Source organism: Pseudoalteromonas carrageenovora IAM 12662 (genome assembly GCF_900239935.1).
Lineage (GTDB): Bacteria > Pseudomonadota > Gammaproteobacteria > Enterobacterales > Alteromonadaceae > Pseudoalteromonas > Pseudoalteromonas carrageenovora.
The window spans coordinates 2,426,862-2,542,204 of sequence record NZ_LT965928.1; the positions used below are offsets into that span (position 1 = coordinate 2,426,862).

Annotated in this window: 102 protein-coding genes, 6 tRNA genes, 1 other RNA gene and 2 pseudogenes (2 of these 111 cut by a window edge); 38 read left to right on the forward strand and 73 right to left on the reverse strand. The window is 39.8% G+C overall.

Going from position 1 to position 115,343, the window contains the following annotated elements:
- The 6 genes and pseudogenes from ALFOR1_RS10960 to ALFOR1_RS10980 all read right to left on the reverse strand — a co-directional run.
- A protein-coding gene (locus ALFOR1_RS10960; RefSeq protein WP_104642999.1) for an RHS repeat-associated core domain-containing protein crosses the window boundary here: on the reverse strand, nt 1-329 show its 5' end (the start). Its footprint begins 394 nt before the window's first position; only the first 329 of its 723 coding nucleotides appear in the window; the start codon lies at nt 327-329; its stop codon lies beyond the left edge, outside the window.
- Between the two features lie 150 nt (nt 330-479).
- Complete coding sequence (locus ALFOR1_RS10965; RefSeq protein WP_104643000.1) at nt 480-803, reverse strand: hypothetical protein; 324 nt, start codon at nt 801-803, stop codon at nt 480-482.
- Entirely contained in the window at nt 803-1,609 is an 807-nt protein-coding gene (locus ALFOR1_RS10970; RefSeq protein ID WP_158657443.1) for an RHS repeat-associated core domain-containing protein, read from the reverse strand. Before ALFOR1_RS10970 ends, ALFOR1_RS10965 begins: the two co-directional genes overlap by 1 nt.
- 452 nt (nt 1,610-2,061) lie before the next feature.
- Nucleotides 2,062-2,234 (reverse strand): annotated as a pseudogene (locus ALFOR1_RS20660) (TnsA endonuclease N-terminal domain-containing protein); the annotation flags it as partial.
- Nucleotides 2,235-2,367: 133 nt separating this feature from the next.
- An RNA gene (ffs, locus tag ALFOR1_RS10975) (signal recognition particle sRNA small type) lies at nt 2,368-2,464 on the reverse strand.
- A 139-nt stretch (nt 2,465-2,603) separates the two neighbouring features.
- Nucleotides 2,604-3,479, reverse strand: a complete 876-nt coding sequence (locus ALFOR1_RS10980) for a DUF3014 domain-containing protein (protein ID WP_104643002.1) — start codon at nt 3,477-3,479, stop codon at nt 2,604-2,606.
- A gap of 214 nt (nt 3,480-3,693) precedes the next feature.
- Between ALFOR1_RS10980 and ALFOR1_RS10985 the strand changes: the two genes are divergently transcribed.
- Nucleotides 3,694-4,839 carry a patatin-like phospholipase family protein gene (locus ALFOR1_RS10985; protein WP_058548357.1) on the forward strand — a complete coding sequence of 382 codons (1,146 nt, stop codon included), beginning with the start codon at nt 3,694-3,696 and terminating at the stop codon, nt 4,837-4,839.
- Nucleotides 4,840-4,854: 15 nt separating this feature from the next.
- Here the strand turns inward: ALFOR1_RS10985 and ALFOR1_RS10990 are convergent, their stop codons facing one another.
- Entirely contained in the window at nt 4,855-6,828 is a 1,974-nt protein-coding gene (locus ALFOR1_RS10990; RefSeq protein WP_104643003.1) for a monovalent cation:proton antiporter-2 (CPA2) family protein, read from the reverse strand.
- 133 nt (nt 6,829-6,961) lie between these two features.
- On the opposite strand from ALFOR1_RS10990, the gene ALFOR1_RS10995 reads away from it, so the two are divergent.
- Nucleotides 6,962-7,858 carry a GGDEF domain-containing protein gene (locus ALFOR1_RS10995; protein ID WP_104643004.1) on the forward strand — a complete coding sequence of 299 codons (897 nt, stop codon included), beginning with the start codon at nt 6,962-6,964 and terminating at the stop codon, nt 7,856-7,858.
- Between the two features lie 73 nt (nt 7,859-7,931).
- Here ALFOR1_RS10995 and ALFOR1_RS11000 read toward each other — a convergent pair whose 3' ends face one another.
- The 6 genes from ALFOR1_RS11000 to lpxB form a co-directional block, all read right to left on the reverse strand.
- Complete coding sequence (locus ALFOR1_RS11000; protein WP_104643005.1) at nt 7,932-8,273, reverse strand: hypothetical protein; 342 nt, start codon at nt 8,271-8,273, stop codon at nt 7,932-7,934.
- Nucleotides 8,274-9,578: a tRNA lysidine(34) synthetase TilS gene (gene tilS / locus ALFOR1_RS11005; RefSeq protein ID WP_104643006.1), complete on the reverse strand. Its 1,305-nt coding sequence runs from the start codon at nt 9,576-9,578 to the stop codon at nt 8,274-8,276.
- Nucleotides 9,579-9,670: 92 nt separating this feature from the next.
- The gene (accA, locus tag ALFOR1_RS11010; RefSeq protein ID WP_058548362.1) at nt 9,671-10,627 is read right to left on the reverse strand and encodes an acetyl-CoA carboxylase carboxyl transferase subunit alpha; all 957 of its coding nucleotides are present in this window, start codon (nt 10,625-10,627) and stop codon (nt 9,671-9,673) included.
- A 16-nt stretch (nt 10,628-10,643) separates the two neighbouring features.
- Nucleotides 10,644-14,135, reverse strand: a complete 3,492-nt coding sequence (gene dnaE, locus ALFOR1_RS11015; RefSeq protein WP_104643007.1) for a DNA polymerase III subunit alpha — start codon at nt 14,133-14,135, stop codon at nt 10,644-10,646.
- 3 nt (nt 14,136-14,138) lie between these two features.
- Complete coding sequence (gene rnhB, locus ALFOR1_RS11020) at nt 14,139-14,741, reverse strand: ribonuclease HII (RefSeq protein ID WP_104643008.1); 603 nt, start codon at nt 14,739-14,741, stop codon at nt 14,139-14,141.
- A complete protein-coding gene (gene lpxB, locus ALFOR1_RS11025) occupies nt 14,731-15,888 on the reverse strand; it encodes a lipid-A-disaccharide synthase (protein ID WP_104643009.1) in 1,158 nt (385 codons plus the stop codon). The genes rnhB and lpxB overlap by 11 nt, the downstream gene beginning before the upstream one ends.
- Nucleotides 15,889-16,188: 300 nt before the next feature.
- On the opposite strand from lpxB, the gene ALFOR1_RS11030 reads away from it, so the two are divergent.
- From ALFOR1_RS11030 to cydC, 5 genes are read left to right on the forward strand one after another with little or no spacing between them, the layout of a single operon-like run.
- The gene (locus tag ALFOR1_RS11030) at nt 16,189-17,772 is read left to right on the forward strand and encodes a cytochrome ubiquinol oxidase subunit I (RefSeq protein WP_058548366.1); all 1,584 of its coding nucleotides are present in this window, start codon (nt 16,189-16,191) and stop codon (nt 17,770-17,772) included.
- On the forward strand, nt 17,769-18,908 hold the full coding sequence (gene cydB, locus ALFOR1_RS11035; protein WP_058548367.1) for a cytochrome d ubiquinol oxidase subunit II: 1,140 nt from the start codon (nt 17,769-17,771) through the stop codon (nt 18,906-18,908). The genes ALFOR1_RS11030 and cydB overlap by 4 nt, the downstream gene beginning before the upstream one ends.
- Before the next feature lie 12 nt (nt 18,909-18,920).
- Nucleotides 18,921-19,085: a cytochrome bd-I oxidase subunit CydX gene (cydX, locus tag ALFOR1_RS11040; RefSeq protein ID WP_058548368.1), complete on the forward strand. Its 165-nt coding sequence runs from the start codon at nt 18,921-18,923 to the stop codon at nt 19,083-19,085.
- The gene (cydD, locus tag ALFOR1_RS11045) at nt 19,075-20,847 is read left to right on the forward strand and encodes a thiol reductant ABC exporter subunit CydD (protein ID WP_104643010.1); all 1,773 of its coding nucleotides are present in this window, start codon (nt 19,075-19,077) and stop codon (nt 20,845-20,847) included. The genes cydX and cydD overlap by 11 nt, the downstream gene beginning before the upstream one ends.
- On the forward strand, nt 20,840-22,582 hold the full coding sequence (gene cydC, locus ALFOR1_RS11050) for a thiol reductant ABC exporter subunit CydC (RefSeq protein ID WP_104643011.1): 1,743 nt from the start codon (nt 20,840-20,842) through the stop codon (nt 22,580-22,582). Before cydD ends, cydC begins: the two co-directional genes overlap by 8 nt.
- Here cydC and ALFOR1_RS11055 read toward each other — a convergent pair.
- The 14 genes from ALFOR1_RS11055 to rpsB form a co-directional block, all read right to left on the reverse strand.
- Nucleotides 22,565-22,957: a septal ring lytic transglycosylase RlpA family protein gene (locus ALFOR1_RS11055; protein WP_104643012.1), complete on the reverse strand. Its 393-nt coding sequence runs from the start codon at nt 22,955-22,957 to the stop codon at nt 22,565-22,567. The genes cydC and ALFOR1_RS11055 overlap by 18 nt on opposite strands.
- Before the next feature lie 146 nt (nt 22,958-23,103).
- Nucleotides 23,104-23,874: an acyl-ACP--UDP-N-acetylglucosamine O-acyltransferase gene (lpxA, locus tag ALFOR1_RS11060; RefSeq protein ID WP_104643013.1), complete on the reverse strand. Its 771-nt coding sequence runs from the start codon at nt 23,872-23,874 to the stop codon at nt 23,104-23,106.
- A 2-nt stretch (nt 23,875-23,876) separates the two neighbouring features.
- Nucleotides 23,877-24,329 (reverse strand): 3-hydroxyacyl-ACP dehydratase FabZ, encoded by a 453-nt coding sequence (gene fabZ / locus ALFOR1_RS11065; protein ID WP_058548373.1) that lies wholly within the window; start codon nt 24,327-24,329, stop codon nt 23,877-23,879.
- Nucleotides 24,330-24,355: 26 nt separating this feature from the next.
- The gene (gene lpxD, locus ALFOR1_RS11070) at nt 24,356-25,378 is read right to left on the reverse strand and encodes a UDP-3-O-(3-hydroxymyristoyl)glucosamine N-acyltransferase (RefSeq protein ID WP_058548374.1); all 1,023 of its coding nucleotides are present in this window, start codon (nt 25,376-25,378) and stop codon (nt 24,356-24,358) included.
- Nucleotides 25,379-25,385: 7 nt separating this feature from the next.
- Nucleotides 25,386-25,904, reverse strand: coding sequence for an OmpH family outer membrane protein (locus ALFOR1_RS11075; protein ID WP_058548375.1), 519 nt, complete (start codon nt 25,902-25,904; stop codon nt 25,386-25,388).
- Between the two features lie 11 nt (nt 25,905-25,915).
- Nucleotides 25,916-28,387 carry an outer membrane protein assembly factor BamA gene (bamA, locus tag ALFOR1_RS11080; protein WP_058548720.1) on the reverse strand — a complete coding sequence of 824 codons (2,472 nt, stop codon included), beginning with the start codon at nt 28,385-28,387 and terminating at the stop codon, nt 25,916-25,918.
- Between the two features lie 95 nt (nt 28,388-28,482).
- Nucleotides 28,483-29,835, reverse strand: coding sequence for a sigma E protease regulator RseP (gene rseP, locus ALFOR1_RS11085; protein ID WP_104643014.1), 1,353 nt, complete (start codon nt 29,833-29,835; stop codon nt 28,483-28,485).
- A gap of 1 nt (nt 29,836) precedes the next feature.
- Nucleotides 29,837-31,042, reverse strand: a complete 1,206-nt coding sequence (ispC, locus tag ALFOR1_RS11090) for a 1-deoxy-D-xylulose-5-phosphate reductoisomerase (RefSeq protein ID WP_058548377.1) — start codon at nt 31,040-31,042, stop codon at nt 29,837-29,839.
- On the reverse strand, nt 31,039-31,905 hold the full coding sequence (locus ALFOR1_RS11095; RefSeq protein ID WP_104643015.1) for a phosphatidate cytidylyltransferase: 867 nt from the start codon (nt 31,903-31,905) through the stop codon (nt 31,039-31,041). Before ALFOR1_RS11095 ends, ispC begins: the two co-directional genes overlap by 4 nt.
- A gap of 20 nt (nt 31,906-31,925) precedes the next feature.
- Complete coding sequence (locus ALFOR1_RS11100; protein WP_104643016.1) at nt 31,926-32,687, reverse strand: isoprenyl transferase; 762 nt, start codon at nt 32,685-32,687, stop codon at nt 31,926-31,928.
- Nucleotides 32,688-32,763: 76 nt separating this feature from the next.
- Nucleotides 32,764-33,285 carry a ribosome recycling factor gene (gene frr, locus ALFOR1_RS11105; RefSeq protein ID WP_247655286.1) on the reverse strand — a complete coding sequence of 174 codons (522 nt, stop codon included), beginning with the start codon at nt 33,283-33,285 and terminating at the stop codon, nt 32,764-32,766.
- Between the two features lie 49 nt (nt 33,286-33,334).
- Nucleotides 33,335-34,084 (reverse strand): UMP kinase, encoded by a 750-nt coding sequence (gene pyrH / locus ALFOR1_RS11110; RefSeq protein WP_058548381.1) that lies wholly within the window; start codon nt 34,082-34,084, stop codon nt 33,335-33,337.
- Nucleotides 34,085-34,242: 158 nt separating this feature from the next.
- The gene (gene tsf, locus ALFOR1_RS11115) at nt 34,243-35,094 is read right to left on the reverse strand and encodes a translation elongation factor Ts (protein ID WP_058548382.1); all 852 of its coding nucleotides are present in this window, start codon (nt 35,092-35,094) and stop codon (nt 34,243-34,245) included.
- Nucleotides 35,095-35,197: 103 nt separating this feature from the next.
- Nucleotides 35,198-35,926 (reverse strand): 30S ribosomal protein S2, encoded by a 729-nt coding sequence (gene rpsB, locus ALFOR1_RS11120; protein ID WP_058548383.1) that lies wholly within the window; start codon nt 35,924-35,926, stop codon nt 35,198-35,200.
- A 239-nt stretch (nt 35,927-36,165) separates the two neighbouring features.
- On the opposite strand from rpsB, the gene map reads away from it, so the two are divergent.
- From map to dapD, 3 genes are all read left to right on the forward strand, one after another.
- Nucleotides 36,166-36,984: a type I methionyl aminopeptidase gene (gene map, locus ALFOR1_RS11125; protein ID WP_227006954.1), complete on the forward strand. Its 819-nt coding sequence runs from the start codon at nt 36,166-36,168 to the stop codon at nt 36,982-36,984.
- Nucleotides 36,985-37,050: 66 nt separating this feature from the next.
- Nucleotides 37,051-39,669 carry a [protein-PII] uridylyltransferase gene (glnD, locus tag ALFOR1_RS11130; protein ID WP_104643018.1) on the forward strand — a complete coding sequence of 873 codons (2,619 nt, stop codon included), beginning with the start codon at nt 37,051-37,053 and terminating at the stop codon, nt 39,667-39,669.
- Between the two features lie 9 nt (nt 39,670-39,678).
- Nucleotides 39,679-40,506, forward strand: a complete 828-nt coding sequence (gene dapD / locus ALFOR1_RS11135) for a 2,3,4,5-tetrahydropyridine-2,6-dicarboxylate N-succinyltransferase (protein WP_058548386.1) — start codon at nt 39,679-39,681, stop codon at nt 40,504-40,506.
- A gap of 174 nt (nt 40,507-40,680) precedes the next feature.
- Here the strand turns inward: dapD and ALFOR1_RS20505 are convergent, their stop codons facing one another.
- Nucleotides 40,681-41,025, reverse strand: coding sequence for a hypothetical protein (locus ALFOR1_RS20505; protein ID WP_227006949.1), 345 nt, complete (start codon nt 41,023-41,025; stop codon nt 40,681-40,683).
- A gap of 149 nt (nt 41,026-41,174) precedes the next feature.
- Nucleotides 41,175-41,765: a hypothetical protein gene (locus ALFOR1_RS20510; protein WP_227006948.1), complete on the reverse strand. Its 591-nt coding sequence runs from the start codon at nt 41,763-41,765 to the stop codon at nt 41,175-41,177.
- Between the two features lie 212 nt (nt 41,766-41,977).
- Here ALFOR1_RS20510 and ALFOR1_RS11145 point away from each other — a divergent pair, with 212 nt between their 5' ends.
- Complete coding sequence (locus ALFOR1_RS11145) at nt 41,978-44,008, forward strand: BCCT family transporter (RefSeq protein WP_104643019.1); 2,031 nt, start codon at nt 41,978-41,980, stop codon at nt 44,006-44,008.
- An 83-nt stretch (nt 44,009-44,091) separates the two neighbouring features.
- Here the strand turns inward: ALFOR1_RS11145 and ALFOR1_RS20675 are convergent.
- A pseudogene (locus ALFOR1_RS20675) lies at nt 44,092-44,187 on the reverse strand (4a-hydroxytetrahydrobiopterin dehydratase); the annotation flags it as partial.
- Nucleotides 44,188-44,414: 227 nt separating this feature from the next.
- On the opposite strand from ALFOR1_RS20675, the gene ALFOR1_RS11150 reads away from it, so the two are divergent.
- From ALFOR1_RS11150 to ALFOR1_RS11165, 4 genes are read left to right on the forward strand one after another with little or no spacing between them, the layout of a single operon-like run.
- Nucleotides 44,415-45,653: an HlyD family secretion protein gene (locus tag ALFOR1_RS11150; protein WP_104643020.1), complete on the forward strand. Its 1,239-nt coding sequence runs from the start codon at nt 44,415-44,417 to the stop codon at nt 45,651-45,653.
- Nucleotides 45,653-46,333: an ABC transporter ATP-binding protein gene (locus ALFOR1_RS11155; RefSeq protein ID WP_104643021.1), complete on the forward strand. Its 681-nt coding sequence runs from the start codon at nt 45,653-45,655 to the stop codon at nt 46,331-46,333. Before ALFOR1_RS11150 ends, ALFOR1_RS11155 begins: the two co-directional genes overlap by 1 nt.
- Nucleotides 46,333-48,693: an ABC transporter permease gene (locus ALFOR1_RS11160; RefSeq protein WP_104643022.1), complete on the forward strand. Its 2,361-nt coding sequence runs from the start codon at nt 46,333-46,335 to the stop codon at nt 48,691-48,693. Before ALFOR1_RS11155 ends, ALFOR1_RS11160 begins: the two co-directional genes overlap by 1 nt.
- A gap of 8 nt (nt 48,694-48,701) precedes the next feature.
- Complete coding sequence (locus tag ALFOR1_RS11165) at nt 48,702-49,139, forward strand: hypothetical protein (RefSeq protein ID WP_104643023.1); 438 nt, start codon at nt 48,702-48,704, stop codon at nt 49,137-49,139.
- A gap of 60 nt (nt 49,140-49,199) precedes the next feature.
- Here ALFOR1_RS11165 and ALFOR1_RS11170 read toward each other — a convergent pair whose 3' ends face one another.
- The 8 genes from ALFOR1_RS11170 to pspA all read right to left on the reverse strand — a co-directional run bounded on the left by ALFOR1_RS11170 (nt 49,200) and on the right by pspA (nt 55,804).
- A complete protein-coding gene (locus ALFOR1_RS11170; protein WP_006793641.1) occupies nt 49,200-49,544 on the reverse strand; it encodes a 4a-hydroxytetrahydrobiopterin dehydratase in 345 nt (114 codons plus the stop codon).
- A gap of 37 nt (nt 49,545-49,581) precedes the next feature.
- Nucleotides 49,582-50,379, reverse strand: coding sequence for a phenylalanine 4-monooxygenase (gene phhA / locus ALFOR1_RS11175; protein WP_104643024.1), 798 nt, complete (start codon nt 50,377-50,379; stop codon nt 49,582-49,584).
- A 237-nt stretch (nt 50,380-50,616) separates the two neighbouring features.
- Nucleotides 50,617-51,798, reverse strand: coding sequence for a methionine gamma-lyase (megL, locus tag ALFOR1_RS11180; RefSeq protein ID WP_104643025.1), 1,182 nt, complete (start codon nt 51,796-51,798; stop codon nt 50,617-50,619).
- 142 nt (nt 51,799-51,940) lie between these two features.
- Nucleotides 51,941-52,969 carry a YcjF family protein gene (locus ALFOR1_RS11185; RefSeq protein WP_104643026.1) on the reverse strand — a complete coding sequence of 343 codons (1,029 nt, stop codon included), beginning with the start codon at nt 52,967-52,969 and terminating at the stop codon, nt 51,941-51,943.
- On the reverse strand, nt 52,966-54,390 hold the full coding sequence (locus tag ALFOR1_RS11190; RefSeq protein ID WP_104643027.1) for a YcjX family GTP-binding protein: 1,425 nt from the start codon (nt 54,388-54,390) through the stop codon (nt 52,966-52,968). Before ALFOR1_RS11190 ends, ALFOR1_RS11185 begins: the two co-directional genes overlap by 4 nt.
- A gap of 55 nt (nt 54,391-54,445) precedes the next feature.
- Nucleotides 54,446-54,847, reverse strand: coding sequence for an envelope stress response membrane protein PspC (gene pspC / locus ALFOR1_RS11195; RefSeq protein ID WP_058548397.1), 402 nt, complete (start codon nt 54,845-54,847; stop codon nt 54,446-54,448).
- On the reverse strand, nt 54,844-55,077 hold the full coding sequence (gene pspB, locus ALFOR1_RS11200) for an envelope stress response membrane protein PspB (RefSeq protein ID WP_011328706.1): 234 nt from the start codon (nt 55,075-55,077) through the stop codon (nt 54,844-54,846). The genes pspC and pspB overlap by 4 nt, the downstream gene beginning before the upstream one ends.
- Nucleotides 55,078-55,144: 67 nt before the next feature.
- The gene (pspA, locus tag ALFOR1_RS11205; RefSeq protein ID WP_104643028.1) at nt 55,145-55,804 is read right to left on the reverse strand and encodes a phage shock protein PspA; all 660 of its coding nucleotides are present in this window, start codon (nt 55,802-55,804) and stop codon (nt 55,145-55,147) included.
- Between the two features lie 186 nt (nt 55,805-55,990).
- Between pspA and pspF the strand changes: the two genes are divergently transcribed.
- From pspF to ALFOR1_RS11240, 7 genes are all read left to right on the forward strand, one after another.
- A complete protein-coding gene (gene pspF / locus ALFOR1_RS11210) occupies nt 55,991-57,055 on the forward strand; it encodes a phage shock protein operon transcriptional activator (RefSeq protein WP_104643029.1) in 1,065 nt (354 codons plus the stop codon).
- 15 nt (nt 57,056-57,070) lie between these two features.
- Entirely contained in the window at nt 57,071-58,678 is a 1,608-nt protein-coding gene (locus ALFOR1_RS11215; RefSeq protein WP_058548400.1) for an ABC transporter substrate-binding protein, read from the forward strand.
- A complete protein-coding gene (locus tag ALFOR1_RS11220; protein WP_058548401.1) occupies nt 58,678-59,712 on the forward strand; it encodes an ABC transporter permease in 1,035 nt (344 codons plus the stop codon). Before ALFOR1_RS11215 ends, ALFOR1_RS11220 begins: the two co-directional genes overlap by 1 nt.
- Nucleotides 59,699-60,592 carry an ABC transporter permease subunit gene (locus ALFOR1_RS11225; RefSeq protein ID WP_058548402.1) on the forward strand — a complete coding sequence of 298 codons (894 nt, stop codon included), beginning with the start codon at nt 59,699-59,701 and terminating at the stop codon, nt 60,590-60,592. Before ALFOR1_RS11220 ends, ALFOR1_RS11225 begins: the two co-directional genes overlap by 14 nt.
- Nucleotides 60,593-61,585 (forward strand): peptide ABC transporter ATP-binding protein, encoded by a 993-nt coding sequence (locus ALFOR1_RS11230; RefSeq protein WP_058548403.1) that lies wholly within the window; start codon nt 60,593-60,595, stop codon nt 61,583-61,585.
- Nucleotides 61,585-62,346 (forward strand): ATP-binding cassette domain-containing protein, encoded by a 762-nt coding sequence (locus ALFOR1_RS11235; protein ID WP_058548404.1) that lies wholly within the window; start codon nt 61,585-61,587, stop codon nt 62,344-62,346. The genes ALFOR1_RS11230 and ALFOR1_RS11235 overlap by 1 nt, the downstream gene beginning before the upstream one ends.
- A 73-nt stretch (nt 62,347-62,419) precedes the next feature.
- Entirely contained in the window at nt 62,420-62,902 is a 483-nt protein-coding gene (locus ALFOR1_RS11240) for a VOC family protein (protein ID WP_058548405.1), read from the forward strand.
- Between the two features lie 90 nt (nt 62,903-62,992).
- On the opposite strand, the gene ALFOR1_RS11245 is transcribed toward ALFOR1_RS11240, so the two are convergent.
- The 11 genes from ALFOR1_RS11245 to ALFOR1_RS11295 all read right to left on the reverse strand — a co-directional run bounded on the left by ALFOR1_RS11245 (nt 62,993) and on the right by ALFOR1_RS11295 (nt 72,456).
- The gene (locus ALFOR1_RS11245) at nt 62,993-64,894 is read right to left on the reverse strand and encodes a SurA N-terminal domain-containing protein (RefSeq protein WP_104643030.1); all 1,902 of its coding nucleotides are present in this window, start codon (nt 64,892-64,894) and stop codon (nt 62,993-62,995) included.
- A 171-nt stretch (nt 64,895-65,065) separates the two neighbouring features.
- Complete coding sequence (locus tag ALFOR1_RS11250; RefSeq protein WP_158657444.1) at nt 65,066-65,356, reverse strand: HU family DNA-binding protein; 291 nt, start codon at nt 65,354-65,356, stop codon at nt 65,066-65,068.
- Nucleotides 65,357-65,548: 192 nt separating this feature from the next.
- A complete protein-coding gene (lon, locus tag ALFOR1_RS11255; RefSeq protein ID WP_104643031.1) occupies nt 65,549-67,909 on the reverse strand; it encodes an endopeptidase La in 2,361 nt (786 codons plus the stop codon).
- Nucleotides 67,910-68,059: 150 nt separating this feature from the next.
- Nucleotides 68,060-69,343, reverse strand: a complete 1,284-nt coding sequence (gene clpX / locus ALFOR1_RS11260; protein WP_058548409.1) for an ATP-dependent protease ATP-binding subunit ClpX — start codon at nt 69,341-69,343, stop codon at nt 68,060-68,062.
- A gap of 134 nt (nt 69,344-69,477) precedes the next feature.
- Nucleotides 69,478-70,095 (reverse strand): ATP-dependent Clp endopeptidase proteolytic subunit ClpP, encoded by a 618-nt coding sequence (gene clpP / locus ALFOR1_RS11265; protein WP_058548410.1) that lies wholly within the window; start codon nt 70,093-70,095, stop codon nt 69,478-69,480.
- Between the two features lie 166 nt (nt 70,096-70,261).
- The gene (gene tig, locus ALFOR1_RS11270; protein WP_058548411.1) at nt 70,262-71,566 is read right to left on the reverse strand and encodes a trigger factor; all 1,305 of its coding nucleotides are present in this window, start codon (nt 71,564-71,566) and stop codon (nt 70,262-70,264) included.
- A 372-nt stretch (nt 71,567-71,938) separates the two neighbouring features.
- Nucleotides 71,939-72,015, reverse strand: a tRNA-Pro gene (locus tag ALFOR1_RS11275).
- 51 nt (nt 72,016-72,066) lie between these two features.
- Nucleotides 72,067-72,143, reverse strand: a tRNA-Pro gene (locus tag ALFOR1_RS11280).
- Between the two features lie 15 nt (nt 72,144-72,158).
- A tRNA-His gene (locus tag ALFOR1_RS11285) sits at nt 72,159-72,234 on the reverse strand.
- Nucleotides 72,235-72,258: 24 nt separating this feature from the next.
- A tRNA-Arg gene (locus ALFOR1_RS11290) sits at nt 72,259-72,335 on the reverse strand.
- Nucleotides 72,336-72,379: 44 nt separating this feature from the next.
- Nucleotides 72,380-72,456 (reverse strand) — tRNA-Pro (locus ALFOR1_RS11295).
- A 349-nt stretch (nt 72,457-72,805) separates the two neighbouring features.
- Here ALFOR1_RS11295 and folD point away from each other — a divergent pair.
- Nucleotides 72,806-73,660 (forward strand): bifunctional methylenetetrahydrofolate dehydrogenase/methenyltetrahydrofolate cyclohydrolase FolD, encoded by an 855-nt coding sequence (gene folD, locus ALFOR1_RS11300; protein WP_104643032.1) that lies wholly within the window; start codon nt 72,806-72,808, stop codon nt 73,658-73,660.
- Between the two features lie 99 nt (nt 73,661-73,759).
- On the opposite strand, the gene cysS is transcribed toward folD, so the two are convergent.
- On the reverse strand, nt 73,760-75,139 hold the full coding sequence (gene cysS / locus ALFOR1_RS11305; RefSeq protein ID WP_104643033.1) for a cysteine--tRNA ligase: 1,380 nt from the start codon (nt 75,137-75,139) through the stop codon (nt 73,760-73,762).
- A 132-nt stretch (nt 75,140-75,271) separates the two neighbouring features.
- On the opposite strand from cysS, the gene ALFOR1_RS11310 reads away from it, so the two are divergent.
- The 4 genes from ALFOR1_RS11310 to ALFOR1_RS20680 all read left to right on the forward strand — a co-directional run bounded on the left by ALFOR1_RS11310 (nt 75,272) and on the right by ALFOR1_RS20680 (nt 77,442).
- Nucleotides 75,272-75,763 carry a peptidylprolyl isomerase gene (locus ALFOR1_RS11310; RefSeq protein WP_058548414.1) on the forward strand — a complete coding sequence of 164 codons (492 nt, stop codon included), beginning with the start codon at nt 75,272-75,274 and terminating at the stop codon, nt 75,761-75,763.
- Between the two features lie 89 nt (nt 75,764-75,852).
- The gene (locus tag ALFOR1_RS11315; RefSeq protein ID WP_104643034.1) at nt 75,853-76,590 is read left to right on the forward strand and encodes a UDP-2,3-diacylglucosamine diphosphatase; all 738 of its coding nucleotides are present in this window, start codon (nt 75,853-75,855) and stop codon (nt 76,588-76,590) included.
- Nucleotides 76,591-76,645: 55 nt separating this feature from the next.
- A complete protein-coding gene (locus tag ALFOR1_RS20515) occupies nt 76,646-76,945 on the forward strand; it encodes a hypothetical protein (RefSeq protein WP_232007036.1) in 300 nt (99 codons plus the stop codon).
- 203 nt (nt 76,946-77,148) lie between these two features.
- Nucleotides 77,149-77,442, forward strand: a complete 294-nt coding sequence (locus ALFOR1_RS20680) for a hypothetical protein (RefSeq protein WP_408634442.1) — start codon at nt 77,149-77,151, stop codon at nt 77,440-77,442.
- A gap of 396 nt (nt 77,443-77,838) precedes the next feature.
- Here ALFOR1_RS20680 and miaE read toward each other — a convergent pair whose 3' ends face one another.
- Nucleotides 77,839-78,606 (reverse strand): tRNA isopentenyl-2-thiomethyl-A-37 hydroxylase MiaE, encoded by a 768-nt coding sequence (gene miaE, locus ALFOR1_RS11325; protein ID WP_104643035.1) that lies wholly within the window; start codon nt 78,604-78,606, stop codon nt 77,839-77,841.
- 214 nt (nt 78,607-78,820) lie between these two features.
- Between miaE and ALFOR1_RS11330 the strand changes: the two genes are divergently transcribed.
- Complete coding sequence (locus ALFOR1_RS11330; RefSeq protein WP_058548418.1) at nt 78,821-79,420, forward strand: Yip1 family protein; 600 nt, start codon at nt 78,821-78,823, stop codon at nt 79,418-79,420.
- A 103-nt stretch (nt 79,421-79,523) separates the two neighbouring features.
- On the opposite strand, the gene purF is transcribed toward ALFOR1_RS11330, so the two are convergent.
- The 10 genes from purF to ALFOR1_RS11380 form a co-directional block, all read right to left on the reverse strand.
- Nucleotides 79,524-81,050: an amidophosphoribosyltransferase gene (gene purF, locus ALFOR1_RS11335; protein ID WP_058548419.1), complete on the reverse strand. Its 1,527-nt coding sequence runs from the start codon at nt 81,048-81,050 to the stop codon at nt 79,524-79,526.
- Between the two features lie 18 nt (nt 81,051-81,068).
- On the reverse strand, nt 81,069-81,563 hold the full coding sequence (locus ALFOR1_RS11340) for a CvpA family protein (RefSeq protein WP_058548420.1): 495 nt from the start codon (nt 81,561-81,563) through the stop codon (nt 81,069-81,071).
- 196 nt (nt 81,564-81,759) lie between these two features.
- On the reverse strand, nt 81,760-82,401 hold the full coding sequence (locus ALFOR1_RS11345) for an SPOR domain-containing protein (RefSeq protein WP_104643036.1): 642 nt from the start codon (nt 82,399-82,401) through the stop codon (nt 81,760-81,762).
- An 11-nt stretch (nt 82,402-82,412) separates the two neighbouring features.
- A complete protein-coding gene (gene folC, locus ALFOR1_RS11350) occupies nt 82,413-83,678 on the reverse strand; it encodes a bifunctional tetrahydrofolate synthase/dihydrofolate synthase (protein WP_104643037.1) in 1,266 nt (421 codons plus the stop codon).
- A 25-nt stretch (nt 83,679-83,703) separates the two neighbouring features.
- Nucleotides 83,704-84,579, reverse strand: a complete 876-nt coding sequence (accD, locus tag ALFOR1_RS11355; RefSeq protein WP_104643038.1) for an acetyl-CoA carboxylase, carboxyltransferase subunit beta — start codon at nt 84,577-84,579, stop codon at nt 83,704-83,706.
- 155 nt (nt 84,580-84,734) lie between these two features.
- On the reverse strand, nt 84,735-85,529 hold the full coding sequence (truA, locus tag ALFOR1_RS11360) for a tRNA pseudouridine(38-40) synthase TruA (RefSeq protein WP_104643039.1): 795 nt from the start codon (nt 85,527-85,529) through the stop codon (nt 84,735-84,737).
- Nucleotides 85,530-85,675: 146 nt separating this feature from the next.
- A complete protein-coding gene (locus ALFOR1_RS11365) occupies nt 85,676-90,187 on the reverse strand; it encodes a FimV/HubP family polar landmark protein (protein WP_104643040.1) in 4,512 nt (1,503 codons plus the stop codon).
- Nucleotides 90,188-90,540: 353 nt separating this feature from the next.
- Nucleotides 90,541-91,557 (reverse strand): aspartate-semialdehyde dehydrogenase, encoded by a 1,017-nt coding sequence (locus tag ALFOR1_RS11370; RefSeq protein WP_104643041.1) that lies wholly within the window; start codon nt 91,555-91,557, stop codon nt 90,541-90,543.
- A gap of 45 nt (nt 91,558-91,602) precedes the next feature.
- A complete protein-coding gene (locus ALFOR1_RS11375) occupies nt 91,603-92,724 on the reverse strand; it encodes a 4-phosphoerythronate dehydrogenase (RefSeq protein ID WP_104643042.1) in 1,122 nt (373 codons plus the stop codon).
- Nucleotides 92,725-92,877: 153 nt separating this feature from the next.
- Complete coding sequence (locus ALFOR1_RS11380; RefSeq protein ID WP_104643043.1) at nt 92,878-95,100, reverse strand: TonB-dependent receptor; 2,223 nt, start codon at nt 95,098-95,100, stop codon at nt 92,878-92,880.
- Nucleotides 95,101-95,518: 418 nt separating this feature from the next.
- Between ALFOR1_RS11380 and ALFOR1_RS11385 the strand changes: the two genes are divergently transcribed.
- The 3 genes from ALFOR1_RS11385 (at nt 95,519) to ALFOR1_RS11395 (ending at nt 97,983) form a co-directional block, all read left to right on the forward strand.
- Nucleotides 95,519-96,109: a LuxR C-terminal-related transcriptional regulator gene (locus tag ALFOR1_RS11385; protein ID WP_058548429.1), complete on the forward strand. Its 591-nt coding sequence runs from the start codon at nt 95,519-95,521 to the stop codon at nt 96,107-96,109.
- A gap of 323 nt (nt 96,110-96,432) precedes the next feature.
- Complete coding sequence (locus tag ALFOR1_RS11390; protein WP_104643044.1) at nt 96,433-97,563, forward strand: porin; 1,131 nt, start codon at nt 96,433-96,435, stop codon at nt 97,561-97,563.
- A 12-nt stretch (nt 97,564-97,575) separates the two neighbouring features.
- On the forward strand, nt 97,576-97,983 hold the full coding sequence (locus ALFOR1_RS11395) for a type 2 periplasmic-binding domain-containing protein (protein ID WP_104643045.1): 408 nt from the start codon (nt 97,576-97,578) through the stop codon (nt 97,981-97,983).
- Between the two features lie 62 nt (nt 97,984-98,045).
- On the opposite strand, the gene ALFOR1_RS11400 is transcribed toward ALFOR1_RS11395, so the two are convergent.
- The 8 genes from ALFOR1_RS11400 to rlmE form a co-directional block, all read right to left on the reverse strand.
- Nucleotides 98,046-99,671: a methyl-accepting chemotaxis protein gene (locus ALFOR1_RS11400; protein WP_104643046.1), complete on the reverse strand. Its 1,626-nt coding sequence runs from the start codon at nt 99,669-99,671 to the stop codon at nt 98,046-98,048.
- A 211-nt stretch (nt 99,672-99,882) separates the two neighbouring features.
- Nucleotides 99,883-99,967 (reverse strand) — tRNA-Leu (locus ALFOR1_RS11405).
- Nucleotides 99,968-100,048: 81 nt separating this feature from the next.
- A complete protein-coding gene (secG, locus tag ALFOR1_RS11410; RefSeq protein ID WP_058548433.1) occupies nt 100,049-100,402 on the reverse strand; it encodes a preprotein translocase subunit SecG in 354 nt (117 codons plus the stop codon).
- Nucleotide 100,403: 1 nt separating this feature from the next.
- Nucleotides 100,404-101,153 carry a triose-phosphate isomerase gene (gene tpiA / locus ALFOR1_RS11415; RefSeq protein ID WP_104643047.1) on the reverse strand — a complete coding sequence of 250 codons (750 nt, stop codon included), beginning with the start codon at nt 101,151-101,153 and terminating at the stop codon, nt 100,404-100,406.
- Between the two features lie 72 nt (nt 101,154-101,225).
- Nucleotides 101,226-102,575, reverse strand: coding sequence for a phosphoglucosamine mutase (gene glmM / locus ALFOR1_RS11420; protein ID WP_104643048.1), 1,350 nt, complete (start codon nt 102,573-102,575; stop codon nt 101,226-101,228).
- A complete protein-coding gene (gene folP / locus ALFOR1_RS11425; protein ID WP_104643049.1) occupies nt 102,572-103,420 on the reverse strand; it encodes a dihydropteroate synthase in 849 nt (282 codons plus the stop codon). The genes glmM and folP overlap by 4 nt, the downstream gene beginning before the upstream one ends.
- An 80-nt stretch (nt 103,421-103,500) precedes the next feature.
- A complete protein-coding gene (ftsH, locus tag ALFOR1_RS11430) occupies nt 103,501-105,444 on the reverse strand; it encodes an ATP-dependent zinc metalloprotease FtsH (RefSeq protein ID WP_058548721.1) in 1,944 nt (647 codons plus the stop codon).
- 66 nt (nt 105,445-105,510) lie between these two features.
- Nucleotides 105,511-106,140: a 23S rRNA (uridine(2552)-2'-O)-methyltransferase RlmE gene (gene rlmE / locus ALFOR1_RS11435; protein WP_104643050.1), complete on the reverse strand. Its 630-nt coding sequence runs from the start codon at nt 106,138-106,140 to the stop codon at nt 105,511-105,513.
- A gap of 88 nt (nt 106,141-106,228) precedes the next feature.
- Between rlmE and yhbY the strand changes: the two genes are divergently transcribed.
- On the forward strand, nt 106,229-106,525 hold the full coding sequence (gene yhbY, locus ALFOR1_RS11440) for a ribosome assembly RNA-binding protein YhbY (protein ID WP_058548438.1): 297 nt from the start codon (nt 106,229-106,231) through the stop codon (nt 106,523-106,525).
- A gap of 81 nt (nt 106,526-106,606) precedes the next feature.
- On the opposite strand, the gene ALFOR1_RS11445 is transcribed toward yhbY, so the two are convergent.
- Together ALFOR1_RS11445 and ALFOR1_RS11450 are read right to left on the reverse strand one after the other, a co-directional pair.
- A complete protein-coding gene (locus ALFOR1_RS11445; protein WP_058548439.1) occupies nt 106,607-107,116 on the reverse strand; it encodes a histidine phosphatase family protein in 510 nt (169 codons plus the stop codon).
- Nucleotides 107,113-108,267, reverse strand: coding sequence for a serine hydrolase domain-containing protein (locus tag ALFOR1_RS11450; protein ID WP_104643051.1), 1,155 nt, complete (start codon nt 108,265-108,267; stop codon nt 107,113-107,115). Before ALFOR1_RS11450 ends, ALFOR1_RS11445 begins: the two co-directional genes overlap by 4 nt.
- A 113-nt stretch (nt 108,268-108,380) precedes the next feature.
- Between ALFOR1_RS11450 and ALFOR1_RS11455 the strand changes: the two genes are divergently transcribed.
- From ALFOR1_RS11455 to ALFOR1_RS11480, 6 genes are all read left to right on the forward strand, one after another.
- On the forward strand, nt 108,381-109,184 hold the full coding sequence (locus tag ALFOR1_RS11455) for a hypothetical protein (protein WP_058548441.1): 804 nt from the start codon (nt 108,381-108,383) through the stop codon (nt 109,182-109,184).
- 174 nt (nt 109,185-109,358) lie between these two features.
- A complete protein-coding gene (locus ALFOR1_RS11460) occupies nt 109,359-110,141 on the forward strand; it encodes a MipA/OmpV family protein (RefSeq protein WP_227006947.1) in 783 nt (260 codons plus the stop codon).
- Nucleotides 110,131-110,514 (forward strand): DUF3019 domain-containing protein, encoded by a 384-nt coding sequence (locus ALFOR1_RS11465; protein ID WP_058548443.1) that lies wholly within the window; start codon nt 110,131-110,133, stop codon nt 110,512-110,514. Before ALFOR1_RS11460 ends, ALFOR1_RS11465 begins: the two co-directional genes overlap by 11 nt.
- A 24-nt stretch (nt 110,515-110,538) precedes the next feature.
- Nucleotides 110,539-111,243, forward strand: coding sequence for a response regulator transcription factor (locus ALFOR1_RS11470; RefSeq protein WP_104643052.1), 705 nt, complete (start codon nt 110,539-110,541; stop codon nt 111,241-111,243).
- A gap of 15 nt (nt 111,244-111,258) precedes the next feature.
- Nucleotides 111,259-112,551: a sensor histidine kinase gene (locus tag ALFOR1_RS11475; RefSeq protein ID WP_104643053.1), complete on the forward strand. Its 1,293-nt coding sequence runs from the start codon at nt 111,259-111,261 to the stop codon at nt 112,549-112,551.
- A gap of 204 nt (nt 112,552-112,755) precedes the next feature.
- Nucleotides 112,756-114,111 (forward strand): sodium-dependent transporter, encoded by a 1,356-nt coding sequence (locus ALFOR1_RS11480; protein WP_104643054.1) that lies wholly within the window; start codon nt 112,756-112,758, stop codon nt 114,109-114,111.
- 49 nt (nt 114,112-114,160) lie between these two features.
- Here ALFOR1_RS11480 and ALFOR1_RS11485 read toward each other — a convergent pair whose 3' ends face one another.
- Entirely contained in the window at nt 114,161-114,607 is a 447-nt protein-coding gene (locus tag ALFOR1_RS11485) for a GNAT family N-acetyltransferase (RefSeq protein WP_104643055.1), read from the reverse strand.
- 60 nt (nt 114,608-114,667) lie between these two features.
- Nucleotides 114,668-115,343, reverse strand: partial view of a sporulation protein gene (locus ALFOR1_RS11490; protein ID WP_104643056.1) — the 3' portion only. The gene runs 68 nt beyond the window's last position; only the last 676 of its 744 coding nucleotides appear in the window; the start codon falls outside the window, past its right edge; its stop codon occupies nt 114,668-114,670.

Below are 115,343 nucleotides of genomic sequence, written 5' to 3' on the forward strand. Positions count from 1 at the left end.
TGTCTTAAGGCTCTGTTTTGTTCAGGGGTAATCATCAATGATTTCGGATTATAAGAGTTTTTCCCCGTCGGATCCGTAGCATTGACTGGATCATTTCCCACATACGCGTACCAGTTCATGCCGTCTTCGTAGCCGATAGGGTCGGTTTGCATAAAACGCCCTAATTCAGGGTGGTAAACCCGTGCTTTGTAGTGATAAAGCTTAGTACCTGGGATTAAGATTTGCCCTGTATATCTAAAACGCGATGAGCTGGTATTAATCGGCTCTCCAAATGGGCCATACTTATGTGTTGCTATTATTGAACCTGAGCCATTCGTTTCACTAATAATTGAGCCATGTTCATCTGCATGTAAATAGCGCTTGTTACCTGTTCAGTTTCATTAGACCATTACACTTGAAGGTTATGAGCTAGCCAAGTCTCTTGATCTAGAAATGTGATCAAGAGACAGCGACTAGCGAGGCTTTGGATTCAAGTTTTATTACCACCAACCAGAGAGTTCATCGCCAATTACCTTGCCTCTGTCTACAGGAGAGAGGGAGTAAAATTTATCCTTATCCTCCTTTGTTTTCAGCGAACTTTTGTGAATCACAAAGCAAAGAATTAAATAAGGAATAAACAAACCTATTGTGATAACTATGAAAAATACAGCTTTTTCAAAGTGTGAGCCATTTAAGCCAAAAAGTACAATTGGTAAACCTATTCCAACCAACGGCCAAAGTAAGTTTTTATAGGCAGTTAATATTGCTGAAACAAGCACCTGCTTGTTCAGCAAATTTTTTGAAAAATAACTATCGTTGCTCATTAACAACTTCCATCTTTGTTTGTACATGTATTGGAACTCTGCGTACTCTCGGACTGCTGACTCATATATTCCATACCTTTTTGAACAATAGTTCCAGCGGGCACAGGGCTAGTGATACTATCAACAACCTTTACAGCCGCGCCTTCCGTTAGACTTTCGCCTTTTCTTTCAGCTTGAATTGCTCCTACAGCAGCCACTTTAGTAGCACCATCAACTCCTGCAATAACTCTTTCTGTCTTCGTAGTTAAGTTAACTGTTTCTTTACCTACTTTAATTGCCCCAGTTACCCCACCTTTAACTAACTGAGTCCCCATCGCTCCAACAGAACCTAAAGCAGCGGAGATAGCAACACTCTCATAATCAGCGCCAGCAAGAGCATCACCGAAACTCGCACCATCACTCATAGAATTATAGACCTGTGTAGCCAAATCAATACCACCACCGATAGCAGCACCAACTAAGAAGTTTAAAAACTTACCAGTAGGGTCAGTATGATTAATAGGATCATTACCTACATACGCATACATATTCATCCCATCTTTATAGCCAATGGGATCAGTCTGCATAAAACGCCCTAATTCAGGGTGGTAAACCCGTGCTTTGTAGTGATAAAGCTTAGTACCTGGGATTAAGATTTGCCCAGTGTAACGGAAACGCGATAAGCTGGTATTAATCGGCTCTCCAAATGGGCCATACTTATGCGTAGCGACAATTGAACCTGAGCCATTCGTTTCACTAATAATTGAGCCGCGCTCATCTGCGTGTAAATAGCGCTTGTTGCCTGTGCCACTGCCTTCATACCACACCAGCGGGTCATCTTCGCCTATACCATGAACATAACGACGTAATAGACTACCGCTGCTGTTGTATTCCGCAACCAGTTCGTTTGCATCGTATAAAAAGGTTGTTTTAGTACCATTGAGTGTTGAGTAATTTAATCGCCCCGTTGCATCATAGCCAAGTGCTAAGCTGGTACCTGATTTAGACGCAGACGTTAATCGGTTATGCGCATTATAGTTATAGCTCCAACCATCATAACTTTTTAAGTTGCCGTTATTATCATAGGTTAAATTTTTACCACCAACACTCGTGTATTGGTTTAAATCATTGGTGTAGTAATCTTGCTCACCAATAGTTGGAATTTGAATCTGGTAATTATTATTACTAACTGTTTTTGACTTAAGCTGGTTCGCATAGTTATAAACGAAATTAGCGTTATTGATACCCGTATGATTAAATTGGCTTACGCGTCCTTTGTGTCGTAACCTAATGGTTGTGCTTCAAATGCGACTATTGATGTTGAAAATTCAAAATGGAAACACGCATCAAACTTTAAAGAGGATTCAACTAAACAGGTAGATTTATTTTTTTTTGACAAGCAAATTTATGGAGGTTTTTTACACGGGAGTGTTTGAGTTTTCTTCTGTACATGTGAGTCAACCATCTAACCATTAGGTTAAATACTAGACTATGCCACCTTATACTTCTAATTTATGCCATCTTTTAGTACAAATATGTCAACTTATACTTCAAACAACACCCAAATGAGGAATTTGGGTGGCAGTCTTACCAGCCACATCTCGGCACACACGTCACAAACTGTGGCTGCTCCCTTCCGGGCCTGACCAGGTTCGCCTGCTAGTGTTGCGAGAGGACCAATAAGACTACCATTGAGGGCCTTGGTTGGCGCGGGAGGGATTATCTCTACTTTTACTGTGTTATTCAAGGGATAATCAAAAAAGAAAGTGCGATTGCATACTTCATATACAATCGCGGCATATTTAGCTGTTTTAGTGCGTATTAATTGCTCTCTAACTGCGCTTTTATATTGCGAAGTGCTGCTTTTACTTTTTTCATGTTTTCTGGGCCCATGCGTAAAAGTTGTTTTTGTGCAGCAGGAAGTTGCTCCCATTCAGAAAATGCATACTGATAAGTAACCGAGTCACGTAGTAACGGCAAGTCACCTTCAGGTTCTGGCGTATCGAGTAATAGATCGATAGCATCTTCCAGCGTTTGATTAAACTCATCATCACCGTAGCCAATTTCACTGTAAGCATTATTTATAAGTGGTTTATATTCTTCGTACATACGCACAGCTTGTGCTGCACTCATACTTGTAAACACTTTTACATAAGGGGTGTAACGCTCGTAGCTATTAGGGTCGATTGTTAAAATGTCACCTTCGTTAACACTAAACTCTTCTTCTGGCTTAACTACTGGTGTGTGCTTTTTAGCAATTTTACCTTTGGCTATGTTATCTATAAATACAACGCCACGGCGAATTACGTCGTCGGTTACCATTAGGCTCATTACTGAATCACTTAGGTATTCGTCGATTTTTGCTACTACTACGTCGTCACTTTCATCAAGCGTTGGTAGTGGCTCTACTTCAGGCTCTGGCTCAACTGGGCGCTGTGCTGGCACTTCTAGGTTTTCTGGTTTTTCTGGCATAACCGATGGTGCATCAACAACAGGGTCATTTTCTGGTTTAAGCTCCATCATTGGCTGCTCTTTTGGTACTTGCTCTACCTCTGTGCGTTTTTGTGGCTCGTCACTTGGTTTTAAAAGTACAAATGCGGCAGCACACACCACAATAATTAAAATAATAACGGCGAATAAAAAGTTGTTATTAGGCGGACGTTTTTGAACATCTGACGCTTCTGGTTTATCTGACATACAAACTCCATAAAAATTAAAATGCATTATCACTCAGAGTGCTCTGAATGGAAAAAATTCATTATGAGTAAAAACTATTACTGTAACTATCTTAGCTTACAAATATAAATGTAAGCTTACTATACGTAGTAACTCAGTTATCCTTTGATTCTTCTAGCTTAAAGACTTACAGTTAATAAATAAAGTAAAGACGTTGAACAGTTTAAACACCAATATGAAAATCAAGCAAGTCGATCCAGAAAAACCAAAAATTGCTCTGTTATTAACAGGGGGTGGCGCACGAGCTGCTTATCAAGTGGGTGTTTTAAAAGCCCTTGCGCATAGTATGCCACGTACTGCTCCTTTGCCGTTTAGAGTAATAAATGGCACTTCAGCTGGAGCAATTAACTCAGCCGCTTTAGCGTGTTATGCCTCTTGTGCGCATTTAGCTGTGCGTAAACTTGAGTCGGTTTGGAAAAACTTTTCGACCTCTATGGTGTATAAAAGCGACTTTTTAAGTGTATTTGGCCATATTGCACGTAATATTTTAACCAGCTTTCAGTCTGAGCATATAAACCATCCTCCTGCGAGCTTATTAAATAATCGCCCTTTGCGAGGGCTGTTAAACGAAATTTTAGATTTACACCGAATTGAGCGTAATTTACACCGTAATTACCTAGATGCATTGTCGATTACGGCCTCTAGTTACACGACCGGCGATTCTGTAGCGTTTTTTCAGTCAAACACACAAACATCGTGGCAGCGTGCTAAGCGCGAAGGCCAAGCAACGCGTATTAATGTAGAGCATTTAATGGCCTCAAGCGCCATTCCTATGGTGTTTCCTAGTGTGAATATTTATAACCATTATTTTGGTGATGGCTCAATACATCAGCTTTCGCCTTTAAGCCCATCTATTCATTTAGGTGCAGAGAAAATATTTATTATTGGGGTCGATCAACCTAAAGAGCTTCATCCTCCGGGGTATTCTCCTCATTACCCGGGCCTTTCGGCTGTTGCTGGGCATTTACTCGATAGTGTTTTTACCGACACCATGCAATCGGATTTAGAGCGTTTAGACCGTATTAATCGCACTTTAGGGCTACTACCCGCTCGCGATAAACACCAAGAGCTTAAGCAAATTGATACGTTTGTAATTAATCCATCGCAAAACTTTAATGCCATTGCCGCGCAATATTACAACGACATGCCATGGGCTATTAAAGTACTACTGCGTACAATCGGTGTTAAAAAGCATTCACAATCGAGCTTAACTAGCTATCTATTATTTGAAAAACGCTACACCCAGCATTTAATGCAAATAGGCTTTGAAGACGGTATGAAAAAATTACCGGAGATACGCAAGTTTTTAGAACTAGATTAAGCCTAAACAGACACGTCATTCTATTCCATCGAGCAGGTAGTGCTCTACCCGCTCTACCCTCCTTGGTTTACCTTGTAGTACGAGTACATCGTTAGCGTAAAGCGTTGTTTGCTCATCGGGCGTATCTATTTCTTGCCCTTCTCTGCGCAGTGCTTTAACTATTACTCGGCGTTTAGCTAAATTTAACTCTTCTATAACTTTATTAACTGCAAAGGCTTGCGGCGGTAGTGCAACCACATGTAAATATTCTAAACGGTCAGTTGAGATTTCTTCACTGTCTTTAAAGTAGCCCGCGTAAAAGCTTTGCATTAACGGGTAACGGTTTCTACGTTCTTTACTCACTCGGCGTACAATGCGTGTCATGGGTACGCCCGACATAGATAAAACATGCGAGACAAGCATTAAGCTCGCCTCTAGTGACTCAGGTACAACTTCTGTTACACCTAACTCTTTTAAGTAATCTAGCTGGCTGTCGTCACGGGTTCTTATCAGTATTTTTACATTGGGGGCGAGCTGTTTTATGGCATCTATAACTACTTGTGCGTGCTCAAGCTCTGTAAAGGTAATAATAACTAAACGCGCACGTTCTACGCCTGCACATTTTAAAATATCTTTTTGCTTAACATAGCCAAAGATTACAGGCTCACCAGCGGCTTTACCTTCTTGAACCAAAATAGGGTTACTTTCTATTGCTACGTAATCTATGGCCTCGGGCTTTAAAAACCGCGCTATAGTTTGCCCAACCCGAGAAAAACCACAAATAACAACATGATCGTTATACAGCGTACTGCTTTGTGGCTCACTTTCCCAAGTCATACTTGGGTGCTCTAAAATGCCTAATTTGTTTAAAATAAAGGGCGTTTTATCAATTAAAAATGGCGTTATTGCCATAGATAACACGCCAAGTGCAATTAAAAACGAAGCCTGTTCAGAGCTTAATAACTGGTGCTGCCCAGCAAGGGCAATTAACACAAAGCCAAACTCTCCCATTTGCCAAAGCATAATGCCACACGCTAAGGAGTCTTGGTTTCGCTCATGCATAAGCCGAGCACTGAGCGCAACCACGGTAATTTTTAATATTAATAAGCCAAGTAAGGCACCAATAATAAGTAAACTGTGGTTAAGTACAAATAAAATGTCGAGCTGCATACCAACGGTTACAAAAAACAGCCCCATCAAAATATCGCGAAATGGTCTTATATCGGCTTCTAATTGGTGCCTGTAATGACTCTCGCCTAACATCATACCCGCTAAAAAAGCCCCTAAGGCCATAGATAGGCCAAACATATAAGTTAATAACCCAGCAAACAGTGCAACCAAAATAGTGGTCAGTACAAATAGCTCATCGGTACGTACTTGGGCTATTTCGTTAAATACTTTAGGTAGCACCCACTTGCCAATTGCCCACAATAAAACACATACAAATGCCCCTTTAGTTAAAGCAAAGGCTAATGCCCAGCCAATACTTTGCGAGCCACTTGAGGCAAACAACGGAAGAATAATAAGTAAAGGGACTACAGCTATATCTTGAAACAGCAACACACCTACGGCAAGTTGCCCGCGGCGTTGGTTTAATTCACCGGTTTCTTTTAATAGCTTTACCACTACAGCCGTTGAAGAAAGGGCCATTATTGTGCCAATGGTAAAACTGGTAAGTAAGGAGAAGTCTAAACAATATAAGATTATAATGAAGAGTAAGCTGGTAACGCCCACTTGCAAGGAGCCAAGCCCAAATACGAGGTTGCGCATTGCCATTAGCCGCGAAATAGAAAACTCTAATCCCAAGCTAAATAGTAAAAATACAATGCCTAGTTCTGCTACAAATTCAATTTCATGCGATTGGGCAAGCCAACCAATGCCATGGCTGCCCGCTAAAACGCCTGTTGCTAGGTACGCTAAAATAGGTGGCAACCCAATGCGCTTAAAAAACCACACAAAAAGCACTGCCGCTACTAACAAGCCAAAAATTTGAGCATTTATACTTTGCAAATTTGGGCTCCGGCGTCAATTAAACTAAGGAATGTACTCTAAATATAGCAACCATATGTTTATCAAGCAATTTTAAAATATGGCATAAAAATCGCTTAGTTACTGCAAAGCAACACCCTCGGGGGAGATTTTAATGGAAAACGTCCATATTTTGACACAACGTGTATCTGGTCGCGGCGACTTTTTGCCGTTTTCAGCTGAGCACACACAAGTTAATGAATCTGCGGTAACGCATGATCTAGTTACTGAGTTACAAACAAGCTTAGTTATTGAAGATGTTTTAGCTATTTATGCAAGATTTGCTAAGCAATTGCTCAATTTTTCTGGGCTGCAGTTTCAATCAACGCTAGGCACTGCACAAACATCAGATAGCAACACTAATACTACGCCTTATATATTTGACTTATCTATTGGTAAAGAGCGCTTAGGCCAGTTAATTTACTTTAGCCAATTTAAGCTAAATGCAGCGATAGAAAGTAAATTACGCACTTTACATTCGGCACTCGTTTATCCGCTTCGTAACGCAATGATGTATAGTCGTGTGTTAAAACTTGCTACAAAAGATGCATTAACGGGTTTAAATAACCGTAGTCAATTTAATGACTTTTTGCTTCAAAAGCTCGAAAACTGCCGCCGTTATCAACGCCCATTTAGCCTTATGCTGCTTGATTTAGATAACTTTAAGCAAGTTAATGATAACTTTGGCCATAAAGTAGGTGACGACATGCTCAAGGAGTTCGCAAAAGTATTATGTAGCAGCATAAGAGGCACTGATTCGGTGTTTAGATTTGGTGGAGATGAGTTTGCATTACTTATTGAAGACCCTGAATTTACGACCAATAAAGTAATTGCTGAGCGTATTATGCGCCTAGTAAGAAAATCGCCTTTAATGTCTCAATACAAAGTAACAACCAGTATTGGCTTTTCTTTGGCAAGCAGCCAAGATTGCGAAAACGAAATATTTGCTAGAGCCGATAAAGGTCTATACAAAGCAAAAGCATCTGGACGCAACTGCGCAAAAGCATATTAGTATTTACTTAACTGCATTGAATAAAAAAGCCTAGCTTCCCCCGCTAGGCTTTTTTATTGCTAAAATTCCAATCTTAAAACTTTGCACTCACCAATTTATAAATACACAACGCAGCACAAAAGCCAAAAAAGAAGCCGCTCACTAAATTAAGTAATGCGGTAATACTCGCAAGCGGAGTAAATAGCACTAAAACCAGTGGTAAGCTTACGCCTAAAATAAAAAACAGCCCACCTTTACCTAACCAATACGCAAGCAATAAAGCCGCGGATATCACACCACCGGCAACAGCATAACCTAAAGTAATTATGTTTAGCTCTAGCAATACATTAGCTATAACAGCAATTAAAGCTGTTATTAACATGCCCATTGGCGCTTTGTTAACTAACGACAACCCTACGTGCGGCTGCTCACTCATTTATTTACACTCCCAAATAATACCGTTTTCATCTTTATGTTTTTCACTTACAAAATAACCCACTGCTTGCACTAACTCATCGTTATAAAATATTAATGGCACCTGCGCTCTCAGCCAAGGCGCTACTTTTGCATCTTTAAACCAATGTTTTAGCGTGTTACTACCTGGTTTTTTTAAAGGCTTTATACGAGCACTATTACAATTAAATTGCACGCTTACTTGCTCATTATCAAATGGCTCACGTACACCTTTACCACTTTGTTTTAATAATAAACGGCCATCACTAAGTGTTAGTTCATCTGCAATTAAAAGCTCACTGCTTAATGGTTTACTCGGCATTACAAAGTACAAATATCCTTGGTGACGACGTATTTGCCCATCAGTTAAATCAATCTGCATCTGCGAATCGGTTTGAGCATTAATAGCTTGGTTTATTATTTGCGACAACTGTTTTTGCGAGGGCATAATTTGAGTAAATAACTCAAGCCAAGCACGAACAACATTTGCCATTCGCACCTCGCTATAGTGAATTATTTGGCTAATACACAATGCTTGCTGGTCATTTAAACTTTGGCTTAAATCAATTTGAGTGTATTCATCAAGAAGCGCTTGCTGCTTTTGCAATAAGCTTATACTTCGCCCTGCACAGTGCTCAAAACCATTAAAGCGCTCTGCAAGTATGGGCACTACACTTGCGCGTAAAAAATTACGTTCAAAGCGCTCATCCGTATTTGAGTCATCAGTAATATGGCTAATATTAAACTCGGCGGCAAAGGCTTCAATATTACTACGCGTTACATTTATAAGCGGCCTAAAACATACACGTCCACTATTAAGAGTGCGAGTTTGCTGCATAGCACCTAAGCCTTTTAGGCCCGAGCCACGCTTTAAGCGCAGTAAAAACGTTTCTATTTGATCGTTTAAATGCTGGCCTAATAAAATAACACTTTCAGGTGCGCTTAGTTCATCAAGTGCTTTATAACGCTCATCGCGAGCCTGCGCTTCAAGGCTTGTACGTGTTTTTTGCTCTATATGCACGGCAGCTGCGTTAAAAGGTACGTTAAGTTTGGTACACACTGTTTGGCAAAACTGTTGCCAGTCTTGTGCGTATTGGCTTAAACCATGATTTACATATATAGCACTTACATTTAATGTTGGTATTTCTTGCCTTAGCAAGTGCATTACATGCAGCAATACAACAGAATCAACCCCACCCGAAAGCGCCACAGTAAAATTATACTGTTGTTGCTTAAAAAAGTGCTCAAGTGAATGTTTAACTTGTTGATAAATGGCTGATGATTGCATGCAATACGCTATAAAATTTGTGTTGGTAGTATTTTAAAACAAAAAAGCCGCATAAGCGGCTTTTTTTAACATTTAATGTAATAGCTACTTTATTAGCAGTAACCAAACGACATTAAACGTTTGTAACGTTGATCAAGCATGTCTTCAAGAGAAAGCGCTTGTAAGTCTGCTAAATCACGTTTTAAACGCGTTTTTAAGTTACGCGCCATAGCATCGTAATTACGATGTGCGCCACCTAAAGGCTCGTCAACTAAGTTGCTGATCAAATCAAGCTCTTTAACACGCTCTGCCGTTACACCCATAGCTTCTGCTGCTAGTGGTGCTTTGTCTGCGCTTTTCCATAAAATAGATGCACAGCCTTCAGGCGAAATTACCGAGTAAGTGCTGTATTGCAACATGTTAACTCTGTCGCCAACACCAATCGCTAATGCACCACCTGAACCGCCTTCACCAATAACCGTACAAATAGTGGGCACTTTAAGCGCCGCCATTACTTTTAGGTTACGTGCAATTGCTTCAGACTGACCGCGCTCTTCAGCGCCAACACCAGGATAAGCACCAGGCGTGTCGATAAAGGTCATAATTGGCATTTTAAAACGCTCAGCCATTTCCATTAAGCGTAATGCTTTACGGTAACCTTCAGGCTTTGGCATACCAAAGTTGCGCTTAATTTTTTCAGCTGTATCGCGACCTTTTTGTTGGCCAATAACCATTACTGGTTCGCCATCTAAACGTGCAACACCGCCTAAAATAGCCGGATCGTTAGCAAAAGTACGATCGCCTGCAAACTCGTCAAATTCCGTGAAAATGCGCTCGATATAATCTCGAGTGTAAGGACGCAACGGATGACGCGCTAACTGCGATACTTGCCAAGCGCCTAAATTTGAGAATATTTCCTCTTTTTGCTTAGCACTTTTTTCTTTTAATTTGCTGACTTCCTCTTCTAACTCAAGGTCTAATTCGCCAGCGCGGCTTATACTTTGTAATTCTTCAATTTTTGCTTCTAATTCTGCAATCGGAAGCTCAAAATCAAGATAATTGAGGCTCATGCTCTAAACTACCTAATCAGTTAAATTCTAGTTCTACATCTTGTGCCGCCATGAGTGATAACTTATGAATTAAGTCGTCGCTCGGCGTAACACACCATTCGATCCCTAGGGTTAATTGCGCCAACGCATCGGGGCGTTGGTAATAAACCTTGATCGGACACGTTCCCATTTTATAAGGTTCGAGTACTTTTTGTAATTTATCGAAGAAACCTGCCTCGATTTGCACCATGTTCAGCGTCATTTTAATCGCCTTAATACGTTTTTCACGCGCTTGAGCAATGGTGTTTATTTCTCTGGCGGTCATTGTAATGCCACCGGAGAAGTTATCAAAGCTGACCTGTCCAGATATTACCAAGATATTGTTAACTTGAAGCATTTCTTGGTACATTTCGAACTGTTCTGGAAACAAGCGTACATCAATACGGGCGCTCTTGTCATCTAAAGTTATTAACCCCCAACGATTTCCTTTTTTATTAATTAAGGTTCTCGCTGAAATAACTAAACCAGCCGCTGTAGAGAGTACATCACGATTAGTTGGCTGTAAATCCACCAGCTTACCGCTGGTATAATACCTAAGTTCTTTTCGGTACTGATTTATCGGATGCCCTGTTAAATAAAGGCCTAGTGTATCCTTTTCACCTTCAAGCCATTGATTATCTGTAAGACCCGTGGCTTTAATAAAGGCTTGTTCTACTTCATCAGGCTCGGTGGCTAATAAACCAAATAAATCGCTTTGCCCAAGCTGCTCTGCCTTGTTGTGCTGATCGGCTGCACGCATGGCATCTTTTAAACTTGCCAGTAAAGTGGCACGCCCTGCTTGGGTTTTTTCTGGACCGAGCTGATCAAGTGCACCGGCATAAATTAATTTTTCGGTAACACGTTTATTTAAGCGTTTTAAATCTACACGGGCACAAAAATCAAATAAGTCTTTAAATGGGCCGCCTTTTGCGCGTGCTTCTAAAATAGCATCTACCGGCGCTTCACCTACGCCTTTAATTGCGCCTATACCGTAAACAATTTCGCCTCGCAGGTTTACCGTAAACTTAAACTCACCAGCGTTTACATCTGGCGGTAATAAGGTAAGTTTCATGTTTTCACATTCATCTACCAAAATTACTATTTTGTCGGTGTTATCCATATCGGCCGACATTACCGCAGCCATAAACTCAGCTGGGTGGTGCGTTTTCATCCACAGCGTTTGATACGATACTAATGCGTATGCCGCTGAGTGAGATTTATTAAAACCATAACCTGCGAACTTTTCTACCAAGTCGAAGATTTTAATGGCTAGCTCGCCGTCAATGCCGTTATTTCGGGCGCCATCTTCAAACGTTGAACGCTGTTTTGCCATCTCTTCGGGTTTTTTCTTACCCATTGCACGGCGTAACATATCGGCGCCACCAAGCGTATAGCCTGCTAGTACCTGCGCTATTTGCATTACTTGTTCTTGATACAAAATAATGCCGTAAGTAGGATCGAGTATTGGTTTTAAGCTTTCGTGCTGATACTGCGCATCGGGGTATGAGATTTCTTCTCGGCCGAGTTTTCGGTCGATAAAGTTATCTACCATGCCTGATTGCAGTGGACCTGGACGAAACAAGGCCACGAGTGCAATCATATCTTCAAAACAATCGGGCTTAAGGCGACGTACTAAGTCTTTCATGCCGCGCGACTCTAGCTGAAACACTGCCGTTGTTTCGGCGCGCAGTAATAGCTCTATACTTTTTTTATCATCCAGTGGGATGGTATTTATATCAACTGGGTCCTTACCTTCGCGCTGCATTCGCACGTTGGTCATATCCACAGCCCACTGCAAAATGGTCAAGGTACGTAAACCCAAGAAATCGAACTTAACAAGGCCTGCGGTTTCTACGTCGTTTTTATCAAACTGGGTAACCGGAAATTTACCTTCGTCATCGCAATAAAGTGCAGCAAAGTCGGTAATAGTGGTTGGCGATATTACTACGCCACCCGCATGTTTACCTGCGTTACGTGTACACCCTTCGAGGATGCGGCACATGTCGATTAAATCTTTTACCTCAGAGTCGCCATCGTATGCTTCTTGCAAGCGCGGCTCTACTTCAAAGGCTTTGGCAAGGGTCATACCTGGATCGCCTGGGATCATCTTCGAAATACGATCAACAAACCCATACGGATGACCAAGTACACGCCCTACATCGCGAATTACCGCTTTTGCCGCCATGGTACCAAAGGTGATAATTTGCGATACCGCATCACGGCCATACAATGCCGATACGTGATCAATTACTTCATCGCGCCTGTCCATACAAAAATCGACGTCGAAATCGGGCATTGATACACGTTCAGGGTTTAAGAATCGCTCAAAGAGTAAATCAAATTCAAGCGGGTCGAGGTCGGTAATTTTAAGTGCGTATGCTACTAACGAGCCTGCACCTGAACCACGCCCAGGGCCTACCGGTATATTGTTATCTTTACTCCACTGAATGAACTCCATTACGATTAAGAAGTAACCCGGAAAACCCATTTGGTTAATTACGCCAAGCTCTATTGCTAAACGTTCGTCGTATTCAACGCGTTTTACTTTTCTATCTTCTTCATCTGGGAATAAAAACTGTAGTCGCTCTTCAAGGCCGTCTTCTGAAACTTTAACTAAAAAGTCTTCAATTTTTAGTGAACCAGTAGGGTAATCTGGTAAAAAGTAAGTCCCTAATTGCACCGTTACATTACAGCGCTTGGCTATTTCTACGGTATTTTGTAGCGCCTCTGGAATATCGCTAAAAAGCTCAGCCATTTGCTCAGGCGTTTTTAGGTATTGTTCTTGTGAAAATCGTTTAGGGCGGCGTTTATCATCAAGGGTGTAGCCATCAAAAATGGCCACTCGGATTTCGTGCGCTTCAAAGTTCTCAGGCTTTAAAAATACCACTTCGTTAGTGGCTACAACCGGTAACTGTTCTTTAGCGACAAGCTCTACTGCCATGTGCAGGTAGTCTTCTTCGAGCGGGCGGTTAGTTCGTACAAGCTCTAAATAGTAATGATCACTAAAGTGCTGCTTGTAAAAGCTAACAACAGATTCAATAACGCCCGGGTTGCCTTTTAAAAGCGCTTTACCTAAATCGCCATCTTTAGCGCCCGAGAGAATAATTAATCCTTCTTTGTGATTTACTAGCCATTCACGGTCAATCACCGGGCGATGAAATACATGCCCCCGCTGATACGCTTCAGATATTAATAAAGTTATATTTTTATAACCGTCGTTGTCTTTCGCTAAAATAGTTATACGACATGGTTCATCTGAAAATTCAGGGCTACGTAGCCAAAAATCAGCACCCACAATCGGCTTTATACCCGCATTGTGCGTGGCGCCATAAAACCGCACTAAACCACAAAAGTTCATTTGGTCGGTAATAGCAAGCGCTGGCATCTCAAGCTCTTGCGCTTTAGCGACTATTAGCTTGGTTTTGGCCAGGCCATCAACCATCGAAAAGTCTGAGTGAACCCTTAAATGTACAAACTCTGGTGCAGCCATGGTTTACGCCTCACCCTTAGCTTGCATTAATACGCGCTGCACAGGTTTAAAGCTTTTACGGTGCTCATCTATTGCGCCATATTGCTCAAGTGCTGCAAAGTGCGCTTTCGTTGGGTAACCTTTGTGCCCTGCAAATCCATATTGTGGATAGCGTGCATCGAGTTCAATCATTTCATCATCACGCGCTACTTTAGCTAAAATAGACGCCGCTGATATTTCGGCCACTAGGCTATCGCCCTTAACAACAGCTTGCGCGGGCATAGTTAACTTAGGTAAACGATTACCATCTATAAATACAAATTCAGGCTGTGTGCTTAGCCCCTCAACCGCGCGACTCATAGCAAGCATGGTGGCCTGTAAAATATTTAACTCGTCAATTTCAGTTGGGCTACAACGGCCATATGCGTAACACAGTGCTTTTTCTTTTATTTCTAAAGCAAGTGCTTGGCGCTTTTTGTCTGTTAGCTTTTTAGAGTCAGCTAAACCTGCAATAGGTTTAGTAGGGTCGAGTATTACCGCAGCGGTAACAACATCACCTACAAGCGGGCCGCGCCCTACTTCGTCTACACCGGCAATTAAGGTTACGTTAGGTCGTTCAATTTGCATTTATTAACTCCGCCACAGCATTAGCTGCTTGTTTGCTGGCATTTAATCTAATTTTTTCGTGAATAGCTAAAAAGCGTGCTTTTAATTCTTTGTTATCGGTATTTAGCATAGGCGTAAGTGCACCTGTTAAATTGGCTACGTTACATTCGCTTTGTAAAAATTCAGGCACAAGCTCTTCATCGGCTAATAAGTTAGGCAGTGAAAAATACTTAATATTAAAGGTAAATAAGGTTTTAAAAATCCAATAACTCATCGGCTTTATTTTATAACCCACCACCATTGGCTTTTTATAGAGCATGCCTTCAAGTGTCGCGGTGCCCGATGCAAGTAATATGGCGTCTGCCGCTTGCATAGCGAGTTTTGATTGCCCATCTAGCAAACTAATATTAAGGCTAGGTGCTGTGGCATTTAAAATATCAGTAAACTGCGCTTTGCGCTTTTCGTTTACCAGTGGCACCACAATTTTAAGGTCTGGGTTTTGCGCTTGTAACTGCGCAGCTGTTTTTATATAGGTTTCGCTTAATAAGCCTACTTCAGAGCCTCGGCTACCTGGTAGTAACGCAAGTACTTTGTCATCAAGGCTTAAACCTAGTTCTGCACGTGCTTGGCTGTCGTCGTGCTCAAGGGCTATATCGTCAGCTAATGTGTGCCCTACAAATGTACAAGGTACTTGGTGCTTATCGTAGAATTCTTTTTCAAACGGTAATAATGCAAGCACTAAGTTAGTAGCAGCACTTATTGTATGAATGCGTTTTTCACGCCATGCCCACACTGATGGGCTCACGTATTGAATAGTTTTAATGCCTGCCTCTTTTAATGGTTTTTCAACGCGTAGGTTAAAATCGGGGGCGTCTATTCCAATAAATACATCGGGTGGGTTATCAACAAAATGCTGTACGAGCTGTTTGCGTATTTTAAGTAATCGAGGCAGGCGTCCTAATACTTCAACAAGCCCCATTACCGATAGCTCATCCATATCGTAAAGTGTTTTACAGCCTTGCGCCTGCATTTTTGGCCCAGCAATCCCTTCAAAAATAGCATCAGGGAAATGTACTTTAAGCGCTTTAATTAAGCCTTCACCTAAAATATCGCCCGACAGTTCACCTGCCACAATACCAATACGTAGTTGTTTTTTCTCTTTATTCATTTGATTTTATTTCACAAGTAAACCAGGCGTTCATAAGGGTTAGTTTACCGTGTTTTAGTGTTTGGTTAAACGCTTTAAATTAACCACCTTTTATAGCTTAAATTACACCTAAACATTGTTTGTTTTTAATACTGATGTAGCATGTGTAATATATATTAACTTTTCCTAATATATATATTGACAAAAATTGTACAAGCGTAAATAATATTACGAACTTTCAGTAATTACTGAAAGTTCATTAAGTCTAACTTTGCCAATTTTGTATTGCCTTGTTAACCCGTCACCCTCAAGGAGCTAAAAATGATAGATGAAACCTTTGTGGATCTATCGCGATTACAGTTTGCTGTTACCGCACTCTTCCATTTCTTATTCGTACCTTTAACCATAGGTATGACCTGGATCTTAGTCATTATGGAATCGGTTTATGTTATGACCGGCCGCGAAATATACCGCGATATGACTAAGTTTTGGGGTAAGTTGTTTGGTATTAACTTTGCAATTGGTGTGGCAACGGGCCTAACCATGGAGTTTGAGTTTGGTACTAACTGGTCTTATTACTCACATTATGTGGGTGATGTTTTTGGTGCGCCGCTCGCTATTGAAGGCTTAATGGCATTCTTTTTAGAATCGACCTTTGTGGGTATGTTCTTTTTAGGCTGGGACAGGTTAACTAAACGCCAACACTTAGGCGCAACATTTTTAATGGCGCTGGGTACAAATATGTCGGCGCTTTGGATTTTGATTGCTAATGGTTGGATGCAAAATCCGGTAGGGGCAGAATTTAACTATCAAACTATGCGTATGGAAATGACTAGCTTTGCAGAGCTTGTATTTAACCCTGTAGCACAAGTTAAGTTTATTCATACTGTATCGGCAGGTTATGTAGCAGCCTCTATGTTTGTGTTGGGTATTAGTAGCTGGTACATATTAAAAGGCCGCGATTTAGCCTTTGCTAAGCGCTCGTTCTCGGTGGCATCGGGCTTTGGTTTGGCTTCAATATTGTGTGTAATTTTATTAGGTGACGAGTCAGGCTACGAAGTCGGCGAAGTTCAAAAAGTAAAACTAGCAACAATAGAAGCTGAGTGGCATACAGAAGAGGCCCCTGCTGCATTTACAGCTATTGGTTTTCCTGATTCGGACGAACAAGTAACCCACGCGGCGGTAAAAATCCCTTACGCACTGGGTTTAATTGCGACACGCTCTTTAGATGAGCAAGTAATTGGTATTTCTGATTTAGAGAAAAAACACGAAGTGCGTATTCGTAACGGCATGATTGCATACGAGTACCTTGAAAAACTAAGAAGCGGTGACGATACCCCACAAAATATTGCTAAATTTGACACCTTAAAAGCCGATTTAGGCTATGGCTTATTACTTAAGCGCTACACACCTAATGTGGTAGATGCGACAGAAGAGCACATTCAAAAAGCCGTTAAAGACTCCTTCCCTAAAGTAGGCCCTATGTTTTGGTCGTTTAGGATAATGGTCGCCTGTGGCGTAGCTATGCTTGGTGTATTTATATTAGCGTTTTACTACAATGCACACCGTATTATTGAGCAAAAACGTTGGTTACTGTGGGCTGCGGTATTGAGTATTCCACTCCCTTGGATTGCCATTGAATTTGGTTGGATAGTTGCTGAATATGGTCGCCAGCCTTGGGCAATATCTGAAATTTTACCAACCTTTTTAGCGACCTCGTCACTAACGGTAAACGATATTTTAATTAGCTTAACTGGATTCATTATTTTTTACACTGGCTTGGCTATTGTTGAAGGTTGGTTGATGGTTCGCTTTATTAAACAAGGACCAAGCTCATTACATACTGGTAAATACCACTTTGAGTTACCAAACAAAGCAGATAAAGATGCAGGAGAGCAATTATGATTTTTGATTATGAAACATTAAAAATGCTGTGGTGGTTGCTCATTGGTGTGTTGCTTATTGGCTTTGCTATTACCGATGGTATGGATATGGGCGTGGCTATGCTGCTACGCCTAGTAGGTAAAACAGACTCAGAACGTCGCACAGTAATTAATACCATTGGCGCACACTGGGATGGTAACCAAGTGTGGTTTATTACCGCTGGCGGTGCTTTATTTGCAGCGTGGCCTATGGTGTATGCAGCCGCATTTTCGGGTTTTTATTTTGCTATGATGCTGGTGCTATTTGCATTATTTTTTAGACCTCTTGGTTTTGATTACCGCTCTAAAATAGATTCTAAACGCTGGCGCAACAACTGGGATTGGGGCTTGTTTGCAGGCAGTGCAATTCCGGCTTTAGTATTTGGTGTGGCGTTTGGTAACTTATTTTTAGGCGTGCCGTTTAATATTGATAACTTACTACGTGTAAGTTATCAAGGCTCGTTTTTTGGTTTATTAAACCCATTTGCATTGCTTGCAGGTTTAATTAGTGTGGCTATGTTAATTGCTCATGCTGGTATGTGGTTACAACTTCGTACCGCTGATGCAGTAGCTGAACGTTCAGGGCAGTATGGCCGCTATGCACTGATGGTATTTATTGTGCTTTTTGCTGGAGCTGGTGTTTGGGTGGCTAATATCAATGGCTATCAAATTATCTCTATGCCAGACACGCAAAGCCATGCTGACCCTTTAGCTAAAGTGGTAACTACAGCAAAAGGTGCTTGGCTTAATAACTACAGTGAACGACCATGGACAATGACCTTCCCTATTTTAGGGTTTGTAATGGCACTAAGCGCATTGTTTTTCTCAAAAATTAATAAACCTGCGCTTGGCCTTATTTCTACAAGTATAATGTTAATAGGCATTATTATGACGGCGGGCGTATCACTATTCCCATTCATTATGCCTTCAATTAATAATCCTGATATTAGCTTAACTATTTGGGATGCCGTATCTAGTCATAAAACGCTAAATATTATGTTTGTTGCCGTAGTTATTTTTATACCGCTTATACTGGCCTACACCACGTGGTGTTACGTAAAAATGTGGCGCAGAGTAACGGTAGATGAAATTGAAAACAACACTCACGGTAGCTACTAAGGAGAATAAATTATGTGGTATTTTGCTTGGATTTTAGGTGTACTTTTAGCCTGTACCTTAGGTGTAATAAACGTAATGTGGTACGAGTTTCACCAAAATAAAAACAGCATAGCTGATGATGAACAACCTATGCATGATTTATTAAACGAGAAAAACTCAGCTAAAAATGACGACTAACCCTCGATTAGATCGCGCGCAGCAGCAGTCTCTGCGCGCTTTTTTAAAGCTACAAAGTAAACCCGCTGCAATGTGGTTAAAGTTAAGCATTGCACTGGGTACTTTTAACGCTATTTTAATGATTGCAGGGGCTTACTTACTCGCCCAAACTATTCATAATGTAATGTTTGAAGGTGAAAGCCTTGCTCAAGTAACACATTTACTTTGGCCACTTGCAGGCATTATTTTACTACGAGCGCTTTTTTTAGCGCTAAGTGAAAGGCTAAGTGCCTTTGCTGCACTTAAAATCAAATCGGCTATGCGCCAAACCTTATTAACCAAATTAACCCAATTAGGGCCTAGCTACATTGAACAACATGGTCAAGGAGCAACGCTTAACACTTTGCACGATGGCGTTGAAGCATTGCACGACTATTACGCTAAATACTTGCCTGGTGTTGCTTACAGTGCCCTTATTCCTATAGCAATTTTGGTGGTGATTTTTCCAACCGACTATAAAGCGGGTTTAATATTTTTACTAACCGCTCCGCTTATTCCCTTTTTTATGATTTTAGTTGGATCTAAAGCTGAAGATTTAAATCAAAAACGTTGGAAACAACTTGCCGTTTTAGGTAACTACTTTTTTGACCGCATACAAGGTTTAACGCAACTAAAACTATTTAATGCCACCCGCACTGAGCTTAAACATATTGCTAAAATTTCTGATGATTTTAGACACGCCACACTCGATGTATTAAAAATTGCTTTTTTATCGTCATTTGCGCTGGAATTTTTAGCCACTATTAGCGTGGCACTCGTTGCGGTAATAATTGGCTTTAGGCTATTTTTTGGCACGCTAGATTTTGCAACCGGTTTTGTAGTGCTGCTACTTGCACCTGAATTTTATTTACCACTTCGCCAATTAGGTAGCCACTACCACGCTCGCTTGCAAGGTATTAGCGCTGCAGCCGACATGGTAACTATTTTAAATGCGCCGCTTCCTGAACAATCACAGCAAAACAACGCCCACGTTAGCGAGCCTATAAATACAATAAGCATTAACAACTTAAATTTTACATACCCAAACAGTAATGAAGGTATAAAAAATATAAACTTAGCCCTACCCAATAAAGGCCTAGTAGCTTTAGTTGGGGCGAGTGGCTCAGGTAAAAGCACTTTATTTGATTGCATATTAGGGTTTCACCCTCAGGTGGTTGGGCAAATCAGTATTAATGACAAGCCACTAGATGCAACTAATATTAATACGCTACAAAATAAAATTGCCTGGATCCCGCAAACGCCAACGCTATTTTATCAAAGCATTAGCGATAACATCAAAATAGCAAAACCAGACGCTTCACAATTAGAGCTTGAGCAAGCAGCACACCAAGCTGGCGCTTTAGATTTTATAAACACGTTGCCTAATGGCTTTATTACATTGATAGGCGAGCAAGGCGAAGGGCTTTCTGGCGGACAAAAGCAACGTATCGCCCTTGCTCGTGCATTTTTAAAACAAGCGCCTATTTTAGTACTCGATGAACCAACGGCACACCTTGATAGCCAAACAGAGCAGCTTATTCAGCGTGCAATAAACGATTATGCAAAAACACATTTGGTACTGGTTATAGCTCATAGACTCAATACAGTAAAAAATGCCAACAATATTATTGTTATGCAAAATGGTGAGGTAGCACAGCAAGGCACATACTCACACCTTGCTAAGCAAAATGGTGCGTTTAAAACACTGCTAAGCACTCAAGTGCAAGGAGCTAATAATGACTAATTTTATTAGGCTATTAAAGCTTTGCCGCCCGCACTATAAAGCTATGTTGCTGGGTACTTTTTTAGCCACTTTAACTGTACTTGCAAACGTGGGCTTACTCGCTATATCGGGTTGGTTTTTAGCTTCAATGGCAGCTGCAGGTATTGCTGGCGTGCAAATGAACTACTTTACACCCGCAGGGACTATTCGATTTTTAGCGATTGTTCGAACCGCATCACGCTATGGTGAGCGTTTAGTAACACATAACGCGACGTTTTTATTGCTTAGTGAAATTCGCGTAAATATGTTTGCAACACTAAGTAAGCTAAACAATGTAGATTTAGCAATGAGCCGCAGCGCCGATTTAGTAAACCGCTTACAGAACGATGTTGATGCCCTAGATAAATTTTACTTAAACATATTACTGCCTATGCTAGTAGCGCTATTAAGCATACCTATTATTATGGTGTTTATGGCGGCCTATAATGCAAACGTTGCACTTATTTGTTTTACTGGCATTTTATTAATTGGTGTTGTTTTACCAGCTCTATTAAGTGCTAAATTAAACAAAAATAGCCACAAAGAAACACAACTAAGCGCTCAACTTAGAGCCGAACTTTCTGACACACTAACAGGCCTTAGAGAGCTTAGTATTTATCAAGCAGGTGGCGATCAAATTTCAAAATGTGATGATTTGAATGAACAGTACAACCAGCAACTTTATAGTCGCCATAAAGCACTGGCAAATAGTGATGGCTTAAGCTTGCTGGTAGTGCAATTAGCCATGCTAGGCGCCATTGTTACTATTGTGCCATTAGTTTACAGCGGGGCCATGGTAAATGTAGAGCTTGCTATGCTAAGCCTATTTGTATTGGCAAGCTTTGAAAGTGTATTGCTCCTCCCTAATGCCTTTATAGAGTTACCTAATGTGCTAAAAGCCGCAGAGCGACTATTTACACTTCAAGATAAAGTATCTGCTCAGAGCAACAATCACAGCGCTTTAATTGATACTCAGTTTGATAAAAATAATACCGCACTAACACTTAATAACATTAGCTATAAATACGATGAGCATAATGCATTAACTGATGTGAGCTTTATGCTAAAAGCGCAACAAAAAGTAGCCATTGTAGGTAGAAGTGGGAGCGGTAAAACCACGCTTGTAAATTTGCTAACTGGGCTATGGCCACTTCAGCAAGGCAGCATTACGTTGGGTGATCAAAATAACTCGCAAGAACTACACTCACTAAGCAATGACACCCGCGCAAGCTTTATAAATATATTAGCGCAGCAGCATCATATTTTTGATGGCACCCTAAGTGAAAATTTACGCTATGCTGCACCAAGTGCTACAAAAGAAGAAATGCTTGAAGCCATTAAACTTGCGCAGCTAGAGCCTTGGTTTAATGATTTACAAAAGGGTTTAAAAACACGTTTAGGTATCGGTGGGCGAAGCGTATCCCAAGGGCAATCAAGGCGTATAGCCATTGCTCAGGCTTTATTACAAAACCCCGCTATTTTAGTACTTGATGAGCCTACCGAAGGACTAGATAACCAATCTAAGCAAACCGTAATGAACGCCATTATGCAGGTAATGGGTAACGCAAGCGTACTTACAATTACCCACGACCCAGCTCTTCTTACTCAAATGAATAATGTTATATGGTTAGAAGACGGTAAAGTGGTTGCACAAGGCTCTCATAAAGAGCTCAGTAGCGCTTATCCAGATTATGTGGCACTAACTACCCGGTTTTAATACCTTTACAGACACGTCAATAACGCCGACTTTAGGGTCGGCTATCTTTTTAAACATGCTTTTTGATAAATCGATAATACGGCCACGTACATAAGGGCCTCTGTCATTTATCCTTACTATTACTGATTTATTATTAGCGAGGTTAGTAACAACCACCTTAGTACCAAAATCGAATTCTAAATGAGCAGCTGTTGCAGCTTGCTGGCTAAAGCGCTCTCCATTAGCAGTTGTTCTTCCGTGGTATTTATCAGCATAAAAAGATGCTTTTCCTACTTGAGTTATTTCTCCTGTAGATGACTTAATGAGTGGCTGGCTACTACAAGCGGCTAAAACTGAAGTAATAAAAAGAGTGACAACTAACTTAGGTAAACGCATAGAATGGCTTTTATTATAAAAATTAAGCGCATACTAACTTGAGTACCCTGAGTATTAACTGAATTGGCTTTAAACTCTGGGCAATAAAAAACCACCTTCGATTTATCATCTAGGGTGGTTTTTAATGCTCGAAGCAAAGCTTGTAATTATCTTACAATGCCGCGCTCAGAGCCTTTAACAAAATCTATCATGGTTTGCACTGCAGGATGCTTTGCAGCGTCTTCACTTAGTGATGAAATTGCTTCATCAACACCTAAGCTCTTACGATAAAATGCTTTATAAGCACGGCGTACTGCCATTATTTCATCGCTTTCAAAGCCACGGCGTTTCATACCTTCTTTATTGATTGCTGCAGGGCCTGCAGGCATACCAATAGTAGTAACAAACGGAGGTACGTCTTTATTAACACCCGAGTACATGCCAATAAATGCGTGATCACCAATTTTACAAAATTGATGCACTCCTGAGTTACCACCTAAGATAACCCAGTCACCTACGTGCACATGCCCTGCTACACTTGCGTTGTTAGCAAAAATAACGTTATCGCCAATTACTGCATCGTGAGCCACGTGGGTATAAGCCATAAATAAGTTATTGCTACCAATTTTAGTAACACCTTGGTCCTGAATAGTACCTCGGTGAATGGTTGCACACTCACGAATAACGTTGTTATCGCCCATAATTAGCGTAGTAGGCTCGTTGTTGTATTTTTTGTCTTGGCAGGCTTCACCTACAGACGCAAATTGAAAAATATGATTTCCAGAGCCAATGGTAGACGGCCCTTTAACAACAACGTGAGACTCAATAATACAGTCATCACCGATCACAACATCATTGCCAATATAACTATACGGACCAACTGAGACATTGTTGCCTAGTTTAGCGCCAGGTTCGATTATTGCTGTAGAATGGATCACTATTAAAACTCTCTTCTCGCACACATAATTTCGGCACTACATACTACTTTGCCATCGACTCTTGCTTCAGCAGCAAATTTCCATATATTGCGGCGTTCTTTTAAAAACTCTACATGAAGATGCATAGTATCGCCAGGAATTACCGGCTGCTTAAAACGAGCATTATCAACCGCTGCAAACAAATATAATTCGTTCTCGCTGCGATTCTCTACTGTTTTAAAACCTAGTAAACCCGTTGCTTGCGCCATGGCTTCTAATATTAGCACACCAGGAAAAATTGGCTGATTTGGGAAATGACCAGTAAAAATAGGTTCGTTTATAGAAACATTTTTAATAGCATGTAAAGACTCGCCAGGTGTAAAATCAATAACACGATCAATTAGTAGCATCGGGTAACGGTGCGGTAATAAACTTAAAATCTCTTGAATATCAAGGCTATTTAATTCGTTTGCCAAAATAGCATCCTTATTAGTGTTCAACGTTATGACTTAGCCAATGCTTCAAGCGCTTTAAGACGAGATTTCATGTCCGAAAGGTTACGCAAGTGAGCAATGGATTTACGCCATTCTTTGTTAGTTGTATGGGGCATACCTGATGAGTAAATACCCGGTTCGGTGATTGATTTAGTCACCATACTCATACCGGTAATTATAACACCATCACATACAGACATGTGACCATTAATTGCAGTCATGCCGCCTATTTGGCAGTTTTTGCCAATGGTAACGCTTCCTGCAAGTACGGTGCAGCCAGCAATTGCTGTGCCCGAGTTAACTTCAACGTTGTGTGCTATTTGACACTGGTTATCAATAATAACATTGCTATGAATAATCGTGTTATCTAGTGCGCCGCGGTCAATAGTGGTACTTGCCCCTATTTCTACCTTGTCGCCTATGATCACTGAGCCAAGTTGCGGTATTTTCACCCACTGCCCGCGCTCATTGGCATAGCCAAACCCATCACTTCCTACAACACTATTTGCTTGAAACAAACAATCTGCGCCAATCTCAACATCGTGATAAATAGTCACACTAGGCCAAAGCTTAGTGCCAGAGCCTATTTTAACACGTTCTCCGATAAAACTGTTCGGACCAATTTGCGCGTTATCACCAATCACTGCATCAGCTTCAATTACTGCATTAGCGCCTATAGCGGCACTGTCGCTAACAATAGCTGATGAATGAATAGTTGCACTTGGATGAATGCCTGTAGAAGCAGAGCGAGGTGTGGTATCCATAAATTGCGCTAGTTTTGCGTAACTCACATATGGATTGCCAACAATAACTTTACTGCCTTGAAAAAATTCAGCATCAGCTTGGCTAACTATTACAGCACTGGCTTGAGTGGTTTCAAGCTGCGTACGATATTTTGAGTTCGCTAAAAATGCAATATGCCCAGAACGGGCATTTGCAAGTGTCGCTATTTTTTTTATTTCTAAAGCGCCATCACCTTGAAGCTCGGCGCCTAGAAGTTCCGCAATTTGCGAAAGCGTATAATTTTGCATAGATAGATTATTTCTTGCTAACAGCTGCTACAACTTTAGATGAAAGATCAGTTACTTCTTTAGGGTTAAAGTAAATAGTTGTGTCTTTAACTTTAACTTCATCGAAGTCGCCATCTTTAGCAATTTCTTCAATTGTTTTGATGATCACACCTTGAACTTTAGCAAGTTCTTGGTTTTGGCGTGCTTTAATCTCTTGCTCTAAAGGACGGCCCTGTTCAGCAAGATTTTTTTGCATGCCCTGAATTTTGTCACGTAGTGCATCTTTTTGAGCTTGGCTCATGGTTGTGCTTTCACGCTTAAATTTTTCTGCTTCAAAACGAATATCGCCTTGTAACTTCTCAAGCTCTTGGCGACGCTCTGCAAACTCAGTTTGTAAAGACTGTTCAATTTTAGCCATTTGAGGAATTTGCTTGTAGATTTCTTGCATATCAACGATACCTACTTTGTGTGCAAATGCACTCGCTGAAGTACCCATCATTAATGTTGCTAAAACTGCTACTGCTGTTGATTTAAATAATGTTTTCACAAAAAACTCCTTTAGAAAGTGTTACTAATGTTAAAGCTGATCGTTTTCGTATCGTCATCTTCTTCTTTTTGCAATGGATACGCAAAACTAATCAACATTGGACCCATCGGAGAGATCCATTGTAATGAAAGACCGGTTGAAACCCTAAAGCGCATTGGGTCTGAATAGTCATCTAATTTAGCACGCTCATCTGGCGCTAAGTTTTGATAGCGGTCTACGCTAAATTCAGTATCCCATACGTTCGCAGCATCTACAAAGAAGCTGGTACGTACAGAACTGGTATTTTCTTCATCTAAGAACGGTGTAGGAACAATTAGCTCCATACCTGCAACCGCTTTAGCGTTACCACCAATACGGCCTTGTGGGATTAACACATCAAATTCGTCTGCCCCACCAATACTACCTGTAGTTGTACCATCTGCGCCTGGTGTACCAGGAATAGACTGCGGTATACGTGATACAGCACGAGGTAATATTGTATTACGGTCAAAGCCACGTAGTTCCATTTCCGTTATACGGAAGAACTCTTGGAATGGTAATGTTTGCTCATAACCATTTGTTGACCCATAACCATTACCGTAACCAAGCGCTGCACGCGTTGAGAACACCCAACGGTGATCATTTGAGATTGGCCAGTAAAAACGCGAATCATAGTTCAGTTTAAAGTATTGAAGGTCTGAGTTAGGCGTAGTTGCTGTTAAATTTAATGTTTGGCGCGAACCCGCTGTTGGGAATAAGCCACGGTTAACCGTAACACGTGACCAACCTGCACTTAGCTCATATTTGGTAAAGTCAAAGCCAGCATCTGGGTTTTCTGGATCTAAGAAAGTCTCACGAAGTACACGAGTTTGTTCGTACTCAGCTATATCTGAAAGCTCTTCTTTTATCCAACGAACACCAAAGTTAACACGATTTACAGCATCAATTGGGAAGCCAATATTAGTGCCTAAACCATAACTTTTCGATTTGTAATCTACTAAGCTAAACTTACTTGCATCATAGTTAGTGTAAAAAATACTGCTACCTTGCGATACACCATCAGGTGTGAAGTAAGGGTCGGTGTAAGATAAGCTAATGCTTTCAGAACCTGTTGAAGTATTTAGATTTAAACCAATTTGATTACCCGTACCTAAAAAGTTAGATTCGGTCACACCAATATTAAACTGCAAACCAAGGTAAGAGCCATATGCAAGGCCTGCATTAAAGCTACCTGCTGATTGCTCTTTAACTGTAAAGTCTACATCTACTTGGTCATCAACACCTGGGACTGGTACTACGTTAAAATCAACACTTTCCATGTATGCTAAACGCTGTATTTGTAGTTTTGAACGTTCAAGGTTTTGATTAGATAACCATGCACCTTCTAGCTGTGTCATCTCACGGCGAAGTACTTCATCAGCGGTGTTTTGGTTACCACCAACAATAATACGACGAACGTATACACGTTTACCCGGATTTACCGAAAGCGTTAACTGAACTTCTTGCTTTTCGTCGTCAATTTCAGGAATTGTACGTACTTCAGCATTTGCATAACCAAAACGTGCTAAGTAGCTTTTAATAAATTCTTCAGAAGAAGTGACTACTGAACCGTTATATAACTCGCCTGCACGAAGTGGAATAACACTTTTGATTAACTCTTCACGGCCAAGTAAATCACCAATAAAGTCAAAGCCTTTAACGGTATATTTAACGCCTTCTGTTAAGTTAGCGGTAACGTAAACAGATTCACGTTCAGGGCTTACAGATACTTGAGTTGAATCGATATTAAAGCGTAAATAACCACGGTCTAAGTAGTAGCTACGGATTTTTTCTAAATCGCCTTCAATGGTCTGCTTTTGGTAGCGATCGCTACCCATAAACTGCCACCAAGGTAAATCTTGTTGCGATTCAGCAAGCTTTAAAAGCTCTTCATTAGAAAAAAGCTCATTACCTACTAAGTTAATTTGACGAATTGACGCGGCATCACCTTCATCAAACTCTAATTTAAGTTTAACGCGGTTACGAGGTAACTTAGTTACACTGATATCTACTTTAGCGTTGTATTTACCAATACTGTGGAAAAACTCAACTAGGCCCTTTTCGATATTATCGATAACGGTTTTATCAAGTGGCTCACCTTGGCGAATATCTTGCTGATCTAGAGATTCATTAAGCTGTTCGTCTTTTATATCTTTATTGCCTTCAAACTCAATAAAGCTAATGGTAGGACGTTCAGTTACTTTAAAAATAACGTTATTGCCATCGCGAAGCGCTTTTATGTTGTCAAAGTGCCCAGAACGATAAAGTGACTTTATTGTTTTTGAAATCGTGTAGTCATCTACGTTATCGCCTACGTTAATAGGAATATGCGTAAGCGCTGCACCAAGTGCTACACGCTGCAAACCTTCAACTTTTAGGTCTTCAACAATAAAGGAGTTTTGGCCTAGGGCTGCAAAGCTTGCACCCAATAAACTTGTTACTGCCAAATGTTTTTTTATAGCCATTTTATTATCTTTATCCTTTACAACTGTATTACCGCATAGCATCAATTTAATGATGCTTTACAATCGTGTTCTAATTAGTAATTGTCACGCTGTAACTACAAACGCGATACATCATTGAACAAAGCGAAACAAGTTAGAAAAATGAGCAGCAAGGCGCCCACTTTAAAACCAAACTCTTGTGTCTTTTCAGAGACCGGCTTTTTACGAAAAAGTTCAATTATGTAATACATTAAGTGTCCGCCATCAAGCACTGGTAAGGGTAATAAATTAAATACACCCAAGTTCACGCTTATTAAGGCTAAAAAGCTTAAAAAGGCCACTAAGCCATAGCTTACGCTAGTTCCAGCGCCGACTGCAATGCCAACCGGACCACTTAAATTTTTAACCGAAACCTGGCCTGTAATTAAATTACCAATCATGTCAAAACTTAGGGTAATTAAGCGCCATGTTTCTTTTGTGCCTCGCACGATACTATCGAGCGGGCCGTAATGTCTAGTCTCAACGTAGCCATCTGGCCACTGTTGTACAACAGGGGCAACACCTAAAAAGCCTTGCTCAATACCATTATTATCAACGCGCCCTTTCGGGGTCACTGTAATGGTTTTTATACTATCCTGTCTTTTTACACTAAATTGTAAAGATTTGTTAGCCGATTGCGTAATAAGATTAACTAATTGCTGCCAATTGCTTATAGTTTCACCGTTTACAGCCAATATAATGTCTTTAGCTTGTAAATTTGCCTGTTCTGCTGCTGAATTTTTAGTCACAGCTGCGATTGTGAGTGTAGCTTGAGGCCTAAATGGCACGATACCGAGAGAGCTAAGCGGTGGGACATCTTGCTGATCAAGCTTCCAGCCATCTAAATTAAGCGTTTTAACACGCGTCTGAAGATTTTCATCACGCACAGTAACATCAACACTTTGCTCACCTAAACTAGACATAAGTGAAAATGTAGCATCTTGCCATGTAGCAACATCGTCATCGCCAATTTTTATAATATGTTGTGATGGCATAATACCCGCTTGCTCGGCTCGGCTGCCCTCAGTAATACTGCCAACCACAGGCTTAACCGATTGCACACCCACCATGTACATTGCAGCGAGTGCCACAATAGCAAACAAAAAGTTTGCCACTGGTCCTGCAGCTACAATGGCAATGCGTGCTTGAACCGATTTAGCATTAAACGATAAGTGACGCTCGTTTGCAGGTACTTCATCAACACGCTCATCGAGCATTTTTACATAACCACCAAGCGGAATCGCAGCAATTACGTATTCGGTTTTGTATTTATCGTGCCACTTTAAAAGCGGCTTACCAAAACCAATTGAAAAACGCAGCACTTTAACACCCATCTTTCGGGCAACCCAAAAGTGACCATATTCATGTATAGCGACTAAAATCCCTAGTGCTAAAATAAACGAGCCAAGATTCCAAAAAAAATCAAACATATTAGTGAGTCACTTTTGTTATAAATTGCGAAGCGCTAATTCGCGCTAATTTATCGCACTCAAGTATTTCTTCTAGGCTTTTAACATTGCTAAATGTTGCGGCTTCAAGTGTTTGCGCATTAATTTTATAAATATCAGTAAAGCCAATCTGGCCTTTTAAAAATGCTGCAACAGCAATTTCATTTGCTGCATTAACCGTTGTTGTAGCGCCTTGCCCTGCACTACACGCATCTATAGCAAGCTGTAAGTTAGGGTAGCGAGCAAAATCAGGCTTAGTAAACGAAAAATCACATATATCAGAGAAATTTAACGGTTTAACGCCTGCATTTATTCGCTCAGGATATGCAAGTGCATGTGCAATAGGCGTGCGCATATCTGGGTTACCCATTTGCGCTAAAATAGACCCATCATGGTATTGCACCATTGAGTGAATAATACTTTGCGGATGGATAACAACGTCAATGTCGCTGGTATCGCAATTAAATAGCCATTTAGCTTCAATAAACTCAAGGCCTTTGTTCATCATTGTTGCAGAGTCTACCGATATTTTTTGCCCCATAGACCAATTAGGATGCGCTACGGCTTCGCTAACTGTTACATTTTTTAAGGTATTTATATCACGCGTTAAAAATGGTCCGCCAGAACCCGTAAGAAGAATTTTACTTACACCGTTATCTTGCAGGTTTTTATCGCTTTGTGCATTTTGTAATGAATGAGGTAGGCATTGAAAAATAGCGTTGTGTTCACTATCAATCGGCAATAAGGTCGCTTTGTGTTGTTTTACTTTATCAATAAACAACTGACCTGACATTACTAACGATTCTTTATTGGCAAGCAATACTTTTTTACCGGCTTCTACAGCACTAAGCGTAGGTAGTAAACCAGCAGCACCCACAATAGCCGACATCACAGTGTCTACATCAGGATGAGCACATAAATCGCTCATAGCTTGCACTGAGTGCATAACTAGAGTTTGGCAAGGCGTATTATTTAAATGAGAACTAAGTTCCTCTGCGGCTACCTGAGTGGCCATAACAGCATAAAGCGGCTCGTGTTCGATACACAGTTCAGCCATTTTTTTAGCATTTTGGCCGGCTGTTAATGCAAATACATCAAATAATTCTTTATTTCGCGCTACTACATCCAATGTACTTAAACCAATAGACCCCGTAGCGCCTAAAATAACCAGTTGTTGCTTTTGGTTCATAAACTCAAGGTCCATGCATAACACATAACAAACATTGGCGCTGCTGCAGTTAAGCTATCAATTCTGTCTAAAATACCACCATGTCCTGGTAAGCAACTACCGCTATCTTTTAAGCCGGCTTCGCGCTTAAACATACTTTCAAGTAAATCGCCAACAGCAGAAAACAAGGCAATAAATGCAGTCATCACAGCGTAAATAGGCCAAACGACTAAATCAACATCGGTAAAGTGGCAAAAAGCTAAAACAAAAACAATTGAAGCAACAACACCACCGGCTAGCCCTTCAATGGTTTTATTAGGGCTCACCTTTGGCATTAGTTTGTGTTTACCAAAGCTTTTACCTGAAAAATAAGCGCCTACGTCAGCACTCCACACTATGCCTAGCACCACTAAAATTAGTACAGAGCCAAAGTGGGCCGATTCAGCATATTGCGCACTACGTAAGGTATTAAGAGCAAGCCATAACGGTACAAGCGTTAGGAGCCCGGCAATACCACGCATAACTAACCCTTCGTTCCACGCTTTAGCCATGGCTGGATAACGCCAAATTAAGTAACTGGCTACAATCCACCATGCAAAGGACAGTGTAAATAAGTAATTTGCATCCCCGGCTAACTTGCCATTTACCCATAACGATTCGATTGGCCAATGTAAATTAAGTAAGCCAAGCAAAGCCGCTATTAATACCACAAAAGCGCCACGTTTAAGCTTTCCACATAAGCCCATAAATGCTGACCACTCCCACGCACCCAGCATAACAATTGCACCTGCAAAGTAGCTAAATAACGTAAGTGGTGTGTAAAAAACCAGCGCCAGTGCAGATGGTGCTAGCACTAGAGAGGTTAAAATGCGTTGTTTTAACAAAATTGTGACCCTTATTCTATTTAGGTTTGAGCGAGTAATTGTTTTATTTGTTCGCCCGTACAACCAAAACGTCGCTCTCTGGCAACGTAACACGCAATGGCCTCAGCAAAAGCTGCTTCATTAAAATCAGGCCAAAGTGTCTCGGTAAAGTAAAGCTCTGCATAAGCAGCTTGCCATAGTAAAAAGTTACTAATACGAACATCGCCACCTGTGCGAATGAGTAAATCAGGTTCTGCCTGATCTGCCATGCTCATATGCTGCGCTAAGCGCTCTTCTGTAATATCTTCTGCGTTGAGTGAGCCCTGCGCCACTTGCAAAGCAAGCTGTTTAGCCGCATTAGCCATATCCCAACGACCACCATAGTTTGCTGCAACATTTAAACACAGCCCGGTGTTATTTTCAGTTAACTTATGTGCAGCGTCTACTTTGCTGCGCAAGCTTTCTGAAAACCGTGATAAATCTCCAATAATGGTCAGTTTTACATTATTTTTATAAAGCTTTTTTACTTCTTTTGTTAAAACAAATAAGAAAAGCTCCATTAAAGTGTTTACTTCGTCTTCTGGGCGGCGCCAGTTCTCACTACTAAAAGCAAATAAGGTTAACGACTGTATCCCTAATTTAGTACAAAACTGAACTGATTGACGAACAGCGTCCACGCCTTTTTTATGCCCGAACACACGAGGTCTATTTCTAGCTTGAGCCCAACGTCCATTCCCATCCATGATGATGGCAACATGCTTAGGTAAACTTTGCTGTGAAATTGTGTCAGCGTCTAGAACCATAAATATTGACTATTCCATAAAAAAACGCCGCCTAGTATACCCCAGACGGCGTTTCAAAACTAATAAAATTAGCTGTTTAGATTTCCATCAATTCTGTTTCTTTGGCTGCTAATTGAGCATCCATTTCTTTGATAAACTTATCTGTAAGCTTTTGAATTGCATCTTCGGCTTGACGCGCTTCATCTTCAGAAATATCTTTTTCTTTAAGTAGAGATTTAACATCACCATTTGCATCACGACGAATGTTACGAACAGCAACACGGCCGCCTTCTACTTCACCGCGTACAATTTTAATTAAATCTTTACGACGTTCTTCCGTAAGCGGAGGAAGAGGTACACGAATAACGGTACCTGCTGACATAGGGTTTAAGCCTAAGTCAGACGCCATAATTGCTTTTTCAACAGCTTGCGCTAAAGACTTATCGAATACGCCAATGGCAAGTGTACGTGAATCTTCAATCGTCACGTTAGCTACTTGGTTAAGTGGAGTATCTGCACCGTAGTACGACACCATGATGCCGTCTAAAATTGCAGGGTGAGCACGACCAGTACGGATTTTAGATAATTGGCTACCTAGTGCTGCTACACTCTTTTGCATGCGCTCTTGCGCATCTTTTTGAATATCGTTAATCACGGTTTAATCCTAATTATTTGATTACTTCATCTGAGGCTTGTGAAGAGATAAGTGTTCCTTCTTCTTCACCCATAATTACGCGTTTTAACGCGCCTGATTTATTCATGTTAAATACGCTCAATGGCATATTATGATCGCGGGCTAATGTAAACGCCGCTAAATCCATAACTTTTAATTCTTTATCAATGATTTCATTGTAGCTTAAGTGACGGTAAAGCGTCGCTTCTGGGTTTTTAACAGGATCATCACTGTAAACGCCATCAACTTTTGTTGCTTTAATTACTGTGTCAGCTTCAATTTCGATACCGCGTAAACACGCTGCAGAATCGGTAGTAAAGAAAGGGTTACCTGTACCGGCTGCAAAAATAACAACACGGCCAGATTTTAATAAACTAATTGCTTCAGCCCAGTTGTAAGCGTCACATACACCGTTTAGTGGGATTGCCGACATTAAACGACAGTTTACAAATGCACGGTGCAGCGCATCACGCATTGCAAGGCCATTCATAACGGTTGCAAGCATGCCCATGTGATCGCCTACTACGCGGTTCATACCTGCTTCAGCAAGCGATCCGCCTCGTAAAAAGTTACCGCCGCCGATAACCAAACCCACTTCTACGTCGAGTTCTACCAGCTCTTTAATCTCTTGAGCCATACGATCTAATACTTTTGGGTCAATGCCGAAGCCTTCGTCTCCCATTAAAGCTTCACCACTTAATTTGAGAAGAACACGTCTAAAAATAGGTTTACGATTGATAGTCATAGTATTGGGGCCAACTTTTATTAAAATATGGGTAAAAAATAACCGCGCTTATGATAAACATAAAAGCGCGGTTATTTTAAAGAATTTCTATGCGTGACGCAAAACCAAATAGTACTTTAATTGCATCTAATTTCCTTATGCATCACAAATAGTTAATCTTACTGACCTTTAGCGGCTGCAATTTGAGCAGCAACTTCAGCAGCAAAATCTTCTTCTTTCTTCTCGATACCTTCACCAACTTCTACACGTACAAAGCCAGTAACTGTTGCGTTTTTCTCGTTAAGAACTTCGCCAACAGATTTTTTAGGTTCCATGATGAAAGCTTGACCAGTAAGAGAAACCTCACCAGTGAATTTTTTCATGCGTCCAACAACCATCTTCTCAGCGATTTCAGCAGGCTTGCCTTCGTTCATCGCGATGTCGATTTGAACTTGCTTTTCTTTTTCTACAACGTCTGCAGGAACATCAGCAGGCGTTAAGTACTCAGGGCTTGAAGCAGCAACGTGCATTGCAACGTGCTTAAGTGTTTCTTCGTCAGCAACACCAGCAACAACAACACCAATACGCTCACCGTGACGGTACTCAACTAGGTTTTCACCAGCGATGTACTGTAAACGACGTACGTTGATGTTTTCGCCAATCTTAGTAACTAGCTCAACACGGTCTTCTTCAAACTTAGCTTGTAAGTCTTCGATAGAGATTGTTTCTGCGATTGCAGCGTCAGCAACTTTGTTAGCAAATGCTAAGAAGCTTACGTCTTTTGCAACGAAGTCTGTTTGACAGTTAACTTCAACAAGTACAGCAACACCAGCATTTTGCTTGATGATGATAGTACCTTCAGCAGCAATGTTACCTGCTTTTTTAGCAGCTTTAGCAGCGCCACTTTTACGCATGTTTTCAATCGCTAACTCGATGTCGCCATCAGTTTCAGTTAACGCTTTTTTACAATCCATCATGCCAGCGCCAGTACGCTCGCGTAATTCTTTAACTAGGGCAGTAGTTACAGCCATTAGTAAATCCTCAAATCTGAAATCAGGTTAGATAAGCGGGTTACCCGCTCGACAAGAATAGCAAGTCTTCACCTTAAAAAGATGAAGACTTGATGACAGCTAATTACTCAGCTTCTACGAAGTCGTCTTTCTCAGCTTGAGCAACAATGTTGTTCTCACGACCTTCAGTGATAGCAGTAGCTACAGCACTTGTGTAAAGGTTGATTGCACGGATAGCATCATCGTTACCAGGTACGATGTAATCAACACCGTCTGGGTTAGAGTTAGTATCAACGATTGCAACAACTGGAATACCTAGGTTGTTTGCTTCACGGATAGCAATGTGCTCGTGGTCAGCATCGATAACGAAAAGCGCGTCTGGAAGACCGCCCATGTTTTTGATACCACCAAGGCTCTTTTCAAGCTTTTCCATTTCGCGGTTAAGCATTAACGTTTCTTTCTTAGTTAATTTCTCGAAAGTACCGTCTTGGCTTTGTACTTCAAGGTCTTTAAGACGCTTGATTGATTGACGTACAGTTTTCCAGTTAGTCAACATACCACCTAACCAACGGTGATTTACGAAGAACTGGTCGCTTTGTAAAGCGGCTTCTTTAACTGCGTCGCTTGCTGCGCGCTTAGTACCAACGAAAAGAACTTTACCTTTGTTTGCAGCAGCACTTGATAAAAACTTAAGTGCGTCGTTGAACATTGGTACTGTTTGCTCAAGGTTGATGATATGTACACGGTTACGTGCGCCGAAGATGAAAGGCTTCATCTTAGGGTTCCAGTAACGTGCTTGGTGACCAAAGTGAACACCAGCTTGAAGCATATCGCGCATTGAAACGTTTGCCATTTTATAGATCCTCTATAGTTGTTTAGGGTTAGGCCTCCACATATCCCATAGCACCAACACCGAAGTATTTAAACTTCAAATGCACCCAAGTGTATGTGACGATACGTGTGTGTGTTAAAATAAAATTGTGTTTGTCTTAAATACAAAAAATCATTTAAGAATTTATTTGTAAAAAGACGGCGCGCTTTATACCATATTAAAATTAAATACTCAACGTCGCGTGCAAAATTTGTGCGACGATAAATGTTAAAAAACGCAACTTTGGAGCCTCAATGAGCGCTGTGATCAAGACCCCTGAAGAAATTGAAAAAATGCGTATAGCCGGGCGTTTAGCGGCAGACGTGCTAGAAATGATTGGACCACATGTAGTGCCAGGTGTGACTACTGATGAGTTAAATACAATTTGTCATGATTATATTGTAAATGTGCAAGAAGCGATTCCTGCTCCGCTAAATTACCATGGTTTCCCTAAGTCGGTTTGTACCTCTGTAAATCATGTAATTTGTCACGGAATTCCAAACGACAAAGCTTTAAAAGATGGCGACAGTGTAAATATTGACGTTACCGTTATCAAAGATGGTTACCACGGCGACACCTCAAAAATGTTTCACGTAGGTACACCAAATATTCAAGGAAAGCGCCTTGCAGAAGTAACACAAGAAAGCTTATACCTTGCTATTAAAATGGTAAAACCAGGTGTACGTTTAGGTGATATTGGCGAAGCTATTCAAAAATATGCAGAAAGCTTTAACTACTCAATTGTTCGCGAATACTGCGGCCATGGTATCGGTAGCGAATTTCACGAAGAGCCACAAGTGATGCATTACGGTAAAGCGGGTACGGGTGAAACGCTAAAAGCGGGTATGTGTTTAACTATTGAGCCAATGGTTAATGCGGGTAAGCGCCAATGTAAGCTGCTTAAAGATGACTGGACTGTTGTTACACGTGACCGTAGCTTGTCTGCGCAGTGGGAACACACATTATTAGTGACTGAAAATGGAGTTGAAATTTTAACGCTTCGATCAGATGATACTATCGAGCGGATCATAGAACACTAATAAAACCAAAGCACTTGATAAGAAAAACCTTATCCGTGTGAAAGGTTCAACAAGGAGCCAGCCCACGTGGCATTACCCAACAAAGTAAAAAAGTTGCTTAGCGATGCTGAGCAACTTACTGATTATCGCGATTGTTCTAGCTATTTTTATAAATGGTTACATAACGAATTTTCTAAACAACCGGTTGGTAATTTAATTAATGCCCGGGCTGAGTTTATTGACCGCCTACTAATAAAGTTATTTCATGTTTACGATTTAGCGCGCGAACCTGATTTAGCGCTTATCGCTGTAGGCGGGTACGGCCGTGGTGAATTACACCCCTACTCCGACATCGACTTTTTATTGCTAGTAACTCAACAACCTAGCGAAGAAATATGCGAAAAAATTGGCCAATTTGTTACCATGCTTTGGGATCTCAATTTAGAGATAGGCCACAGTGTGCGCACCATTGAGCAAGCCATTGAGCAAAAACGTGAAGACGTTACATTTGCCACCAGCTTGCTTGAAAGCCGCCTAATTTTTGGTAACCACATTGAGTTTGAAAAACTCAAAACGCATATTATCGAAACCCCAGTTTGGCGCTCAGGTGAGTTTTTTGTTGCTAAAGTGCAAGAGCAAAATCTTCGCCACAAAAAATGCCACGGCACAGCGTATAACCTAGAGCCAAATATAAAAGAAAACCCAGGTGGCCTGCGCGACTTACAAACTATAATTTGGGTTGCTAAAAAGCACTTTAGAGCCGAAACACTGCAAGAGCTAATAAGCCACGGCTATTTAACTCATGAAGAGTTTCAGGAGCTTTCAGAGTGCTTAGAGAACTTATGGAATATTCGCTTTGCGCTACATTTAGCTGCGGGTCGCTCAGAAAACCGATTATTGTTTGATCACCAACCCAATGCTGCAGAAATTTTAGGTTTTGGTAGTGATGGTAAATCGTCGGTTGAGCGCATGATGAAGCGCTTATTTAGAATAATGAGCCGCGTGCGCGAGCTTAATCAAATGCTACTTTCGTACTTTGAACAAAGCATTATTCCAGAAACCATAGAAGCGCCAGTTGTAGAACTTGATAGAAATTTTGAACGCGTTGGCCATCAAATAAGAGTAAAAAATCCATCTGTATTTTTTAGGCGCGACCAGCTGTTTGTTTTATTTGAACACATAGCCGACAACCCTGAGATCACTCATATTTACCCAAGCACCATACGCACCATTCGCCAAGTTCGTAGGCGCCTATTGGGCGATTTACAAGATTACGCTGCGTGTCGCGAAGCATTCTTACGCCTGGTAAAACACCCTAATGGCATGGGCCGCGCGTTTACGCTTATGCATAAACACGGCATGTTAGCCGCATATTTACCACAGTGGCGTAATATATTTGGGCAAATGCAGTTTGATTTATTTCATGCCTACACAGTAGATGAGCATACCCATAAGCTTATTAAAAATATTTACCAATTTTTTGATAAAACCGGTATCAGTGAGTTTCCTATTTGTAGTGAAATAGTGACCCGTATGGATAAGCCCGAGCTACTTTATTTAGCCGGAATATTTCATGATATTGCTAAAGGCCGTGGTGGAGATCATTCAGAGCTTGGCTCAGTGGATGCCATTGCTTTTTCTAAATTACATGGCTTCCCATCGTCAGACGGCAAGCTGATATCTTGGCTTGTTGGTAACCACTTACTAATGTCGGTAACCGCACAGCGTAAAGATATAAACGACCCAGGTGTAATTAAAGACTTTGCATCACGCGTAAAAACAGAACGCCAGCTCGATTACCTATATTGTTTAACCGTTGCCGATATTCGCGCAACCAACGACAACTTATGGAACGACTGGAAAAACACTTTACTGCGCGAACTCTACTTACATACTCAACGTGCGCTACGCCTAGGGCTTGAAAACCCAATGGATCAACGCGACCAAATTCGCGATAAAAAGCACCAAGCTAAACAGCGCTTACTTAATTTAGGTCATTTTGAAGAACAAATAGACTTAATTTGGAGCCGTTTTAAAGCAAATTACTTTACCGCTTTTAGTGAGCAACAAATATCGTGGCACAGCGAACATCTGCTTAAATGCACCGATTTAAGCCAGCCAAGTGTCGTTGTATCAGATAAAGCCATGCACGGTGGAACACAAGTCTTCGTATACAGCCCCTATTCTGGGCCGTTGTTTGCTCGCCTAGTGAGTGTAATTGGTACTAAAAAAGCACAAATACAACATGCTCAAGTACTTACCACCAAAGACGGTTACGTACTATTTAACTTTGTAATACTTGAAGTAAATGGTGAGCCTATCGCAAGCAGCCGCGCGCAATCTATTAAACGCGGCCTTGAACAAGCACTTAGCGATCCACGTAAAAAGATTCGATTTAAAAAGAATCGCTCACAACGATTTAAAGACTTTAATATCAAACCGAAAATTGTGCTGCGCCCTCATGCACGCAAAGACCGCAGTTTAATAGAAATACAGGCCGTAGATATACCTGGCTTATTAACCAAAATTGCCGAAGTTTTCCAAGCGCATTTATTACACATTCATGCTGCCCGCATTACAACGGTAGGTGAACGTGCTGAGGATTTCTTTGTTGTATCAAATAACGAATATCAAGCGCTGACTGATGAAGAGCAAGTTAAAATTCATCAGGCATTACGTAAAAAATTCAACGCCGAAACAGAATAAGGACACACCATGTCAGATTTAAAAACCATGATAGAAAACGCGTGGGACAACCGCGACAGCATTAGCCCAAGCACCGTATCTAGCGATGTTAAACAAGCTATTATCGACGCACTAGAACTACTTGATAGCGGCGCTGCCCGCGTTGCAGAAAAAATATCAGGCGAATGGGTTGTACACCAATGGCTTAAAAAAGCCGTATTACTGTCGTTTCGTATTCGCGACAATCAACCACTGAACGACGGCGTAAACCAATTTTACGACAAAGTACCGCTTAAATTTAGCGACTACACGCCGGAGCAATTTCAGCAAGGCGGCATGCGCGTAGTACCAAATGCGGTTGCCCGCAAAGGCAGCTTTGTAGGTAAAAACGTCGTACTTATGCCATCGTACGTAAACATTGGCGCATACGTTGACGAAGGCACCATGGTTGATACATGGGCCACTGTAGGCTCATGTGCACAAATTGGTAAGAACGTACATTTATCTGGCGGCGTTGGCATAGGCGGCGTTTTAGAGCCACTACAAGCTAACCCAACCATCATTGAAGACAATTGTTTTATTGGCGCACGTTCTGAAATTGTTGAAGGCGTAGTAGTAGAAGAAGGCGCTGTAATTTCAATGGGCGTTTACATCAGCCAAAGCACCCGTATTTACGACCGTGAAACCGGCGAAATTCACTACGGCCGCGTACCAGCAGGCGCCGTAGTTGTACCAGGTGCACTACCGTCAAAAGATGGCACTCACAGCCTTTATGCTGCAATCATCGTGAAAAAAGTAGATAAGCAAACACGTGAAAAAGTAGGCATAAACGCCCTACTACGCTCGATTGATGATTAAAAAGAAGCGATAAACTTTCAGCTGTAAGCCCTAAGCTGATTGGTGTTAAACGTAGGTTGGGTTTCGTTTCACTCAACCTATGTTGAAGTTAAGTGTTTTAGCTAAACTTTAATTGTATATAAAAAAGCTCTAAACCCTTTGGTTTGGAGCTTTTTTGCTTATGACAATAAACTCTCAATCAAGTAGCATTATTTTTGTCTTAATCAATAACGTATTAACTGGATCTTCTATCTTGAAGTCATACATGTAGTCTGTTTCTGTATTGAATCTTTTTAAATAATAACTAACTAATGGATCATAGCCACTCTCATGTAGCCAACTGTAAAACTTCCCTAACTCATAACTTAGCTTTTGACTTAAGTCTGATTTAGGTTCAAGAAGCCCGTCATTATCTAAATCTTTAATATTCATCAATTGAAGGTTTATTTTTATTTCATCAATTAATGGCTCTAGCGACCTTCTATAATTAGTAGCTTTAATTTCAAGGTCTGGCTCTAAAGGCTCGGCTTCGTAAACCATAATTAAATTATCAATTACATCATTATAGTAATCATTGTTTAATCTTACCTTAGACTCATCTTTTAAAATATATAACTGATCTAAAGTAGATGCTTTAGTCTGTATAGGCTGCTTAGTTAAATTCAGCTTAAAATCGTTAAATAATTTTGTTATTGCTTGAGATAGAACATCAAGATAGTTGTATCTCTTAAGAAGGAAAAAAATAGTTCGTGAGAGTTAAGAACCATCACAAGATCACTTTCATCCACTTTATTACTATATAAGTTAACAGTAAGCTCATCATTATCCATGTGGTCATCATAAGGCCAACTAGCAAACCTTTTACAGTCTGAATGATTCAAATTTACGGGATGAGCACCAAATGAAGCTCTTATTGATTTAAAGTAGCTGTTGTCGTCCTCATCAAATAAACGATTTGTAAAACACTCCTTTTCGCCGGAGAAAGGTAAAGTCCTCGGGTTTATAAACACTCGGTGTAGTTGGGTTATTGCTTCTGAAACGAGATCTATTGCAGAAATTAAAGAAAACATCTGCATTACACGCACATCAATATTTTCCTCAAACCCTGAGGTATGTTGTAAATACCTAATCGATACAGTGATCCAGTCCATACAAGAACAAATTAGATTCCATTGGTTTTTGCCATTTTTATTATGATAAGTGTTATAAATAAAACTAGAATTTGAATTAACGAGATCTCTAAAACCTGAAATTTTTTCATCCCTAATTGTTCTTTCCATTAAGATTCACTCACAGATCATAATAAGATTTAAAATATCATCGTAAACATAACTTTATAAAGTAAAAGTGGGTGTTTAATCAAAATAATAAAAAACACTTGCTTTAAAGCAACACACATATACAAACAAATGACTGAATTAGCCAACTCACTCAAGATATAATAAGGTAGTAAAGCATAATTGAAAGTTAGCAATTAATATTAAGGATTAATATGACAAAAACTGCTTTACGCTCAACTATTTTGCTACCGGTATTTTTGCCTGCAGTGTTTATTATTCTGCTCTTGGTAATTGGTACAAGTAGCAATCCTGAACTTGCAGGGCAAGCATTTAGTGTCACCCTCAAGTGGATAACAGAAACCTTTGGCTGGTTTTATATGTTATCAGTCGCGATTTTCTTAGTTTTCATCGTTTGTGTTGCAACCTCCAGCTGGGGCAATATTAAGCTGGGCCCTGATCATGCGCAGCCGCAATATAGCTTCGGTGAATGGTTTGCCATGCTATTTTCGGCCGGCTACGGAGTCGCATTACTATATTTTGGTGTAGCAGAGCCCGTACTCCATTATGCATCTCCGCCCGCGGGCGCAGCAGAAACCGTCGATGCTGCCAAGCAAGCTATGCAAATTGCATTTTTTCATTGGGGTTTTCACATATGGGCAATCTATGGGATTGTCGGCTTAGTCCTTGCTTATTTTGCATTTCGCCATGGCCTTCCACTGTCGATTCGCTCAGCGTTGTATCCACTTATTGGTGATAAAATATATGGCCCTATTGGTCACACTGTTGATGTGTTTGCCATATTAGGCACGCTATTTGGCATTGCTACAACACTAGGACTTTCCGTTACCCAAATTAATGCTGGGCTGCATTATTTATGGCCGAGTATTCCTATTAATACCACAGTACAAATTACTGCTATTGCCATTATTACCGCAGCGGCTACGCTCTCTGTAGTGGCAGGTATGGATAAAGGTGTAAAACGCTTATCTATTGTAAACATGACACTTGCAGTGTCGTTAATGGCTTTTGTATTTTTTATTGGCCCTACTATTCATATTCTTGAATCGTTTTTACAAAATACCGGCAGCTACCTTAGCGGTATTGTTGAGCGTACTTTTAATTTACAGGCGTATAGCCGTAGTGATTGGATTGGTAACTGGACACTATTTATATTTGGCTGGACTATTGCTTGGGCGCCATTTGTTGGTATGTTTATCGCTAAAATTAGCCGCGGCAGAACCATCAGGCAATTTGTTGTTGGCGTGATGCTAGTCCCAACTATTTTTACCTTTTTGTGGTTTTCTGTGTTTGGTGATACCGCGTTAAATCTAATAATGAATGAAGGGTTCAATACTTTAATTACTGATGTTCAAGCAAACCAAGCTGTTGCATTGTTTCAGTTATTTGAGGTGTTACCGTTATCATTTATTATTTCGCTACTGACGGTTATTTTAATCATTACCTTTTTTGTTACTTCGTCTGACTCAGGATCATTAGTTATTGATTCCCTCGCCTCTGGCGGGAGTATTAATACGCCTGCATGGCAACGCGTATTTTGGGCTGTGCTAGAGGGCGCTGTGGCTGCTGTTTTATTAGTAGCAGGTGGGTTAAGTGCGCTACAAACTATGACTATAGCCAGTGCCTTACCCTTTGCGATTATTATGCTTATTGCAACCGCCGGGCTTTGGCGAGCACTCACCATTGAAGGCCATCGCGATACTAGCTTACAAGCACATGCGCTTAATGGCCGTAATGTTAACTTATCTCATTGGAAGCGCCGTTTAGCCGCCATGGTTAATTACCCTAATAGAGAAAAAGTACACACCTTCATTAGTAGTGTGGTGGTACAAGCAATGCAAGCCGTTCAGGCTGAATTAAAAGCACGACAATGGCATGCAGAGGTTGATTTTGATACCGACTTAGGCCGTGCTCATTTAACTGTGCTACGCCATGAGCATGTTGATTTTGTATATGACATTCGTCTAACCGAACACCCTATGCCAAGCTTTGCCTATTCAGAGCTGAAACCTGAGATTGATAACACCGAAATGTATTACAAGGCTGATGTTTTCTTACGTCGTGGTGGGCAATCTTACGATGTGTATGGTTACAGTGAAGATGATATTGTGAAAGATATTCTTGATCAATTTGAGAATTACTTACACTTTTTAGGTAACAGCCCAGGTGAGCTACCTTGGGATATGGCCGAGCACGATGACATGTTAAATAGCGATAAATCTTAAATAAGCATCGTATTTAATACACAATTAATGCAATAAAAAAGGCACTGAAAAGTGCCTTTTTAGTTTGCTCAATTAATTTTTAATTACAGTGCGTTAAATATGTCGTCTGTTTTAGCTGCGCAAATAAAGTCGTTTTTGTATAGCAACATAATAGTTTCTCTACCCCACATCATCAGAAGTAAAATAATTAAATTTCTATTGCCCTAAGTTACATTAAAATAAAATTTACATCGTTAACTTAGTGGTGATATAACTGAGTGTGTTTTGGGGACGAGTTGATGTATATTCAGACTGTTAGCTGCTAGATATTAACCTCACATCCTTTTTATAAGGAAAGTGAAAACTCTAACTTAAATAACGTTTAGCCTATTTTTAAAATAATAAAAGCACTTAGCAGGTTGTACTAATGGAAGAGTATTTAATCGTAAAACAAAAAAAGAAAGCTCCATTCATAATTGGGACTTTATTGTTGTTAATAGCTCTTGGCTATTTAATTAAATTAGCACTATTCTCTGATGGCATACCTGCTCGTTATTTGAAACCAATACTTGTTACTAAAATATCCTCACCTAATGTATTAAAAGGGATTGGTACAATAGAGCCTACACAAAGAGAGCTTTTGTCTGCGCCGCTAAAAGGCAATATAAAAGCACTTACAATTCGTGAAGGGCAAGCTATAAAAAAAGGCCAAGTATTGGCAAAGCTAACTAACTACGAGTTGGAACAAGATATACATAATGCGAGCTATGAGCAGCTTAATTTAGAATCTCAGGTGGCTATTGATAAAAGCAATTTAACAATCAAGCTCTCGCAAATCAAAGTAGACTTATCTAAAGCCCAAATGGCATTACAGCAGCAATCGCTTGAATTAAATGCTAATAAAGTTTTATTGGAACAAGGTATTATTTCTGCAATTCGCTTTAAACAAAGCGAAATGCTTTACAAGCAAAGTGAACTTGAAGTTAATGCTAAAAATGATGAACTTGGCCTATTTAAAGATGCATTTGATCAGCAATTAATTGCGCTTGATAACAAAGTAAACATCGCCAAAAACAAACTTAGTTATTTACAAAGGCGCCAAGAGCAATTAACACTCACAGCAAACTTTGACGGTACCGTAAGCCAAAACTTAGCTAAATTAGGTCAAGCGGTCACACAAGGGCAATCGTTGTTTGAGTTAATAGAGACCGACAACTTACTCGCTAAAATACAAGTTCCTCAATATTCATCTACTCAGTTAAAGATAGGCCAAAAAGCAGACATAGTTACGCCCAGTGGCACAATTGCAGCTAAGGTTGATTATATTGATACGGTAATAAGAAATGGTGCTATTAACGTATTTTTAGTATTAAACGCCCCCCCACCATCATGGCTTAGAAGCAGCCAAGCAATAGAAGCTCATATTTATTTAGAGAAATCTCTACTCGTTCAAAATATTCCAAAACCGAATGACTTTGATAGTCATAGCCAGTGGAAGATTTATGAAGTAACACCATCAAGTAAAGCTATTCTTACTCATATAAATTACAAATCGAGCGAGCGAGATACGTTAAGCTTCAACGAACCATTAAAAAGTAACTATGTGTTGTTACTGCCTGCTGATTACGCCACTGAAAATAACTTTGACTTGATAGGTGCTTTTTGATGAGTTATCCGCTGATAGAGTTTAATAATGTTTTTTATCAATATCCTAATACCAAAGTGAATACACTTAAAGCTATAAACTTTAAAATAAACAGTGGCGATTATATTGCAATTACGGGCACCTCAGGCAGTGGTAAAAGTACCCTACTTTCTATTTTAGGTTTGTTAAATTTACCCAGCCAAGGGCAATACACTATTTTAGGCACTAACACAGCAGACTTAACACCCGATGCTATTGCAGCTATTAAAAACAGAGAGCTTGGCTTTATATTTCAAAACTTTAATTTGTTAAATCATTTAAGCGTATTTGATAACGTTGCTTTACCACTGAGTTACAACAAATCAGTGCCTAGAAAGGACTACCTAAATAAAGTTAAAGCTGCACTTAATAAAGTAAGCATGCTTGAGTTTATTGATAGAAAACCAAGCCAATTGTCTGGCGGGCAACAACAAAGAGTTGCTATTGCTAGAGCATTAATAAATGATCCCTTTGTTATTTTAGCCGACGAGCCAACCGGTAATTTGGATTCGAGAAATAGCGAGCAAATATATCAGTTACTCAATAAGCTAAACGACGAAGGTAAAACAATTTGTTTAATTACCCATGATGAAAACCATGCTAAAACAGCAAAAACGCGTTTGTATATTCAAGACGGACAGCTAAGTGCGCAAGGTTTTTAATGCTGAACTTTATTACTGATCTGACCTTTAACTGGCTAAAATATGCTAAGCAAAATACTAAATTATGGCTTAGCTGTTTGTTGCTTAGTATTCCTTTATGTTTAATTTTAAATATAAGTAACATTCATAGTCAGTTTTTATCAGCCGATTACACTGCAATAAATAACATTCATAACATTAAACAAGTTTACTTAAGTGACACTCAAAATGACTTACCCGTTGATGAATACATTTTTGATGAAATAACCGTATTGCACCCAGATTTAGTCGGCGTTTTTGAACGCTCTATCGATTTATCATTAAAGCTTTCGGTTAATCATGATAGTGAGGCCGTTAAGGTAAGCTTTATATCGGGGGGTTATAAACAATTAGGTATCATTCCTGCTTTAGGCAGCTTTGAACAATTAGATTACCCAAAACAAGGCAGCGCAATAAGTGCCGCTATTAGCTATTCGTTTTGGCATACTCATTTTAAAGGTGTCACTGATATTATTGGCAAACAGCTTGTGGTTAATAATAAAAGCATAAACATTGTTGCTGTAATGCCAAAAGAGTTTAAAAGCTTTAAACGCGCCTATGAACCTAAACTTGTTATTCCTTACTCGCAACTCAAGCGTATTTTGCCTCAAGAAAGTAACCTGACCCCAGATACATTTACGTATATTCTAGGAAACGTTAAAAATAAAACACTTTTCTTAAACTTGCTAAATAAGCACTTACAAAACGAAATGTTTATATTTGATAACACCGAACTTAAGTTTAGTGATGGTATTGGCGTCAACCCAACTCACTTTAATAAAATAATAAAGCGCCTAAACTTATTGCAGTTACTATATTATATTTTACTCTCATTTAGCTTTATTGCCTTTTGTGCATTTTACTGTGCAGAGTCAATTAAAAAGCAACAAGAAGAAACTATACGCAAATTATGCGGAGCCAATAACACTCACATTTTTGTGCAGCAAATTATTGATATCGTACTCACAAGCCTACTGCTTATTATTGTAATGTGCGTTTTTTATCCACTGAGCGACAGTATCAGCGCAATTTTATTACCAAGCCTGAACCAGCAAAGCAGCTCTTTTTCATTATTTACGCTGGCGGTATTTTACATCGTTATTATTACTTGTTTATCGGCGCTTAATTACTTTCAAAGAAAGTGGATACACAGCAGTGTTGGACGCGGTCAAAGCGCAACAACAAGCGAAAAAATACAAGTGTTCTCATTACTTTCGTTACTTACTAGCCTTGCCATCACAAGTGTTTACATTAGTAGTTTAGTTATTTACAGCCAGATTAATTTAAATAATAAAAACGTGGGATTTGTTGCTGATAATATTTTAATAGCTAGTTTTAGCTTCCCGCAATCACCTAGCGAGGCCTTTAATGCAAATAACTCTGCTCAACAATTAATTCAGCAATTAAATTCACTGCCCATTATTGAAGAAGTATCACTTAGTTCGGCCCCACCACTATCAAAACGAAGTGGTTTTAGTTCATGGTACACCGTTACCGGACAAGCTATAAGCGCAGGTAAAAATGCCAGTACTGCAAGCCATCGAGTAAGCCCTCAATATTTTAAAACTATTGGCGCTAAGCTTATCTCAGGCCAAAGTGTTCAGTGGCAGCAATATCAAAAAGTTGTGGTTAACAAAGCCTTATGGGATCAATACTTTGCAAGCACAGAACTAAGCCAAGCTTATTTATTAGCCCAATTTGATACTGGCAAAGTAAAACATAAAGTAGTTGGCGTTGTTAATGATATTTATAATGAAGGGGCCGATACACCTGTTCAGCCCACTGTGTATAGTGTAATAAGTGCTCTGACAGGTTTTGAAACAATTATAATTAAAACTCATGCGCCCATCACACAAGTTGAAAAGGAACTCCAAAAGGCAGTAAAAGCATTAAGTGTAAACTTTAACGATTTATCACTTACCCCCCTTTCGTCTTTAGTAAAAAATGAGCAAGCCCCTAGAAATGCATTACTTGTAATTACCGTTGTGTGCTCCTCAATTCTTCTACTCTCTGCGTTTTTATACAACTACAGTAGTATCAAACAGCTTACTGCTAAGTCATCCACAGAGCTTGCATTAAGACGTGCTATGGGCGCTCGCAGCTACCAAATATGTTATTTATTTTTAAAGCTCTTTTTTACTGCATTTGTGATAACTCATATAGCTATTATTGCGTTATTTTTCACCCAACATAAAAAACTACAAACTTTTTTATTTCATCAATCCGTTTTTGACCTAAGCACGATACTTACAGTGCATTTAGTCATTTTGTTAGTGGTTGTATGTATTATTGCTATAGAGATTAAAAAAACACTGAGTAACTCTTGGAACAACTTAACTTAAGGATAAACATGTACAAATCAATTATAGCCTTACTACTTTTGTATAGCGGTAACACGTACGCCGAGAATTATAGCTTCTCGCATTATCAGATAGTTAAGTCACCCATTAATAATACCGCTCCGCAAATGTTTTTATTTAACAGCAAAGGCGAGTTAATGCATTACTCAGATAAATATTTACCAAATATTTTATCTATTTTTAAAAATAAACAAATCCATCCTGATTCTGATTTACTTAAAAGTAATCTAGAGCAACTATTAATAACATTACCCGATTTTACTCAGCAAAAGTATACGTTAATTTACACTTCGATAGATGAAGATGTAGGCCCTTGTCCACCTTGTAGGCAGCAAGAAAAAACTATCGGCATTCTCAAAAATAAGTTTTCTGATAAACAGCTAAAGGTTCATTCAATTTCTATCAATGCTAGTGACGATGGCGTATAAAAAAGCCCGCTAAAGTTAATTTAGCGGGCTTTTTATTGCGAAGACTAACCTGAAGTAACCTTAAAGCGCGTTAAACACATCGTCTGTTTTAGCTGCGCAAATAAAGTCGTTTTTGTGTAGGCCTTTAATTGAATGGCTCCACCACGTTACAGTTACTTTGCCCCACTCGGTTAATAAACCAGGGTGATGGCCTTCATCTTCTGCCATGTCGCCCACTTTGTTAGTAAATGCGATAGCTTGTTTAAAGTTTTTAAATTTATAAACACGTTCAAGCTGCATAATGCCGTCGCGTACTTCGGGTACCCAGTCTGGGATTTTAGTAATTAATTGTGCAAGCTCTTCGTCAGATACTTTTGGTGCATCTACGTGGCAAGCTTCGCATTTTTGTTCACTTAATGAAGACATCTTAAATCCTTACTTTAGCGTTTCTTTTAAATTAAAGTTAACTAGCTAATTTTTCTTTTGGTGGAAATTTTGGGTCATGCAAGCCAAGCTCTTTAGCTTGCTCAACCAAAGTCATAATGTCCATTTGCGATATATCAAACAGATCATGAATCGAATTAATGGTGTAGTACTGTGGTTGCATAATATCAATACGGTACGGCGTACGCAGCACATCAATTACGCTCATAGGCGTTATTTCTGGTGTGTCTGAATACACGTATTGCGTTTCACCCGGGCTTGATAAAATACCGCCGCCGTAAATACGCAGGCCGTTTTCGGTTTGCATTAAACCAAACTCAACCGTAAACCAATACATACGTGCAAGGTACACGCGATCTTTTTTCTGTGCTGCGTAACCTAGTTGGCCGTATTTATGTGTAAATTCGGCAAAGTCAGGGTTAGTTAGCATGGCGCAGTGGCCAAATATTTCATGGAAAATGTCAGGTTCTTGAAGGTAGTCAAACTCTTCACGGCTACGAATAAACGTGGCTACCGGAAATTGTTTGTTTGCCAATAACCTAAAAAACTCATCAAAATCGATAAGCGCAGGTACAGGCGCTACTTGCCAACCAGTGGAGGCAAGAAGCACTTCATTAAGCTCGCTTAACTGCGGAATACGATCGTGTGGTAGGTTTATTTTTTTAAGCCCCTCCATGTACTCATCGCACGCCTTGCCTTCTATGCACGCAAGTTGGCGTGCTACAAGCTCAGACCAAATTTTATTTTCTTCTTCGCTCCAGTGTATAACACCATTTTCGTCTGGTGTTTTAGAGGTGTATTTACTTGCTTTAGCCATAATAACCTTCTTGGGGTTAAGCCCTAAATGTGTGTCAGTGTGATACTCAAGATTAGTGAATATCTAATGCAGCCATACTATGCAAAAGTGAAGAAAAGTTTAATAGTTAGGCGGATATCTACATTTAGCACGATCCACTAAAGTGTATAGTTAAAATTACACCACCGACATTAATATTATACAACCACTAAATCAAAGGCTCTAAGGACAAACCCAACTGTACATAAATAAATACACCTAACAAATCAATGTAAAAGCTTGGTTTAAGTCGTCAATAATATCGTTAACATCTTCAAGCCCGACAGAGAGTCTTATTAAGCCATCACTTATGCCTGCAGCTGCTCGCTCCTGTGGTGTGTAAGGAGAGTGCGTCATTGATGCGGGGTGCTGAATAAGCGTTTCGGCATCACCTAAACTTACAGCAAGTGTGCAAAGCTTCATGCTATCTATAAACTGCGCTCCTTGGGCAAGGGTGCCTTTAATTTCAAATGCAATAACGCCGCCTGCGGCTTTCATTTGATTGCCTATGTATTTATTACCTGGGTGCGATTTAAGCCCTGGGTAATAAACAATATTAACTTGCGGATGCCCCTCTAAGTATTCAGCTACTGTTTGTGCGCTTTGGCAGTGACGCTCCATGCGTATAGCTAAAGTTTTCAAGCCGCGGTTTATTAGCCAAGCGTCGTGCGGGCTTATGGTTGCACCAATATCTTTAAGTACCGTCATTTTTATTAAGGTAATGTGCTCAAGCGACCCACACACAAGCCCTGCTACAACATCACCATGGCCGTTTAAATATTTGGTGGCGCTGTGCATAATAATATCTATACCGTACTGCTTAGGTGATTGCAGTAACGGGGTTAAAAAGGTGTTGTCGACCACACTAATTAAATTGTGTTGTTTAGCGAGCGCGCCAATTAAGGCTAAATCAATGACTGCCATTGTGGGGTTGATTGGCGTTTCTACAAATATCATTTTTGAATTAGGTTTTATAGCAGCGCGAAGCTCGCCCTCGTTGGTCATATCAACAAAAGTAACTTCAATTCCCCAGCGCGGTAACATGTGAGCAAAAAACGCAAAAGTACATCCATATAATGCACTTGATGCAATTAAATGATCGCCCTGCGATAAAAAGCTTAATACCGACGCCGATACAGCGCCCATACCTGTGGCGGTGGCAGCTGCAGCTTCGCAGCCTTCTAACTGTGCTACTTTTTGCTCAAGTTCGGTGGTGGTTGGATTACCTAGGCGGGTGTAAATATAACCTGGCTCTTCGCCTGCAAAACGTGCGGCGCCTTGTGCTGCATTTTCAAAATGAAAGGTAGAGGTTTGATACAAAGGCGACGTGAGTGCGCCGTGAGGATCGTTTGCTTTTTGTGGGCCATGGATACATTGGGTATTAATATGATGCTTGCTCATTGTGTGATCTCGTTTTTATTATGTGTGTCAATTACATAAATAAAACGCACCGCACTTTAAATCACAAGCATGCCGGATGCTCAGATGGCTATTTGTGCAAAAACCGTTCAGTACGATTTTGTACACAAATATTGCCACTTTTTTATTGCGTTGGCTCGCCCTTATTACGGTTCATAATTTTACTGGCAATACTTTGCACTGTACCTTTTAACAAGCTGCGTTTGTTTTCAAGCCTTGGCAGTGGGCGGCTAAGCTCCATTGCTTTGTAACCAATACGCGCTGTAAAAATACCCGCGCTTACGCCCTGTGCAGCCCGACCCGAAAGTTTACCTAAAAGCTCAGCACTGAGTGCTGTGGCTGCTAAATCAGATACAAGCTCAGCACTACCTACAAACATCACTTGTTTTATAAGCATACGGTAGAGCTTAATGCGGCTTGCGTAACCAAAACCAATGCCATAAATTTTACCAATTTGTTCTATTAACTTAGTACCGCGCCAAAGCACGGCCATCATATCCACCAGCGCAAGTGGGCTTAAGGCAACTAGCAATGCTGACTCTGTCGCAAAACGATTTATAAGCTTTTTAGCTTTGGTGTCTTGCGTTATGAGTAAGCTATTCGCGTAAAGGGTCATTATTTCTTTATCGCTATGATGGGTAGCTACTTGGTTTTTAAACGCTTCGAAGTTGTCGAGTTGTTGGTGCTTGTTTAGCTTTTCAAGCCACGGCAATGCGCCGCCTACTTGCTCACTATTTAAAAGCCTATCCGCTTCATGACGGTGTAACTGATTGCGCTTTAAACTGCGCAGCATTCTATATTCGCGCCAGAGCATGCGCCCAATTAATAGCACACCACTTACCACGGCTGTTAAATATACGCCGCCTAAAATTACCGATTGCTGAAATGCAAATACTAGCGAATAAGCAAACTCAAGTAGCACCAGTACTAAAAAGCTGACAACAAACACACCTTTAAGCGTTTGCCATTTTGACTTTTTATATACCGGCTCTAACTCTATTTCATCTTCAAGAAGCTCATCATCAGGCTCTTCAATGTATTCACTTTGACCTTGAGCAACTATTTTTGCAGGGGCAAGTTTAGGCTCAATCTGCTCATCTGCTTGGGTATTAATACGCCTACCCGCTTGAAATGTTTGGTGTGTATCGTTCATGATAATTTGTCTCCTAACAGGTACTGCATCGCATGATCAAGGCGAATATGTTTAAGTTGCTTATCGGGGTTTGGCATAGGCGCAAACGACAAAAACTCAAACCCCTGCGCTGGCCACTCATTTTTATTAAGCATGCGGTTAGGTGGCTGTGGTGGTAAGTAAGTTAGCCAGTCTTGCTCGTTAAGTGGTTTGCCATAAATGCAATCTAACGTTTGGCCTTTATCGGCAACTTGGCGCGGCTGCGTTGCAGTAATTGACGACATAGCCATGGTTTCTATTTGTACTCCATCAAACTTTAAGTGATTGCTTTGCTCATGCACTAGCGAATCAAGCAGTAGTGCTAAGTCTTTGTGGTGCTTAGCACTTATATGATCTGACTTATTGGCAGCAAAGAGTATTTTATCTATGTTGGGTTTAAATAAGCGCTTAAAAAATCCCGACTCGCCGTAATTAAAGTGTGCGAGCAATTGATTAATTACACTACTTTGCTCTTGGAGTGTTTCGTGGCCTTCGTTTAAAGCGCTGAGTACATCTACTAGCACAATTTGACGGTCAAAGTGTTTAAAGTGCTCATTATAAAATGGCTTAACTACTTCTTTTACATAGGCGTTAAAACGCTTAATTAAATGCGCTAAGTTAGAGCCAGGCACCACTTCATCGCTTTTTATATGCTGTGCATTTACCGGAAAAAATAATAAAAGCGGCGCACCTTGTAAGTCGCCAGGCATAAGCATTCGCCCAGGTTGTAACATGGCAAGCTTGGTGTCTTTTTTAAGGCCCACCAGCATACTTTGATAAAGCGCTGCAATGTGCGCAAGCAACCCTTCATCTACGGGGGCATTTAAATCAAGCTGTTCAAGCGCGTTTAAAAATTCAGTAGAGGTGTTCACACGCGGGTGCTGTAACAATAGCGGATATTGTTGCTCGCACCACAAGCTATAGCTTTGCTCAAGCATAGGTAAATCAAGTAGCCATTCACCTGGGTAGTCAATAATATCTAAATACAGCGTAGATTGCGGCGAAAAATGCCCACGTAACCCTGAGGCACTTTGGTATTTAATAGCCAAACGCAGGGTGTTAATACGCTCGGTTGATGCAGGCCATGTAGGCTCCCCATCGCTTGGGAGTAATGCGTTAAGTGCTCGTGGGTAGTCAAACGTAGGCACCTTTAACGCCTCTTGCGGAACAACTTTAGTGGCAATGTGGCGGTGCTCTCGCATTACATCAAAAAAGGGTAAGTTTTTATCATCACTTTGTGTGGTTAAGTGTTTAACAAGCGCGGTAATAAACGCCGTTTTACCACTACCACTTAAACCCGTTACGGCTAATTTTACGTGTTGATCTAAACTACGATGAAGGGCTTTTTGGGCTGAACCTTTAATGCTTTTAAAGGTTTTTTTGGCAAATGAAGTGCTACTCATAATGGGCTAGCACTTCATTGATGCTTAATCACCGAACAAAGTGCTATTAAATCCTTTAAAGTTTGTTGATTTCACGGCTAACCGTAAACTCGCTTGAAGTAACATGGCGTTCCATATCTTGAAGGCGCGAATCTACTCGCCCTAAACGCTCTTTTAAGTCTTGCAATGCGCGGCGCGGAGGCTCGCCTTTTTGCCATACTTTAAATTTAACTTCTAGCGGATCGTCAGTTTTAGTTGCGCTGCTTGTATGTGTAGTTGTGGGGTCTTTTTTATCTAAAATAAACCACGCTGCAATATACGCTACCACAAATAATGGGCCACCTGTTAGCAGTACCGCACTAACAAATATAATGCGAACTAACCATAACTCCATATTAAAGTAGTCACTTAATCCCGCACATACACCTGCTATTTTACCGCGTTGTGGGTCTCTTAATAATTCGCGTTTGGCACTCATACTTTGCGTCTCCATTGTGGTGACTCTTGATCAAGTAATGCTTCAAGGGTTTCTACTCGGTCAGCCATTTTTTCGGCTTTTTGAGCAAGCTCAAGTAATTGGCGGTGTTCATGCTCACTTAAACCTTGGCTTACTTGTTTTTTGCTACGGTAGTGTAAAATTAACCACAGTGGCGCAACAAAAATCATAAACAAGATAAATGGTGCAACTAGTATCTCTGGATCAAACATAATCCTCTCCTGACAATCCGTATTCGATGTTTTAAGCAGTGGGGCACTTTAAGTGCCCCTTTATAAGTTATTTATCAGCTAGCTTCTTTTTAAGTTCGGCTAACTCATCATCTATCTTTTCATTTTTTTGTAAGTCTGCAATTTCGTCTGCTAATGTTTTCTTACCTAAGTCGTACGACTCTATTTGAGATTCTAGTCCATCAATTTTAGTTTCGTAGCGTTCAAAGCGATTAAGTGCATCTTCTACTTTAGAGCTATCAAGCGCTTTTTTCACTTCAAGGCGCGACTCAGCCGAGCGTTGACGTAAAATAATTGCCTTTTGACGTGACTTAGCATCAGCTAGCTTTTCTTGCAGCGTGGTGACTTCTTGCTGAAGTTTCTCAATATGAGACTCTACATGCTCAAGCTCACCTTCTACAGCAGCTGCGGCTTCAGCCGACTTTTGCTTTTCAAGCAATGCTGAGCGTGCTAAATCGTCGCGATCTTTGCTAAGAGCTAGCTCGGCTTTATCTTGCCAATCACTTACTTGCGCCTTTAATGCTTCTGCACGACGTACAATTTCTTTTTTCTCAGCGAGTGTTTTAGCTGACGTAGAGCGTACCTCTACTAATGTGTCTTCCATCTCTTGGATAATAAGACGAACCATTTTTTCTGGGTCTTCTGCTTTATCTAAAATGGCATTGATATTAGAATTAACAATGTCTGCAAAACGTGAAAAAATTCCCATAACATTTACCTCTGTAATTTAAACTTAGTTAGTCTGCTGTAACTAGTATCAATATGCTTGCCAACTTTTTAAAAACTAAAATACACTTTATTTTCATTAAGTTAAACTAAATATACAAATTCCTTTAGTTATCCTTAATTATGAAATACACTAACTGTTAGTAAAAATGACCAAGAGTTAGGATATATGAGCCAATATCGCCAACAGGATAATTTACTCGGCCAATCTGATAGCTTTTTAGCTGTACTTGATCAGGTATCGCAGTTAGCTAATTTAGATAAACCGGTATTAATTATTGGTGAACGCGGTACGGGTAAAGAGCTCATCGCTGCGCGTTTACACTTTTTATCTAAACGTTGGGATCAAAACTACGTAAAACTAAATTGTGCAGCCCTTAACGAAAACCTCCTCGAAAGCGAATTGTTTGGTCATGAAAGCGGTGCTTTTACCGGTGCAAGCAAACGCCATGAAGGCCGCTTTGAACGTGCCAATAGTGGCACTTTATTTTTAGATGAGCTGGCAAACACATCACCTATGGTACAAGAAAAGCTCCTACGTGTAATAGAGTATGGCGAATTTGAACGTGTGGGCGGTAAGCAAACCGTAAAAGTTGATACCCGTTTAGTGTGTGCAACTAACGAAGATTTACCGCACCTTGCACAGCAAGGTGAATTTAGAAGCGACTTACTTGACCGCTTAGCTTTTGATGTAATTACTCTGCCGCCACTGCGCGAACGTCAAGACGATATTATGTTACTTGCCGAGCAATTTGCGATGAACATGGCCCGCGACCTAGAGTGGGAGTTATTTAGTGGCTTTACCCGAAGCGCGACCGAAACCCTGTTAAGTTACGATTGGCCAGGTAATATACGTGAGCTTAAAAATGTAGTTGAGCGCAGCTTATATCGCCATGGCAGCGAACATATTCCCGTTCATCAGATTATTTTAGACCCATTTGAAAGCCGCTTTAGACCAAAAGCGCGTATTAAAGCCCCTATCCCAGCGCAAGTTGTTGCACAAGAGCCCGCTTTGGCTCCTGCGCCGAGTGCTTTACCTAAAGCAGAGCCCGGGGAAGAAATACAGTTTCCGTGTAGCTTAAAAGAGCGTTCTAACGAGTTTGAAATAAATATGATTAATAAAGCACTCGAACATAGCCAATTTAATCAAAAGAAAACTGCAGAAGTACTTGGTTTAACGTATCATCAATTACGTGGTTATCTTAAAAAATACAACTTGTTGGATCAACAATAGTTAGAGGTTATGCGGGTGCATAAATTATTACTTGTTTTGCTTGCCACCACTTTAGTTGGTTGCCTTGATAGCAAAGAAGAAATCATAGAAGAAAAAAACCAAGGGCTAGTTTATTGCGCTGAAGCTAACCCTGTGTCGTTTAACCCTCAAGTAACGACTACAGGTTCAACTATTGATATTATTGCCAATCAATTATACGACCGCTTAATTAGCATTGACCCCGTCACGGCCGAATTTAAAAGCGAGCTCGCTACCGATTGGAAAATTAGTAAAGATGGAAAGTCGGTAACCTTTACCCTTCGTAAAGACGTAAAGTTTCATACTACGTCGTATTTTACCCCATCGCGGGACTTTAATGCCGACGATATTATATTTACCTTCAGTCGATTATTTGACGTATATAACCCATATCACTTTGTGGGCGATGCTAATTATCCGTATTTTCAAAGTGTGGGGATTGATCAGCTAATTCGTAAAATTGTTCGCGTGTCGGATTATCAAGTGCGTTTTGAACTGTTTAACCCTGAGAGCAGCTTTTTAGCGAATATGGCTACCGATTTTGCCGTGGTGCTTTCAGAAGAATACGCCATGCAGCTTAAAAAAAATAACCAAGAAAACTTATTCGATCAATACCCTATAGGCACTGGCCCTTATATTTATAAAGAGTACCGCCGCGACCATTTAGTGCGTTTTTACCGTAATCCGCTGTATTGGAAGCACGATGTAGCCCTTGAGCAATTGGTTTACGATATAACACCTAATGGCACCACCCGCATTGCAAAAATGCTAACTAAAGAATGTGATATAACCGCTCACCCAAGTAGCGCACAACTCAGTATTTTGGCTCAGCGCGATGACATAAACGTAGAAAAAGAAACCAATTTAAATGTAGGTTATTGGGCTTTTAATACTGAACGAGCGCCATTTGACGATATTCGCGTACGCCAAGCACTGGCGCATGCTATAGACACCGATAAAATAATGCAGGCTGTTTATTACGGAAATGGCACACGTGCACAATCTATTTTACCGCCAACATCGTGGGCATTTGAGCCACAAGAAGATATGCCTAGGTTTGACCCCGAACTTGCTAAAAAACTACTCATAGAAGCAGGCCTACCTAATGGCTTTGATATGACCATTTGGGCAATGCCAGTGAGCCGAATTTATAACCCTAATGCACGTAAAATGGCTGAGCTAATGCAAAGTGATTTACGAAAAGTAGGTGTTAACGTAAGTATTGTAGAGTACGAATGGAACACCTTTATTCAGCGCATTGGTGAACATCGCCACGACAGCGTATTACTTGGTTGGGCCGCTGATACACCCGACCCAGATAACTTTTTTAGCCCACTATTAAGCTGCACCGCTACATTTAGCGGTAAAAACCCTGCAAATTGGTGTAATCCGCAATTTGATTTAATGCTTACACAAGCACTCGACACCACAGATTTAAACAAACGTAAAAAATACTACGAAGATGCACAAAGCTTAATAATTAAAGAGCTGCCATTACTGCCTTTAGCTCATGGTCTGCGTTTTCAAGCCAGTAGTGCCGATGTAGAGGGCATAACGCTTGGCCCATTTGGTGCTATTTCTCTTGCCAATGCGAGGAAAAAATAATGATCGTAGATTATATTTTACGTCGCCTTGGCTTATTGTTTTTTATGATTTTAATGCTCAGCGTTTTTACTTTTTCTCTCGCTTATTTGTTCCCTGGCGATCCATTAAGTAATTTAAGTGGTGTACCTAGCAGCAACTTCGCTCAGCATAGCGAACTTGAAGACAAATATTTATACAACAGCAATTACTTTATGCAGTACATTGCTTTTTTAGGGCGAATATTTCAAGGTGATTGGGGGCTGTCGTTTGCCTCTGGTGGCAGTGTATTTAGTCATATTTTTGATTTATTACCAGCAACGCTTGAACTTAGCTTATATGCACTTATTGTATCAATTGTGGTTGGTGTACCAGCAGGTATTTTAGGCTCTGGCTATCATAAACGCTGGCCCGATAAACTCATAAACTCAACCACTATGGTGGGTTATTCTATTCCGGTATTTTGGCTTGCACTATTATTAATAATGATTTTTTCATTAAAGCTTGGCTGGTTTCCTATGTCGGGAAGAATGGGCTTACTTTATGAAATACCAGCAAGTACTGGGTTTATTTTAATTGATATTGCTTTAGCGGGCTTCCCCTATAAAGGCATGGCTTTTGTAGATGCCCTGCGCCATTTAACACTCCCCACTATTGTACTGGCAATGTACCCTACAACGGTATTGGTGCGCTTTACACGTGAGTCTATGCTTAAAATAATGGATCAAAACTTTATTAAGACAGCCAGGGCAAAAGGCCTTAACCGGCGTCAACTTATCATGCACCATGCGCTTCGTAATGCATTATTACCGGTTATAAAACAAATAGGTTTGCAATTTAGCACGCTAATTACCCTTGCCATGATCACCGAAGTTATTTTCTCGTGGCCAGGTATAGGCCGCTGGTTAATTGACAGTATTTATCAGCGCGACTTCCCGGCTATTCAAGGTGGTTTAATGGCAGTGTCTTTATTTGTTATATTAGCCACTATTATAGCTGAGCTTACTTACACATTATTCGACCCACTCTCGCGGAACCAGGCCCATGGCAAAGTTTAATTTATTTTCTGAAGAGTCGAATAAATCGCCACTTGCGCGATTTTGGCGAAAATTTAAAAATAACCACCCCGCTCTTGTGGGTTTATGGATTTTTATGGCGTTTGCTTTATTAGCAGCCAGTGCGCCATTTTTAGCGCCTTATGGTGTAAATCAACAACATAGCGATGCCTTACTCATTCCACCTTCGTGGCGTGAAATGGGCGATGTGCGCTTTATTTTAGGCACCGATGATTTAGGCCGAGATGTTCTCTCTCGTTTAATGAATGGCGCAACCTATACGTTTGGATTGTCTGTGGTCGCCGCCTTATTAACGACGATTATTGGTGTTTTAGTGGGTACTTTTGCAGGTATTAGCCGAGGCCTTCGTTCAAGCTTTTTAAACCATTTACTTGATATAACGCTCTCAATACCTTCTTTATTATTGGCAATAATTATAATAGCCATACTTGGCCCAGGTTTAATGAATACCGTATGGGCAATTATATTAGCGCTACTGCCACAGTTTATTCACTCGGTTCGTAACTTAATTGTTGATGAGCTGAGTAAAGATTACATCACCGCGTTTAAGCTAGATGGCGCATCTAACTGGCATATTATATCGCGGGGAATTTTTCCAAATATTTACGAGCACATTGTGGTTATTTTCACTATGGCGCTTTCTACCGCAATATTGGATATTTCTGCCCTTGGCTTTTTAAAGTTGGGTGCACAGCCTCCCACAACCGAATGGGGCGCAATTTTAGCTGAAAACTTAGGCCTGATTTATTTAGCACCTTGGACGGTAGCTTTGCCCGGTGTACTGTTATTTTTAGCCGTATTATCTACCAATTTAGTAGGTGATGGCCTGCGACAAGTGCTTAAAGCACGTAAGGCAGATTAAATGCAATTACTTGATGTTCGTAACTTAACGATTGAACTACGCACCTCTGAGACGGTAATTAGAGCCGTAGACAGAGTGAGTTTTAGCCTAAAAGAAGGTGAAGTACATGCACTTGTAGGTGAGTCTGGTTCAGGTAAAAGCTTAATAGCAAAAGCTATTATTGGCGTATTAAACGAACGCTGGCATATAACAGCCGACCGTATACACTGGCGCGGTGTTGATTTAATGCGCTTAAGCCCAGAGCAGCGCCGTAAAATAGTAAGCCAAGACATCGCCATGATTTACCAAGATCCAAGTAGATGCCTTGACCCTACCGCAAAAATATTTGACCAAATAGCCGAAACACTGCCTGAAGTTGCTCGCAAAGGTTTCTTTTTAAAGCGCAACCGCGAGAGAAAAGACCGCGTAAAAGCACTTATTCATAAGGTCGGTATTAAAAATCACGAAGCTGTACTTAGTAGTTACCCGCATGAGCTCTCAGAGGGCGTGTGCCAAAAAGTAATGATTGCCATGGCCATTGCTCGTACGCCTAAGCTTTTAATTGCTGATGAGCCTACTACAGCGCTTGAAAGCACCACACGCGCGCAAGTTTTTAGATTACTAAAAAGCTTAAACCAACTTAAAAACATGTCTATTTTGATGATATCCCATGAACTTGAAGAAATTGCCCATTGGTCACACGGCATCCATGTTTTGTATTGCGGACAAATGGTAGAAGCAGGCCCTACTCATCAAATATTTAAACAACCTAGACATCCATATACACAAGCGCTATTAAAAAGCTTGCCCGACTACGAGCAAGGCTTAGCCCATAAAGAGCCGTTTTATGCGCTTAAAGGTACTATTCCTACATTACAACATTTGCCTATTGGCTGCCGATTGGGGCCGCGTTGCCCACAAGCACAAAAAGCATGTGTCGTTACACCCGCTTTAACTAAGCATCATGGTCATAGTTATGCGTGTCACTTTCCGCTAATTAAGGACATGAAGTAATGCAGCCACTGTTAAAAGTACAAGCTCTTTGTAAAACCTTTAATGTACGCGCAGGGCTTTTTACTCGCAAAAAGTTTGAGGTACTTAAAAATATTTCATTTTGCGTAGGCAAAGGTGAAAGTATCGCCATAATTGGCGAAACCGGTGCAGGTAAAAGTACATTAGCTAAGCTGCTTTCGGGCGCTGATAACGCAGATAGCGGGCAAATTTTACTCGAAAATATTATTATTGAAGATAACGGCGTACGCGATAATCAATGTCGGCATATCCGCATGATTTTTCAAGACTCAGGTGCCTCGCTTAATCCTGGTTTAACCATAGGTGAAATGCTTAACGATTGCCTGCAGTACAATACCGAATTTGATACAGCTCAGCGTGATGAAAAAATAGATGCCACGCTTTCTAAAGTAGGTTTATTAATCGATCATAAACATTATTACCCGCATATGTTTAGTGTGGGGCAATTACAGCGTGTAGCGTTTGCTAGAGCTTTAATTTTAGATCCGAAGGTAATTGTACTCGATGAAGCGGTTTCGTCTTTAGATCCTTCGATACGCGCTCAAATCGTAAATTTATTACTTAAACTACAGCGTGATACAGGCCTTACTTATGTCATGATCACCCATCATCTAAGTTTAGTTCGCCATATTAGCGATTTGGTAGTCGTGCTTGATAAAGGTGAAGTGGTGGAATACGGCCGCACTAAAGAGGTATTTCAAAACCCACAATCAAAAGTTACACAACGTTTATTAAGCTGCTAATGCAGTTTTTTGTAATGTAAGCGCATTTTAGAAGGTCTTGTTATTAACTTTTACTTTTTAACAAGACCGTTTCATGCTCAAGCACACACTACTTTGTATTACTCCCTTACTGCTTTTATCTGCCTCTGCTATTGCCGATACCCCTAACAAAGTTAAAAACTGGGTTGGCGGAATCGATCATTTAGGTTTAACTGTTTCAGATTTAGATTCATCTAAAGTGTTTTTTACTGATGTACTTGGTTTTAAAGTGCTGGGAAATGATCCGACTTATCCTGCTTACTTTTTATCTAACAAAAAAATAACCATTACATTGTGGCGAGTTAAGAATGATAAAAAACGTGTAGAGTTTAATCGAGCAAAGAATGTGGGCCTACACCATTTAGCACTCAGTGTTGAGAGTATTGAAAAGTTAAGCGAGCTGTATAAACACTTAAAAATGCAAAATAATATTACTATAGAATTTGCACCAGAGAATTTAGGTAAAGGCCCTACGCAGCACATGATGATAAGAGAGCCTAGCGGTAATCGGATTGAGTTTATTGCGAGGCCTATCTAGCCCCGTAAAATGATTAGTATTATAGGCCCCCCTAATTCAAGACAATAAAAAAGGCGCTCAAGGCGCCTTTAGTATGCTTGCTAAAACAACTTATTCAGCCGCTTGCTCAACAAGTGGTAAGTTAAGCTCAGCTTGTGCTTTTAGCGCTTCAATAAATACCATGTAGTTTTTATTAGCTTGCGCCATAGTAATTGTTTGCTTAGTTTGTGCATCAATGTTTTCTGCAACTTGTGCATCAGTCACCGATTTAAGCGCAACAATTGCTGAGTCACCATTATTTAAATCAACAATATCAACCACTGCAGAATCTGCTGGGTGAGCCATTTTAAACGCTTGCGTTACAATAGCTGGCGATACAGTGTAGCTTTGACGCGTTAATTGCCCTTCTTGGCGAACTGTTAAGCTTTGCTCTTGTGCAACTTCATTTAAACTCTTACCTGCTTGTACTTGAGCGAATAATTCACGCGCTTTACTTTTAGCAAGCTCTGATGATTTTTCGTTAACTAAGCGAGTTTTAATTTGCTCACTTACCTCTGTAAGAGGTTTAGTTGCTGCAGGTTTGTGTTCGTTAATACGAACAACAACTGCGTGCTCATCACCAAGTTCAATAACCTCAGAGTTTACTTTATCTTCGAGTAAATCAACTGATGTTAGCGCTGTAATAACCGCAGGGTTATTTAATGGCTCAGGAAGTGCGTTAAGCGCTAAAAGCTCTGTAGATTTAACTTCAACGTCTGCAGCTTCTGCGGCATCATCTAAACGGTCTGAAATTTCGAACGCTAATGCGCCCATTTCAGTTTGCTTCTCGTAAAATGCATCTACTTTTTCAGTTTGCTCAAGCTCAGCACGTAAATCTGCTTTAACATCGTCATACGCTTTTACTTGTTGTGGCTGAAGATCTGTAAGCTTAATAATGTGATAACCAAACTCAGATGCAACAACCTCTGAAAAGTCACCTTTATTTTCAAGTGCAAAAGCTGCCTCTTCAAATGCAGGGTCCATTACATCACGCTCAATCCACTCAAGGTCGCCGCCCATTTCAGCGCTTACAATATCATCAGACGATGACTCAGCAAGCTCTGCAAAGTCTGCACCTTGCTCAAGTTGAGCGTGTAGTGCGTTAGCTTTTTCTTTAGCTGCATCGTCGTCTTCACTGTTATCAATTAAGATATGCGATACACGGCGTTTTTCAGGCTCGATGTACTGCGCTTTATTTTGCTCGTAATACGCTTTTACATCATCCTCAGTTACCGACTCAACGTTAATATCTGACGCATTTAATTCAATATAATTTACTGAAATTAGCTCTGGCGATAAAAACTGTGAAGAGTTTAGGTCATAGTAATCAGAAATTTCTTGCTCTGATACTTCAATGTCTTTTGCTAGTGCTTCTTTGTTAACGACTAAGTAGTCGATGCTACGCGTTTGTTGCTGTAGTGCAATCGCACTCTTAAGCTCGCTTTCTAATGCAAAGTCAGTACCTGCTACAGCTGATACTAATTGGCTGCGCGTCATATCTTTACGAAGATATTCACGAAATGCATCTGGTTGAAAGTTCATTTGACGAATTACTTGTAAGTAACGGTCGTTATTAAACTTTTCGCCAATTTGAAAGTAAGGTAGTTCTAAAATGGTTTTACGAACGCTGTCGTCGCTCACGCGAAGGCCTAAATCTGCCGCTAATTGTGATTGCAATTCTTGTTGTACTAAGCGGTCAATTACACCTTGACGTATTTGTGCCATATAATTTGGATCGGCTGCAATTTGTGTAAAGTATTCACCAAATTGTTGCTCTAAACGGCTACGTTCGTTTTGATAAGCACGATTAAATTCGGTTTGGCTAATTTTAATTCCATTTACTTCAGCAACGGGTTGTTCTGTGGTTTGACCTAAGTAACTACCGATCCCTGCTAAGGCAAAAGATAAAATCACCGCGCCTAAAATTATTTTGGCTACAGGGCCTTGTGAGCCCTCTCTGATTTTCTCAAGCATTTGTTTATCTCTTTTTGATCAAGGTATTTTACCTTGTCACATGTAAAAAAAGCGTATCTTACCAGATACGCTTTTTCACTTGAAGTAACTGGCGGTAAAGTTACTTAATTCATCTGTTGTGGTGAATCAGTATCTTTATACTCGCCATAACTAATGTGTGTAAAACAGTGATTAGTTTACTGCGTCTTTAAGCGCTTTACCGGCTTTGAAAGCTGGGATATTAGCTGCAGCAATTTGAATAGTTTCACCAGTTTGTGGGTTACGGCCTGAACGTGCAGCACGTTCACGTACTGAGAAAGTACCAAAACCTACAAGTGCAACTGAATCGCCATCTTTAAGCGCGCCAGATACAGATCCGATGAATGAATCTAGTGCACGACCTGCAGCCGCTTTAGAAATGTCAGCGTCAGCTGCGATTTGATCGATTAATTGAGATTTATTCACAATATCATCCTCTTTCATTGTTATTATCAAGAGCGATGGTTTTTTAAACTAACATCACTTTTTTGAAAATTTTAGAGCAAACTTTTAATGCTCACATGATTATATTTTTCTTAAGCCTAGGCCCCATAAGGGCTAGGCTTGAAAACCAGTGCTTAACTTATCATACCGTTTAGATTTGAAAAGCCCTAAAAAGCACTTTTTTTGGGTTTTTTATTGGTTTTTCGGTGTTTCGGGCGAAAAACTCTCAACAGGATGCACTAAAGCAAGTTTTAACACCTCGTCAATCCACGTAACAGGGTGAACATCAAGACCTGCCAGCACGTTGTCTGGGATCTCTTTTAGGTCACGTTCGTTAATTTTTGGAATGATGACTGTTTTAATTCCACCGCGATGCGCAGCCAATAACTTTTCTTTAAGGCCACCAATTGGTAATACTTCACCACGTAGTGTTATTTCGCCTGTCATCGCCACGTCAGCTTTTACAGGGTTACCCGTTAAGCTAGACACTAAACCCGTTACCATCGCAGCACCGGCACTTGGGCCATCTTTAGGTGTTGCACCTTCAGGTACGTGAACGTGTATGTCGCGTTTTTCGTAAAAATCGCTATTAATACGGAATGTATCAGCACGATTACGTACAACAGTCATCGCAGCCTGAATTGACTCTTGCATTACATCACCCAGTGAACCTGTGTAACTTAACTTGCCTTTACCTGGAACAGCTGCACATTCAATAGTAAGTAAGTCGCCACCTACTTCTGTCCACGCTAAACCAGTTACTTGGCCAATACGGTTACCATCTTCGGCTTTACCATAATCAAAGCGCTGCACACCTAAAAAGTCTTCTAGGTTATCTTGATTGATAGTCACTGTTTTAGTGTCTTTTTCTAGCAAGATATTTTTAACGGCTTTACGGCACAGTTTAGATATTTCACGTTCAAGGTTACGCACACCCGCTTCACGCGTGTAGTAACGAATAATGCCAATAATAGCGCTATCTTCTATTACTACCTCGTTATCTTTTAAACCATTACGTTTAACTTGCTTAGTAATAAGGTGCTCTTTTGCAATGTTTAGCTTTTCATCTTCGGTGTAACCCGATAAACGAATAACTTCCATACGGTCCAATAATGGACCCGGAATATTAAAGCTGTTTGATGTGGCTACAAACATAACGTCAGATAAATCGTAATCAACTTCAAGGTAATGATCGGCAAAATGGCTGTTTTGCTCAGGATCTAATACTTCTAGAAGAGCTGATGCTGGGTCACCGCGCATATCTGATGACATTTTGTCAATTTCATCTAACAAGAATAATGGGTTTTTAACGCCCACTTTAGACATGTTTTGAATTAGCTTGCCTGGCATAGAACCAATGTAAGTACGACGATGGCCACGAATTTCAGCCTCGTCACGTACGCCACCTAAGGCCATACGCACATATTTACGGCCAGTAGAGCGCGCTATTGATTGCCCTAAAGATGTTTTACCAACACCTGGAGGACCCACTAAACATAAAATAGGCCCTTTAAGCTTATTTGTACGCTGTTGCACTGCGAGGTATTCAATAATACGTTCTTTAACTTTATCTAAGCCGTGGTGATCGCTATCAAGGATTTTTTGCGCGCCCGCTAAATCTTTTTTCACTTTAGAGCGTTTTTTCCATGGCACGTTAATTAACGTATCAATGTAAGAGCGTACAACCGTGGCTTCAGCAGACATTGGCGACATCATTTTAAGCTTATTAAGCTCAGTAGTGGCCTTTTCTTTAGCTTCATCAGGCATGCCAGAGTCTTCAATACGCTTTTTAAGCGCTTCAAATTCGTCAGGCACATCATCAAGCTCACCAAGCTCTTTTTGAATGGCTTTCATTTGCTCGTTGAGGTAATACTCGCGCTGAGATTTTTCCATCTGCTTTTTCACGCGGGTACGAATTTTCTTCTCAACTTGCAGTAAGTCTATTTCACCTTCCATCAACGCCATTAAATACTCTAAGCGTTCAGTCACACTTGAGATTTCTAGCACTTTTTGTTTTTCAGGCACTTTAAGCGGCATATGCGCTGCCATTGTGTCGGCAAGACGTGCTGGCTCATCAATACCCGACACAGAGGTTAATACTTCTGGTGGAATCTTTTTGTTTAGTTTTACATAGCCTTCAAACTGGCTAATAGCGCTGCGAATAAATATATCTTGCTCTTGCTCGTCTACCGAATCAGATTCAATAAATTGGGCGTTAGCAACAAAAAAGTCATCGTTATCTACAAATTCTTCAATTTGTGCGCGTTGTGTACCTTCAACTAAAACTTTCAGTGTACCGTCTGGTAATTTTAATAACTGAAGTACAGTGGCAATAGTACCAATACGGTAAATATCGTCTTGTTCTGGTTCATCTACAGTTGCATCTTTTTGTGCAACCAAGAAAATTTGTTTGTCTTTGTCCATTGCCGCTTCTAGGCATTTTATTGATTTTTCACGGCCAACAAAAAGCGGGATCACCATGTGTGGATATACCACAACATCGCGCAGTGCTAGGACTGGGATTTCGACTCGGTCGGTTCTCTCAAGCGTCATTATATTTTCTCTTCGCACTTTATTTATTTAAAAGATTACTCAAGTATATGGGGATAAACTAATTAAAGTTCAACAATTTTCCCCTACTCGACTAAATTAATTATAAAAAAAGGAGCCTAAGGCTCCTTTTTTATGCAAATAGCTTAAAAACTACTCAGATGCAGCTTTGTCTTGTTTATTGTTTTCATAAATCAAGATTGGGTCTGACTCACCTTTAATAACGGTTTCATCAATAACCACTTTGCTTACATCGTCCATAGACGGTAGTTCGTACATGGTATCAAGTAATACACCTTCAACAATCGAACGAAGACCACGAGCACCTGTTTTGCGCTCCATTGCTTTGTGAGCAATTGCTGCTAAGGCGTCATCACGAAATTCAAGTTCAACATCTTCCATACCAAACAATACAGAGAATTGCTTAGTAATCGCGTTTTTAGGTTCACTTAAAATTTGCACAAGCGCTGCTTCGTCAAGTTCAGTTAACGTAGCAACAACCGGTAGACGACCAATAAACTCAGGGATTAAGCCGTATTTAACTAAATCTTCTGGCTCTACGTCTTTAAATGTATCACTTAAAGAACGGCTCGCCGCAGACTCTTTTACGTTAACGCCAAAACCAATACCAGTGTTTTTATGGCTACGCTGCTCAATTACTTTATCTAGGCCTGCAAATGCACCACCACAAATAAACAAAATCTTAGATGTGTCTACTTGTAAAAACTCTTGCTGTGGGTGCTTACGACCACCTTGTGGTGGAACCGAAGCAACAGTACCCTCAATCAGTTTAAGTAGTGCTTGTTGCACACCTTCACCTGATACATCACGTGTAATTGATGGGTTATCTGATTTGCGAGAAATTTTGTCAATTTCATCGATGTAAACAATACCGCGCTGGGCTTTTTCTACATCGTAATCGCATTTTTGCAATAGTTTTTGAATGATGTTTTCTACATCTTCACCTACATAACCGGCTTCGGTTAATGTTGTGGCATCAGCCATAGTAAACGGCACATCTAAAAGGCGTGCTAGCGTTTCTGCAAGTAATGTTTTACCACTACCTGTTGGGCCAATAAGTAGAATATTACTTTTACCTAGTTCAACTTCCTGCTTTGTAGATTGGTTACGCAAGCGTTTGTAGTGGTTGTATACCGCTACTGATAATACTTTTTTAGCATGGTCTTGACCAATTACGTAGTCGTCTAGGTGATTACGAATTTCTTTTGGCACAGGTAGTTTATCAGACGCATTATGCTTAGGAGCAATGTCTTTGATTTCTTCCCTGATGATATCGTTACACAGCTCTACACATTCATCACAAATGTATACTGAAGGACCTGCAATTAATTTACGAACTTCATGCTGGCTTTTGCCACAAAAAGAACAGTATAACAATTTATTACTTTTGTCGCCGTCTGTAGGAGTGTCAGACATTCAGCTACCTCATTTTATACGTTGGCTGCCAAACCGGTTGGCAACTATTCAAATTCGCTTTTAACTATACCAAAATTTACTGGTTTTCGCATAGTAACTCATAGTGGCAAGCAATAGTTTGCTTGCCTACACGCTTACTTGCTATCGCGATTTGTAAATACTGAGTCTACAAGTCCGTAGTCTACAGCTTGTGATGCACTCATAAAGTTATCACGATCTGTATCGCGTGAAATAACATCTAATGGTTGGCCTGTATGCTCAGCCATTAAGCGGTTAAGTTTGTCTTTAATAGACAGAATTTCTTTAGCGTGTATTTCAAAGTCAGACGCTTGACCTTGGAAACCACCTAATGGTTGGTGAATCATTACACGTGAGTTTGGTAGACAAAAACGCTTACCTTTAGCACCCGCTGTAAGTAAAAATGCGCCCATGCTTGCTGCTTGACCAACACAAATTGTGCTTACATCTGGTTTGATGAAGTTCATTGTATCGTAAATGGCCATGCCTGCAGTAACTGAACCACCTGGTGAGTTGATATATAAAAAGATATCTTTGTCAGGATTTTCTGATTCTAAAAATAGCATTTGCGCTAAAATTAGATTTGCCATGTTGTCTTCAACTTGGCCTGTTAAAAAGATAATACGCTCTTTTAATAATCTCGAATAAATATCATACGAGCGCTCGCCTTTAGCCGTTTGTTCAACAACCATAGGGACTAATGCGTTTAGGGGATCTGTAATACCAGTGTTCATACTTATTTAATTCCTTATGCGCTTATACTTATCCTTCACTATAAGAAAAGCATAGTTATCATTTTTCGCAAATTAAGAGCCACAAACTAAAATGGCCCGGGCACACTGCATAAACAGAGTAACACGAGCCATTTAATCGTTAGCGAGAGCTTAAGTCAATGACTTATTAAGCACCTTGCTGCGGATTCATGATGTCGTCAAATGCTTTTTCAACGTCAGAAACATTTGCTTTAGCTAAAATAGCTTCAACTGCTTGCTCTTCCATTGCTACATTACGCATTTGCTGCATTAGTTGATCATTACCTTTGTAGTATTCTACTACTTCAGTTGGATCTTCGTATGCAGACGCTACTGTTGCGATAAGTGCTTCAACTTTAGCATCATCAACTTTGATGTCGTTAGCTTTGATCACTTCACCTAATAAAAGGCCAGTTTTAACGCGAGTTACAGCTTGCTCATGGAACAATTCAGCTGGAAGCTCAGGCATGTTTTTAGCGTCGCCGCCAAAACGTTGAGCTGCTTGCTGACGTAGTGCGTCAACTTCTTGATCAACAAGTGCTTTTGGCACTTCAATTTCGTTGTTTTCTAAAAGACCTTTAATTGCTTGGTCTTTAACGTTAGCTTTAACTGCTTGGTCAAGCTCACGTGTCATGTTCTTTTTAACTTCTTCTTTAAGCGCGTCTACGCCGCCTTCGGTAACACCGAATTTAGTTGCAAACTCTTCGCTTAATTCAGGTAACTCTTGCGCTTCAACTTTTTTCACTGTGATAGTGAATTGAGCCGCTTTACCTTTAAGGTTTTCAGCGTGGTAGTCATCAGGGAAAGTTACATCAGCAACTACTTCTTCGCCTGCTTTTTTACCTACGATGTTATCTTCAAAACCTGGGATCATACGACCTTGGCCAAGTTCTAATGGGAAGTCTTCAGCTTTACCGCCTTCAAATACTTCACCGTCGATAGTACCTACGAAATCAACAGTTACACGGTCGTTTTCGCCAGCAGCTGTATCAACATCAGCCCAAGAAGCGTGCTGTTTACGAAGTGTTTCTAGCATGTTTGCTAAATCTTCGTCAGTTACTGTAACTGCTGGTTTTTCTACAGCAATTTTATCTAAACCTTGAACTTCAACTTCAGGGTAAACTTCAAACGTAGCTGAGAATTCTAAATCTTTACCTGCTTCAAGAGATTTTGGAGCAAATGATGGTGCGCCAGCAGGGTTAATTTTTTCAGCAACGATTGCCTCAATGTAATTACGTTGCATTACTTCGCCAGCAACTTCTTGACGAACTGCAGGACCAAAACGCTTGTTAATTACTGAAACTGGAACTTTACCAGCACGGAAACCATCAATACGCTGTGTTTTTGACAGTTGTTGTAAGCGTTTTTTTACTTCGGTCTCAACGTTCTCTGCAGGAACGGTGATGGTCAGACGGCGCTCAAGGCCTTGAGTCGTCTCAACAGAAACTTGCATGATTTACCTCAATATTCAATTTTGGCGACTGTTCGCCTTCCTTACAAACAAAGTACCTTCATGAGTCTTGATAAAATTTAAGCTAAATTTAATGCTTAAATACATCCGTCGCTACCATGAGATATCATTGCTGCTCTGCCCTTCGGGCACTATGTTAAACAATAGACGCGGCATTATAACCTAATAATCATGAGAGTCGAGTGTAGGGGGCAATTATTTAGGCTAGATCGGCACTGATCGCGCACAACCGAATAAAAAACAAACTAATTAGATTGTAAGTAATTAAAATTTTATTAATGAATTTGAATATAAAGATAAGGTATGGAATATAGAGTATTAATTTTCACGTTTCATTATTTGATATAATGAAAGTGGTCGGCGATGCAGGATTTGAACCTGCGACCCCTTGGACCCAAACCAAGTGCGCTACCAAACTGCGCTAATCGCCGATATATATTGTGAATACTTAAACTTTGAATTTAAGACCACTTATAAGAAAGTGGTCGGCGATGCAGGATTTGAACCTGCGACCCCTTGGACCCAAACCAAGTGCGCTACCAAACTGCGCTAATCGCCGATACTCAATGTAAATTGGGGTGACTGATGGGGCTCGAACCCACGACAACCGGAATCACAATCCGGGGCTCTACCAACTGAGCTACAATCACCGCTATATTTACACGTTTTCAACATGGTGCGCCCAGAAGGATTCGAACCTTCGACCCACGCCTTAGAAGGGCGTTGCTCTATCCAGCTGAGCTATGGGCGCATCGAAAACTTCATAGCGTACAAATAAGCTTACTTTTAAAAAAGTGGTCGGCGATGCAGGATTTGAACCTGCGACCCCTTGGACCCAAACCAAGTGCGCTACCAAACTGCGCTAATCGCCGATGCTTACTATTGTTAACGAATGACCTCGTTGACAACGGGGTGCATAATAGTGATTTGACGGGGTTAGGTCAAACGTTTTTTTAAGAAAACCAATCAACTGCTTATTTTTAGCTCACAATGGTTAAATATTGCAATGTAGGGTTTAAAATTTAAACTCTTTTTACGCTTCTTACGTTTTATAGCTTAAAAGCACCTTGGCGCTTTAGTGCTTTTCTGCGAAAATAGCCTCTATATTAAAAAGTGATAATTTAAAGAATAGATTCTTTATAGGCATTACTACCCCTATTTTATGCATTCACTTTTTAAAGTATCGGAATCAAGTTAATTAACCCTAATTAAAGGTCACCCATGACGGCAAACATCATTGATGGTAAAGCAATCGCAAAACAAGTACGTAGTGCAGTAGCAGAACGTGTATCTGAACGTGTTAAAAATGGTTTACGTGCACCAGGACTCGCAGTAGTACTTGTAGGACAAGATCCTGCAAGCCAAGTTTATGTTGGTTCAAAACGCAAAGCCTGTGAAGAAGTTGGTTTTATTTCAAAATCTTTTGATTTACCATCAGACGCTACTGAACAAACGCTTTTAGATTTAATTGATGAGTTAAATAATGATGCTGAAGTAGACGGTATCTTAGTTCAATTACCGTTGCCACAAGGCCTAGACGCTGAAAAGATTTTAGAGCGCATCACGCCACACAAAGACGTTGATGGTTTCCACCCTTATAATATAGGTCGTTTAGCGCAGCGTATGCCAGCGCTTCGTCCTTGTACTCCAAAGGGCATTATTACCTTACTTGATTCAACAGGTGTGCGTTATAAAGGGATGCATGCGGTTGTGGTTGGTGCATCTAATATAGTTGGTCGCCCAATGTCGCTTGAGTTATTACTGGCAGGTTGTACTACAACGGTATGTCATAAATTTACACAAGATTTAGAAACACACGTTCGCCGTGCTGACTTATTAGTAGTTGCTGTTGGCAAGCCTGAGTTTATCCCTGGTGATTGGGTTAAAGAAGGAGCAATAGTTATTGATGTAGGTATAAACCGCTTAGATACCGGTAAATTAGTGGGCGATGTTGAGTACAGTGTTGCTGAGCAAAAAGCTGACTTTATAACACCTGTACCTGGCGGCGTTGGCCCAATGACAGTAGCAAGCTTAATTGAAAACACATTAGAAGCATGTGAAAAATACCACAGCTAAAATTACTTAATATAATTAATATATTAACTAAAACGCAGATTAAATAAAAAGGGTTGCCAATTGGCAACCCTTTTTATTTAAAGCTATTTTTTAAAACATTTACGCTTTACGCCACGTTGTTTTACCGGCTGAATCTTCAAGTATTACACCTAAAGCATTAAGCGCATCACGTGCTTCATCAGCAGCAGCCCAGTCTTTACTCGCACGTGCTTCATTACGCTTTACTATTAAAGCTTCAATCGTTGCAACTTCTTCATCATCTTGCCCGCCTTGTAAAAAAGCCTCAGGTGCTTGTTGAGCAACCCCTAGCACTTCACCAAGGCTGCGCAGTATAAACGCTAACTTACCAGCTTGACCTGTATCAGTATCTTTCACGCGGTTTAACTCTTTTGCAAGTTCGAACAACACAGGTAGTGCTTCTGGTGTATTAAAGTCATCATTCATTGCTTTTCTAAACTTGGCAACGAACTCGTTGCCTTCTAAATCGCATTCTACCAGCTCTACATCACGAAGCGCTGTGTAAATACGTTCAAGTGACGAACGTGCTTGATCTAAATTCTCTTGCGAGTAATTTAATTGGCTGCGGTAATGACCCGATATTAAAAAGTAACGAACAGACTCAGCATCGTAAGCTTTTAATACTTCACGTACAGTAAAAAAGTTATCTAAAGATTTAGACATTTTTTCTTTATTAACTTGCACCATACCTGTGTGGATCCACGTATTTACGTATTTACCATTATTTGCACAGCATGATTGAGCAATTTCATTTTCGTGATGCGGAAACTGTAAATCAGAACCTCCACCATGAATATCAAAATGCTCACCTAGATGCTTTGAGCTCATTGCTGAACACTCAATGTGCCAACCTGGGCGCCCTTCTCCCCATGGAGATGACCAAGATGGCTCCCCTGCTTTGGCTTTTTTCCATAAAACAAAGTCCAATGGGTCGTCTTTATCTTGAGCCACCTCAACACGTGAGCCTGACTGAAGCATTGTTAAATCTTGCTGAGATAGCGCGCCGTATTGCTCAAACGTTGAAACATCAAATAATACATCGCCATCAGCCGCAACATACGCATGACCTTTAGCAACTAAACGCTCAACCATTTCAATAATTTCATCCATGTGGCCCGTTACTGTAGGCTCAACATCTGGACGTAACATGTTCAAACTATCGAAATCTTCATGCATTGCTTTAGTCATACGAAGTGTTAAATCGTTTATTGACTCGCCATTTTCATTTGCACGTTTAATTATTTTATCGTCAACATCGGTAATATTGCGTACGTATTTTAAGTCGTAGCCAATATGGCGAAGGTAGCGGACTATTACGTCAAACCCAACAAATGTACGCGCATGACCTATGTGACAGTAATCATAAATGGTGATACCACACACATACATGTCGATTTTTCCTTCGACCATAGGTTTAAATTGTTCTTTTTGTCGCGTGAGTGTGTTGTATATTTGTACCATTTAGTTGGTGTCCTTCACTGTTATCAAGAAAATGTATGTTACCACTTGCAAAGCATGGGCTCTAGCGCTTTGTTAATCTTAGCTAACTAAGATAAAATAGCGCGACTATTTAAACCAGATATAGGAAACCTCATGGTTGTTCTACACACAAACTTTGGTGACATCACCATTAAAATGCACGAAGCGGAAGCACCAAACACAGTTAAAAACTTTTTAGAGTATGCAAATGCTGGTTTTTACAACGGTACAATTTTTCACCGTGTAATTGATGGCTTTATGGTTCAAGGCGGTGGTTTTGTTCCAGGTATGGAACAAAAAGACGTTAACGATCCTATTCAAAACGAAGCTAACAACGGCCTATCTAATAAAGTAGGTACTTTAGCAATGGCACGTACTCCTGATCCTCATTCAGCTACTGCACAGTTTTTTATTAACGTTAACAACAACGATTTCTTAAACCACAGCAGCGAAACATCTCAAGGCTGGGGTTACTGTGTGTTTGCTGAAGTAGTTGAAGGCATGGACATTGTAGAAAAAATTAAAGGTGTAGCGACAGGTAGCAACGGTTTTCACCAAGACGTGCCTCTTGAAGACGTGATCATCGAAAGCGTTACTGTTAGCTAATAGTACGTTTACCCACGTAATGTGGAGTATCAGCGGGTGTTTATGCAATATACATACGCCCGCTTTATTTATATCGAAAAGACATCCCTATGACTCGTAAGACATACTTTATTGCTGATTTACATTTAAGTGAAAACAGACCTGACATTAGCGCTGCTTTTTTTAAATTTTTAGAATCTAATATTCTAAATCAAAACGTTGATGCGCTTTATATTTTAGGTGACTTTTTTGAAGTATGGGTAGGTGATGACTATGTCACTGAACTTGCAAGCGATGTAGCTAAGCATTTAAAAGCTGTAAGTCATGCAGGTACGCCAGTATATTTTATACATGGCAACCGCGACTTTATTATGCGAGAGCAATATGCAAACTTAGCTGGCATGACACTTTTAAGCGAACAAGCCGTGATTGATTTATACGGTACACCTACCGTTATTTTACATGGCGATGAAATGTGTACTCAAGATACTGAATATCAAAAATTCCGTAAAAAAAGTCGTGGTTGGTGGTGGCCAAAGCTTATGCTAGCTATGCCGCTTTGGTATAGAAAAAAAATAGCCCGCAACGCACGTGAAAAAAGCAAACTAAGCCAAGCCGACAAGCCAATAGAAATCTTAGATGTTGTAGACGAAACCGTTCTAGAAACATTTAAAAAGCATGATGTGAGCAACATGATACACGGCCACACTCATCGTCCTAACGTTCATACATACCCGCTAAACAATAAAACGCTTACGCGCACAGTATTAGGAGACTGGTACACTCAAGGCTCATATTTGGTGGTTACACCACAATCACAAAAATTAATTAGTACACCTTTCGCATAATTTTATTTTCTGACTATCCTTAAATGTAAGGTATTTAAATAGTTAAGGATAATAAATGTTCCGTGTGCTGCTTTTTATAGTTTTAGCTTTCTATGCGAATACAGCTAAAAGCGAGCAAACTTGGCATATCGTGACCGAAAATTTCCCTCCCTACTTCTCCGAAGAGTTACCAAATAATGGCTGGTTATTTGAGATAACTAAACTCGCTTTAAAAAGTCAGAACATAAATACCGAAATAGAATTTACCTCTTGGAATCGCTCTCTTAATCTTTTAGAAAAACAAAAAAAACAGCTATTCTTGGTGCTTTTTATTCAAAGCAAAGAGGCGAAATTTTTGTATATTCACGCCCACTAGCCGTTGCGCATTCAGGGCTTTTTAAACTTAAAAAAAGTACAATTAACTACGATGGCTCGCTTGAATCTTTACTACCTTATAATATTTGTAAAGAGGCCGGTGACCCTATAAGCGCTGATTTTTCACACGACCCCAGATTATCTCTGACCTCAACTGCTAACTTAGTTAATAGCTTATTTTTATTACAAAACGAACGAGTAGATTTGGTTGCGGGTACCAAAGAAGTAGGTGAGTATTGGATTAAGCACAGCCCTAAATTACTAAAAAACGAAGAACAAGTAATTGAATACCTACCACCACATTTAGCAATTCATAAGCTTCATTTAATTGTCTCTAAAAGTAGTCCTGACAATAACAAGCAGATTGCTCAATTTGAGGCAGGCCTTGAAGCCATTATAAAAAATGGTTCTATTGCTAAAGTATTAAAAAAGCATCACTTTAGTGATGAATACATTAAACACTATTTAAAAGCGTTTGCTAATAATTTTGAGAGCTAACTGGGGTGTTTATCTTTCTAGGTTGAATTATACCAATTTGCTTAATTAAGTGTTCTATTTTTAGACTGGAAAAACCTGTTGGTAGCTAGGCAAAAAATTACTATTTAGTCGTTCTCGGCAATTGCTCCTGCATTGCTCTACCTTCTGTATCCATGCAATCGTAAATGAGAGCTTTTACCGTAGGTGGCGACACGTTTAGCCCCGCAAAATGATTAAGTATTATTGCGAATTAGTATTACAACAGCATGTTTGGCTTTTATACAAGACAGAACCTGTTCAGTGAGGTTACTGCCTATAAATTGGCAGTAACCTAGTATGAACGCTAACCATGCGCTGCCCATTAGGCCTAATCTAAATGCAATTTTAACTTTTAAATGTAATAAGCCCTAGTAGCAATTAGCTATTAGGTGTTGGCGCCCCACTATGAAACTTAAAATCATCATCTGGAGATTGGATTAGATCAGCTTCTATTTTTGCAAAAAAATCGACGCGCTCTGTAATATCAAAATCGGCAATTTCTTGAGCTAGTGTTAAATAATCTTGGTAATGACGCGCTTCAGATCGAAGTAATGAAATATAAAAATCGCCTAAGCGTTTATCTACATGCGGCGCAAGCTTTGCAAAACGCTCACACGAGCGTGCTTCAATGTAGGCACCTACAATTAATTTATCGACTAAAGCATTTGGCTCAAATGTTTTTACGTTGCGTAGCATACCTTTAGCGTATCGACATGGCGTAATGCTTTGATACTCAACTCCATACTCATCCATTATTTCGAGCACTTGATAAAAATGATGCAGCTCTTCTTTTATAAGCATAACCATTTTATCTATCAAGTCTTGTCCGTAAGGAGAGTTCGATTTAGGAATAATAGACTTGGTGAGTTTATTTTTTGCAGGCAGGTCACGCCAATCACCTTCACGTTTATAAATAAGCGTTTCAAAAGGCTTAAGCCACTCAAGCAAAGCATCGCTACTTTCTTTATCTACAGCATATTTACGAATTAAAAACATCGCACTTTGCGCCGCCTTTAACTCACAAATTAAGTGATCAATTAATATCACCGATAAGTTTTCTTTTTTTACTGCCTCAATAACCCATTCATTGGGAGTTTCGCACAATAAAAAATTATTAATAGGTGCTAAAAGTTCGCTGTGTGGCACGTTGCTGCTCGTTACTTCAAAAAATAAAAATGCATTTTAACACGAAAAATAACGAAGAATAAAATTTGGTAAAACAAGCTACTTAAAATGTTAATAACGAGTTAACTTGACTTTGTTTATGAACTAAACCATAAATATAGATACTGTATAAAAAACAAACTAACTATAAACAATTAAAACCAACAGTAATACGTTCCTTTTATGGAGTACCGCTATGATACTGAATCACCTTTGGGGCATTTATGCCCACCCACTCGAAGAATGGCAAACAATAGATAACCGTCACGAAAGTTTAACTTATAGCTTATCGCATATACTGCTTATTGCTTTATTTCCCTCAATTATGGGGTATTACTCATCTGTATATTTAGGATGGAGTATAGGTACTGGTGCCCCCGTTTTTTTAACTCACGATAGTGCCCTACTCATTGCAGCTGCGATGTACATAGCATTAATTGGAGGTGTTTTTGCACTTGCCTATTTAGCACATTGGATGGCTATAACGTTTGGCGCTAAACCTACATTTACTCAAACATTAGAGCTTGCCGCTTATACGGCAACCCCTGTATTTATGTCGGCACTTGGCGCATTTTGGCCTGAACTTTGGTTTGTTGTGTGTATAGGAATACTGGCTTTGGCTTATTCTGTTTATTTACTGTATACCGGAGTGCCTATTTTGATGCACATACCTCAAGAACGGGGGTTTATTTACGCAAGCTCAGTGGTGACCTGTGGATTGATTCTGCTGGTAATAATTTTAGCAGTAACAGCAATGCTTTGGACAAATGGGATTGTAAGCCCGATGTTCACATAACCAAATCAATATGTGTTGTTTGATAGAAGTGTTCCCTTCTTTCCTTCGCAAAAAAGGAGCTATTTAGCTCCTTTTTTTATACCTGATGATTTTTAATCACAACTTAATCTGATTCATTTTCATCTTGATTATGAATTTCTAAATTAGCAGACATAGCGTTTTCACGTGTGCTTTTTGCTGAGTCATTTCTTAATTTATCTATTCTGTTTAAGTAATCCTGATCTATATCGCCAGTGATGTATTGGCCATCGAAAACAGATGTTTCGAACTTTGTAATTTCAGGGTTTTCTTGGCTTACTGCGGCTATTAAATCGTTTAATGATTGGAAAATTAAACCGTCTGCGCTAATGCTCGTATTTATATCTTCAACTTCACGGCCGTGAGCAATAAGCTCAGCTGCCGATGGCATATCAATACCATACACATTTGGGAAGCGAATTTCAGGTGCTGCCGATGCAAAGTATACGTTTTTAGCGCCGGATTCACGTGCCATTTCAACTATTTGTGCTGATGTAGTACCACGTACAATTGAGTCATCAACTAATAGTACATTTTTACCTTTAAATTCTCGGTCAATAGCGTTTAGTTTTTGACGCACTGACTTTTTACGCATTTCTTGGCCTGGCATGATAAACGTACGACCAATATAACGGTTTTTTACAAAACCTTGGCGGTAAGGCAAATCAAGCACACGAGCAATTTCTAGAGCTACATCGCACGATGTTTCAGGGATTGGGATAACTACGTCAATGTCTTTATCAGCCCACTCACGAGCAATTTTTTCACCTAGTTTAGTGCCCATATTTACGCGTGTTGCGTAAACAGACATGCGGTCGATGGTAGAGTCAGGACGAGCAAAATAAACAAATTCAAAAATACACGGAGAGTATGATGCTTTTTCTGCACAGCTTAGCGAATGAAACTCACCCGACTCTGTAACATAAATAGCTTCACCAGGTGCTACGTCTCGAATAAATTCAAAGCCATCAGGCTTTAACGCTACGCTTTCTGAAGCGAACATATATTCAGTGCCTTTTTCGGTCTCACGCTTACCAAAGACTAATGGGCGAATACCGTTCGGGTCACGAAAAGCAACAATACCGTGACCGATGATCATTGCAATTGTTGCATAACCACCGCTTACTTTATTGTTTACTTCGGTTACTGCTGTAAAAATATCTTCAGGGTCTAAATGTAACTTGTCTGATTTGCTTAATTCATGTGCCATGATGTTAAGCAAAATTTCTGAATCTGAAGTTGTATTTACGTGACGGCGAGCTTCTGAAAATAACTGCTCTTTTAACGCTTCAGCATTTGTAAGGTTGCCATTGTGGGCAAGTGCAATACCAAATGGTGAGTTAACATAAAAAGGCTGCGCTTCAGATGAACTAGAAGAGCCTGCAGTTGGATAACGCACATGGCCAATACCAATTGTACCTTGTAGTCGCTTCATATGACGGGTGTGAAATGCATCTTTCACAAGACCATTCGCTTTGCGTAAGCTAAACGTATTGTTCTCTATGGTAATAATACCCGCGGCATCTTGGCCTCGGTGCTGCAAAACGGTTAAGCCATCATATATCGCCTGATTTACAGGAGACGTTCCGACTATTCCAACGATACCACACATGTAATTTATCCTCGCCGATTAACGGTTTACTGAATTTAAAAAGCTAGAGTTGTTTTCGAGGTACGAAAAAAACCATTCAACAACAAAGCCAAATTCTGGAATCAAAATAGAATTGCCCCACCAGTGCGTGCTAGGTGCACCAGTAAAAGCATCAAGAAAGAAGAGTAACGCGCTCACGACCAACACGCCTCGTAGAGCACCAAACACTATGCCAAAAACACGGTCGGTACCCGATAAACCAGTACGATGTACAAGCTCACCTAAAATATAGTTTAGTAAACCGCCTAACAGTAGCGTCGCAAAGAATAATATGGCTATGGCCGCCGCATTTCTTAAAAGGGGTTCAGAAATGGTTGTTAGGAAGGAAGCTAAATATTGGTAAAATAAACTAGAGATGATAAAGGCGCCAGCCCATACCGCTAATGACATTGCTTCTTTTACAAAGCCGCGTATTAAACCGATGATGGTAGACAGTGCAATGATGCCAAGAATGGCGTAATCAACCCAGATCATAAGAACCAATTAGTCGCTAATTTGGGGCGCATTCTATACCCAAACATCGTTTGTATGCAAGTTTAAACGGGAGATTACCATGTTGGTGTTAATACAAATAATTAACATATAAAAATACACATAATGTGCACTGAAGCATTAAAAAAAATAATTGTCTAAAAATAAAAAAGGCTCATTAAATGAGCCTTTTTAAATATTATTTTGTCACTTCGTATTGAGTCACTTTACCATTAAGTTTGGTAAGCTTTTTTAGCTCAGGGAGCTGTTTTTGCAGCTCTGCTTTATTGAGCGATGGTCCAACAAACACTTTTGTGAGTGTTCCATTTGGGGTTTTTATAGGTTTAGTAAATGTTTTAAAACCTTGAGCCTTTAATTTAGCCTGAAGCGCTTTAACATTAGCAACATGAGAAAAGCTACCTAATTGAATAACATAAGCCATGCTAGTAAGATTTTCATCACTTTTACGAGGTGCAATAGGCTTTGCTTTAACAGGCGCAACGTCTTTAACCTTTGCCTGCTCTTTTGACTCTATGGTTGCTTCAACAAGCTTTGGTTGCTCAGCATAATCGCTCTCTGTAACCACTGGCTGCTGCTTTAAGATATCATCATCGGCGGTTATATCTTCTATTTCATCTTGCTTTAGCGGCTCTGAATCAGCTACTTTTTCGTCGATTGATTGTTGAAGATCAATTGTTTTGAACTCAGGGCTATCTGGAATAGCTTTGAAGCCTTCTTTATAGTGTACTTTTTCGCCATCTAGAATATTAGGGATAAACACAATTGCTGCGATCACCACTATACTCGTTCCGACTAAGCGATTAATAAAACCTGAGTTCACCGATATCCTCTCTATTTTTTAAAGTAATTAATAGCGCCAGCGACTGTAAAAAACGAACCAAAAACAATCAAAACAGTGTCGTTTTTTTGTTGTGGTAAAATTCCATCTAGGGCTTCTGCAACGCTACTATAACTGTGTATATTATTAGCCTGAGAGATACTTTGAAGTGCGTTATTTAAGTTTTCTGCGCTATCTCCGCGCGGACCACCTAAACTCGCTACCGACCACTGACTTACTAAGTGGCTTACTTCTTTAAGTACACCTGCTTTATCTTTATCAGCAAGCATAGCGGCTAATGCATGAATTTTAAAGCCTTTATCTACGTAGCTTGATAACTTATTAGCTAAATAACGAGCAGATTCCGGGTTATGAGCCACATCAGTAAAAACCAAAGGCACTTCACTTAGTTGTTGAAAACGACCTTCAACGGCTAAGCTAGCTAAGCACTGCTTAATTACTTGCTCTGTAGGTAATAGGTTTAGCACACTTAACGTTGTTAAAGCTGTTGCAGCATTCTGACTTGGAATTGCGGGTTTAACTAGTTCTAAATCAAGCTCTTTATACTGCCAGGTAAAACTGTGCGCATTTTCTTTAAAAATAAAGTCACTGCCCGATAAAACCATATTGGCATTAATTTCATCGCCGTAATCGGTCATGGTGTGAGGTATATTTAAATCACCTATAATTGCGGGAGTGTTTTCACGAAAGATACCTGCTTTATCGTAAGCGACTAGCTCTCGGGTGTCGCCTAGATATTCTTTATGATCTAAATCTATTGTAGTGATGACGCTGGCAAATGGTGTCACTATATTTGTTGCGTCATAACGCCCACCTAACCCCACTTCTAACAACACATAATCAACTTGGCAGCGTTTAAAAATAGCAAGAGCGCCTAAGGTGCCATATTCAAAATAAGTAAGCTGTGTGTCTTTACGCCCTTGTTCTAACAAATGAAATGCATCTACATGATATTGATCATCAAGTTCTTGAGCATTTATGCGGACTCGTTCGTTATAGCGTATTAAGTGAGGTGAGGCGTATGTGCCAACAGAAAAGCCTTGAGCAAGTAATAAAGACTCTAAACAACGCGCTGTTGTGCCCTTGCCATTTGTGCCTGCAATTAAAATAATTTTGCTAGGGGAGTTTAAAAGACCAATGTTATTGGCAACACTGGCAACGCGTTCAAGGCCCATTTCTATGTTAGCCGGATGAACACTTTCTAAATAACAAAGCCAATCATCAAGGCTTGATGATTGGCTAGGGATTGTTTTTGTCATAGCGTGTAATCAGTAAAGCTGAAATTTACGCTACTCTATGCTCTTGTTCAGTAGAAGGCAAGTTCATAAATTTAGCTAAAATACGCGCTAAGGTATCGCGCATTTCACGGCGGTCGATAATCATATCAATTGCACCGTGTTCTAGTAAAAATTCACTACGCTGGAAACCCTCTGGTAGCGTTTCACGAACAGTTTGCTCAATAACACGAGGGCCCGCAAAACCAATTAAAGCCTTTGGCTCTGCAACGTTAATGTCACCTAGCATTGCTAAAGATGCTGATACGCCGCCCATAGTTGGGTCAGTCATTACAGAAATAAACGGTAAACCTTTTTCGCTCATTTTAGCAAGAGCGGCACTTGTTTTAGCCATTTGCATAAGCGACATTAGCGCTTCTTGCATGCGTGCTCCACCTGAGGCCGAAAAACAAATGAGCGGCATGTTATGCTCTAAACATTCATCTACAGCGTCTACAAAGCGTGCACCTACCACAGATGCCATAGAGCCACCCATGAACGAAAATTCAAAGGCTACAGCTGCTATAGGTACGCCTTTTAAGCGCCCTTTAATGGCAACTAGTGCGTCTTTTTCACCACTTGCTTTTTGAGCTGCGCTAATACGGTCTGAGTACTTTTTAGAATCTTTAAACTTGAGTATATCTTTAGGCTCATGTTGTGTACCAAGCTCAACACGATCAGCTTCATCTAAAAAGCTTTCAAGGCGCTTACGGCCACTTACACGCATGTGATGAGCACATTTAGGACATACATTTAATGACTTTTCTAACTCAGCTTTATATAAAATTGAGTCACATGATGTACATTTAGCCCAAACACCTTCTGGGATTTCTTTACGACCTGATGATTTTGTCGTTTTTGGTAAGATTTTTTCTAGCCAACTCATTTGCAACTCTCTTAATGCTGTTCTGTGTCGCGAGCCTGCAAGTAATAACTCACAGACAAATTTTTTCAATTAAAACATGAATTACACTAACACGGTATAAAAAACTGGTCTTAGTAGTTGCTGCTACTTAGTAAATAGCTAAAAGCAGATGCTGATTAAATATCAACATCAGGCAAAAATAAAGGCCCTAATGGCGTTTTAGGTACATTAAATTGTTCAGGGTAGTCAACATCAACTAAATATAAACCTGCGGCTTTTGCAGTGGCGCTGGCTTTTGCTCGCTCTTTAATATCTAAAAGCTCTTTTAGCCATGCAGGCTCATGCTTGTGCAAACCAATATCCATAAGGCAACCAGTAATATTACGCACCATATGATGTAAAAAAGCATTCGCTTTTATATCTATAATAACGTAATCACCTTGACGCTGTACCGATAAGTGATGAATTGTACGTGTTGCCGTATTTGCTTGGCAATGCAACGCTCTAAAAGAGGTAAAGTCGTGCTCACCTATTAAATACTGGCAAGCTTGCTGCATTTTAGTTTCATCTAAATGGTGATGAAAGTGTGTAACACCTTCGTTTAATACAGCTCCACGAAACGGATAATTATAAATAACATAACGATAACGACGAGCGGTTGCACTAAAGCGAGCATGAAAGTCATCAGAAACTGGCTGAGCAAAGCGAATAGCGATATCTTTGGGCATTAACGTATTCATGCCTAAAGTAAATGCAACCATATCGCGCTGAGCATCAGTATCAAAATGTATTACTTGGCCTGTTCCATGAACGCCAGCATCAGTGCGTCCCGCACAGGTAACTTCTACAGGATGATTACAAATACGCGACAACGCCTTTTCAACTTCTTGTTGTACACTATTCACATGTGATTGACGTTGCCAACCACTGTAACGTGCGCCATTGTATTCAACTCCAAGTGCTACTCGCATAATTACTGCTTTACCTACTGTACTAATGAACGGGGCATTTTATGCTATCTCGCGATGCAATAAAAGCCAGTGTGTTGTGATCCAATGAATACCTACAAAAAAACCGCAATAAATTCCTTATTGCGGTTTTTATAATGCCTAAAAAACTACTTTAGTTTTGCTTTTAAACTAAGTGCTTCTTCTTGAACATCCTCAGGGCCTTTGTCGATAACCTCGTCAATCACATTTAATGCAGAGTCAAAGTCGTCGATTTCAATGTATGCACGAGCAAGGTCTAGCTTGGCAGAATACCCACCGCTTTCAGCATCTACATCAGTTGGGTTATCACCTGCTAATAATGCGTCAAACTCGCTCAAACCTACATCCATATTTACATCGTTATATGGTTCGTGTTCAAGTTCAGCATCGTCACTTTGCTCAAGCAACGAATCTATATCAACGAAGGCATCCTCTACTGACGTATTTACTTCATTAATTTGCGCATTTTGAGGCTTATCCACGCCTGAATTTTCGCCTAAGTCTTCGCTTAATAAGCTATCAAAATCGACATCAAAATCACTGCTATTATCAACATTTAGTTCTTCTGGCTGTGCTAATTCATTTAGTAATGAATCAAAGTCAGTTTGTGTTAAATCAGCCATAAACTCTTCATCGAGTTCATCATCTGAAATAACATTGTTTTGATCAGTAGTATTCGTTTGCGTTAGTTGCGCTTCTCGCTCCGCGTTTGTTTGCGGTGTCAACTCATCAGTAAAGGCTTGTTCGAGTAAACTATCCTCTGTCGTCTGCGTTAGAACATCATCTAATTTTTCTGGTTCAGCAGGCAGCTCGTCTATGGTTTCTGGGCTATCAGGTTCAGCTAAAACTTCGTTATCAAGCTCTAGCTCATTTAAAGCCTCTAAATCGTCCTCAAAATCAGAGAAATCATTTTCAATTAATAGTTCATCATCAAAGTCATCATCCAAAGAATTTAAATCAACATCTTGAGAAAGCGCATTTGCTAAATCTTGCTCAGTTTGGCTAGCCGACAGTGGTGTATGTTCAGTTGTGTCAGCGTCTTCTAGCAGTTCAGAGTTATTTAATTCCTCATGTTCTAAAGATGACTGAGTATCTGCTTGTTCAGGTAACTCTATATCTTCAAGCTCTTCAAGTAAGCTATCAATATTTTCATTTTCTAACTCGCTTGGGTTTAATTCATCATTTAATAAATCTGCCTGCTCTTTAGCATCAACACCCAACGCTTGCTCATTGTCAGAGGTTAATTCAGTAAAGTCATTATCAATTAAAAGTTCATCATCAAAATCATCTTCTAGGCTATCTAGGTCAACATCACCAATTAGTGAACTAGCTAAATCTTGTTCAGCCTGACTTGGCGACATGCCTTTAGCATCGCCGTCCAAAGAATTTCCTTGTAGCTCCTCAGGAACAAACGAAGGTTCATCTTCGATAGGTTGTGAATCATCCAATTCTAGTTCAGGGTATTCATCAAGCTCTTCACTAGGAGTTACTAATTCATCTTCCTGGCTTTCATCATCTTGCGTCAGATCAGCTTCATCAGCCGCGAGTGGATCGTCACCTAGGTCGACTTCAATCTCCTCCATGTCATCATCAAGCTCGTCTAAAGACCAATCCGGCGTTTCTACGTAATCATCATCTGTTGCTTGTTGTAACTCATTTAAAAGTTCATCTACGCTTTTTAGTGTGTCGTCAGTGTATTCTTCAAGCGAATCTTCTGGGTCTAAAAGTGATTGTGATGTATCAGTAAAATCATCCGCAGATTCAGACTCTTTTTCAAGCTCTGGCTCTGGTTCTTCTATAGGTTCAGGTTCTGCTTCAAGCTCTGGATTTTCTTCAAGTTCCGGTTCTTCTTCAAGCACAGGCTCTTCTACAAGTTCTTGCTCTTTTTCAAGCTCTGGCTCTTTTTCAAGCTCTGGCTCTGGTTCAAGCTCTGGCTCTGGTTCTTCTATAGGTTCCGGTTCTGCTTCAAGCTCTGGATCTTCTTCAAGCACAGGCTCTTCTACAAGTTCCGGTTCTTCTTCAAGCACTGGCTCTTCTTCAAGCTCTGGTTCTTCTAAAAGCTCTGGCTCTTGTTCAAGCACTGGCTCTTCTTCAAGCTCTGGTTCTTCTTCAAGCTCTGGCTCTTCTTCAAGCTCTGGCTCTTCTTCAAGCTCTGGCTCTTCTTCAAGTTCCGGTTCTTCTTCAAGCTCTGGTTCTTCTTCAAGCTCTGGTTCTTCTAAAAGCTCTGGCTCTTCTACAAGCTCTGGCTCTTCTTCAAGCTCAGGCTCTTCTTCAAGTTCAGGCTCTTCTTCAAGCTCAGGCTCTTCTTCAAGTTCTGGCTCTTCTTCAAGCTCTGGCTCTTCCTCAAGCACTGGCTCTTCTTCAAGCTCTGGTTCTTCTAAAAGCTCTGGTTCTTCTAAAAGCTCTGGCTCTTCTTCAAGTTCTGGCTCCTCTGTAAGCCCCTGCTCTTCGTTTAATGTAGTAGCTAAAGATTCGATATCATCAATATCTAACTCTTCTTGGGCATCAGCTAAATCTTCTACCGAATCCGCTAACGCACTATCAATTTCAGAATCTCTTGAACCTTGTTCATCTAATTGATCATTTATGAGGCTGTCTATATCGTCTAAATCAAAATCATCACTTGTGTCTAATGACTCACCTTCTTCAAGCAGCTCATTCTCTTCAAGTAAATTACCACCTAATAAACCTTCATCAGTACTTGTAGGATCGTTTACTTCATCAATTAAACTATCGATATCGTCTAAATCAAAATCATCACTTGTGTCTAGTGACTCATCTTCTTCAAGTAACTCATTCTCTTCAAGTAAATCGCCGCCTAATGAATCTCCATCAGTATCTGTGGACTCATTAGCTTCATCAATTAAACTATCTATGTCGTCTAAATCAAAATCATCACTTGTGTCTAGCGACTCATCTTCTTCAAGTAACTCATTCTCTTCAAGTAAATCGCCGCCTAATGAATCTCCATCAGTATCTGTGGACTCATTAGCTTCATCAATTAAACTATCTATGTCGTCTAAATCAAAATCATCACTTGTGTCTAGTAACTCGTCTTCTTCAAGTAAATCGCTGTCTAATGAATCTTCATCAGTACTCGTAGTCTCATTTGCTTCATCAATTAAGCTATCTATGTCATCTAAATCAAAGTCGTCACTTGCTTGAGGCTCATCAAGAGCATTGTTCTCGCTATCTAGCTCATTCGATGTTTGATCAAGTAAGTCATCAATATCAAAATCATCTTCACCAGCTAGCTCTTCACTCAATGCCGCCATTTCATCGTGAGTCTCTAAGCTATCATCTTCTGCCGTGTCACCTTTTTGCTCAGCATCAAATTCAGGCAGGCTATCATCTTCATCAAACAAACTATCTAGATCATCGTTTGATAAAATCTCGTCATTATTTACAGGTTCATCAGTTAAATCTAAGTCAATATCTTCTAGGCTGTCGTCTGAAGTTTGATCAAAGCCTTGCTGCATAAAAATATCTAGATCATCGTCATCAGTATTTTCATCATCAAAAACAATATCATCACTTAACAAGCTTTCTAGTTCATCCTGATCTAGTAAGTTTTCCCCTTCAGAAAAATCATCTAAACTATCATCATCTAAATCATCGTCTGGCAGCATGTCATTGTCGAGATTATCATCAAGCTGCACACTTAAGTCATCTAATGGGTCTGGTACTATAGGGTCATCATTTAAGTCTGTTACAATGTCTTCGTCGTCAGTATAAGTAGGCGTTTGTGGTAAAAAGTCGTCATCGTTTTGAGTTTCTTCTTTGCCGTCAGCACGTTTTCGTAAAAACATCACCATAGCAAAAATGATCAGTAACCCAGGAATAAACATTAATAAGCCAAGCACTATTGGGTTTGAAAATAACGAATTAAAATCAAATGACTCTTCTGGTTTTATTACTTTTTCTTTTTGTTGTGCAATAATCTCATTTTGTTTAACAATAAGTTCTTTTAATTGCTTTTGGATTTCGCTGTCTTGCCCTAATTGTAACCGGACATTTTCGAGCTCTTTTGAAATTCCTGATAATTGCTTTTTGAGCTGGTTATTTTCAACTAAAATCTCTTCAACGTTGCTTACAGAGTTTTTAAATTGCTCCTGTAAAGCCACTAATTTAGTGCTTTGCTCAGTTTTTATTTCGTTTAATTCTTTTTGAATCTCTTTTTTAGCATCATCTACGTCTATTTTACGTGCTTGTGTAACTTTTGTTTGTGCTGACGTGATTTCGCTTTGCGTGAGCGTGCCATTCTTTTTCTTTTCCCATAAACCATCATCTTGCTCAGAACGTTGTTTGGCTAGTTGTGGGTCGACACTTCTGATTTCAGCTAAAGTAGGTATTTTTAAAAAAGCACCACTTTGCATGTGGTTAAGATTTTGTTCTAAAAAGGAGTTTGGGTTTCTGTTATACAAGGCTTGCATAACTTGATAAATACTAACTGAGTTGTCGGGACGTACTTTCGCCGCAATACGCCACAGAGTATCGGTTGGTTTTATTGGCCCAATTGATCGCCCTTGCGCACCATAGTCAGCGCCCTTTGGCCCCTTTAATTGGGTACTGTCTTGAGAGTAAAGCGGAGTTACTACCAATGCAGACGCTAATATAATAAGTGAAGCTAAACCGCGCATGCTGATCCTTTAATATATAATGCTACGTAATTATCTACCTTTGTAACTACGTAAACACTGATTATTCTTGCCGTTACCAACCAAATGGTTGATTCTAATTTATTATTACAATCTATTTTTATTGCAAGCTCTATTCCAGTTACAAACTATAAACCAGTTGCGGCCTAATATCCATTGCAACGCTTTGAAAATAAATACCTTAAAACTTTTTTCGTAATTCTATTTTAATCAGAAAGATCAAGGTGTTTAGTTTATTAACAAACTAAAGCGGCAATATTTTGACATCCTAAAAACAAAAGCGGCAAACTATAAAAGTTTGCCGCTTATATTAACCTCTTTATTAATTACTAATTTTATAGATAATTTGCAATTAACTCTTCTGCAATCTGAACGCTATTAGTTGCAGCGCCCTTTCGAGTGTTATCACTTACAACCCACATATTTAAACCATGGGGATGTGAAATATCGGCGCGTAATCGCCCAATATAAACTGTATCGTTGCCGCTTGCATCAGATACTGCAGTTGGGTAATCACCTTCATCATCAATTAGCTCAACACCAGGTGCATCGTTTAATAATTGCTTTACGTGCTCAAAATCGTAAGGCATGCGTGTTTCTATGTTAATAGACTCAGAATGACCAAAAAATACAGGTACTCGCACACATGTAGGATTAACTGCAATAGTCGTATCACCTAAAATTTTATGTGTTTCGTTAACCATTTTCATTTCTTCGCGGGTATAGCCGTTATCTTCAAAACTATCTATTTGTGGAATTACGTTAAATGCTATTTGTTTTGGAAATATTTCGTTTTCCATAGGGCGAGCATTCATTAAATTGGCTGTTTGTTTGGCAAGTTCATCTACAGCTTCTTTACCTGCACCCGACACAGCTTGGTATGTCGATACATTTACTCGGTCAATTCCATAAGCATCGTATATCGGTTTAAGTGCCAGCATCATTTGGATGGTTGAGCAGTTAGGATTCGCTATAATATTTTTATTTCTAAAGTCAGCTAAGCTTGAAGCATTAACCTCAGGCACTATAAGTGGTACTTCAAAGTCATTTCTAAAGTGTGATGTGTTGTCGATAACTACACATCCAGCCTCTGCTGCAATAGGTGCATATTTTTCTGATACACTGCCGCCGGCTGAAAATAAACCAATATGTGCTTGGCTAAAGTCAAAGCCTTCAACGTCTAGTACTTCTATGGTTTCACCACGAAACTTTATGTCTTCACCAGCACTTCGACTACTAGCAAGTAAAAAAAGTTGATCCACTGGAAACTTACGATCTTCAAGTGTTTCTATGATCTGACGGCCTACTAAACCAGTAGCACCAAGTACGGCAACGTTATATTTTTGCGACATATTTTTTCCTCTATTAGCGGTGTTAAAATAACACCACAGATTAAATTAGTTTGCTGTTGTAAAGCCTAGCTGATTCAACTTTGCCATTAGATCTGGTGCTGCTTGCACTTCTAACGTACTGAACTCGCGCCTTACTGGATAGTTTTTGCGTAGGCTATCAAACCCATCTTTAGCTAAGTGACGAAGTAAAATGCCGTCATCGCGGCGAACATCGTAAATTAAGTGTACTAAACGTGCTATGTCTTCGTCTTCAAAGCTCGGTTGTAAAGTTGCTTGAGTAATTACAGGCTCAGGTAGAAAATCATTGAGTGATTTAACGCCCTTAACATTTTTTAGTTCGCATAATGCTTGATATAACATTTGCGTACCTCGGGCTTTCCCTTCAAGAGTGTGCCCCGCAATATGTACACTGGCATAGCGAACATGATCAAGCAACGGTGTTAATATGTCTGGTTCGTTTTCCCATACATCTAACACTAAATCTAGGTCTGCACCTTGCTCCATTACTTTTAGTAATGCTCGATTATCAATAACTTCACCTCTACAAGCATTAATTAAAATTAACCCAGGTTTAAGTGCTTTTAAACGTGTTTGATCTATTAAATGAAGCGTTTTATGTTTACCAGTTTTGATTAGCGGAACATGTAAAGTAACAACATCGCTTTTAGCCAATAACTCATCAAGTTCTATGTGCTCTTTTAATAAGCCTTGCTCATGTTTTATTGGATCACATAGTAAAACATTAACGTTTAGCGCTTTTAGTTTATCAGCTAGACAGCTGCCTATATTACCAACGCCTACAATACCTATTGTTTTACCGCTAAGTGGCTGTGCATTTTCTTGAGTTAAAGCATATAAACTACTGATTACATATTCAGCAACAGCGATAGCATTGCAACCTGGGGCACTACTAAATGCAATGTTTTTATCGCTTAGTAAATGAGTGTCTATATGATCTACGCCAATGGTTGCTGTACCAACAAAGCTCAGCTTATTAGCACACGCTAAAAGCGCAGTATCTACTTTTGTGACAGAACGAGTGAGTAGTACATCTACATCAATTAATTGTTCTGGTGTTAATTTGCGGCCATCAAAGCGTTCAACCTCACCAAAGTCTGCAAAGTACTGTTCAACTAGAGGCATATTTTGATCGGCAAGAATTTTCATCTGAGGACTCGTTTGCAATTAAGAGGCGCTATTGTAACGAACAATTTAGCCTATACACAAACTAAAAAGGCCGAATCAAAAGCTGATTCGGCCTATATTACAAAATAAAATAGTCGTATTCGTAAGTTACATACTTTTTAAAAATATTTTAGCTTATAACTCAAAATCTTTTTTGAATTTTAAGCCAAACTCACTACGGTCATTACTGCGCATAACACCAACAAAACCAGATTGTTGTAAGCGACCTACATCGTAAACTTCGTTCAATACGTTTTCACCGTATATCGTAACTTCCATGTCGCCGTAAGGGTTCGTGTAAGATACATTAAAACCAACTAACTCACGTGAGTCTATAGTCTCACTTTCGTTGTAAACCGACTGTCCTTGCATATCGCTACGATATGAATAGTTAGCGTTAAACGCAACTGTTGCACCGCTGTCTAAATCCATAAAGTAAGAAGGTGCAATCATGACAGTCCAACGAGGTGTAAGTGCTGGTGAGTCACCTTTACCAATCCCTTGAACGCCTGCATCGACCTCTGTAATTTCAGAGTCTAAGTAACCAACGGCACTGCGAATGGTAAAGTCGTCTGTTATTGCAACCGTTGTTTCAAGCTCAATACCTTGTGCTTTAGACTGGCCTGCATTTTCTACAATTGTTACGAAGCCACCACCTGCTGTAGGATCTGAAAATGGCAGTGCTAAGTCGGTGTAGTCAGTTACAAATACCGCTAGCATCATAGATACATTTTCATGTACTTGGCCTTTTAAGCCCATCTCGTAGTTAACCGCTTTAGTTTCATCAAATGATACAAACTGATCTGGTCCACCAAATGGGCGAGGAGGGAAACCACCTGTCTGATATCCTTTTTGTATTTGACCATACACATTCATGTTATTACTGATTTGGTAAGATGCATTAACATCCCACGTTACAGCGTCAAATTCAGCACTTACATATTTACGCTCTGCAAATGTTGGGAAGATAGCGTCTGCATCTTTTTCATCTTTTGAGTAGCGAAGGCCGCCACCAATACTTAAATCATCAGTCAAATCGTAACTAGTATTAAAATAAACTGCGTATGAATTAGTTTCTTGGTTAATTTCAAAGTCGCCATAGCCACCAAACGAAGGAGTTACACCATCGTTTAATAATCCATTAGGCGTATTGAACGGGCTAAATACAAATGGTCCTGAACGCGTAAATCCATCTTCATTAAAGAAATAAAGGCCTGATACAAAATCCATATTATCGTAAGTAGCATTGAGTTGAATTTCAAACGAGTATTGGTCAGCTCCGCCCTCTTCTGGAAACTCAGATAAATTAAGTGGTGAGGCATCATCATCTAGACCGCCTTCATATTCAGAAGTACGGTAGCTTGAAATAAACTTAGCTGTATATGTGTCATTAATTGCCCAATCAGCAGTAAATGACGACCCCCAACCTGAATAAGATGTAGACTCAATACCAGCAACAGTAGTACCCAAATCATCAGGGTCTGACGGGATCATGTCTTGTGTAAGTAGTGGAAAGTCACCATTGAATACATCGTTTGCATCTAGCGGCTCAGTTAATTCTATCGTGTAAGGCGATTGACCCGACTCGTTATCAACACCATCGAGAGAGAAAGTAAATGCTAAATCGCTATTCGCTTGCCACTTAAGGGCAACACGACCACTAAATTCTTCTTCCTCACCAATTTCTTTCTCGGGATTTGCTAAATTAACAGCTTCACCAACACCATCACGTGTTTTGTATGATGCACTAGCTGACATGCTTAGTTCATCGTTTAGTGAGTTATTAAAATAAACATCGCCGGCAATACGCCCGCGGCTACCAATTTTTGCCGAAGTAGTAACAATACCTTCGTCACCCGGTTGCTTAGTAATTACATTTACCGCGCCACCTAATGTGTTACGACCATATAGCGTACCTTGTGGGCCACGTAGAACCTCAACACGCTCAACATTAGGAAGTGATAAGTTTGAGCCCATTTGACGACCTAAATAAACGCCATCTAAATAAACGCCTACACCTGGATCAGTAGTGATAATATGATCCTGCAGACCAATACCACGAATAAATACAGACGCATGTGCTGCATTACCAACGCCATAGCGGGTGATATTTAAGTTTGGAACATATTTACCAATATCTTCAAGGTTACTCATATTGGCTTTATCAATAAGGTTCGCCCCAATTGATGTGATAGCGGTTGGAGATTCAAATAAGCTCTCTGTACGTTTACGAGCTGTAACTTCGATTTTTTCAAACGCGTCTTGTTTTGCTGTTGTTTTAGCTTCTTCAGCATTTACTGAGGTAGATAGTGCAGCAACAATTGCTAGGCTTAACTGTGAGAGTGTGCGTAGTTTCAAAATATTCTCCAAAGGATACCGTGTAATTTGTTATGCATTTATATTAAGAAAATATAAATTTTAGGCATAAAAAAAGATGCGTGATAGCACCTTTCCTCTGGAGGGACATTATATGACAATATTGTGAACAAATGTATGTTTTTTTAAATTAATTGAAAATATTATAAAGTTTTAGCAAATACTATTCGCTTAAAATAAATTATCTTTAGCTGAGACAGATATTAAAAAATTAAATAAAACAAATAACCTCTTGTAAATAAAAAGAATCCCTATCATTTAATTTTAAAATCGCTTATAAAACAACCTATTATAAATGTACTAATATGTATAAAAAAAATACAAAAAGGCACAGGCTCATCATTGAAATTAACTAACAATAAGAATATAGTACTAAAATGCAGTCTATGGATAGAAAATTATGAATATTGCAAATACAACAGATAAACATATTCAATGTTTTAAAAACCCAAATTATACTTCCCTTTTTTGTGTTGCCGCTCACTACAATGTTTTACTTGTTAATTATCAAGCCTTAAATGTCATAACTAATTACGAGCTGATTAATCAATTTATGCAGCAAAATGGCCATCAAGGGTTAGCGATTTTTGACGTCCCTAAAGACGGTGATGTATTAGCATTAAAGGAATGGCCTAATTTAAAAGGTTTATTTTATGAAGGCACCGAAGAAGAGCTTTTTACTCAAGGACTAGAAGCGATTGAACAAGGTAAATTATGGTTTCCTCGTGCCGTCACTGATGGGTGGATGAGACAAATGCTTGCCAGTGAACAACAAACTACACTGCAATCAAATAACTTAACATGTAAAGAAATTAAAGTTCTAAATTTACTTTTCTCTGGTTTGCATTCAAGTGCCATTGCAGACACTTTATTTATAAGTGAAGCTACCGTTCGTGTGCATTTACATAAAGTTTACCAAAAAATTGCTGTTAAAAATAAACAGCAAGCATTACTTTGGTGTCAAAAAAACTTAAATAAAATTAATAATTAAAATGTAATTGGGCCAATTTGATCATAGCCTTGATAATTACCTAAAATGTTTGTTTTAGCCTCTCTATCAAATAATGTATAGATAAATTTTAGTTTTATAGTTCCCGTTATTATAAGAAAGCCTTAATAATTAGGTTTAAAATTTATTCTAATAAAATCATACTGTTCCGTTCTTTGCCGCCACTTACAACACTCATGTTAAAAACCTACGATCGTCGCAACTAAATTTATTTTTACTAACTTGCTAAATTTATTAGATAAAAAACATTATCACTTCTATAATCCTCATGAAATCAACATCTAAATAACAAATAGGAAATACATATGAAAAAGCTATCTGTAGCAGTAGCTGTATGTGCTGTACTTGCAACAAGTTATGCAAGCGCTGAGGTGCGTATTAATGGTTTTGCATCTATTGTCGGTGGTAAAAGTTTAGACAGTGATCAGACCTTATACGGATATGATGACGATATCTCATTTAAAAATGAGAGTAAGTTTGCTTTACAACTATCTGCTGATCTTCAAGAAAAGCTAACCGCTACGGCTCAAATTATTGCGCGTGGAGAGGATGACTTTGACGCAACATTCGAATGGGCATATGTTACTTATGAATACAGCGATGAACTGCAATTTAGCGCTGGTAAAATGCGCGTCCCTTTTTATAAATACTCAGACTTCTTAGACGTTGGCTATGCTTACCGCTGGGTACGTCCACCAAGATCAGTCTATGGTATCCCATTCTCGACTTATGAAGGATTAAGTGTCGTTTATAACAATCAATTAGGAGATTGGGACTCTACTTTACAAGGCTTTTATGGCGCCTTTGATGGCGATATAGATGTATTTGGAGATAGCTTACCTGCTGAATTAAATAATTTAGGTGGTATAAACTGGAGCTTATCATACGACTGGTTCAGTGCGCGAGCTGCATATATTATGGCCGACACTAGCATTTCATCTGATGACAGCGACTTAATTGGACTTATTGATGTACTCAATACGAGCGGTTTAACTAGCACAGCAAATGATCTTATCACTGACGAAGACGAAACAACCTTTTTTGGAATTGGCTTCTCTGTTGATTATGAAAACTTCTTATTTGATGCTGAATATACTCAATTTGAAGTCGAGGGAAGTATTTTGGCTGAACAATCGCAATACTATGCCTCTGCAGGCTACCGTATAGATGATGTTATCGTTCACCTCACCTATGAAAAAAATGATGATGAACATGATTCATCACGTTTTAATACACTTGAATCAATTCCATTATTAAATACGACTGTGAACTTTGCCCTTGATAGCATGCGTGCAGAGAGCAACGTAGTCACTATTGGAGCGCGCTACGACTTCCACCCTTCAGCTGCATTTAAAATTGACTTTAGCCGATTTGATGATGACGTCACTAACACTGAAACGGATATAGTAGCCGTTGGTGTTGACTTAGTATTTTAATTGGAGCGGAATATGAAAAAATTAATTCTAGTTAGTGCACTTTCGGTATGTTCTTTCGGCGCTTTCGCTGAAGTTGCAGTGATAGTAAACCCTAGTAATGCAAATGCACTAGATACAGACACTATAAAGAAGATTTACTTAGGAAAAACTAAGTCTTTTGATAACGGTAATAAGGTTAATCCAGCAACTCAAAACGGTACAGCTATTGCTGATGAATTCAATTCTAAAGTGGTTGGAAAATCGAGTAGCCAATTAAACGCCTACTGGTCAAAACTTGTTTTTACAGGTAAGGGCACACCGCCTGAAAAGTTGGATACAGATCAAGCTGTTATAGACTTTGTAGCCGCTAATGCAGACTCTATCGGTTATATTGATAGTAGCAAAGCTACAGATAAGGTTAAAGTGGTAGCTACTTTTTAAATGCTACTAATATGTTATAAAAAAACCACCAATTAGGTGGTTTTTTTATTATTACGCTTTGCTTATTCTATTTTAAATTTAGCAGTAGCATCTAGCAGGTTATCCGAGAGATAATGAAGGTTTTTAGCTACATCCCTAACAGCGGTCAGCGAATCCATTGTATCTTCAAATGATACATGCATATTTGTAACATTTTCTACAACCATAGCAGCAACTGACGTTTGTTCTTCTGTGGCAGCAGCAATTTGTGAATTCATTCCATTGATTTCTAACATTTGCTCAGCGATTTTCTCTATAGAAATACCTGTTTTCTCAGCTGCAGTTGCATTATCGGTAGCCATATCTCTTGCAGTTGTCATTGCAGTAACTGATTCGTTGGCCGCTTCAGTTAAAGTAGTCAACAGCTCTCGGATCTCATTTGTTGAATGAGCAGTACGCGATGCAAGCTCTCTAACTTCATCAGCAACAACTGCAAAGCCTCGGCCATGCTCACCAGCACGAGCAGCCTCAATAGCAGCATTAAGTGCAAGTAAATTTGTTTGCTCGGCTATTGATGTAATAACATTTAATATTTGCGACACATTTTTTGTATCGTCTGCTAATTTATTAATAGTTGTAGCAGCGTGATTAATCTCATCACTCAACGTGCGAGAAGCGGTTACTGATGTTTGCACTTGAGTTCGACTCTGCTCCACTTCTTTCTCTGCCGTTTGCGCGGCATGAGAAGCACTTGCAGCTGATTGAGAAATATCTCCAACACTCTGCTTCATCTCTTCCATCGATTGCTTCACAATTTCAGCATCTGTGGTTTGCTTAGTCGTTGCACGCTCCGCTTGTTCCATCCCCTGCACTAAACGAGTAGAATTTTCCATTAATGGTTCGCAAACAGCTATTATTTCTAATACCGTTTTTTTCAATATACCGATAAAAGAGTTAAAGTTTATAGATACTTGGCCTATTTCATCTTCAGAGTTAACTGTCAACTTAGTGCTTAGAGAGCCTTTACCGCTTGCTAACAGGCTTAAATTATTTGCCGCATCACTCGCTGAAGAAGCAATTCGTTTCGCTATCCAAATAGCCATAAAGAGCAGTAACATAAGCGATACAATAGAAACAACTAACATTAATGTAAGCGCGTAATCAGAGCGGTCCTTTGTGCTTGCAACAAGTTCAAAAAAGCGATCATCTGCTTTTACTTGTGCTGCCTTAAACTTTTCAAGGACATCATTGTAAAGCGCTGTTTTTCTCTGTGCTTGTTGCTGAATTTTACTAAAATCGGCTGTCCCATTTACCATACCATTTGCAATGGTCGCCGATATTTTTTCATAATTTGCGAGTTGCTCTTTAGTGTCACTATGAATATAAGACGCATTTATTTTTTCTATCGCGATAATATTTAATTCAAGTTGGTTATATGTATCGGACGCTTTTTCCACTAAATCCTGCTCACCAAATGTTACCGCTTGAGTATAAAGTTCGTCTAGCTTCTCTAAAATGCCAACGTTAGCTGATGTCAACTTAACAACTTGATAGGATGATTTTTCCATTTCATCAAGTGCAATTCTATTATCATTCATAGCAAAATAGTTGATCAAAACAATCATTAAAAATGCAACGACAGCAATACTCGTAATCGCATGTATTTTTTTACTTATGCTGAGATTTTGAAAAGAGAAGCCTGAAGCCATTGTGAATACCTTATTTTATTGTCTAGATCTATTATCGGCTTATTACTCATAAGTGTTAACTAAATTTGTAATATTTCTAGTTTTTTTTACAAATAATTCAAAAATTTAAATAACTAATTGCTCCATAAAAAAACAGCAGTTCAAATAACACTCAACACAAATTACAGGCATAAAAAAACCAGTAACATTACTGTTACTGGTTTCTATAATTTGGTGCGGATGGGGGGACTTGAACCCCCACGCCCGAAAGCACTACCCCCTCAAGGTAGCGTGTCTACCAATTCCACCACATCCGCATTTTAAGCTTTCGCTTTAGTGTTAAACTTAATGACTTATTTGAGGTTTATAAATCGTTTAACGTTAGTTTTAAACTAAAATTAGTTAGGCACGTCAGAGCTTTGCTCTTTAGTAGCTGAAACTGGCACATCTTCTTCAGCAGGTAATACAGTTTCTGCTGCAGGTGCTGCCTCAAGGTTTTCCCACTCGTCAGTCTTTTTAATTTGACCTGCAGTAAGATTACCTAAAACAATGCTTAATACAAAAAAGACTGTTGCTAAGCTGGTTGTTGTTTTAGTCATGAAGTTGCCTGCACCTGATGAGCCAAAAACAGTGCCAGAAGCACCAGCACCAAATGATGAGCCCATGTCAGCGCCTTTACCCTGTTGGATTAAAACCATACCAACTAAAGCTAAAGCTACAACTAAATAAACTACTAATAAAATTTCGTACATCTTATACGGTCCTTTTTGCACTGTTACAGATTGCAGTAAATGAATCTGCTTTAAGACTAGCTCCGCCAATTAGGCCGCCATCTATATCTGTTTGCGCAAATAATAATTCGCTATTTTTTTCGTTAACGCTACCACCATATAAGATGGTAAGCCCTTGTGCTAAATCGCTATCTAGTGATGCAATTTTATCGCGGATAAATTTATGAACAGCTTGTGCCTGCTCCGGCGATGCAGTCTTACCTGCGCCTATGGCCCAAACGGGCTCGTATGCTATCACAGAATCTTTCAGTGCTGCTACACCTAATTTTTCAATTACTGCATCAATTTGTGCAGCAACTACTTGTTCGGTTTGACCGTTTTCTTGCTCGCTTTCACTTTCACCAATACACAAGATAGGTGTTAAATCTACCTCTTGTGCTCTAGCAAATTTATCAGCTACGGTTGCATTACTCTCGTTATAAATACTACGGCGCTCTGAATGACCTACAAGTACATATTGTGCACCTAAGTCTTTAACAAGCTGAGCATCTACCTCACCAGTAAAAGCACCTGGCGTATTTTCTGAAACAGTTTGTGTCCCAGTTACAACTCCACTTGCAATCATTGCTGATATTAGAGGGAAAGGAGGAAATAAAACAATGTCCATCTCTTGTGATTGTACATTGTTAATAGCATCAGACATTTGTTTAACTAGCTCTAAAGAGCCGTTCATTTTCCAGTTGCCCGCGACCATCGCCTTGCGTGTTGCCATTTTTCCACTCCATATTAGAAAGCGGGCGAGATATTAACTTTTCTCGCCCAAAGTTACAAGAGGTTATTGTTATCAATCAGTTTGTTTGCTCATAGATTCGACAACCGCTGCAATTCTTTTAGCGCTGTCTAATACTATTTTTTCTTGTTCAGCTTCAACCATAACACGAACTACTGGCTCGGTACCTGATTTACGAAGTAAAACACGCCCTTTATCACCTAAAGTTTTTTCAACTTCTGCCACCGCATCGAGTACTTCGCTTGCTTTTGTAGGATCGGTACCGGGTGTATAACGTACATTGATCATTTTCATTGGGTACTTGGTAAAACCGGCACCTAAATCTTGTAATGTTCGATTTTGCGCAACCATAGCGGCAAGTACTTGAAGGCTTGAAATAATACCATCGCCGGTACTAATTAAGTCTAAATTTAAAACATGGCCTGAGCTCTCCCCGCCAATTTTCCAGCCTTTTTGTTGGAGCACTTCCATAACATAACGGTCGCCCACTTTGCTGCGCGCAAAGTCTATACCTTTAGCTTTTAAGGCATTTTCAAGGCCCATATTAGACATAACGGTACCAACTACTCCACCGCCCAGCATATGATCATCTGCGGCTTGGCACGCTATAATATAAACTAAGTCATCACCGTCAAATACACGGCCATTATGATCGACCATCATTACACGATCGCCATCACCATCATAGGCAATGCCCACATCGGCTTTGTGCTCTAGTACTTTACGTTTTAATGTATCTACATGCGTTGCACCACATTCGTGATTAATATTAACCCCATTAGGTTCACAAGCATGAGTAATAACCTCAGCACCAAGCTCTCGCATTACTGAAGGTGCAATATGATAGGTTGCGCCATTTGCGCAATCTAAAACAATTTTAAGCCCCTCTAGTGAAAGACCTTGAGGAAACTGGCTTTTACAAAATTCAATATAACGCCCATCAGCGCTAACTAAGCGTGATGCTTTACCAAGCTTGTCAGATGCAACACAGGTCATCTGCTCGTCAAGCATCGCTTCTATTTCAAGCTCAACAGCATCATCAAGTTTTAAGCCTTGACCATTAAAAAACTTAATACCATTATCGTAATAAGGGTTATGCGAAGCACTAATAACAATGCCCGCCTCAGCTCTAAATGTTTGTGCTAAATATGCAACTGCGGGAGTTGGCATTGGGCCGAGCAATACTACATCAATACCTGCAGCAATAAGGCCTGCTTCTAGTGCGGTTTCAAGCATATAGCCAGAAATACGGGTATCCTTACCTATAATTACTTTCTTTGTGCCGCTTTGTGATAATACTCGCCCTGCAGCCCAACCTAATTTCATTGCAAATTCAGGGTTTATGGGAGCTGTACCTACTAAACCACGTACGCCGTCAGTGCCAAAATATTTTCTTTCTTTCATTGTGTAATTCCTTTATCGCATGCTTGATATACACCAAGTACATCTGCGGTTTCTTTTACATCGTGTACACGAATAATTTTTGCGCCATTTTGCGCTGCTATTAATGCACCGGCTAAGCTACCTGCAAGGCGCTCACTAGTGTCTCTATTTAATAAATTACCTATCATCGACTTACGCGATAAACCAGCAAGTAAGGGTAAGCCAAATTGATTAAAGTCATTAAACTGAGCCAATATTTGATAATTATGGCTCAATGTTTTTCCAAATCCGAATCCAGGGTCAAGAATAAGCTGCTCTCGCTTAATCCCAGCTGTTTCACATGCGTTAATACGCTGAGTAAAAAAAGTGTTTATCTCTGAAAATAAATCATCGTAATGAGGGGCTGATTGCATACTACGAGGCTGGCCTTGCATGTGCATCAGACAAATAGCCACATCGCTGTGTTTTGCTACAACCTCTAATGCGCCCTCGCCTTGAAGTGCTCTTACATCATTTATAATGTCGGCCCCGGCTAGTAAAGCTTGCTCCATTACCATTGCCTTACTTGTGTCTATAGAAATAATACAGTCACTGTGCTCACGAATGACTTTAATTGCGGGAATGACGCGCGCAAGCTCATCTTCAAGAGATACATCAGGGGCACCAGGACGGGTAGATTCACCGCCTATATCAATTATTTGCGCGCCATCATTTAACAACTGCATAGCTTGATTGAGTGCTGCAACGGGGTCTATAAACTGCCCACCATCAGAAAAAGAATCTGGTGTAACATTTAATATTCCCATAATCACTGGAGTTTCTAGGCTGAGCTTACGGCCTCTTGGAAGCTTTAATTCGTTAGTCATTGCCAACCTTTTATTCTTATTTCTAAATAGTTGATACAAAAAAGCCCCGAAGTACGGGGCTTTCATAACTATTTTAACGATTATTCAGCTTTGTCATCAAGGTTTGTTTCATCTTTTTTTGATGAATCATCTGGTTTTTGAGTTTCTTCAATAACCGGCTCTTGAGGTGCTTGGGCTTTTTCAGGCTTAGCTTCATGACGGTCATGTGCATCGCGAGGTTCACGAACTGGCTGACGTGCCATTAAATCATCAATTTGTTTAGCATCGATTGTTTCATATTTCATCAGTGCATCTTTCATTGAGTGAAGAATATCGATATTTTCTTTTAATATATCTTCTGCTCGTTGATAGTTACGATCTGAGAACAAGCGTACCTCAGCATCAATTACTTTAGCCGTATCATCCGACATGCTCGATGCACGACTTCCGCCGCCACCCATATACATCTCGTTCTGATCTTCAGCGTAAAGTAACGGTCCAAGTTTTTCACTTAAACCCCAATGTGTAACCATTTTACGTGCAATATCAGTTGCGCGCTCAATATCGTTACTTGCACCGGTTGTTACTTTGTCAGCACCATAAATAAGTGCTTCAGCAATACGGCCACCATAAAGGCTTGAAATCATAGACTCTAAAAGCTCTTTAGAATGGCTAACACGATCTTGCTCTGGTAAGTACATTGTTACACCTAGCGCGCGACCACGTGGAATAATAGATACTTTATAAACAGGGTCATGCTCTGGCACCATACGGCCAACAATTGCATGGCCTGCTTCGTGGTAAGCCGTCATTTCTTTTTCTTGCTCGCTCATCACCATGGTCTTACGCTCTGCGCCCATCATGATTTTATCTTTAGCAGCGTCAAACTCAGCCATATTAACAACACGTTTATTACCACGTGCAGCATAAAGAGCAGCTTCATTTACTAAGTTTGCTAAATCAGCACCTGAAAAACCAGGTGTACCACGAGCAATAACAGCCGCTTCTACGTTGTCGCCTAATGGTACTTTACGCATGTGAACTTTAAGTATTTGTTCACGGCCGCGAATATCTGGTAAACCTACTTCTACTTGGCGGTCAAAACGACCCGGGCGAAGTAATGCAGGATCAAGTACGTCTGGGCGGTTAGTCGCAGCAATAACAATTATGCCTTCATTACCACCAAAACCATCCATCTCTACTAGCATTTGGTTTAATGTTTGCTCGCGTTCATCATTACCGCCGCCCATACCTGCGCCACGTTTGCGACCAACGGCATCAATTTCATCTATAAAGATAATGCAAGGGGCTGCTTTTTTAGCTTGTTCAAACATGTCACGAACACGTGATGCACCAACACCTACAAACATTTCTACAAAGTCAGAACCTGAAATTGTGAAAAATGGTACTTTTGCTTCACCTGCCACCGCTTTCGCTAGCAACGTTTTACCTGTACCAGGAGGACCAACCATGAGTACACCCTTAGGTATACTGCCGCCTAGCTTTTGGAATTTAGATGGGTCGCGTAAAAAGTCTACCAATTCGGTAACGTCTTCTTTTGCTTCATCACAACCGGCAACATCAGCAAAGGTTGTTTTAATTTGATCTTCGCTCATTAAGCGCGCTTTGCTCTTACCGAACGACATCGCACCTTTACCGCCACCGCCTTGCATTTGACGCATGAAGAATATCCATACACCAATGAGCAGTATCATCGGGAACCAAGAAATAAATATACTTGCTAAAAATGATTGTTCTTCAGGTTGAACACCTTTCACATTTACATCATTTTTAAGCAAATCATTAATTAAGTCTTCATCGTACATTGGCATTGTTGTTTGAAAACGTTCGCCACTGCTTTTAGTGCCCGTAATATTTCCTGTACCACGGTCAATAATAACTTCTTGTAAAGAGCCACTACGTACATCTTTTACAAATTGAGTGTAACTTGTTTGACGATCAACTTGATCGCCACCATTAAAGCTCTGAAAGACTGACATCAGCACAACTGCAATTACCAGCCATAGTATTAAATTTTTCGCCATATCGCTCAAGGGGTTAACCTCTTGTATCCAATTAATTTAAATTCAACTAAACGCCAAGCAACTGTACTACAGTTTGTATCCAGTCGCTACTATATATACTTCCCGAGAACGGGCACGTGAGGCATCAGGTTTGCGTATTTTCACTGCTTTAAAACTATTACGTACATCCTGCAAGTATTGATCAAAGCCTTCTCCTTGGAAAACTTTAACAATAAATGCGCCATTTTTCTTTAAAACTTGGTTACACATATCTAGTGCAAGTTCCACTAAGTACATGCTACCTGCTTGATCTACAGAGTTATTGCCACTCATATTAGGTGCCATGTCAGAGAGTACCACATCAACATTTTTACCATCAATGCGTTTTAACAATGCATTTAATACAGCCTCTTCACGAAAGTCGCCTTGTAAAAAGTCAACACCCGCAAGTGAGTCCATAGGTAATATGTCACACGCTACAACCTGTCCTTTGTCACCTACTTTATCAGCCAAATATTGTGACCAACTCCCAGGAGCAGCCCCTAAGTCAACCACTGTCATACCAGGGCGAAGTAACTTATCTCTATTCTGTACTTCATCTAATTTAAAAACCGCTCTAGAACGCCAGCCTTTTTTTTGCGCTTCTTGAACATATTTATCATCAAAATGTTCTTTCAGCCAACGCTGTGAACTGGCTGACTGTTTTTTATTTGTCATAAATTAACACGCAACTAATTAGTAATATTCTTTAGATGGCGTTAGAATACCCTTAATTCAAGCCATATTCAGCAAAATTTGTATAAACATGACATTATCAAACAAACAAAAGCAGTTTTTAAAAGGTCAGGCACATAGCCTCAAGCCTGTAGTTTTACTAGGTTCTAACGGTTTAACCGAAGGCGTAGTAGTTGAAATTCAAAGTGCATTAGAAATTCACGAATTAATCAAAGTGAAAGTACCCACTGACGATCGCGAAACTAAAGCCCTAATTTTTGATGCTATTATTCGTGAAACTGGCGCGACTAAACTACAAACGATTGGTCACACTATTGTGCTTTATCGCCAAAGTGTTGAGAAAAAGATCCAATTACCGCGTAACTAATCAATCCTATTTAAAGGATTTAGTACGTTTAATTAAAAAAACCAGCTTAATGCTGGTTTTTTATTATTTAACTAATACTATTTAAAAGATCATTTTGTGCTCTACGACAGAATATCCCGTCTTATTTTTATTAGCATTTGTACTTAATAAAAAATAACGTGAAAATTCACTCTCATTCATCGGTGTTACTTTTTTATCCGAAAGCAGCGTCGCTAATTGCGGTGTTGTATTGCTGTGCCCCATAACAACCACTACCCCGTTAAGTTTAAGCAGTTCTTTTTTAAAAGCAGGTAACTCTCCTGCATCGTAAGTACTAATTTTCTCATTAAAATACTCACTCAATGGAGCTGCGCTTTGAAGAGTCCGTTTGTATTTACTACTGTATATCTGAATCTTTTTATATTTTTTGAATAAAGTGACCAAGTGACTAGCGCGTAATTTTCCGGTATCAGAAAGCTCTGGGTTTTTGCCTGCTAACTTTTCACTATGACGAAATAAATATATTTCATCAGGTACTGCAAACACTAAGGAGCTATTAAATAAGGTAACTAAAGAAATTACACCCGTAAGTAAAATAATTTTATATTTCATATTTTTTCATCTCGTTTATATTCAAGCACTCGGTCAATAAACTCAGTAGTTAGCTCGTTAATCACCCCTGTTTCAGCATTAACTATTAAGCTAAAACCAATATTCAAATGAGGGAATACAACTACATCACTTCTGTAGCCCTGTACCCAACCACTATGATAATAAAGCGTTTCTTTTGCGTAATCGTAAACCCGCCAGCCCAACCCATAATACGCATTATTTACGTGTTTTTTCCATACTCGGCGATATCTTTCTTTTTTTGTATAAGTATAAGGGCGAGTTTGTTTTGCAAGAGCGTCTAAAGATAATACATCTGGGTATGAGCCTAGCTGTGCTTTTAACCAAATAGCCATGTCGCTAGCGCTGGCGTTTACACCTGCTGCGGGACCAACCTTATAATAGTTTTTTTTAAGCTTGGCGCTATACCAACGCTTTGTCCCTCTGATGTGCGGTAATGCAAAGTTTTTATCTTCAACCATAGCTTCAAAACCTAAGCTTGCATCACTCATTTTTAAAGGGTCGAAAATAGCTTCTCTTAACCACTGTGCATAATTTTTATGAGTGCTTTGTAATATCACATCATCAATGAGACTAAACATGACATTTTGATAGCCGTAGCACTCTCCAGGTTTACAAATAGGCTTTACCGTAAGCAGTTTTTGTACGATATCGGGGTAATCCATTCGAGATTCAATTAAGTTATCGTAAGCATTTGGCACTAACCCACTAGAATGACTAAGTAAATGGAACACCTTTAAATCGTCTTTATAAACGGTATTTTTAAAATCACTTAAATAGTCACTTACTGGTTTGTCTAATTCAAGCAGCCCCTCATTTGCAAGCTTAGCCGATAAGGAACCTGCAAATGTTTTAGACACTGACGCAAGTCTAAATCGAGTGTGTTTATTAACCTTTTGGCCATTACGTATTTTTGTAACGCCCATAGTATGAATATAATCAGCATTATTTATATTAACGATAGAAAGAGCGGCACCAGGTATGCCTTTGTTCTTTAATTTTTTTTGTGCGTAGCGACCATACTTTTTTACAAATGCATCCCAATTAGGATCTGCTTTTGCTGAAAAACTCACAGCACTAAACAGTAAACACAAAGCAGATAGGCAATATAATAAAGGGTTGAGATACTTCATTTTTTACAATTTTTATCTTTTTAACTACATCTGCGTAGATAATATCATGAAGTTTTGTTTCGACTAACGTACAATACGACGAATATTTGGCTTTTAGTGAGTGTTTTGTACTTATGCGTTTTTTAGTTGTATCACTTTTTATTTTATTATCAACTGGTTGTGCTCTTACTCAGCAACCGGCCGAACCTTTGGCTATGCCAGTAAAGCCAACATTAAAAAGTCAAACCTATCAACTTGAGTACACCACCGAGCATGCTTCGCCAAAAGTTAAGTCTGTTCAGCTACCTGCACACAAGGTGCTAAGAAACCAAACAGTTAAAATTATTACCGACAAAGCAAGTGTAACCGATAAGCTTTTATCACAAATTAGCCAAGCACTTAACGACAAACAATTAAAAGTTACAACTAAAAATAATAGCGACTACACACTTACTATCCAGCAGTTAGACTTAACATTCACTGACGATACTAAATACGCTATAAAGCAACCTGAAAACCCATTTCCTATTTATACAAAAGTTGCTCAGCAATACCCAACTCAGCAGTGCGCTGCAATATTTGCCCAAGTTAGCATGCGACTAACACACAAAGCGTCGGGTGATGTTGTATGGTTTGCTAAATCATCAATAGACAGTGCAAGTTTTCATCGTGAGCCATTAGTTTATAGTTTTAGTGAAGAGCAAAAGATTACTAATGAGCTTGAAATTGCTTCGTTTATCCATCAGCAAAATACTGATGAAGCACGTATAGCAAGGCTTGGAAAAGATATACAGATACCCCAGTACAAAACTCTTTCTAAGTTATCGAGTCTTACTAAATTAAGCGGCCCGTGTAATAGAACAGAAGTAAGCGCATTAACACCTATGATGCAGTTTTACCTAAGCAGTATATTAATCGATAAAATTAAAGTGCAGTAGATTTTAGTCTGCTTACACTTACTACATTTTTTTACAGATTAAAGGAACGCCTTAACAATATACTACGCTTAATAACAAATAATAATTAGGCCCCTAGGGATGAGAAACGCTTTGCTTAATCATACTTTTTTGAGCATCACATTGCTTTTTTGCTGCATATTTAGCACATCGAGTATGGCAAGTAATCGCTATTATGCCGATAACACGCTAGAACCAACTCAAGGTTTTGCGTGGGACTGGAGTGCAGGCGCTGGCTTTTATATTGAAGACTCTTACCTTGTTGGGATTGAGTCTTACGATAAAGGCGTCGAACTTGACCTCAGCCTTGCTATTTCTTACGACAGATTTTACCTCGATTTTGATCATAACCAGCTAAGCGGCGGCCTTGTTATAGGCTACAGCCTTATCGATAAATTTGATTGGGGCCTAGATATTTTAGGCACCAATACTCAAGCCGGGTTTGATGAAAAAGGCCTTGGCTTTTATAACAATGGCGTTATAAAAGAGCTGCAAGGGATAAAAAAGCGTAATTACGATTTTGACGTAGGTCTTAGGTTAACCCGCAGATTCGAAAACTCACAATTCTCCTTTGAATACCTTCATGATGTATCGGGTGCCCACAATGGCTGGGTAATAAACAGCTTTTTTAGCCAAATATTACCATGGCGAAATTGGGAATTTAGATCCGGGGTGGGTATTAGCGCCTACTCCGCTGACTTTACTAATTACTATTTTGGTATAGATAACGATGAAGCCACCAGCCTTCGCCCTGTATATAGCAGTAATGCCAGCACCAGTATTATGTTTGAGTTTCATGCAGAATACCCCTTGAGCCGCGACTGGGTATTTTTAGCGGGTTGGCTCACTACTTGGTTTTCAAAAGAAATCGACGACAGCCCTATTATTTCCCAAGGATATCAACATAAAGCCAAGGTAGGCCTACGTTATGTATTTTAGATGGATCTGTGTATTACTGATCTTCCCAAGCCCTTGGCTTTTAAAAGCACAAGAGCCACCAGAAGCACTTATAGCATTGCCCGATACCTGCGTTGCGCTGCGCGAAGGGCGTAATTGCTATGCTGATGTTACACTCACGTGGGAGCAACCTGTAATTGGTAATTACTGTCTGCGTGATGCAACATCAAAGTACATAATGCAATGTTGGCTCAAACAGCAAAGCGGCACTTTTAATTATGCTTTTGACTCACAGCAAAGCATTTCATTTGAACTATTTGATAGCAATACAGCTAAAGTCATCAGCACAGCAGAAGTAAAGCTACAATGGGTTTATCAAAACAGACAAAAAAAACGTCGCTGGCGACTATTTTAATACCACTTGTTCTAAGGATATTTTATGGATAACTACGGCACCATTTTACTTGTTGAAGACGATGTATCGCTTGCCCAGTGGGTAGCTGAGTATTTAACAGAGCAAGGCTACACTACTCATGTTTGTCATCGGGGTGACGAAGTTGTTAGCCAAGTAAAAACATTGAACCCTAATATAGTGCTGCTTGATATTATGCTTCCAGGACAAGATGGCATTAGTGTTTGCAGAGAGCTTCGCAGTTTTTATAGCGCACCTATTATAATGCTCACCGCACGCGATGAAGAAATGGATGAAGTCATAGGCCTCGAAGTCGGTGCGAGCGATTACATAATGAAACCTGTTCGCCCGCGTGCCTTATTAGCACGAATCAAAGCCGCGCTGCGCCAAAACAATGAACCTAATACGCCACAGGTTAACGAAAGCCGTATTCAAGTCGGTGCGCTTAGTATTAATACCGAATCAAGAAATGTAACCCTTAATGAGCAAGATATAAACATATCAAGCGCCGAGTATTTATTACTACATTACCTAGCAAGTAATGCAGGCCAAGTTGTATCACGCGATGCTGTATTTAAAGCAACTAAAGGCAGAGAGTACGACGGACTTGATAGAAGTGTTGATGTGCTTATATCTGCACTTCGTAAAAAATTTAATGATGACTCACAAAACCCAGAAAAAATAAAAACTATTTGGGGCCGTGGCTATTTACTTGTTTCTACTGCGTGGTAATAAAGTGATAAATAAATGAAAAAGTTTTATATATCACTCCTAGGCAGTGCACTGTTATCTATTGTGGTTTTAGGCTGGCTTATTGATGCATTTAGCCAGCGCGCACATACGCCACAAGATGAGTTTAGCCAACAAAGTAAAATGATTACTGGTTTTAGTAAGCAGCTCGCCAACATTCCTACACCAGAGCGCAGCAGCTATGTAAAACAACTTGCCCAAGAGTTTGATATTTTAATTGATTACAAACCTAACGAGTCGTTAGCCTTACCGCCATCACTATTATTACAAATGCACACCCCAGATGGTCTGATTTTAGAAGATCAGCAAGGCTTTTATATGCTTTACAGCAGTGAAATACTAAACCCTTTTCATTTATCTATGCGCTTAGATAAACACTCTGATGGCGAGCAACGTAATGACATAATGCTAACACTGCTATTTTATGCAGGCTTGTGTGTATTTATGGGCTTTATTATTGCCCCTTTAGCAAAACGTTTAACTGTATTAAACGAGGCTGCCAAAAAATTTGCATCCGGTAACGTTCAAGCCCGTATAAAAGTGTCGCACTTTACTTATATAAAAGATGTTGAGCTCACCTTTAATCGCATGGCGAGTCAGATAGAAAAGCTCGTCGCCGAAAATAAATTAATGGCCTCAAGCTTATCTCACGATATACGCACTCCTATAGCCTGCCTTCGATTTGGATTAGATGCCGCGCTTGATAGCCATGATGAGCATAAAATAAAGCAATATTTAGCACGAATGGAAAACGATTTGGATCATATGGAGTCTATGCTGAGCAGTTATTTAGCGTTTGCAACACTTGAGCAAAATGCTAATAAACTGACCTACTCTTCAACAAATATTAAACCATACCTTGAAGATATTTTAGTACAGCTTGCGCCAAAGCTTGAATCGCAAATGCTAAGTGTGCAGCTTAACAGTAGCGACGATTTAATAAGTGCCGATCTTCATTGGCTTGCACGTGCCATTACAAACTTATTAACGAATGCCTGCGATTTTGCGAGTCAATATATTTACTTAAGCGCAAAATTACACGAGCAACAGCTTATAATTACCGTAGAAGATGATGGCCCGGGAATCGCCCGTGAAAACTTTAATAATGTATTTAGCCCATTTTTTAGAGAAGAAGATCACCGTAATAGAGCCGATAAAAGTTATGGTCTTGGTTTGGCCATAGTTGCCAAAGTAGCTGATTGGCATCACGGTAATGTTAAAGTCACTAAAAGTAACCAACTAGGTGGGGCTTGTTTTACCCTCACTATTGCTCAGCATTACAATCCGTAAAGCAATAGTTACAGAATAAAGTTAACAATTATTAAACAAAATCAACTCGTTATTTTAAACGACTCGATAACAATAAATAAAATTGATGGTTAATACATACACTCGACTTATTAAATTGTGCTAAATCAGCAAATAAGCACTTTTTATTTATTTACATTTCCAGTAGATTGTCAGCGCCGTCACACAATAGAGAAGTACAATAATATGAGCGCAGTTAGAGGCGAGTTTAGCTCTCGCTTTGGTTTTATTATGGCCGCCGCCGGTTCTGCCGTTGGTTTGGGCAATATATGGGGATTCCCCACACAAACAGCAAGTAATGGCGGTGCTGCATTCTTAGTCGCTTATTTAGTGCTTGCTTTCTTTTTGGCCTACCCTGCCTTAATGGCAGAGCTGATGATCGGCCGTCACGGTCAAGCTAATGCAGTGTCATCACTTAAAAAAATATCGAGTAAACCTTGGCAAAAGCGTTTTGCTTTTACTGTTGGTTTTGGTGGTATTTTATGTGCAGGCTTTATTTTAAGTTTTTACGCTATTGTTGCAGGCTGGATGCTCAGTGCTACCGCTGAACCCATAGCCACTTTAGTCGGCGCCGACACAGCATCGACATGGCTAAGCGAGCAATCACTTACTAGAAACATTATATTTACTCTAGTATTTATTGCTTTAACTGTCGCTATTATCAGTCGAGGCGTAGAAAACGGCATCGAAAAATGGTCTAAACGATTAATGCCCGCCCTGTTAGGTATTTTATTTGCACTTATCGCCTATGTAATGACACAAGATGGTGCTATGGAAGGTTTAAAAGCATATTTAGTTCCAGACTTTTCATCTATTTTTGACGCACAGCTATTAGTAAGTGCACTAGGCCAAGCTTTCTTCTCATTATCGCTAGGCACTAGTGTAATGATTATTTATGGCTCATATATTAGCAAAAAAGAAAATCTGGTTTCTTTAGGTGCTTATGTAACGCTTATTGATGTATTTATCGCTTTTGTTGCAGGCTTACTGATCATTCCAGCCATGTACGTGGCACAAGCACAAGGTGTTGAAATATTTTCAGCATCAACAGGTAAATTACTCTCTGAAGATACATTAGTGTTTCAAGTACTCCCCGCTTTATTTGACGGTATGGGCGGCGTAGGTTTATTTGTAGGCTTTGCATTTTTTGCGTTAATGAGTATTGCCGCATTAACCTCATCTATTTCAATGTTAGAAGCACCTGTGTCATACACTGTTGAGCGCTTTGCGATGAAACGCGTTCAAGCAACTTGGTTAATTGGAGCACTCATTGCAATTGTTAGTATTACTATTGTTTGCAACCTTGGTAGCTTATTTGGTTTAGTGATCACCTTAACGACTAAAGTAGCACAGCCATTGCTTGGCCTAATGTGCTGTATTTTTGTTGGTTGGATTTGGTATAGAGGCTCACTACTTAAAGCAATACAAGAAGGTAACCCTGAGGTCCATAACACTTTATTTTGGAAAGTATGGCCTTGGTACACTAAGTTTGTGTGCCCGCTGGCAATTGGCATGGTGTTTTTACACTCTTTGCTAAGCTAAGCTTAAAATATAAAAGCTCACATTTGTGAGCTTTTATATGTGTACTGATTTATAACACTTTTAGAATCATATCTTGATGGGCAATACCGTCTTCTAAGTATTCATTACCATAATCTTCAAAACCAAAAGAGCGATAAAACTCAAGTAAGTAAGTTTGAGCGCCAATATAAATATCACGCTCAGGCCAGTGCCTCTTACAACAATTTATAGCCTCGTTAACAAGCAGCGTAGCTTGCCCTTTTCCACGCGCACTTTCACTGACAAGTACTCGCCCTATTGCACTGTAGTGTTTATTTTTTTCGTAGCAACGCGCATAGCTATGTAACTGATCATTATAAAGTGTATATAAGTGCATAGTATTCGCAGCAATATCTACATCATCTAGCTCGGGATAAGGACATTGTTGCTCCACTACAAATACATCAATACGCCCACGAATTATTGTAAAAAGAGTACGAGAGTCAAGAGAGTCGAACGGTTCGCATTTAAACGTCATATAAAATCCTGTAACAAAAAACCCAGCCTTGGCTGGGTTTTACTAAACTACGCTCTACTATCAAGTAAATAAGCGCTCTAGTTGGTCGCACAACTGCGACAAATTAACATGGTCATGCTCTATAGTTAAATCTACATAACCATCGCTTCTAAAGGCTCTATCAAGCTCTATCAGCACGTGAGTTTTATGTGCCTCAGGAACAAACGACAGCTCAATTTCTTGAAGCCCAAATAAGCTGCGGCTATTTGGTTTGTATTCAAGTTCTTGATAACAGCCTGACAGAGACTGAAAAGTAGATGCACGTAAATGACCCTTTTCAACATCCGCTTTCATCAAGCTGAATCCTAGTTTATCCATTGCCTGCATGCATGTTTTAACGGCTTCATTAGGATAAATGTGTAAATGGTCTTTATCTGTAGGATCAAGTGCTAAATCAATATCTAAGCCTGTTTCAATCCATACATGAGATTGGTTGTAACCCGCGTTAATTTCAGTAATTGGTGTTTCAGGGTGAAGACGAGCTTCAAAAGGAATGCTTTTTACTTCACCAGGTTCAATAGACCCTATGTCAGTAATGCGCCACTGATCGATTACATGATTAGTAAAATAATCGCCATCATCACCGGCCACTTTTACACGGGTCATTAATAATAAATCTAAACCTGCAATCTCTTGGCTTACATCACCCGCTGTAATAACTATTTGCGCGTTAAAAAGCTGACCTGGTTGTAAGTGC

Bases quoted from the DNA above. Each gene is read 5' to 3' on its own strand.
- ALFOR1_RS10965 (WP_104643000.1), bottom strand. From the start codon at position 803: ATGAGCAACGATAGTTATTTTTCAAAAAATTTGCTGAACAAGCAGGTG.
- ALFOR1_RS10980 (WP_104643002.1), bottom strand. From the start codon at position 3,479: ATGTCAGATAAACCAGAAGCGTCAGATGTTCAAAAACGTCCGCCTAAT.
- ALFOR1_RS10985 (WP_058548357.1), top strand. From the start codon at position 3,694: ATGAAAATCAAGCAAGTCGATCCAGAAAAACCAAAAATTGCTCTGTTA.
- ALFOR1_RS10995 (WP_104643004.1), top strand. From the start codon at position 6,962: ATGGAAAACGTCCATATTTTGACACAACGTGTATCTGGTCGCGGCGAC.
- ALFOR1_RS11000 (WP_104643005.1), bottom strand. From the start codon at position 8,273: ATGAGTGAGCAGCCGCACGTAGGGTTGTCGTTAGTTAACAAAGCGCCA.
- tilS (WP_104643006.1), bottom strand. From the start codon at position 9,578: ATGCAATCATCAGCCATTTATCAACAAGTTAAACATTCACTTGAGCAC.
- accA (WP_058548362.1), bottom strand. From the start codon at position 10,627: ATGAGCCTCAATTATCTTGATTTTGAGCTTCCGATTGCAGAATTAGAA.
- dnaE (WP_104643007.1), bottom strand. From the start codon at position 14,135: ATGGCTGCACCAGAGTTTGTACATTTAAGGGTTCACTCAGACTTTTCG.
- rnhB (WP_104643008.1), bottom strand. From the start codon at position 14,741: ATGCAAATTGAACGACCTAACGTAACCTTAATTGCCGGTGTAGACGAA.
- lpxB (WP_104643009.1), bottom strand. From the start codon at position 15,888: ATGAATAAAGAGAAAAAACAACTACGTATTGGTATTGTGGCAGGTGAA.
- ALFOR1_RS11030 (WP_058548366.1), top strand. From the start codon at position 16,189: ATGATAGATGAAACCTTTGTGGATCTATCGCGATTACAGTTTGCTGTT.
- cydB (WP_058548367.1), top strand. From the start codon at position 17,769: ATGATTTTTGATTATGAAACATTAAAAATGCTGTGGTGGTTGCTCATT.
- cydX (WP_058548368.1), top strand. From the start codon at position 18,921: ATGTGGTATTTTGCTTGGATTTTAGGTGTACTTTTAGCCTGTACCTTA.
- cydD (WP_104643010.1), top strand. From the start codon at position 19,075: ATGACGACTAACCCTCGATTAGATCGCGCGCAGCAGCAGTCTCTGCGC.
- cydC (WP_104643011.1), top strand. From the start codon at position 20,840: ATGACTAATTTTATTAGGCTATTAAAGCTTTGCCGCCCGCACTATAAA.
- ALFOR1_RS11055 (WP_104643012.1), bottom strand. From the start codon at position 22,957: ATGCGTTTACCTAAGTTAGTTGTCACTCTTTTTATTACTTCAGTTTTA.
- lpxD (WP_058548374.1), bottom strand. From the start codon at position 25,378: ATGCAAAATTATACGCTTTCGCAAATTGCGGAACTTCTAGGCGCCGAG.
- bamA (WP_058548720.1), bottom strand. From the start codon at position 28,387: ATGGCTATAAAAAAACATTTGGCAGTAACAAGTTTATTGGGTGCAAGC.
- rseP (WP_104643014.1), bottom strand. From the start codon at position 29,835: ATGTTTGATTTTTTTTGGAATCTTGGCTCGTTTATTTTAGCACTAGGG.
- ispC (WP_058548377.1), bottom strand. From the start codon at position 31,042: ATGAACCAAAAGCAACAACTGGTTATTTTAGGCGCTACGGGGTCTATT.
- ALFOR1_RS11100 (WP_104643016.1), bottom strand. From the start codon at position 32,687: ATGGTTCTAGACGCTGACACAATTTCACAGCAAAGTTTACCTAAGCAT.
- frr (WP_247655286.1), bottom strand. From the start codon at position 33,285: ATGCAAAAGAGTGTAGCAGCACTAGGTAGCCAATTATCTAAAATCCGT.
- pyrH (WP_058548381.1), bottom strand. From the start codon at position 34,084: ATGACTATCAATCGTAAACCTATTTTTAGACGTGTTCTTCTCAAATTA.
- tsf (WP_058548382.1), bottom strand. From the start codon at position 35,094: ATGGCTGTAACTACTGCCCTAGTTAAAGAATTACGCGAGCGTACTGGC.
- rpsB (WP_058548383.1), bottom strand. From the start codon at position 35,926: ATGGCAAACGTTTCAATGCGCGATATGCTTCAAGCTGGTGTTCACTTT.
- dapD (WP_058548386.1), top strand. From the start codon at position 39,679: ATGTCAGATTTAAAAACCATGATAGAAAACGCGTGGGACAACCGCGAC.
- ALFOR1_RS20505 (WP_227006949.1), bottom strand. From the start codon at position 41,025: ATGGTTTACGAAGCCGAGCCTTTAGAGCCAGACCTTGAAATTAAAGCT.
- ALFOR1_RS20510 (WP_227006948.1), bottom strand. From the start codon at position 41,765: ATGGAAAGAACAATTAGGGATGAAAAAATTTCAGGTTTTAGAGATCTC.
- ALFOR1_RS11145 (WP_104643019.1), top strand. From the start codon at position 41,978: ATGACAAAAACTGCTTTACGCTCAACTATTTTGCTACCGGTATTTTTG.
- ALFOR1_RS11150 (WP_104643020.1), top strand. From the start codon at position 44,415: ATGGAAGAGTATTTAATCGTAAAACAAAAAAAGAAAGCTCCATTCATA.
- ALFOR1_RS11155 (WP_104643021.1), top strand. From the start codon at position 45,653: ATGAGTTATCCGCTGATAGAGTTTAATAATGTTTTTTATCAATATCCT.
- ALFOR1_RS11160 (WP_104643022.1), top strand. From the start codon at position 46,333: ATGCTGAACTTTATTACTGATCTGACCTTTAACTGGCTAAAATATGCT.
- ALFOR1_RS11165 (WP_104643023.1), top strand. From the start codon at position 48,702: ATGTACAAATCAATTATAGCCTTACTACTTTTGTATAGCGGTAACACG.
- ALFOR1_RS11170 (WP_006793641.1), bottom strand. From the start codon at position 49,544: ATGTCTTCATTAAGTGAACAAAAATGCGAAGCTTGCCACGTAGATGCA.
- phhA (WP_104643024.1), bottom strand. From the start codon at position 50,379: ATGGCTAAAGCAAGTAAATACACCTCTAAAACACCAGACGAAAATGGT.
- megL (WP_104643025.1), bottom strand. From the start codon at position 51,798: ATGAGCAAGCATCATATTAATACCCAATGTATCCATGGCCCACAAAAA.
- ALFOR1_RS11185 (WP_104643026.1), bottom strand. From the start codon at position 52,969: ATGAACGATACACACCAAACATTTCAAGCGGGTAGGCGTATTAATACC.
- ALFOR1_RS11190 (WP_104643027.1), bottom strand. From the start codon at position 54,390: ATGAGTAGCACTTCATTTGCCAAAAAAACCTTTAAAAGCATTAAAGGT.
- pspC (WP_058548397.1), bottom strand. From the start codon at position 54,847: ATGAGTGCCAAACGCGAATTATTAAGAGACCCACAACGCGGTAAAATA.
- pspB (WP_011328706.1), bottom strand. From the start codon at position 55,077: ATGTTTGATCCAGAGATACTAGTTGCACCATTTATCTTGTTTATGATT.
- pspA (WP_104643028.1), bottom strand. From the start codon at position 55,804: ATGGGAATTTTTTCACGTTTTGCAGACATTGTTAATTCTAATATCAAT.
- pspF (WP_104643029.1), top strand. From the start codon at position 55,991: ATGAGCCAATATCGCCAACAGGATAATTTACTCGGCCAATCTGATAGC.
- ALFOR1_RS11220 (WP_058548401.1), top strand. From the start codon at position 58,678: ATGATCGTAGATTATATTTTACGTCGCCTTGGCTTATTGTTTTTTATG.
- ALFOR1_RS11225 (WP_058548402.1), top strand. From the start codon at position 59,699: ATGGCAAAGTTTAATTTATTTTCTGAAGAGTCGAATAAATCGCCACTT.
- ALFOR1_RS11230 (WP_058548403.1), top strand. From the start codon at position 60,593: ATGCAATTACTTGATGTTCGTAACTTAACGATTGAACTACGCACCTCT.
- ALFOR1_RS11235 (WP_058548404.1), top strand. From the start codon at position 61,585: ATGCAGCCACTGTTAAAAGTACAAGCTCTTTGTAAAACCTTTAATGTA.
- ALFOR1_RS11240 (WP_058548405.1), top strand. From the start codon at position 62,420: ATGCTCAAGCACACACTACTTTGTATTACTCCCTTACTGCTTTTATCT.
- ALFOR1_RS11245 (WP_104643030.1), bottom strand. From the start codon at position 64,894: ATGCTTGAGAAAATCAGAGAGGGCTCACAAGGCCCTGTAGCCAAAATA.
- ALFOR1_RS11250 (WP_158657444.1), bottom strand. From the start codon at position 65,356: ATGAAAGAGGATGATATTGTGAATAAATCTCAATTAATCGATCAAATC.
- lon (WP_104643031.1), bottom strand. From the start codon at position 67,909: ATGACGCTTGAGAGAACCGACCGAGTCGAAATCCCAGTCCTAGCACTG.
- clpX (WP_058548409.1), bottom strand. From the start codon at position 69,343: ATGTCTGACACTCCTACAGACGGCGACAAAAGTAATAAATTGTTATAC.
- clpP (WP_058548410.1), bottom strand. From the start codon at position 70,095: ATGAACACTGGTATTACAGATCCCCTAAACGCATTAGTCCCTATGGTT.
- tig (WP_058548411.1), bottom strand. From the start codon at position 71,566: ATGCAAGTTTCTGTTGAGACGACTCAAGGCCTTGAGCGCCGTCTGACC.
- folD (WP_104643032.1), top strand. From the start codon at position 72,806: ATGACGGCAAACATCATTGATGGTAAAGCAATCGCAAAACAAGTACGT.
- cysS (WP_104643033.1), bottom strand. From the start codon at position 75,139: ATGGTACAAATATACAACACACTCACGCGACAAAAAGAACAATTTAAA.
- ALFOR1_RS11310 (WP_058548414.1), top strand. From the start codon at position 75,272: ATGGTTGTTCTACACACAAACTTTGGTGACATCACCATTAAAATGCAC.
- ALFOR1_RS11315 (WP_104643034.1), top strand. From the start codon at position 75,853: ATGACTCGTAAGACATACTTTATTGCTGATTTACATTTAAGTGAAAAC.
- ALFOR1_RS20515 (WP_232007036.1), top strand. From the start codon at position 76,646: ATGTTCCGTGTGCTGCTTTTTATAGTTTTAGCTTTCTATGCGAATACA.
- ALFOR1_RS11330 (WP_058548418.1), top strand. From the start codon at position 78,821: ATGATACTGAATCACCTTTGGGGCATTTATGCCCACCCACTCGAAGAA.
- purF (WP_058548419.1), bottom strand. From the start codon at position 81,050: ATGTGTGGTATCGTTGGAATAGTCGGAACGTCTCCTGTAAATCAGGCG.
- ALFOR1_RS11340 (WP_058548420.1), bottom strand. From the start codon at position 81,563: ATGATCTGGGTTGATTACGCCATTCTTGGCATCATTGCACTGTCTACC.
- folC (WP_104643037.1), bottom strand. From the start codon at position 83,678: ATGACAAAAACAATCCCTAGCCAATCATCAAGCCTTGATGATTGGCTT.
- accD (WP_104643038.1), bottom strand. From the start codon at position 84,579: ATGAGTTGGCTAGAAAAAATCTTACCAAAAACGACAAAATCATCAGGT.
- truA (WP_104643039.1), bottom strand. From the start codon at position 85,529: ATGCGAGTAGCACTTGGAGTTGAATACAATGGCGCACGTTACAGTGGT.
- ALFOR1_RS11365 (WP_104643040.1), bottom strand. From the start codon at position 90,187: ATGCGCGGTTTAGCTTCACTTATTATATTAGCGTCTGCATTGGTAGTA.
- ALFOR1_RS11370 (WP_104643041.1), bottom strand. From the start codon at position 91,557: ATGTCGCAAAAATATAACGTTGCCGTACTTGGTGCTACTGGTTTAGTA.
- ALFOR1_RS11375 (WP_104643042.1), bottom strand. From the start codon at position 92,724: ATGAAAATTCTTGCCGATCAAAATATGCCTCTAGTTGAACAGTACTTT.
- ALFOR1_RS11385 (WP_058548429.1), top strand. From the start codon at position 95,519: ATGAATATTGCAAATACAACAGATAAACATATTCAATGTTTTAAAAAC.
- ALFOR1_RS11390 (WP_104643044.1), top strand. From the start codon at position 96,433: ATGAAAAAGCTATCTGTAGCAGTAGCTGTATGTGCTGTACTTGCAACA.
- ALFOR1_RS11395 (WP_104643045.1), top strand. From the start codon at position 97,576: ATGAAAAAATTAATTCTAGTTAGTGCACTTTCGGTATGTTCTTTCGGC.
- ALFOR1_RS11400 (WP_104643046.1), bottom strand. From the start codon at position 99,671: ATGGCTTCAGGCTTCTCTTTTCAAAATCTCAGCATAAGTAAAAAAATA.
- secG (WP_058548433.1), bottom strand. From the start codon at position 100,402: ATGTACGAAATTTTATTAGTAGTTTATTTAGTTGTAGCTTTAGCTTTA.
- tpiA (WP_104643047.1), bottom strand. From the start codon at position 101,153: ATGGCAACACGCAAGGCGATGGTCGCGGGCAACTGGAAAATGAACGGC.
- glmM (WP_104643048.1), bottom strand. From the start codon at position 102,575: ATGAAAGAAAGAAAATATTTTGGCACTGACGGCGTACGTGGTTTAGTA.
- folP (WP_104643049.1), bottom strand. From the start codon at position 103,420: ATGACTAACGAATTAAAGCTTCCAAGAGGCCGTAAGCTCAGCCTAGAA.
- ftsH (WP_058548721.1), bottom strand. From the start codon at position 105,444: ATGGCGAAAAATTTAATACTATGGCTGGTAATTGCAGTTGTGCTGATG.
- rlmE (WP_104643050.1), bottom strand. From the start codon at position 106,140: ATGACAAATAAAAAACAGTCAGCCAGTTCACAGCGTTGGCTGAAAGAA.
- yhbY (WP_058548438.1), top strand. From the start codon at position 106,229: ATGACATTATCAAACAAACAAAAGCAGTTTTTAAAAGGTCAGGCACAT.
- ALFOR1_RS11445 (WP_058548439.1), bottom strand. From the start codon at position 107,116: ATGAAATATAAAATTATTTTACTTACGGGTGTAATTTCTTTAGTTACC.
- ALFOR1_RS11450 (WP_104643051.1), bottom strand. From the start codon at position 108,267: ATGAAGTATCTCAACCCTTTATTATATTGCCTATCTGCTTTGTGTTTA.
- ALFOR1_RS11455 (WP_058548441.1), top strand. From the start codon at position 108,381: ATGCGTTTTTTAGTTGTATCACTTTTTATTTTATTATCAACTGGTTGT.
- ALFOR1_RS11460 (WP_227006947.1), top strand. From the start codon at position 109,359: ATGGCAAGTAATCGCTATTATGCCGATAACACGCTAGAACCAACTCAA.
- ALFOR1_RS11465 (WP_058548443.1), top strand. From the start codon at position 110,131: ATGTATTTTAGATGGATCTGTGTATTACTGATCTTCCCAAGCCCTTGG.
- ALFOR1_RS11470 (WP_104643052.1), top strand. From the start codon at position 110,539: ATGGATAACTACGGCACCATTTTACTTGTTGAAGACGATGTATCGCTT.
- ALFOR1_RS11475 (WP_104643053.1), top strand. From the start codon at position 111,259: ATGAAAAAGTTTTATATATCACTCCTAGGCAGTGCACTGTTATCTATT.
- ALFOR1_RS11480 (WP_104643054.1), top strand. From the start codon at position 112,756: ATGAGCGCAGTTAGAGGCGAGTTTAGCTCTCGCTTTGGTTTTATTATG.
- ALFOR1_RS11485 (WP_104643055.1), bottom strand. From the start codon at position 114,607: ATGACGTTTAAATGCGAACCGTTCGACTCTCTTGACTCTCGTACTCTT.